The 111,487-nt window shown below is 64.3% G+C and carries 110 protein-coding genes and 1 riboswitch (1 of these 111 cut by a window edge); of the genes, 53 read left to right on the top strand and 57 right to left on the bottom strand.

Annotated features, from left to right (window positions below):
• Positions 1-119, bottom strand: the 5' end (the start) of a protein-coding gene (locus ACP2YP_RS06655) for a MaoC family dehydratase (protein ID WP_426423142.1). The gene continues 334 nt to the left of window position 1, outside the view; only the first 119 of its 453 coding nucleotides appear in the window; the start codon lies at positions 117-119; the stop codon falls past the left edge of the window.
• A 160-nt stretch (positions 120-279) separates the two neighbouring features.
• Between ACP2YP_RS06655 and ACP2YP_RS06650 the strand changes: the two genes are divergently transcribed.
• Positions 280-576, top strand: a complete 297-nt coding sequence (locus tag ACP2YP_RS06650) for a DUF4282 domain-containing protein (protein ID WP_426423140.1) — start codon at positions 280-282, stop codon at positions 574-576.
• A gap of 105 nt (positions 577-681) precedes the next feature.
• On the opposite strand, the gene ychF is transcribed toward ACP2YP_RS06650, so the two are convergent.
• From ychF to ACP2YP_RS06630, 4 genes are all read right to left on the bottom strand, one after another.
• The gene (gene ychF, locus ACP2YP_RS06645; protein ID WP_426423139.1) at positions 682-1,779 is read right to left on the bottom strand and encodes a redox-regulated ATPase YchF; all 1,098 of its coding nucleotides are present in this window, start codon (positions 1,777-1,779) and stop codon (positions 682-684) included.
• A gap of 5 nt (positions 1,780-1,784) precedes the next feature.
• Positions 1,785-2,390 (bottom strand): aminoacyl-tRNA hydrolase, encoded by a 606-nt coding sequence (gene pth / locus ACP2YP_RS06640; protein WP_426423138.1) that lies wholly within the window; start codon positions 2,388-2,390, stop codon positions 1,785-1,787.
• A gap of 58 nt (positions 2,391-2,448) precedes the next feature.
• Positions 2,449-3,186: a 50S ribosomal protein L25/general stress protein Ctc gene (locus ACP2YP_RS06635; RefSeq protein WP_426423136.1), complete on the bottom strand. Its 738-nt coding sequence runs from the start codon at positions 3,184-3,186 to the stop codon at positions 2,449-2,451.
• A gap of 257 nt (positions 3,187-3,443) precedes the next feature.
• Complete coding sequence (locus tag ACP2YP_RS06630; protein WP_027534243.1) at positions 3,444-3,695, bottom strand: accessory factor UbiK family protein; 252 nt, start codon at positions 3,693-3,695, stop codon at positions 3,444-3,446.
• A 184-nt stretch (positions 3,696-3,879) separates the two neighbouring features.
• Here ACP2YP_RS06630 and ACP2YP_RS06625 point away from each other — a divergent pair, with 184 nt between their 5' ends.
• The 6 genes from ACP2YP_RS06625 (at position 3,880) to ACP2YP_RS06600 (ending at position 9,464) form a co-directional block, all read left to right on the top strand.
• On the top strand, positions 3,880-4,611 hold the full coding sequence (locus ACP2YP_RS06625; RefSeq protein ID WP_426423135.1) for a dienelactone hydrolase family protein: 732 nt from the start codon (positions 3,880-3,882) through the stop codon (positions 4,609-4,611).
• A gap of 206 nt (positions 4,612-4,817) precedes the next feature.
• Positions 4,818-5,663, top strand: coding sequence for a prolipoprotein diacylglyceryl transferase (gene lgt / locus ACP2YP_RS06620; protein WP_426423134.1), 846 nt, complete (start codon positions 4,818-4,820; stop codon positions 5,661-5,663).
• 21 nt (positions 5,664-5,684) lie between these two features.
• A complete protein-coding gene (locus ACP2YP_RS06615; RefSeq protein ID WP_426423132.1) occupies positions 5,685-6,803 on the top strand; it encodes a class I SAM-dependent methyltransferase in 1,119 nt (372 codons plus the stop codon).
• Positions 6,803-7,570, top strand: coding sequence for a peptidoglycan editing factor PgeF (gene pgeF / locus ACP2YP_RS06610; RefSeq protein ID WP_426423130.1), 768 nt, complete (start codon positions 6,803-6,805; stop codon positions 7,568-7,570). The genes ACP2YP_RS06615 and pgeF overlap by 1 nt, the downstream gene beginning before the upstream one ends.
• A 119-nt stretch (positions 7,571-7,689) precedes the next feature.
• Positions 7,690-8,316: a hypothetical protein gene (locus ACP2YP_RS06605; protein ID WP_426423128.1), complete on the top strand. Its 627-nt coding sequence runs from the start codon at positions 7,690-7,692 to the stop codon at positions 8,314-8,316.
• A gap of 194 nt (positions 8,317-8,510) precedes the next feature.
• Entirely contained in the window at positions 8,511-9,464 is a 954-nt protein-coding gene (locus tag ACP2YP_RS06600) for a ribose-phosphate pyrophosphokinase (RefSeq protein ID WP_426423127.1), read from the top strand.
• A 109-nt stretch (positions 9,465-9,573) separates the two neighbouring features.
• Here ACP2YP_RS06600 and ACP2YP_RS06595 read toward each other — a convergent pair whose 3' ends face one another.
• From ACP2YP_RS06595 to ACP2YP_RS06555, 9 genes are all read right to left on the bottom strand, one after another.
• The gene (locus ACP2YP_RS06595; RefSeq protein WP_426423125.1) at positions 9,574-10,032 is read right to left on the bottom strand and encodes an SRPBCC family protein; all 459 of its coding nucleotides are present in this window, start codon (positions 10,030-10,032) and stop codon (positions 9,574-9,576) included.
• 6 nt (positions 10,033-10,038) lie between these two features.
• The gene (locus tag ACP2YP_RS06590; protein ID WP_426423123.1) at positions 10,039-10,878 is read right to left on the bottom strand and encodes an XdhC family protein; all 840 of its coding nucleotides are present in this window, start codon (positions 10,876-10,878) and stop codon (positions 10,039-10,041) included.
• An 11-nt stretch (positions 10,879-10,889) separates the two neighbouring features.
• A complete protein-coding gene (locus ACP2YP_RS06585) occupies positions 10,890-12,098 on the bottom strand; it encodes a vWA domain-containing protein (RefSeq protein ID WP_426423122.1) in 1,209 nt (402 codons plus the stop codon).
• Positions 12,095-12,961: an AAA family ATPase gene (locus tag ACP2YP_RS06580; protein WP_426423120.1), complete on the bottom strand. Its 867-nt coding sequence runs from the start codon at positions 12,959-12,961 to the stop codon at positions 12,095-12,097. The genes ACP2YP_RS06585 and ACP2YP_RS06580 overlap by 4 nt, the downstream gene beginning before the upstream one ends.
• A gap of 2 nt (positions 12,962-12,963) precedes the next feature.
• Positions 12,964-15,384 carry an aerobic carbon-monoxide dehydrogenase large subunit gene (locus tag ACP2YP_RS06575; RefSeq protein WP_426423118.1) on the bottom strand — a complete coding sequence of 807 codons (2,421 nt, stop codon included), beginning with the start codon at positions 15,382-15,384 and terminating at the stop codon, positions 12,964-12,966.
• Positions 15,381-15,881, bottom strand: coding sequence for a (2Fe-2S)-binding protein (locus ACP2YP_RS06570; protein WP_426423116.1), 501 nt, complete (start codon positions 15,879-15,881; stop codon positions 15,381-15,383). Before ACP2YP_RS06570 ends, ACP2YP_RS06575 begins: the two co-directional genes overlap by 4 nt.
• 12 nt (positions 15,882-15,893) lie before the next feature.
• Positions 15,894-16,757: an FAD binding domain-containing protein gene (locus ACP2YP_RS06565; RefSeq protein ID WP_426423114.1), complete on the bottom strand. Its 864-nt coding sequence runs from the start codon at positions 16,755-16,757 to the stop codon at positions 15,894-15,896.
• Between the two features lie 321 nt (positions 16,758-17,078).
• The gene (locus ACP2YP_RS06560; RefSeq protein ID WP_426423112.1) at positions 17,079-18,281 is read right to left on the bottom strand and encodes an MHYT domain-containing protein; all 1,203 of its coding nucleotides are present in this window, start codon (positions 18,279-18,281) and stop codon (positions 17,079-17,081) included.
• 241 nt (positions 18,282-18,522) lie between these two features.
• Complete coding sequence (locus ACP2YP_RS06555) at positions 18,523-19,092, bottom strand: 6,7-dimethyl-8-ribityllumazine synthase (protein ID WP_426423111.1); 570 nt, start codon at positions 19,090-19,092, stop codon at positions 18,523-18,525.
• Positions 19,093-19,166: 74 nt separating this feature from the next.
• Positions 19,167-19,341: riboswitch (FMN riboswitch) on the bottom strand.
• Positions 19,342-19,754: 413 nt separating this feature from the next.
• Here ACP2YP_RS06555 and ACP2YP_RS06550 point away from each other — a divergent pair.
• The gene (locus ACP2YP_RS06550) at positions 19,755-20,255 is read left to right on the top strand and encodes a YbjN domain-containing protein (protein WP_426423110.1); all 501 of its coding nucleotides are present in this window, start codon (positions 19,755-19,757) and stop codon (positions 20,253-20,255) included.
• Positions 20,256-20,477: 222 nt separating this feature from the next.
• Positions 20,478-21,305 (top strand): pyrroline-5-carboxylate reductase, encoded by an 828-nt coding sequence (proC, locus tag ACP2YP_RS06545; RefSeq protein ID WP_426423108.1) that lies wholly within the window; start codon positions 20,478-20,480, stop codon positions 21,303-21,305.
• A 3-nt stretch (positions 21,306-21,308) separates the two neighbouring features.
• Here proC and ACP2YP_RS06540 read toward each other — a convergent pair whose 3' ends face one another.
• From ACP2YP_RS06540 to ACP2YP_RS06525, 4 genes are all read right to left on the bottom strand, one after another.
• On the bottom strand, positions 21,309-21,701 hold the full coding sequence (locus ACP2YP_RS06540) for a thioesterase family protein (RefSeq protein ID WP_426423107.1): 393 nt from the start codon (positions 21,699-21,701) through the stop codon (positions 21,309-21,311).
• A 111-nt stretch (positions 21,702-21,812) separates the two neighbouring features.
• Complete coding sequence (locus ACP2YP_RS06535; RefSeq protein ID WP_008144861.1) at positions 21,813-22,016, bottom strand: tautomerase family protein; 204 nt, start codon at positions 22,014-22,016, stop codon at positions 21,813-21,815.
• A gap of 118 nt (positions 22,017-22,134) precedes the next feature.
• Positions 22,135-23,655 (bottom strand): histidine--tRNA ligase, encoded by a 1,521-nt coding sequence (gene hisS / locus ACP2YP_RS06530; RefSeq protein WP_426423106.1) that lies wholly within the window; start codon positions 23,653-23,655, stop codon positions 22,135-22,137.
• A gap of 229 nt (positions 23,656-23,884) precedes the next feature.
• Positions 23,885-24,967: a branched-chain amino acid aminotransferase gene (locus tag ACP2YP_RS06525; RefSeq protein WP_426423104.1), complete on the bottom strand. Its 1,083-nt coding sequence runs from the start codon at positions 24,965-24,967 to the stop codon at positions 23,885-23,887.
• A gap of 340 nt (positions 24,968-25,307) precedes the next feature.
• Here ACP2YP_RS06525 and ACP2YP_RS06520 point away from each other — a divergent pair, with 340 nt between their 5' ends.
• The 3 genes from ACP2YP_RS06520 to ACP2YP_RS06510 are packed head-to-tail and all read left to right on the top strand — an operon-like array spanning position 25,308 to position 27,986.
• Positions 25,308-25,850 carry a MarR family winged helix-turn-helix transcriptional regulator gene (locus tag ACP2YP_RS06520; RefSeq protein WP_426423102.1) on the top strand — a complete coding sequence of 181 codons (543 nt, stop codon included), beginning with the start codon at positions 25,308-25,310 and terminating at the stop codon, positions 25,848-25,850.
• Complete coding sequence (locus ACP2YP_RS06515) at positions 25,847-26,578, top strand: response regulator (RefSeq protein WP_426423100.1); 732 nt, start codon at positions 25,847-25,849, stop codon at positions 26,576-26,578. Before ACP2YP_RS06520 ends, ACP2YP_RS06515 begins: the two co-directional genes overlap by 4 nt.
• A 19-nt stretch (positions 26,579-26,597) precedes the next feature.
• Complete coding sequence (locus tag ACP2YP_RS06510) at positions 26,598-27,986, top strand: ATP-binding protein (RefSeq protein ID WP_426423098.1); 1,389 nt, start codon at positions 26,598-26,600, stop codon at positions 27,984-27,986.
• A 16-nt stretch (positions 27,987-28,002) separates the two neighbouring features.
• Here ACP2YP_RS06510 and ACP2YP_RS06505 read toward each other — a convergent pair whose 3' ends face one another.
• Both ACP2YP_RS06505 and ACP2YP_RS06500 read right to left on the bottom strand, forming a co-directional pair.
• Positions 28,003-28,533 (bottom strand): DUF3617 domain-containing protein, encoded by a 531-nt coding sequence (locus tag ACP2YP_RS06505; RefSeq protein WP_426423096.1) that lies wholly within the window; start codon positions 28,531-28,533, stop codon positions 28,003-28,005.
• Positions 28,534-28,578: 45 nt separating this feature from the next.
• Positions 28,579-28,884: a hypothetical protein gene (locus tag ACP2YP_RS06500; RefSeq protein WP_426423094.1), complete on the bottom strand. Its 306-nt coding sequence runs from the start codon at positions 28,882-28,884 to the stop codon at positions 28,579-28,581.
• 182 nt (positions 28,885-29,066) lie between these two features.
• Here ACP2YP_RS06500 and ACP2YP_RS06495 point away from each other — a divergent pair, with 182 nt between their 5' ends.
• The 4 genes from ACP2YP_RS06495 to ACP2YP_RS06480 all read left to right on the top strand — a co-directional run bounded on the left by ACP2YP_RS06495 (position 29,067) and on the right by ACP2YP_RS06480 (position 31,736).
• Entirely contained in the window at positions 29,067-29,531 is a 465-nt protein-coding gene (locus ACP2YP_RS06495; protein ID WP_426423093.1) for a hypothetical protein, read from the top strand.
• A 121-nt stretch (positions 29,532-29,652) separates the two neighbouring features.
• Positions 29,653-30,354 (top strand): ribonuclease T2 family protein, encoded by a 702-nt coding sequence (locus ACP2YP_RS06490; RefSeq protein WP_426423092.1) that lies wholly within the window; start codon positions 29,653-29,655, stop codon positions 30,352-30,354.
• A gap of 53 nt (positions 30,355-30,407) precedes the next feature.
• Positions 30,408-31,268, top strand: a complete 861-nt coding sequence (locus ACP2YP_RS06485; protein WP_426423090.1) for a 23S rRNA (adenine(2030)-N(6))-methyltransferase RlmJ — start codon at positions 30,408-30,410, stop codon at positions 31,266-31,268.
• Positions 31,269-31,520: 252 nt separating this feature from the next.
• The gene (locus ACP2YP_RS06480; RefSeq protein ID WP_027534220.1) at positions 31,521-31,736 is read left to right on the top strand and encodes a cold-shock protein; all 216 of its coding nucleotides are present in this window, start codon (positions 31,521-31,523) and stop codon (positions 31,734-31,736) included.
• An 86-nt stretch (positions 31,737-31,822) separates the two neighbouring features.
• Here the strand turns inward: ACP2YP_RS06480 and ACP2YP_RS06475 are convergent, their stop codons facing one another.
• Positions 31,823-32,446, bottom strand: coding sequence for an outer membrane protein (locus ACP2YP_RS06475; protein ID WP_426423089.1), 624 nt, complete (start codon positions 32,444-32,446; stop codon positions 31,823-31,825).
• Positions 32,447-32,697: 251 nt separating this feature from the next.
• Between ACP2YP_RS06475 and uvrC the strand changes: the two genes are divergently transcribed.
• From uvrC to ACP2YP_RS06430, 9 genes are all read left to right on the top strand, one after another.
• Positions 32,698-34,785: an excinuclease ABC subunit UvrC gene (gene uvrC, locus ACP2YP_RS06470; protein ID WP_426423087.1), complete on the top strand. Its 2,088-nt coding sequence runs from the start codon at positions 32,698-32,700 to the stop codon at positions 34,783-34,785.
• Between the two features lie 94 nt (positions 34,786-34,879).
• Positions 34,880-35,497, top strand: coding sequence for a CDP-diacylglycerol--glycerol-3-phosphate 3-phosphatidyltransferase (gene pgsA / locus ACP2YP_RS06465; protein ID WP_027534217.1), 618 nt, complete (start codon positions 34,880-34,882; stop codon positions 35,495-35,497).
• On the top strand, positions 35,494-35,745 hold the full coding sequence (moaD, locus tag ACP2YP_RS06460) for a molybdopterin converting factor subunit 1 (protein ID WP_426423086.1): 252 nt from the start codon (positions 35,494-35,496) through the stop codon (positions 35,743-35,745). The genes pgsA and moaD overlap by 4 nt, the downstream gene beginning before the upstream one ends.
• A 3-nt stretch (positions 35,746-35,748) precedes the next feature.
• Positions 35,749-36,231 carry a molybdenum cofactor biosynthesis protein MoaE gene (locus ACP2YP_RS06455; RefSeq protein WP_426423085.1) on the top strand — a complete coding sequence of 161 codons (483 nt, stop codon included), beginning with the start codon at positions 35,749-35,751 and terminating at the stop codon, positions 36,229-36,231.
• Positions 36,231-37,190 (top strand): 50S ribosomal protein L3 N(5)-glutamine methyltransferase, encoded by a 960-nt coding sequence (gene prmB / locus ACP2YP_RS06450; protein WP_426423083.1) that lies wholly within the window; start codon positions 36,231-36,233, stop codon positions 37,188-37,190. The genes ACP2YP_RS06455 and prmB overlap by 1 nt, the downstream gene beginning before the upstream one ends.
• Before the next feature lie 80 nt (positions 37,191-37,270).
• Complete coding sequence (locus ACP2YP_RS06445) at positions 37,271-37,858, top strand: phage holin family protein (protein WP_426423082.1); 588 nt, start codon at positions 37,271-37,273, stop codon at positions 37,856-37,858.
• Position 37,859: 1 nt separating this feature from the next.
• Positions 37,860-38,990, top strand: a complete 1,131-nt coding sequence (locus ACP2YP_RS06440) for a YihY/virulence factor BrkB family protein (protein WP_426423080.1) — start codon at positions 37,860-37,862, stop codon at positions 38,988-38,990.
• Positions 38,991-39,109: 119 nt separating this feature from the next.
• Positions 39,110-40,573 carry an EAL domain-containing protein gene (locus ACP2YP_RS06435; protein ID WP_426423079.1) on the top strand — a complete coding sequence of 488 codons (1,464 nt, stop codon included), beginning with the start codon at positions 39,110-39,112 and terminating at the stop codon, positions 40,571-40,573.
• Positions 40,574-40,588: 15 nt separating this feature from the next.
• Entirely contained in the window at positions 40,589-41,443 is an 855-nt protein-coding gene (locus ACP2YP_RS06430; RefSeq protein WP_426423077.1) for a TIGR01459 family HAD-type hydrolase, read from the top strand.
• A gap of 94 nt (positions 41,444-41,537) precedes the next feature.
• On the opposite strand, the gene ACP2YP_RS06425 is transcribed toward ACP2YP_RS06430, so the two are convergent.
• Positions 41,538-41,933: a response regulator gene (locus tag ACP2YP_RS06425; RefSeq protein ID WP_027551917.1), complete on the bottom strand. Its 396-nt coding sequence runs from the start codon at positions 41,931-41,933 to the stop codon at positions 41,538-41,540.
• Positions 41,934-42,162: 229 nt separating this feature from the next.
• On the opposite strand from ACP2YP_RS06425, the gene ACP2YP_RS06420 reads away from it, so the two are divergent.
• The 7 genes from ACP2YP_RS06420 to arfB all read left to right on the top strand — a co-directional run bounded on the left by ACP2YP_RS06420 (position 42,163) and on the right by arfB (position 51,224).
• Positions 42,163-43,134, top strand: coding sequence for a bifunctional riboflavin kinase/FAD synthetase (locus ACP2YP_RS06420; protein WP_426423075.1), 972 nt, complete (start codon positions 42,163-42,165; stop codon positions 43,132-43,134).
• A gap of 204 nt (positions 43,135-43,338) precedes the next feature.
• Positions 43,339-46,383, top strand: a complete 3,045-nt coding sequence (gene ileS, locus ACP2YP_RS06415; RefSeq protein ID WP_426423074.1) for an isoleucine--tRNA ligase — start codon at positions 43,339-43,341, stop codon at positions 46,381-46,383.
• Between the two features lie 8 nt (positions 46,384-46,391).
• Entirely contained in the window at positions 46,392-46,886 is a 495-nt protein-coding gene (gene lspA / locus ACP2YP_RS06410; protein ID WP_426423072.1) for a signal peptidase II, read from the top strand.
• A gap of 110 nt (positions 46,887-46,996) precedes the next feature.
• On the top strand, positions 46,997-47,731 hold the full coding sequence (locus tag ACP2YP_RS06405; protein WP_426423070.1) for a hypothetical protein: 735 nt from the start codon (positions 46,997-46,999) through the stop codon (positions 47,729-47,731).
• A gap of 193 nt (positions 47,732-47,924) precedes the next feature.
• The gene (locus ACP2YP_RS06400) at positions 47,925-49,316 is read left to right on the top strand and encodes a M16 family metallopeptidase (RefSeq protein ID WP_426423069.1); all 1,392 of its coding nucleotides are present in this window, start codon (positions 47,925-47,927) and stop codon (positions 49,314-49,316) included.
• Entirely contained in the window at positions 49,313-50,677 is a 1,365-nt protein-coding gene (locus tag ACP2YP_RS06395) for a M16 family metallopeptidase (protein WP_426423067.1), read from the top strand. The genes ACP2YP_RS06400 and ACP2YP_RS06395 overlap by 4 nt, the downstream gene beginning before the upstream one ends.
• 130 nt (positions 50,678-50,807) lie before the next feature.
• The gene (gene arfB, locus ACP2YP_RS06390) at positions 50,808-51,224 is read left to right on the top strand and encodes an alternative ribosome rescue aminoacyl-tRNA hydrolase ArfB (RefSeq protein ID WP_426423065.1); all 417 of its coding nucleotides are present in this window, start codon (positions 50,808-50,810) and stop codon (positions 51,222-51,224) included.
• Positions 51,225-51,286: 62 nt separating this feature from the next.
• Here the strand turns inward: arfB and ACP2YP_RS06385 are convergent, their stop codons facing one another.
• Positions 51,287-51,595, bottom strand: a complete 309-nt coding sequence (locus tag ACP2YP_RS06385) for a hypothetical protein (RefSeq protein ID WP_426423064.1) — start codon at positions 51,593-51,595, stop codon at positions 51,287-51,289.
• Positions 51,596-51,888: 293 nt separating this feature from the next.
• Between ACP2YP_RS06385 and mutL the strand changes: the two genes are divergently transcribed.
• Positions 51,889-53,703, top strand: a complete 1,815-nt coding sequence (gene mutL / locus ACP2YP_RS06380; RefSeq protein WP_426423062.1) for a DNA mismatch repair endonuclease MutL — start codon at positions 51,889-51,891, stop codon at positions 53,701-53,703.
• Between the two features lie 142 nt (positions 53,704-53,845).
• On the opposite strand, the gene rsmD is transcribed toward mutL, so the two are convergent.
• Together rsmD and ACP2YP_RS06370 are read right to left on the bottom strand one after the other, a co-directional pair.
• Positions 53,846-54,400, bottom strand: a complete 555-nt coding sequence (gene rsmD, locus ACP2YP_RS06375) for a 16S rRNA (guanine(966)-N(2))-methyltransferase RsmD (protein ID WP_426423061.1) — start codon at positions 54,398-54,400, stop codon at positions 53,846-53,848.
• A gap of 2 nt (positions 54,401-54,402) precedes the next feature.
• Positions 54,403-56,508, bottom strand: a complete 2,106-nt coding sequence (locus tag ACP2YP_RS06370) for a pseudouridine synthase (protein WP_426423060.1) — start codon at positions 56,506-56,508, stop codon at positions 54,403-54,405.
• 119 nt (positions 56,509-56,627) lie between these two features.
• Between ACP2YP_RS06370 and ACP2YP_RS06365 the strand changes: the two genes are divergently transcribed.
• Positions 56,628-57,086, top strand: coding sequence for a nucleoside deaminase (locus ACP2YP_RS06365; protein WP_092230031.1), 459 nt, complete (start codon positions 56,628-56,630; stop codon positions 57,084-57,086).
• Here the strand turns inward: ACP2YP_RS06365 and ACP2YP_RS06360 are convergent.
• The 5 genes from ACP2YP_RS06360 to ACP2YP_RS06340 form a co-directional block, all read right to left on the bottom strand.
• Complete coding sequence (locus tag ACP2YP_RS06360) at positions 57,083-57,988, bottom strand: alpha/beta fold hydrolase (RefSeq protein WP_426423059.1); 906 nt, start codon at positions 57,986-57,988, stop codon at positions 57,083-57,085. The two genes, ACP2YP_RS06365 and ACP2YP_RS06360, sit on opposite strands and share 4 nt — an antisense overlap.
• Positions 57,989-58,137: 149 nt before the next feature.
• Positions 58,138-59,421, bottom strand: a complete 1,284-nt coding sequence (gene purD / locus ACP2YP_RS06355; RefSeq protein ID WP_426423057.1) for a phosphoribosylamine--glycine ligase — start codon at positions 59,419-59,421, stop codon at positions 58,138-58,140.
• A gap of 266 nt (positions 59,422-59,687) precedes the next feature.
• Positions 59,688-65,711, bottom strand: a complete 6,024-nt coding sequence (locus tag ACP2YP_RS06350; RefSeq protein WP_426423055.1) for an AAA family ATPase — start codon at positions 65,709-65,711, stop codon at positions 59,688-59,690.
• A 283-nt stretch (positions 65,712-65,994) separates the two neighbouring features.
• Positions 65,995-66,279, bottom strand: coding sequence for a transcriptional regulator (locus tag ACP2YP_RS06345; RefSeq protein WP_426426060.1), 285 nt, complete (start codon positions 66,277-66,279; stop codon positions 65,995-65,997).
• Positions 66,198-67,427, bottom strand: coding sequence for an NADH:flavin oxidoreductase/NADH oxidase family protein (locus tag ACP2YP_RS06340; RefSeq protein ID WP_426423053.1), 1,230 nt, complete (start codon positions 67,425-67,427; stop codon positions 66,198-66,200). The genes ACP2YP_RS06345 and ACP2YP_RS06340 overlap by 82 nt, the downstream gene beginning before the upstream one ends.
• A 135-nt stretch (positions 67,428-67,562) precedes the next feature.
• Between ACP2YP_RS06340 and ACP2YP_RS06335 the strand changes: the two genes are divergently transcribed.
• Positions 67,563-68,063 (top strand): MerR family transcriptional regulator, encoded by a 501-nt coding sequence (locus ACP2YP_RS06335; RefSeq protein WP_426423051.1) that lies wholly within the window; start codon positions 67,563-67,565, stop codon positions 68,061-68,063.
• Between the two features lie 267 nt (positions 68,064-68,330).
• Here ACP2YP_RS06335 and ACP2YP_RS06330 read toward each other — a convergent pair whose 3' ends face one another.
• From ACP2YP_RS06330 to ACP2YP_RS06320, 3 genes are read right to left on the bottom strand one after another with little or no spacing between them, the layout of a single operon-like run.
• Positions 68,331-68,630: a winged helix-turn-helix domain-containing protein gene (locus tag ACP2YP_RS06330; protein ID WP_426423049.1), complete on the bottom strand. Its 300-nt coding sequence runs from the start codon at positions 68,628-68,630 to the stop codon at positions 68,331-68,333.
• Positions 68,630-69,181 carry a hypothetical protein gene (locus tag ACP2YP_RS06325; protein WP_426423047.1) on the bottom strand — a complete coding sequence of 184 codons (552 nt, stop codon included), beginning with the start codon at positions 69,179-69,181 and terminating at the stop codon, positions 68,630-68,632. Before ACP2YP_RS06325 ends, ACP2YP_RS06330 begins: the two co-directional genes overlap by 1 nt.
• Positions 69,178-70,188 (bottom strand): alpha/beta hydrolase, encoded by a 1,011-nt coding sequence (locus tag ACP2YP_RS06320; RefSeq protein WP_426423046.1) that lies wholly within the window; start codon positions 70,186-70,188, stop codon positions 69,178-69,180. Before ACP2YP_RS06320 ends, ACP2YP_RS06325 begins: the two co-directional genes overlap by 4 nt.
• A gap of 136 nt (positions 70,189-70,324) precedes the next feature.
• Here ACP2YP_RS06320 and xseA point away from each other — a divergent pair, with 136 nt between their 5' ends.
• Positions 70,325-71,947: an exodeoxyribonuclease VII large subunit gene (gene xseA, locus ACP2YP_RS06315; protein ID WP_426426059.1), complete on the top strand. Its 1,623-nt coding sequence runs from the start codon at positions 70,325-70,327 to the stop codon at positions 71,945-71,947.
• A gap of 123 nt (positions 71,948-72,070) precedes the next feature.
• Here xseA and ACP2YP_RS06310 read toward each other — a convergent pair whose 3' ends face one another.
• Together ACP2YP_RS06310 and ACP2YP_RS06305 are read right to left on the bottom strand one after the other, a co-directional pair.
• A complete protein-coding gene (locus ACP2YP_RS06310; RefSeq protein WP_426423044.1) occupies positions 72,071-72,220 on the bottom strand; it encodes a hypothetical protein in 150 nt (49 codons plus the stop codon).
• Positions 72,221-72,318: 98 nt separating this feature from the next.
• Complete coding sequence (locus ACP2YP_RS06305; RefSeq protein WP_426423043.1) at positions 72,319-73,149, bottom strand: dienelactone hydrolase family protein; 831 nt, start codon at positions 73,147-73,149, stop codon at positions 72,319-72,321.
• A 177-nt stretch (positions 73,150-73,326) separates the two neighbouring features.
• Between ACP2YP_RS06305 and ACP2YP_RS06300 the strand changes: the two genes are divergently transcribed.
• Positions 73,327-73,554: a DUF2093 domain-containing protein gene (locus ACP2YP_RS06300; protein ID WP_426423042.1), complete on the top strand. Its 228-nt coding sequence runs from the start codon at positions 73,327-73,329 to the stop codon at positions 73,552-73,554.
• A gap of 16 nt (positions 73,555-73,570) precedes the next feature.
• Here the strand turns inward: ACP2YP_RS06300 and ACP2YP_RS06295 are convergent, their stop codons facing one another.
• The 7 genes from ACP2YP_RS06295 to ACP2YP_RS06265 all read right to left on the bottom strand — a co-directional run bounded on the left by ACP2YP_RS06295 (position 73,571) and on the right by ACP2YP_RS06265 (position 79,607).
• Positions 73,571-73,879 carry a hypothetical protein gene (locus ACP2YP_RS06295; RefSeq protein ID WP_426423041.1) on the bottom strand — a complete coding sequence of 103 codons (309 nt, stop codon included), beginning with the start codon at positions 73,877-73,879 and terminating at the stop codon, positions 73,571-73,573.
• 177 nt (positions 73,880-74,056) lie between these two features.
• The gene (gene lpxK / locus ACP2YP_RS06290; RefSeq protein WP_426423040.1) at positions 74,057-75,073 is read right to left on the bottom strand and encodes a tetraacyldisaccharide 4'-kinase; all 1,017 of its coding nucleotides are present in this window, start codon (positions 75,071-75,073) and stop codon (positions 74,057-74,059) included.
• Positions 75,066-76,424: a 3-deoxy-D-manno-octulosonic acid transferase gene (locus tag ACP2YP_RS06285; protein ID WP_426423039.1), complete on the bottom strand. Its 1,359-nt coding sequence runs from the start codon at positions 76,422-76,424 to the stop codon at positions 75,066-75,068. The genes lpxK and ACP2YP_RS06285 overlap by 8 nt, the downstream gene beginning before the upstream one ends.
• On the bottom strand, positions 76,387-77,100 hold the full coding sequence (locus ACP2YP_RS06280) for a lysophospholipid acyltransferase family protein (protein ID WP_426423037.1): 714 nt from the start codon (positions 77,098-77,100) through the stop codon (positions 76,387-76,389). The genes ACP2YP_RS06285 and ACP2YP_RS06280 overlap by 38 nt, the downstream gene beginning before the upstream one ends.
• Positions 77,097-77,342: a DUF4170 domain-containing protein gene (locus tag ACP2YP_RS06275; RefSeq protein ID WP_234685462.1), complete on the bottom strand. Its 246-nt coding sequence runs from the start codon at positions 77,340-77,342 to the stop codon at positions 77,097-77,099. Before ACP2YP_RS06275 ends, ACP2YP_RS06280 begins: the two co-directional genes overlap by 4 nt.
• 62 nt (positions 77,343-77,404) lie before the next feature.
• Entirely contained in the window at positions 77,405-78,217 is an 813-nt protein-coding gene (locus ACP2YP_RS06270) for an inositol monophosphatase family protein (protein WP_426423035.1), read from the bottom strand.
• Positions 78,204-79,607 (bottom strand): TldD/PmbA family protein, encoded by a 1,404-nt coding sequence (locus ACP2YP_RS06265; protein WP_426423033.1) that lies wholly within the window; start codon positions 79,605-79,607, stop codon positions 78,204-78,206. The genes ACP2YP_RS06270 and ACP2YP_RS06265 overlap by 14 nt, the downstream gene beginning before the upstream one ends.
• Positions 79,608-79,886: 279 nt before the next feature.
• On the opposite strand from ACP2YP_RS06265, the gene ACP2YP_RS06260 reads away from it, so the two are divergent.
• Positions 79,887-80,405, top strand: a complete 519-nt coding sequence (locus ACP2YP_RS06260) for a DUF6101 family protein (RefSeq protein ID WP_426423031.1) — start codon at positions 79,887-79,889, stop codon at positions 80,403-80,405.
• A 67-nt stretch (positions 80,406-80,472) separates the two neighbouring features.
• Positions 80,473-81,018, top strand: a complete 546-nt coding sequence (locus tag ACP2YP_RS06255; protein ID WP_426423029.1) for a hypothetical protein — start codon at positions 80,473-80,475, stop codon at positions 81,016-81,018.
• A gap of 16 nt (positions 81,019-81,034) precedes the next feature.
• Here the strand turns inward: ACP2YP_RS06255 and ubiA are convergent, their stop codons facing one another.
• Both ubiA and ACP2YP_RS06245 read right to left on the bottom strand, forming a co-directional pair.
• On the bottom strand, positions 81,035-81,967 hold the full coding sequence (ubiA, locus tag ACP2YP_RS06250) for a 4-hydroxybenzoate octaprenyltransferase (RefSeq protein ID WP_426423027.1): 933 nt from the start codon (positions 81,965-81,967) through the stop codon (positions 81,035-81,037).
• Positions 81,964-82,623 carry a hypothetical protein gene (locus tag ACP2YP_RS06245; protein WP_426423026.1) on the bottom strand — a complete coding sequence of 220 codons (660 nt, stop codon included), beginning with the start codon at positions 82,621-82,623 and terminating at the stop codon, positions 81,964-81,966. The genes ubiA and ACP2YP_RS06245 overlap by 4 nt, the downstream gene beginning before the upstream one ends.
• Before the next feature lie 209 nt (positions 82,624-82,832).
• Between ACP2YP_RS06245 and ACP2YP_RS06240 the strand changes: the two genes are divergently transcribed.
• The gene (locus ACP2YP_RS06240; RefSeq protein ID WP_426423024.1) at positions 82,833-83,588 is read left to right on the top strand and encodes a 16S rRNA (uracil(1498)-N(3))-methyltransferase; all 756 of its coding nucleotides are present in this window, start codon (positions 82,833-82,835) and stop codon (positions 83,586-83,588) included.
• A gap of 15 nt (positions 83,589-83,603) precedes the next feature.
• On the opposite strand, the gene ACP2YP_RS06235 is transcribed toward ACP2YP_RS06240, so the two are convergent.
• Entirely contained in the window at positions 83,604-84,548 is a 945-nt protein-coding gene (locus tag ACP2YP_RS06235; RefSeq protein ID WP_426423022.1) for a helix-turn-helix domain-containing protein, read from the bottom strand.
• A 79-nt stretch (positions 84,549-84,627) separates the two neighbouring features.
• Positions 84,628-85,299: a hypothetical protein gene (locus ACP2YP_RS06230; RefSeq protein WP_426423020.1), complete on the bottom strand. Its 672-nt coding sequence runs from the start codon at positions 85,297-85,299 to the stop codon at positions 84,628-84,630.
• A 230-nt stretch (positions 85,300-85,529) separates the two neighbouring features.
• Here ACP2YP_RS06230 and ACP2YP_RS06225 point away from each other — a divergent pair, with 230 nt between their 5' ends.
• The 5 genes from ACP2YP_RS06225 (at position 85,530) to ACP2YP_RS06205 (ending at position 90,613) form a co-directional block, all read left to right on the top strand.
• Positions 85,530-86,681, top strand: coding sequence for an ATP phosphoribosyltransferase regulatory subunit (locus ACP2YP_RS06225; RefSeq protein WP_426423018.1), 1,152 nt, complete (start codon positions 85,530-85,532; stop codon positions 86,679-86,681).
• Between the two features lie 3 nt (positions 86,682-86,684).
• Positions 86,685-87,662: an ATP phosphoribosyltransferase gene (gene hisG / locus ACP2YP_RS06220; protein ID WP_426423017.1), complete on the top strand. Its 978-nt coding sequence runs from the start codon at positions 86,685-86,687 to the stop codon at positions 87,660-87,662.
• An 86-nt stretch (positions 87,663-87,748) separates the two neighbouring features.
• The gene (locus ACP2YP_RS06215) at positions 87,749-88,795 is read left to right on the top strand and encodes a glycosyltransferase family 2 protein (protein WP_426423016.1); all 1,047 of its coding nucleotides are present in this window, start codon (positions 87,749-87,751) and stop codon (positions 88,793-88,795) included.
• Complete coding sequence (locus tag ACP2YP_RS06210; RefSeq protein ID WP_426423014.1) at positions 88,792-89,637, top strand: ChbG/HpnK family deacetylase; 846 nt, start codon at positions 88,792-88,794, stop codon at positions 89,635-89,637. Before ACP2YP_RS06215 ends, ACP2YP_RS06210 begins: the two co-directional genes overlap by 4 nt.
• Before the next feature lie 124 nt (positions 89,638-89,761).
• The gene (locus tag ACP2YP_RS06205) at positions 89,762-90,613 is read left to right on the top strand and encodes a DUF2076 domain-containing protein (protein ID WP_426423012.1); all 852 of its coding nucleotides are present in this window, start codon (positions 89,762-89,764) and stop codon (positions 90,611-90,613) included.
• A 99-nt stretch (positions 90,614-90,712) separates the two neighbouring features.
• Here the strand turns inward: ACP2YP_RS06205 and ACP2YP_RS06200 are convergent, their stop codons facing one another.
• Positions 90,713-91,522 carry a L,D-transpeptidase gene (locus tag ACP2YP_RS06200; protein ID WP_426423011.1) on the bottom strand — a complete coding sequence of 270 codons (810 nt, stop codon included), beginning with the start codon at positions 91,520-91,522 and terminating at the stop codon, positions 90,713-90,715.
• On the opposite strand from ACP2YP_RS06200, the gene ACP2YP_RS06195 reads away from it, so the two are divergent.
• A complete protein-coding gene (locus tag ACP2YP_RS06195) occupies positions 91,515-91,775 on the top strand; it encodes a hypothetical protein (protein ID WP_426423009.1) in 261 nt (86 codons plus the stop codon). The genes ACP2YP_RS06200 and ACP2YP_RS06195 overlap by 8 nt on opposite strands.
• 60 nt (positions 91,776-91,835) lie before the next feature.
• Positions 91,836-92,615 carry a protein phosphatase CheZ gene (locus ACP2YP_RS06190; RefSeq protein WP_426423008.1) on the top strand — a complete coding sequence of 260 codons (780 nt, stop codon included), beginning with the start codon at positions 91,836-91,838 and terminating at the stop codon, positions 92,613-92,615.
• 167 nt (positions 92,616-92,782) lie between these two features.
• Here ACP2YP_RS06190 and ACP2YP_RS06185 read toward each other — a convergent pair whose 3' ends face one another.
• Complete coding sequence (locus tag ACP2YP_RS06185) at positions 92,783-93,304, bottom strand: hypothetical protein (RefSeq protein WP_426423007.1); 522 nt, start codon at positions 93,302-93,304, stop codon at positions 92,783-92,785.
• A 318-nt stretch (positions 93,305-93,622) separates the two neighbouring features.
• On the opposite strand from ACP2YP_RS06185, the gene ACP2YP_RS06180 reads away from it, so the two are divergent.
• The 3 genes from ACP2YP_RS06180 to ACP2YP_RS06170 all read left to right on the top strand — a co-directional run bounded on the left by ACP2YP_RS06180 (position 93,623) and on the right by ACP2YP_RS06170 (position 97,009).
• Positions 93,623-93,919, top strand: coding sequence for a co-chaperone GroES (locus tag ACP2YP_RS06180; RefSeq protein WP_157328560.1), 297 nt, complete (start codon positions 93,623-93,625; stop codon positions 93,917-93,919).
• 117 nt (positions 93,920-94,036) lie between these two features.
• Positions 94,037-95,656, top strand: coding sequence for a chaperonin GroEL (gene groL / locus ACP2YP_RS06175; RefSeq protein WP_426423006.1), 1,620 nt, complete (start codon positions 94,037-94,039; stop codon positions 95,654-95,656).
• Between the two features lie 141 nt (positions 95,657-95,797).
• The gene (locus tag ACP2YP_RS06170) at positions 95,798-97,009 is read left to right on the top strand and encodes a hypothetical protein (RefSeq protein WP_426423005.1); all 1,212 of its coding nucleotides are present in this window, start codon (positions 95,798-95,800) and stop codon (positions 97,007-97,009) included.
• Between the two features lie 115 nt (positions 97,010-97,124).
• Here the strand turns inward: ACP2YP_RS06170 and ACP2YP_RS06165 are convergent, their stop codons facing one another.
• Both ACP2YP_RS06165 and ACP2YP_RS06160 read right to left on the bottom strand, forming a co-directional pair.
• Entirely contained in the window at positions 97,125-97,523 is a 399-nt protein-coding gene (locus ACP2YP_RS06165) for an META domain-containing protein (protein ID WP_426423004.1), read from the bottom strand.
• Positions 97,524-97,657: 134 nt separating this feature from the next.
• Complete coding sequence (locus ACP2YP_RS06160; protein WP_426423003.1) at positions 97,658-99,322, bottom strand: L-lactate permease; 1,665 nt, start codon at positions 99,320-99,322, stop codon at positions 97,658-97,660.
• A 303-nt stretch (positions 99,323-99,625) separates the two neighbouring features.
• Here ACP2YP_RS06160 and ACP2YP_RS06155 point away from each other — a divergent pair, with 303 nt between their 5' ends.
• Entirely contained in the window at positions 99,626-101,389 is a 1,764-nt protein-coding gene (locus tag ACP2YP_RS06155; protein ID WP_426423002.1) for an ABC transporter ATP-binding protein/permease, read from the top strand.
• A 315-nt stretch (positions 101,390-101,704) separates the two neighbouring features.
• On the opposite strand, the gene ACP2YP_RS06150 is transcribed toward ACP2YP_RS06155, so the two are convergent.
• The 4 genes from ACP2YP_RS06150 to ACP2YP_RS06135 form a co-directional block, all read right to left on the bottom strand.
• Positions 101,705-102,709 (bottom strand): TorF family putative porin, encoded by a 1,005-nt coding sequence (locus ACP2YP_RS06150; protein WP_426423001.1) that lies wholly within the window; start codon positions 102,707-102,709, stop codon positions 101,705-101,707.
• A gap of 432 nt (positions 102,710-103,141) precedes the next feature.
• Positions 103,142-103,507, bottom strand: coding sequence for a histone (locus ACP2YP_RS06145; protein ID WP_426422999.1), 366 nt, complete (start codon positions 103,505-103,507; stop codon positions 103,142-103,144).
• Between the two features lie 70 nt (positions 103,508-103,577).
• A complete protein-coding gene (glcF, locus tag ACP2YP_RS06140) occupies positions 103,578-104,900 on the bottom strand; it encodes a glycolate oxidase subunit GlcF (RefSeq protein ID WP_426422997.1) in 1,323 nt (440 codons plus the stop codon).
• Entirely contained in the window at positions 104,897-106,135 is a 1,239-nt protein-coding gene (locus tag ACP2YP_RS06135) for an FAD-binding protein (RefSeq protein WP_426422995.1), read from the bottom strand. Before ACP2YP_RS06135 ends, glcF begins: the two co-directional genes overlap by 4 nt.
• 221 nt (positions 106,136-106,356) lie before the next feature.
• Here ACP2YP_RS06135 and ACP2YP_RS06130 point away from each other — a divergent pair, with 221 nt between their 5' ends.
• Positions 106,357-106,842: a putative quinol monooxygenase gene (locus tag ACP2YP_RS06130; protein ID WP_426422994.1), complete on the top strand. Its 486-nt coding sequence runs from the start codon at positions 106,357-106,359 to the stop codon at positions 106,840-106,842.
• A gap of 48 nt (positions 106,843-106,890) precedes the next feature.
• Here ACP2YP_RS06130 and ACP2YP_RS06125 read toward each other — a convergent pair whose 3' ends face one another.
• Positions 106,891-108,054: an acyltransferase family protein gene (locus ACP2YP_RS06125; RefSeq protein ID WP_426422993.1), complete on the bottom strand. Its 1,164-nt coding sequence runs from the start codon at positions 108,052-108,054 to the stop codon at positions 106,891-106,893.
• A gap of 27 nt (positions 108,055-108,081) precedes the next feature.
• Positions 108,082-109,575, bottom strand: a complete 1,494-nt coding sequence (locus ACP2YP_RS06120) for an FAD-linked oxidase C-terminal domain-containing protein (protein WP_426422991.1) — start codon at positions 109,573-109,575, stop codon at positions 108,082-108,084.
• A 257-nt stretch (positions 109,576-109,832) separates the two neighbouring features.
• Between ACP2YP_RS06120 and cycA the strand changes: the two genes are divergently transcribed.
• Positions 109,833-110,228, top strand: coding sequence for a cytochrome c-550 CycA (gene cycA, locus ACP2YP_RS06115; protein WP_426422990.1), 396 nt, complete (start codon positions 109,833-109,835; stop codon positions 110,226-110,228).
• 117 nt (positions 110,229-110,345) lie between these two features.
• Here cycA and ACP2YP_RS06110 read toward each other — a convergent pair whose 3' ends face one another.
• Entirely contained in the window at positions 110,346-111,302 is a 957-nt protein-coding gene (locus tag ACP2YP_RS06110; protein ID WP_426422988.1) for an alpha/beta fold hydrolase, read from the bottom strand.
• Between the last annotated feature and the right edge of the window lie 185 nt (positions 111,303-111,487).

The following is a 111,487-nucleotide window of genomic DNA, read 5'->3' as shown; positions in this document are numbered from 1 at the left end:
AGATGCATCGGTTGCGGATCGAACTCGGCGGCAAAGGCCAAAATTTCGTCGCGGGTGACATGGCGCGGGCCGAACGTTCCATACCGGCCGGTCGGGAAATCTTCGAAGGTCAGGGTCATCTTGGCCATGCTTTGCGGGAAGGTCAGATTGTGGCCGCACTTTGCGGCAATCTCAACCCGCCGGCTCGCATGGCTCGTGCTACATTCGGCGAGTCGGGCCAGACCAGCCTCATTGTCGGATTGACGCGGGCCGCAGGCGCAATTTGCCCGGGGGAGAGAGATGTTTTCATTCAGCGATCTGTTTCAATGGGACCGCTTCATCACGCCGACGATCATCAAGACCTTCTACTGGCTGGTGATCGGCGTGATCTGCCTGTTCGGACTCTCCGGAATCTTCGCCGGTCTCACCGCGATGGCGATCAGCCCGTTCGCCGGCTTCCTGGTCGTGCTGGAATCGATCGCGGGCGTCGTCGTCGGCGTGGTGTTCTCGCGCATCGCCGCAGAATTGATCCTGATCGTGTTCCGCATCAACGAGCATCTCGGCGCGATCAGGGATCAGAGCGGCGGGGTGCGGTGAGGCGTGTGCAGATGCCGTAGGGTGGGCAAAGCGAAGCGTGCCCACCACTTTCGCGGTCGTGGATAGATGGTGGGCACGGCGCGATGCGGGACCGAGCTTCGCCTCTTACGTATTAAACCGGAAATGCATCACGTCGCCGTCGGCGACGACATATTCCTTGCCTTCGAGGCGAAGCTTGCCGGCATCGCGGGCGCCGGCTTCGCCGTTCAGCGCGACGTAATCCTCATACGCAATGGTCTCGGCGCGGATAAAACCCTTCTCGAAGTCGGTGTGGATCACACCGGCCGCGCCCGGCGCCTTGGTGCCGCGATAGATGGTCCAGGCGCGCGCTTCCTTCGGGCCCACCGTGAAATAGGTGATGAGGTCGAGCAGCCGGTAGCCGGCGCGGATCAGGCGATCGAGGCCGGCCTCTTCGAGGCCCAGCGTCTCCAGGAAGTCGGCGCGTTCCTCGCGCGAGATGGTGGCGATCTCGGATTCGATCTTGGCGGAGATGACGACGGCAACCGCGCCTTCCTTGGCGGCCTGATCCTGCACCGCCTTGGAGAACGAATTGCCGGTTGCGGCCGAACCTTCCTCGACGTTGCAGACATAGAGCACGGGCTTCGACGACAGCAGGCCGAGCATGCCGAAGGCGCGCTCCTCTTCCGCCTTGCGCTCGACCAGGCGCGCGGGCTTGCCTTCGCGCAGCAGCACCAGCGTGCGGTTGACGAGGTCGAGCTGCTCCTTGGCGTCCTTGTCGTTGCCCTTGGCCTTCTTGGTGAGGTTGTCGACGCGCTTCTCGAGGCTGTCGAGATCGGCGAGCATCAGCTCGGTCTCGATGGTCTCAATATCGGCGAGCGGGGCGATCTTGCCCTCGACATGGGTGATGTCGGAATCTTCAAAGCAGCGCACGACATGCGCGATGGCGTCGGTCTCGCGGATGTTGGCCAGGAACTGGTTGCCGAGGCCTTCGCCCTTGGAGGCGCCGCGCACGAGGCCGGCGATGTCGACGAAGGTCAGCCTGGTCGGAATAATCTGCGCCGATTTGGCGATCTCCGACAGCTTGTCGAGCCGCGGATCGGGCACCGCGACCTCGCCGACATTCGGCTCGATGGTGCAGAATGGATAGTTCGCGGCCTGCGCCGCGGCCGTCTCGGTCAGCGCATTGAACAAGGTCGACTTGCCGACATTGGGCAACCCGACAATCCCGCATTTGAATCCCACGAGCGTTATTCCTTGCCGTTCTCGTCCTTGGTCAAAAATCCCTTCGCCTGCATCGCGAGATGCACCCTGTTGGCTAAGGTCGCGTCCGTGCCCTTGACGATCAGTGCGGCATGCTCGGCCACCGCGTCGCAGAGCGTCGTCACCCAGTCGTTGTCGGCCTTGGCGAAGTCCGACAGCACATGGCCGTGCACCATCTCCTTGACGCCGGGATGACCGATGCCGAGCCGCACCCGTCGATACTCGTTGCCGATATGCGCGGAGATCGAGCGGAGGCCGTTATGCCCGGCAATGCCGCCGCCGATCTTCACCCGCACCTTGCCCGGCGGCAGTTCGAGCTCGTCGTGAAACACCGTGGTGTCGCCCGGCGCGATCTTGAAGAAGCCTGCGGCTTCCTGAACGCTGCGGCCGGAGTCGTTCATATAGGTCGTGGGCTTGAGCAGGATCACGCGCTCAGTGCCGAGCATGCCTTCCGAGGTCTCGCCCTGAAAACGACGGCGCCATGGTGCGAAACCATGACGCCGCGCAATCTCGTCGACGGCCATGAAGCCGATATTGTGCCGGTTACGTGCGTATTTCGCGCCGGGATTGCCGAGCCCTACAAAGAGTCGCATGACGCGGCGCGCCCCTTGCTCGGCGCGCGATCAGAGACCGCGCGCCAGCTTTGAGAGATTACTTCTTCTTGTCGCCGCCGGCGGGAGCCTTGGCAGCCGCAGCCGGAGCCTTCGCACCAGCGGCCGGAGCCGCAGCACCCGCTGCCGGCGCAGCCGCGCCAGCTGCCGGAGCCGCCGCAGCGCCCGGAGCCGCAGCACCAGCAGCAGCCGCCTTCTGCTCTTCGGCGTAGCCGGACGGCGGCACGATGGTGACGAGGGTCGCGTCCTCGGATGTCAGCGCCTTCACACCGGCCGGCAGCTTGACGTCGGACAGATGCAGCGAGTGCCCGATTTCGAGCGAACTGACGTCGACCTCGATGAACTGCGGGATGCTCTCGGCACCGCATTCGAGCTCGATCGCGTGGGCGACGATGTTGACGGCACCGCCGCGCTTCACGCCGGGCGAACCTTCAGCCTTCACCACATGCAAGGGAACGCTGATGCGGATGGTGGCGCCTTCGCCGAGCCGCATGAAGTCGACGTGGATCGGGAAGTCCTTGACCGGATCGAGGTGGTAGTCGCGCGGAATCACGCGGTGCGTCTTGCCCTCGAGGTCGATGTCGACCAGCGTGGTCAGGAACCGGCCGGCGAGGATGCGCTGGCGCAGTTCGCGATCTGCAATCGAGATCGTGAGCGGGGGCTGGTTGTTACCATAGATCACTCCGGGCACGCGCCCGGCGCGACGCTCAGCCCGGGCGGCCCCCTTGCCGCTCTTCAGACGTGCGGTCGCCTTCAATTCCTTGACGGTCGTCGCCATAGTCTAAGTCCTTGTTTTTGCAAAAGTTAATGGGCCGCAGCGCGGCCCATGGCATCGCTCGCAGCAAGCCTCCAGGGGTGCGGGGGCCACGAACTGGCGGGCTTTTACCCGGAAGATGCAGAAATGACAAGGAGAATGGGGTGCCGGACGGTACCGGATCTGCCGTCATTCCGGGGCGGTCGCGACAGCGGCCGAACCCGGAATCTCGAGATTCCGGGTTCGATGCTGCGCATCGCCCCGGAATGACGCCGCGGAAACTACCCGCCGAGCTTGGCCTCCAGCGCCGCGATGCGCGCCTTCAGGGCCTCGTTCTCCTCGCGCGCCAGGCGGGCCATGTCCTTGACCGCCTCGAACTCCTCGCGCTTGACCAGGTCCATGTCGCGCAGGAACTTCTCGGCCTGCGTCCGCATCACCGTGTCGAACTCGCGCTTGACGCCCTGGGCCGCACCGGCGGCATCGTTCATCATGCGGCCGATCTCGTCGAAAAACCGGTTGGTGGTCTGGGTCATGTCGGTCTCCTGATCGGTCTCTTGGCGGCCCCGATAAACTTTGCGCGAACAGCGGATAAGACAATGGCAATCCGCGAAGGCGGGTTCAAGGGCCGCGCGGGCGGTATCCTTGTCATGCCCCGGTTTCCTTGCAATCGTATTCAACGTCCCTGCATAACAAGAATCACAAGGCGGAACGCAAGACATGATCGAGCAGCAGATCGCAATTCCCACCAAGGACGGCCACACCGCGACCTTCATCGTTCATCCCGAGCGCGGCGGATCGTTCCCGGTCATCCTGTTCTACATGGACGCGCCGGCGATCCGCGAAGAGCTGCGCGACATGGCGCGGCGGCTCGCGACGTCGGGTTATTTCGTGATGCTGCCGAACCTCTACTACCGCTCCGGCGTGATGGAGCTCGGCGCGCTGCCGGCCGATCCAAACGCGCCGGAGCGCAAGCGCATGTTCGCGCTGATGGGCTCGCTCACGATTCCCAAGATCATGGACGACACAAGGGCGCTGCTCACCTATGCCGAGGGCCAGACGGCCGCGAACACAAAAATCATCGGCACGGTCGGCTACTGCATGAGCGGCCGCTACGCCATCAACGCCGCCACGCATTTCCCCGATCGCGTCAAGGCCGCCGCCTCGGTCTACGGCACGCAGCTTGCGACGGATCATGACGACAGCCCGCATCTCGCGGCAGGCAAGACCAAGGCCGAGCTCTATTTCGCCTGCGCCGAGACCGACATTTATGCGCCGACCGAGATCATCGAGAAGGTCAAGCAGGGCATGAGCGGCGCGAAAGCCGAGGTCGAGATCTATCCCGGCACCCATCACGGCTTCGCCTTTCCCAAGCGCCCGGTCTATGACCGCGACGCCGCCGAGCGGCATTGGGAGCGCCTGCTGGCGCTCTATCGCCGCAATCTCGTGTGAGCAGAATGAACCAGTTCATCCGCGAACTCGGTGCGCCTCTCCCGCTTGCGGGAGAGGTCGGCGCAACGCGCCGGGTGAGGGCTCTGTCCTCGCTGGGAGTCTTTCGGCGGAAGCACCCTCTCCCCTACCTTCCCCCGCAAGCGGGGGAGGGAGCGCACCTCCGTTCCGGTTACACACCGACTTTCACTTCTTGAAACCAAGGTGCGATGCAGCTTCTTCTCATCGACTTCCCGTCCTTCAACCCGATCGCGGTCGCGATCGGGCCGTTCGCGATCCGCTGGTACGCGCTGGCCTATATTGGCGGCATCGTCATCGGCTGGCTTTACGCGCGCTCGCTGCTGAAAAACGAGCGCCTGTGGGGCGGCCCCGCGCCGATGTCGCTGGTGCAGATCGACGACTTCATTCTCTGGGTCACGCTCGGCATCATCCTGGGAGGCCGCACCGGCTACGTGCTGTTCTATAATCTGCCCTTCTTCATCAATAACCCTGCCGCGATCTTCAAATTGTGGGAGGGCGGCATGTCCTTCCATGGCGGCTTCCTCGGCTGCGTCGTCGCGGTGATGTGGTTTGCCCATCGCAACGGCATCTCGATCCTGTCGCTCGGCGACATCACCACCGCGGTCGCCCCGATCGGGCTGCTGCTCGGGCGCATCGCCAATTTCATCAACGGCGAATTGTGGGGCCGCGCCACCGATGCGAGCCTGCCCTGGGCCATGATCTTTCCCAACGACCCCTCGCATTTGCCGCGCCATCCGAGCCAGCTCTACGAGGCCGGCATGGAGGGCATTCTGCTGTTCGCGGTGCTCGCGGTGATGATCCGCCTTGGCGCGCTGAAGCGGCCCGGCATGATCCTCGGCGCCTTCATCCTGATCTATGGCCTGACCCGCATCGCCGGCGAGCATTTCCGCGAGCCGGACGTTCAACTCGGCTTCCTCTGGGGTGGATTAACCATGGGCATGCTGCTGTCGATCCCGATGCTTATCGTCGGCGCTATACTTATTGTATGGGCTGTCAGGCGCGGTGCGCCGAAGGCGCTCGATGCCGTTCGTTAATTCATTTCGAGAAGACAGGTCGTGACCGAACAGCCGCTGCTCAACGAGATCAAGGCGCTGATCAAATCCTCAGGCCCCATGCCGGTCTGGCGATACATGGAATCGTGCCTGATGCATCCGCGCTACGGCTATTACGTCTCGCGCGATCCATTGGGACGCGAAGGCGACTTCACCACCGCTCCCGAAGTCAGCCAGATGTTCGGCGAGCTGTTGGGATTGTGGACCGCCTCGGTCTGGAAGCAGATGGGCTCGCCGCAGTTCCTGCGACTGATCGAGATCGGGCCCGGCCGCGGCACCATGATGGCGGACGCGCTGCGCGCACTGCGCGTGCTGCCGCCGCTCTACCAGGGGCTCAGCATTCATCTGGTCGAGGTCAATCCGGTCCTGCGCGAGCGGCAGAGCGCAACATTGTCGGGCGTGCGCAACAACATCGCCTGGCACGACAGCATCGACGACGTGCCTGAGGGACCGAGCATCATCCTTGCCAACGAATATTTCGACGTGCTGCCGATCCACCAGATGGTGAAACGCGAGAACGGCTGGCACGAGCGTGTGGTCGAGGTCGACCCCAACGGCAAGCTCCAGTTCGGCGCGGCCGCCGAGCCGACGCCGCGCTTCGACGTGCTGCTTCCGCCCTTGGTGCGCGCAGCCCCCGTCGGCGCGGTGTTCGAATGGCGGCCCGATACCGAGATCATGAAGCTCGCCACGCGCGTGCGCGACCAGGACGGCGCGGCGCTGATCATCGATTACGGCCATCTGCGCAGCGATGCCGGCGACACCTTTCAGGCCATCGCCCGCCACAGCTTCACTGATCCCCTGAAGGCGCCGGGCCAGGCCGACGTCACCGCCCATGTCGACTTCCAGGCGCTCGCGCGCGCGGCTGAGGACGTCGGCGCTCGCGTGCACGGACCGGTGACGCAAGGCGACTTCCTCAAGCGCGTCGGCATCGAGACCCGCGCGGCCGCGCTGACGCAGAAGGCGACGCCGGAGGTGGCGACCGACATTTCCGTGGCGCTGAAGCGGCTGACCGACACCGGGCGCGGCGGCATGGGCGCGATGTTCAAGGTGCTCGGCATCTCCGAGCCGCGACTGACGGGCCTTGCCGGCCTCAGCGATCTCGAACAGGCCGGAGGCCGTTGATGACTCTGACTTCGCCGCTGCTGTCGGCGGTGCCCGACCTGCGCCATTCCTTCTTCACGCGTGAAGGCGGCGTCTCCAGCGGCATCTATGCCGCGCTGAACGGCGGGCTCGGCTCCAACGACGATCAGGCCCTTGTTGCAGAGAACCGCCGCCGCATGGCCGAGCATGTCGGCGTCGCAGCCGACCGCTTCCTCAGCCTGCATCAGATCCATTCGCCCGACGTCCGCGTCGCCGATGCGCCCTGGCCAAGCGGCCCGCGGCCGAAGGGGGATGCACTGGTGACCAAGACGCCGGGCATCGCGCTCGGCGTCTCCACCGCCGATTGCGGCCCCGTGCTGTTCGTCGATCCCGATGCGCGCGTTATCGGCGGCGCTCATGCCGGCTGGAAGGGCGCGCTGACGGGCGTGCTGGAATCCACGATTTCAGCGATGGAAAAACTCGGCGCCACCCGCAGCGGCATCATCGCCGCGATCGGACCGCTGATCCGGCAGGAGAGCTACGAGGTCGGCAACGAGTTCGTCGCGCGCTTCATCGAGGCGGATGCGGACAACGCAATGTTCTTCATTCCGTCGGTGCGCCAGGGCCACGCGATGTTCGACCTCGCCGGCTTCATCCGCAAGCGGCTGGAAGCCGCCGGCATTTTGATGATCGACGATCTCGGCCTCGATACCTACGCCGACGAGCGCTTCTTCAGCTATCGCCGTTCAGTTCATCGCAAGGAGCCGGATTACGGCCGGCACATTCACGCGATCGCGCTGGAAGGGTGAACACACCGGCAACGTCGTTTCATTCCGGGGCGATGCACAAACTTCGCGCCGGCAATCCACGGGATCTGTGGCGCCTCTGCCCTAGACCTTAATCGATTTTAACGATATCGCTGCCCTCAATGAGGGAAGTGTCATCCATCTTGCGCCGCGCGGGCTCGCGCGTGCTGGCGGTCATGCTGCTGGCAGCAGCAACCGTTCTGGCCGGCTGCGCCGGCGGCAACGCGCCCGCCAATTCCTACGCGATGGCGCCGAGTGCCGGCTCGGGGACGACTGTTACCTTCGAGTCGATCGACGGGCCGCCGCCGCAGGTGTTCGACCGCATGGTCGGCGTGCTCGACAGCGAATCCAAGCTGCGCAGTCTGTCCGTGGTCTCCCGGGAGGGGACCGCGGCCTACCGCGTGCGCAGCTACCTCTCCGCCCAGGTGGTCCGCGGCAAGACCGTGATTGCCTGGGTCTGGGACGTCTACGACGCCAACCAACAGCGGGCGCTGCGCCTCTCCGGCGAGGAACTGACCGCCGCCAAAGGCGGCCGGGACGCGATGCGCGACCCCTGGCAGGCTGCCGACGACCTCGTGCTGCGGAAGATCGCCCAGGCCGGATTCAGCGGACTTTCCAATATGATCAGCGGAACGCCGGACGCGCCCGGCTCGGTTCCGGGCCTGCGCGGACCGGCGGTGGCGAGCGTGGCTCCGGAGGCCCCGGCACTGGAGATCTCGGCCTCGGCACTCGGCTATGCCCGGCAATAACCACCGCTAAACCACGGGCCCAAGTACCGGCCAAGCTGTTGGCCCGATTCAGGATTTTCAGAGGGAAAACGTAGCATCCCGGGTTGCCATTGCGGGCTTCGGCCTGATATTTCCTCGCCCGTCGTAACCGTGCTGCCAGTGGGTATTCTCTGATGTTGAACGTCGTATCCAGCAAAGCGCGGGAGGAAGCGTCCATGTCGGCCAAGAACGGCTCCATCAAGCTTGTTGCCGGCAACTCCAATCCTGCCCTCGCGCAGGCGATCGCGCAGGGCCTCGACCTGCCGCTGACCAAAGCGGTGGTGCGGCGCTTCGCCGACATGGAGATCTTCGTCGAGATCCAGGAGAACGTCCGCGGCTCGGATGCCTTCATCATCCAGTCCACCTCATTCCCCGCGAACGACCATCTGATGGAGCTGCTGATCATCACCGACGCGCTGCGCCGCTCCTCGGCGCGCCGCATCACCGCGGTGCTGCCCTATTTCGGCTATGCCCGGCAGGATCGTAAGTCCGGTTCGCGCACGCCGATCTCGGCCAAGCTCGTCGCCAATCTGATCACGCAGGCCGGCGTCGACCGCGTCATGACGCTCGATCTGCATGCCGGCCAGATCCAGGGCTTCTTCGACATCCCGACCGACAATCTCTACGCGGCGCCGCTGATGGTGCGCGATATCAGGGAGAAGTTCGATCTCTCCAAGACGATGGTGATCTCGCCTGACGTCGGCGGCGTGGCCCGTGCGCGCGGCCTTGCCAAGCGCATCAACACCCCGCTTGCGATCGTCGACAAGCGGCGTGAACGCGCGGGCGAATCCGAGGTCATGAACGTGATCGGCGACGTCGCCGGCTACACCTGTATCCTGATCGACGACATCGTGGACTCCGGCGGCACGCTGGTGAATGCGGCCGACGCGCTGATCGCCAAGGGCGCCAAGGATGTCTACGCTTACATCACCCATGGCGTGCTCTCCGGCGGCGCGGCCGCCCGTATCGCCGGCTCGAAGCTGAAAGAGCTCGTCATCACCGACTCGATCCTGCCGACCGAAGCGGTGACCAAGGCGCCGAACATCCGCACGCTGCCGATCGCGAGCCTGATCTCGGACGCGATCGCGCGCACCGCGGCGGAAGAGTCGGTCTCGAGCCTGTTCGACTGAACACGCCGACCGCGTAGGGTGGGCAAAGGCGCAAAGCGCCGTGCCCACCATCTCTCCCCGGTTGCGATAGAAATGGTGGGCACGCTTCGCTTTGCCCACCCTACGGCAGCTAGCTTGCCTCTGCCTGCGCGCTCACCACCCCTGCGAATGATTTGAAAAACTCTCCCGCAAGCTTCGTCGCGGTCGAGTTGATCAGACGTGCACCGAGCTGGGCGAGCTTGCCGCCGATCTGGGCGTCGACCTCGTAGTGCAGCACCGTGACATCGACGCTCTCGGACTCCAGCCGCACCACCGCGCCGCCCTTGGCGAAGCCGGCGACGCCGCCGGAGCCTTCGCCCGAGATGCGATAGGAGTTCGGCGGATCAAGATCGGATAGCGTCACCTTGCCGCTGAATGTCGCCTTCACCGGACCGACCTTGAAAACCACCGTGGCCGTCATCTCGTTCGGCGCGGTCACATCGAGCGACTGGCAGCCGGGGATGCACTGCTTCAGCACAGCGGGATCGTTCAGCGCCGCCCAAACCTGCTCGCGTGACGCAGGGATACGCTGGCTGTCGTTCATCTGCATGATCGGTCACTCTCTGCTTGCTGTTTGGCTGGCGGCACGTTGGCCGCGGCGCCGCTCCCTGGTGATCTCGGCGAGGATCGACATCGCAATCTCCTCCGGCGTGATGGCGCCGAGATCGAGCCCGGCCGGTGCCTTGAAATCATCGATCGCCGCGGCGCTGGCGCCTTCCGCAAGGAGTTTGGCGCGCAGCGAGGCCATCTTGCGGCGGCTGCCGACAAAGGCGTGATAACAGGCTTTGGTCGCGACCACCGCGCGCAAGGCGGCGTCGTCGCCCTTGCCTTGCGTCGAGACCACGACGAAGCGTTTGGCGTCGTTGAGCTCTCCGAGCTGATAGCCGTCGATGATCGTATCGGCATCCGGTTGAGCCGTGAGCTCAATCGCGGGTGCGGCAAGCGTGACGTGGTAACCAAGCACGCGCGCCTGCGCGGCAAGCGAAAGCGCAACCGGGCTCGCGCCGAGAATGACCAGCGAGGGATGCGGCAGCACGGGCTCGACGAAAACATCCATGGTGCCCTTGCTCGGGCACATGTTGCTGGCGAAGCGGATGCCGTCGCGGCTCTCGCCCGCGCTGACGCCGAGCTCGGCCAGCAGGTTTTCCGGCTGCACCGAGACCATGCGCGGCTCGCCGTCGGCGAGCGCCTCGCGCGCCGCCTTCAGCACCGCGCCTTTGGCGCAGCCGCCGCCGATCCAACCCGCGACGATGGTGCCGTCGGCCGCGATGATCGCCTTGGCGCCAGCCTTCGCCGCGGTCACCGAAACCGTCCGCACCACCGTCGCAAGCACGAAGGCGCGCTCGGCGGCCTTCATCTGCGCCACGAGATCCAGCACTTCGACATGAGCGGTCATCGCAACATCCCTCAGAGCTTCGCCAGATAAGGTTCGAGCGCGCGCAGGCTTTGCAGCGAATTCGCGGGCGCATAGAGATCGACATGCGGCAGCGCCGCTTTGATACCCCGCGCCTCCGGCGCATAGCCCTCCCAGGCCATCATCGGGTTGAGCCAGATGATGCGGCGGCAGCGGCGATGCAGCGCGGCCATTTCGCGTCCGAGCAAAGCGGCATCGCCGGTCTCGTAGCCGTCGGACACGATCATCACGCAGCTGCGCGAATGGATCACGCGCGCAGCATGCCAGCGGTTGAAGGTCTGCAGGCTCTCGCCAATCCTGGTGCCGCCGCCTGCGCCCTGCGCCATGATCGAGAGCCGGTCGAGCGCGCGCCCGGCGTCCTTCTCTTTCATCGCATCGGAGACGTAAGCGAGACGCGTGTGGAACAAAAACGCCTCGGCCTCGCGGAACTGGTCGAGCACGCCGTGGATGAAGCGCAGGAACACGGACGTGTACATGCTCATCGAGCCGGAGGCATCGAGCAGCACGATCAACCGCAGCGGCTTGTCCTTGCGCTGGCGTTTCACCAGGCTGATCGGCACGCCGCCATGGCTGATGTTGCGATGAATGGTGCGGCGCAGATCGAGCCGATAGCCGCGCCGGCGCGCCAGATCACGCCGGGTCAGCTGCGTGCGCATCGCCTTTGCGAGCTGCGCTGCGGCTTCATGGGCCTGCGCGATCTGATCGGGGTCGCTGAGCTTTCTGAAATCGACATCAGCAAGATTATCGGCGCGCGAAGCACCCTCCATGCGGCCCTCGCCGGAGCGGCCTTCCGGCGCATCATCGGACGACGGAAGCTGATCGGTGACGGATTGGCTGCCGCCCTGCTGTGCGGCTGTGTCCTGCAAGCTCTTCAACGATGGATTGCTGGCGCCGAGCGCCGAGCCATTCGTACGAGAGCGCGAGCGCACGCGCTTGCCCAGCCAGAACGCATCGAACAGCCCGTCGAACTTGTCCCAGTCGGATTTGCGCGCCGAGAACAAATGCCTGAACGCCGCGCGCAACAGGCCCGGCCGCGCGGCATAGCCTGATGACATCAGCGTCGCGGCATCCTGTCCCTCGGCGAGCCCGACGCGGAAGCCGGCATCGCGCAGCGTGCGCAGGAAGGCGGCGAGCCGTGCCGACACGAAGCGGGAGACCTCATTGAGATCGTCGTAACCGGGACTGGAGCCACAGCAGCTCATGCGACCTTCCCCAGCAGGCGCTGCGTCACTTCGGGCGTGACACGGGCGCGGTCCTCGTGGGTCTTTAGCAGGCAGACCAGGGTCTCGTGCACGGTCTCGGGCGCGTCGTGGAGATCGCGGATATCGAGACCGACGAGCGCCGCCGCCCAGTCCAGCGTCTCCGCGACACCAGGCACTTTGCGCAACTCCTCCTTGCGGACGCCTTCGACCATGCGCGCGATCTGGAGCGACAGCGACGGGCTCGCACTGGTAACGCGCGCCAGGATGATCCGGGTCTCGCGATCGACATCGGGATAGTCGACGTAATGATAGAGGCAGCGCCGGCGCAGCGCGTCGGAGAGCTCGCGCGTGCCGTTCGAGGTCAGCACGACATGCGGAATGGTGACGGCGGGAATGGTGCCGAGTTCGGGGATCGAGACCTGGAAATCGGACAGCAGTTCCAGCAGGAACGCCTCGAACTCGTCGTCGGCGCGGTCGATCTCGTCGATCAGCAGGACTGGCGCTTTTTGGCGGCGGATCGCGGCGAGCAATGGGCGTTCCAGCAGGTATTTTTCCGAGAACACCTGGTCCTCGATGCTGTCGGTCCCACGATGCGCGTGGATCGCCAGCAATTGCCGCTGGTAGTTCCACTCGTAGAGCGCGGAGGACTGGTCGAGCCCCTCATAGCATTGCAGCCGGATCAGCTCGGTCGCGTGCACCTTTGCAAGCGCTTTCGCCACCTCGGTCTTGCCGACGCCCGCCTCGCCTTCCAGCAGCAGCGGACGCCGTAGCAATTGCATCAGCGAGATCGCAGTCGCGAGGTCCGCATCGGCGATGTAGCCCGATGCAGCCAGCGCTTGCGCGATCTCGTCACGGCCTTTCATCGCTACGCCACCGCGCCCAGATCCTTCGCCGCCTTCCAGTTGCGCCAGAAGTCGTGGGGCATCTGGATGTGCGTGCTTCCTAAGAACGCGAACGCGTCGTTGACGGCGTTGGAGAAGGCCGGCACGCCGCCGACATTCGGGCTCTCGCCGACGCCCTTGGCGCCGATCGGATGATGCGGCGACGGGGTAACGGTGAAGTCGGTCTCCCAATGCGGGGTCTCGACCGCGGTCGGCATGAAGAAATCCATGAACGAGCCGGTGACGACGTTGCCGACCTCGTCGTAGCGGATCTCCTGGCCCATCGCGATCGCGAAAGCCTCGGTCAGGCCGCCATGCACCTGGCCCTCGATGATCATCGGGTTGATGCGGGTGCCGCAATCGTCGAGCGCGTAGAAGCGCCGGACCTTGTACACGCCGGTATCGACATCGATGTCCATCACACAGAGATAGGCGCCGAACGGATAGGTCATGTTGGGCGGGTCGTAATAGCTGACCGCTTCCAGCCCCGGCTCCATGCCCGGCGGCACGGAGTTATAGGCTGCCCAGCAGATATCCTTCATCGACATGAATTTCTCCGGCAGGCCCTTCACCCGGAAGCCGTCGATGTCGAATTCAAGGTCGTCCTCGTGGACTTCGAGCTTGTAGGCCGCGATCATCTGCGCCTTGGCCTTGATCTTTCGCGCAGCCATCGCGATGGCGGCACCGGCAACAGGCGTCGAGCGCGAGCCGTAGGTGCCGAGCCCGTAAGGCGCGGTGTCGGTGTTGCCCTCTTCCACCATGATGTTGTCGGCGGGAATGCCGATCTCGGTCGCGATGATCTGGGCCCAAGTGGTCTCGTGGCCCTGGCCCTGGCTCTTGGTGCCCATGCGCGCGATGCCCGCACCGGTCGGGTGCATGCGTATCTCGCAGGAGTCGAACATCGCGATGCCGAGGATGTCGCAATTCTTCGACGGGCCGGCGCCGACGATCTCGGTGAAGAAGGAGATGCCGAGCCCCATGATCTCGCGGGTCTCACCGCGCGCGAATGCGGCCCGCTTCTCGGCCTGTTCTTTCCGGAGCGCGGCGTAGCCGGTGGTCTCCATCATCTTGCGCATGGCGGTGTGGTAGTCGCCGGAATCGTATTCCCAGCCGAGCGCCGAGTGATACGGAAACTGCTCCGGCTTGATGAAGTTCTTCAAACGCAGCTCAGCCGGATCCATGTTGAGCTTCTGCGCCAGAATATCCATGGCGCGCTCGATGCAATAGGCGGCCTCCGTGACGCGGAACGAGCAGCGGTAGGCGACGCCCCCGGGCGCCTTGTTGGTGTAGACGCCGTCGACAGCCAGATGCGCGGTCGGGAAGTCATAGGAGCCGGTGACGATGTTGAAGAAGCCGGCCGGCCATTTCGACGGGTCGGCGCAGGCATCGAACGCGCCGTGATCGGCGAGCACGTGCACACGAAGCCCCGTGACCTTGCCGTCCTTGGTCGCAGCGATCTCGGTGGTCATGTGGTAGTCGCGCGCGAACGAGGTCGCGGTCAGGTTCTCGATGCGGTCCTCGACCCATTTCACCGGCTTGCCGGTGACGATGGAGGCCACGGCCGCACAGATATAGCCGGGATAGGCGCCAACCTTGTTGCCAAAACCGCCACCGATATCAGGAGCGATCACGTGGATCTTCTGCTCCGGCAGCTTTGCGATCAGCGCCACCACGGTGCGGATCACGTGCGGGGCCTGGAACGTGCCGTAGATCGTCAACTCACCCTTGATCTTGTCGAAGGAGCAGACGCACTGGCAGGTCTCCAGCGGCGACGGATGGGTGCGGTGATAGGAGATCATCTCCTTGATCTTGACCTCGGCCTTGTTGAAGGCCGCGTCGGTCAGCTCCTTGTCGCCGACGGTCCACTCGAAGATATGGTTGTCATGCTTGCGCGGACCATGCGCGCCGGACATCTTGCCGACGAGGTCTTCGCGCAATACCGGCGCGTCCTTGTCCATCGACTTGAAAGGATCGACCAAAGGCGGCAACGGCTCGTACTCGACGATCACCTTGTTGATGCCGTCGTCGGCCGCATAGCGGTCGGTCGCGACGACGAAGGCGACCTCCTGATTCTGGAACAGCACCTTGCCGTCGGCCAAGACCATCTGCACGTCGCCGGCGAGCGTCGGCATCCAGGCGAGGTTGACGGTCTTCAGCGTCTCGGCGGTGATGACCGCGAGCACGCCGGGGACCTTCAGCGCCTCGCTGTCGTCGATCTTCTTGACGCGCGCGTGCGGATGCGGCGAGCGGACGAAATCGCCATGCAGCATGCCCGGCAGCTTGACGTCATCGACGTAATTGCCCTTGCCTTGGGTGAAGCGGATGTCCTCGACCCGCTTGCGCTTGCAGCCCATGCCTTCGAGTGCGGCGGTGCGTTGTTCCCGCGTGGGAGTGAGGTCGTTCATTCTGCGGCCTCCTGGAGTTCAACGCCGTTGATCTTGGCGGCGGCGTATTGAATGGCTTTGACGATGTTCTGGTAGCCGGTGCAGCGGCAGATGTTGCCGGAGATGCCCATCCGGATTTCCGGCTCGCTCGGCGAAGGATTCGCCTTCAGCAGCCGGTGCGCGCGGACAATCATGCCGGGCGTGCAGAAGCCGCATTGCAGGCCGTGCATCATGCGGAAACCTTCCTGCAGCGCCGACAGCGTGCCGTCGGCATTGGCCATGCCTTCGATGGTGATGATGTCGGAGCCGTCGGCCTGCACAGCGAACATGGTGCAGGATTTCACCGACATGCCGTCGATATCGACAGTGCAGGCGCCGCAATGCGTGGTCTCGCAGCCGATGTGGGTGCCGGTCATCTGCAGATTTTCGCGAATGAAGTGCACCAGCAGCGTGCGCGGCTCGACGAGGCCTTCGACCTCGGCGCCGTTCACCTTCATGGTGACGTGTGTTTTGGCCATCGGTCCCCTCCCTTACTTTGCCTTGGCGGCGGCGCGCTGCAGCGCGCGCGTCACCATGATGCCGCCGACATGTTTGCGGTATTCAACGGGCCCTCGGGCATCCGCAGCCGGCGCCATGATCGCTTCGGCTGCCGCGGCAGCTTTTTTCAGCGTGGCCGGATCGAGGCTGGTGCCGATCACGGCGTTGGCGGCGTCAGTAGCGAGCAACGGCGTCTCGTGGACATTGGTGAGACCGATGACGCAGGTCGCGACCTGGCCGCCGGACATGGTCAGCACGACCGCAGCGGCCGCGGTGGCGTAGTCGCCGACCTTGCGCTTGAGTTTTTCGTAGGCGTAGCCGTGGCCGGCAGCCGGTGCGGGGAACGAGACCGAGGTGAGGATCTCGCCGGGTTCGAGCGCAGTGAAATAGGCGCCCTGGTAGAAGTCGGCGGCTGCCACATCGCGGGCGCCGCCCGGGCCTTCGAGGCGATACGTCGCGCCCAACGTCATCATCAGCGCTGGCATGTCGTTGCCGGGATCGCCATTGGCGACATTGCCGCCAATGGTGCCGCGGTAGCGCACCTGCGGATCGGCGATCAGCAGCGCCGTCTCGTGCAGGATCGGCGCGGATCTGGCGATCTCGTCGGAGGCCAGCAGATCGTGCTGGGTCGTCATCGCGCCGATGACGACTTTGCCGCCGTCGCGGCTGACGCCCTTGAGGGCGGCGATGCCGTGCAAATCGATCAGATGGGCGGGGGTCGCAAGCCGAAGCTTCATCATCGGCACCAGGCTGTGCCCGCCGGCCAATGGCCGTGCATCCTCGCCAAGGTCCGACAAGAGTTTGACGGCATCGGCGACACTCGCCGGCCGGTGATAGCCGAATGAGCCCGGGATCATCATCTCCTCCTCATCATCGTCCTTGGGCGCGTGACGGCGCGGACGTTGGAGGGGACGGTCACTCCCGGCGGGGCGGGCCGCAATCGCTGGGGCACAAAGCCGGGCTTTTTGCACGAATTGCGGGTCTGAACGCACGAATTGCGTCAGGGGTGGCGACGTATGAGCCGCAATCTCTGAAACCTCTCCCACTTGCGGGAGAGGTCGACGCGCCAAGCGCGGCGGGTGAGGGCTCTTTCCAGACAGGGACTGTCCCACTGCGGAGATACCCTCACCCCAGCCTTCTCCCGCAAGCGGGAGAGGGAGTGCACCTCCGATGAGGATCTACGCCTGCCGCCTGTTCGCCAGCCCCAACCTCGCCTTCACCTCGGCGATCTTGGCCCGGCTCACCGGCACCCGGTGCGGCGACGGGCCGTCGAGCTCGAGCACGGCGCCGTCGCCCTCTTTCCGGACCAAGGCGACATGGGGGATGGCGACGATATGGCTGCGGTGCACCCGCAGGAACAGCGAGGGATCGAGCTGGGCCTCGGCCTCGGAGATCGACCAGGGGCACATCCGCTCCCGGGTGCCATCATGGACGCGGGTGTAATGCGCGTCCGCCCGGACGCTGCGGACATTGGCCGTCTCGATGAAGTGCGTCCCGTCGGCGCTCTCGACCGGCAGCCGGGGAACCGGCGCCCGCGGCGGCTGGCCGAGGCCGCCGAGCGGCGCCATTGGTCGTGGAGGTGCGGCGGGAGCAGCTACCGGCTCGACCGCAGCTGGTGCGACCGACGGAGCAACGGGGTCGGCAGCCGTGGTGGCCGAAGCTTGCCGTCGTTGATCGGGCACGAGCGACAGGAGGAAGCCGGCCGCGATGACGAAACACAGCACGGCCACAATGATCGACAAGATTTGCTGCGATGCGGCAAGACCGCCGCCGACGTGGTGATGCGCCGCGCCGGTCAGGGGCTCGAAATGCATGCCGAGCATCGCGGTGTAATGCATGCCGGAGACGGCGATGCCAAAAACAATCGAGCTGACGATCAGACGAACGCCTTCCTGCTGCGCCAGGAAGGCGCGCAGGCCGCCATAGGCCGTGACGATCGCCACGACGACCGACAGAAGAACCATGATCGGGTCGTGCACGATGCCGAACGGACCGGCCAGCCCATGGATCCCAACATAATGCATGCTGACGATGCCGACGCCGAGCAGCACCGCCGAGGACGCCACGCGCTTCAAGCTCGGCTCGCCGATCGAGACAAAGAAAAGAGAGATGCCGACCACCAGCGCGCAGATCAGGAACGAGATGATGGTGGGGAGCACCAGATAGACTGTGTCCGGCGGCAGCGGCGCGGCCAGCATGCCGACGAAATGCATGGTCCAGATGCCGACGGCCAGAAACGCGGCCGCACCCGCGAGCAGAACGCGATTACTGACGCCGGGCGTGTTGCGGATGCGAGCAGCAAGTGCAAAGCCGGTATAGCCACCCAGACTCGCGATCGCCACAGAGAGCGCGACGAGATAGGGATCGTGTCCTTCGAACATGATCTTGTCGGCCGCCCCGTCTCCACGGCACGGCCTCCTCCCGCCGCCGACTTTACAGGGACGGCGGCGGGATTGACAATCAGCGGCGTGTGAAGGGAAGGCTCAGGCACGGTGCCAGAGCCTCATGGTGAGGAGGCGCGCAAGCGCCGTCTCGAACCGCGGGGCCCCCGCTGTGTGGCCTTCATCCTTCGAGACGCGCTACGCGCTCCTCAGGATGAGGGGTGAGAGTCGTTGCGTCGCCTCACACAATCCCCGCCGCGACCTGGCCGCGCAGGCGCTCGAGGCCGAGCAATGTCTCGGCACAGGCTGCGGCGACCTCGACGCCCTTGATCGCAAAATGCCTGCGAAAGAAATCGTAGTGCACTTCGGTCTCGTGGAATTGCTGCGGTGTCAGCACCGCGGAGAACACCGGCACCTCGGTGCGGAGCTGCACGTCCATCAGCGCCTTGATCACGGTATCGGCGACGAACTCGTGGCGATAGATGCCACCGTCAACGACGAGGCCGGCCGCGACGATCGCGGTGTAGCGCCGCGTCTTGGCGAGGACCTGCGCATGAAGCGGGATCTCGAACGAGCCCGGCACCTCGAACACGTCAACATGGGTGAGGTGACGCGCCTCCGCCTCCTTGATGAAGGCGATGCGAGCTTCCTCGACCACGTTGCGGTGCCAGCAGGCCTGCACGAAGGCCACCCGCTGCGGCTTTGCGAAACGCGGATGTTCGGTCGCCGGGCCTTGCGGAACCGGCGGCGGTGTTTGGGAGGTTTCGGCTTGGGAAGTTTGGACTTGGGGTTCTTGCAACATCTGATTCATGGCTTTCCTTCAAAGGACCAGAATCAGGGCACACGGAACGACAAGCAGCCGCATCTTGCGATGCGTCTGCCACCGACCGTTCTCTTTCATCCGGACTTTAACCGTCGGCTTCGGAGTCGCACCGAATCTGCTGACCCTTCCCTTCGGCAAGTTTCCTTTTCAGGAAGACCCTGGGGGAAGGCGCTCGCGGGCTTAGGCCTTTCGGCCCTTACCGCCGGTGGGGACTTTCACCCCGCCCTGAGAACATCGGCCGCTCGGGATTGAGCGACCTGAGTGGAAATATGACGCCGGTCGGGGGCCGCAGCAAGCCTGTTCCGCAGCAAAAAACCGCATGGTCCCATGCCGCTATGGCGTTACGGCCCTCGCGGGGCGGAATTAACGATTGAACCTGCGGCCGCGCGATTCGATTCCGGTTTGTTCTCAAATTAATAATTGTGGCCGAGATCAGCTGTGGACGAAGGAGTCCTGGCTTGTGGACGGACTCGCGACCCGGTTGCGCAGATTCCGCAAATCACATCACTTGATCCGCGACAAGCCCGCGCTGATCCCGGGATCGCAACAGCGACTTCGAATGGATCGCCTTAGCGATATCTAAGGGAGCGCGCGCCGGACCAACCGCGTGCGTATCTAAAGACAACAAAAAGGCAAGAGGTCGAGACGGCATGTCCCTGCTCGAAGGCACTATCGATTCCAAAAACCATCCGCTCGCGGTGGTCGAGGATATCGCTGCCAGCAACAACTGGCCGTTCGAACGCTCCGGCGAAGACGAACTGACCATTGTCTCGAAGGGACAATGGACCGACTACCAGATCTCGTTCACCTGGATGGGCGAGATCGAAGCGCTGCATCTCGCCTGCGCTTTCGACATGAAGATTCCGGTCGCACGCAGGGGCGAGGTGCAGCGGCTCGTCGCCGCGGTCAACGAGCAATTGTGGATCGGCCATTTCGACCTGTGGACCAACACCGGCATGATCATGCACCGCCAGGCGCTGGTGCTGCCGGGCGGCCTCACCGCCTCGACCGCGCAATGCGAAGCCATGCTCGCCGGCGCCATCCACGCCTGCGAACGCTACTTTCCGGCGTTCCAGTTCGTGGTGTGGGCAGGCAAGACCACCGCGCAGGCCATGGACGCCGCGATGTTCGATACGGTGGGTGAGGCGTAAGGCCGCGCTCCAACATAGTGAGGGAGCCTCTACTCCCTCCCCGCCGTCGTCCCGGACAAGCGAAGCGCAGATCCGGGACCCATACCGCGTGATTTCACCATATCGCGCGATGCTTGTTGCTCTGCCTTCCATCCACTAGAACCATTTGTGGTTATGGGTCCCGGCCCCCCGTGCGCAATTGCGCACTAGGCCGGGACGACACCTTTATTCGTGGTGACGGCAGTGGCAGACAACAGCACTCTTCAAAACATCACCGGCACCATCCTGCTCGCCGGCGCCGGCAAGATGGGCGGCGCGATGCTGACCGGGTGGCTGGCAGGCGGGCTCGATCCGCGCTGCGTCGCGGTGGTCGATCCGTTCATCTCGCCCGAGATCACTGCGCTGGCCGCCAAGGGCGTCGCGCTCAATCCCGATGTGACGGCGGCAGGCCACGTCGAGACGATGGTCGTCGCGGTGAAGCCGCAGATGTTCCGCGAGGCCGGCGCCAAGCTGAAATCGTTTGTCTCGGAAAAAACCTCGGTGGTCTCGATCATGGCGGGAACCACGATTCTCTCGCTCGAGGAGGTCTGCGGCGGCGCGGTGGTGCGCGCGATGCCGAACACACCGGCCGCGATCGGACGCGGCATCACGGTGGCCGTTGCTGCGAAGAACGTCAGCGCCACACAACGTGCGGTCGCCGATGCATTGCTGCGCGCCACCGGCTCGGTCGAATGGGTCGAGGATGAAAGCCTGATGGACGCGGTGACCGCCGTGTCAGGCTCCGGGCCCGCCTATGTGTTTCTGCTCGCCGAGGAGCTCGCGCGTGCCGGCGTCGAAGCGGGATTGCCCGAGGCTCTGGCGACCAAGCTCGCGCGCGAAACGGTCGCGGGCTCCGGTGAGCTGCTGCACCAGTCGGACCTTTCCTCCAGCACGTTGCGGGAGAACGTCACCTCGCCCGGCGGCACCACCGCCGCCGCGCTCGGCGTGCTGATGGGCGAGCCGGGCCTGCGCGACCTGATGATCCGCGCGATTGCGGCTGCGGCGAAGCGGTCGCAGGAATTGGCGAAGTAACCGCTACGCTCCCAACCGCTTGTTGAACATCTCGACATTCACAAGCCCGCGCGCATGGCGGCCTTCGCCGAGCTTGCGCGTGCCCTCGAAGGCCTCGACCTCGAAGCGGATGACGCGGCGCTCGACCGCGATCACTTTCGCCGTGGTCCGCACCGTCGCGCCGACGAGGGCAGCTGCGAGGTGGCGGATGTCGACCTCGGTGCCAACGGTGACCCAGCCCGGCTGCAGCGCGGAGCGGATCGCATCGCCCGACGCCATCTCCATGTCCAGGATCATCATCGGGGTCGCGTAGACCATCGGCATGCCGGGCACGAAATGCCCGACCGTGCGGTCGGCCGGCACCACCAGCGTGCGCTCGGCGCCCATTCCGATTTTGATGAAGTCGCGTGCGTCCATGGTGCTTGCTCGTCATTCCGGGGCGCGCGAAGCGCGAACCCGGAATCCAGAGGTTATCAATCGAGATTCCGGGTTCAGCCCTGACGGCTGCCCCGGAACGACGCTAACGCGTCACTTCTTTGCCGCCGCCGCGCGTTCCACAAAGGTCTTGCCGCCCTTCATCTTGTGGCGGAGCGGGGCTTCGTTGATCTGGATGACGACGGCATCGGCGTCGACGCCGAGATTCTTCACCAGCGCCTGGGTGATGTCGCGCATCATGCCGGCCTTCTGCTCGTCGGTGCGGCCTTCGGCCATGCTGACGGTGATCTCAGGCATTGTCGTCTCCCTGTGGCTTTCGCGATGACCGGGCACATCCCGATCGTTGATGATGGTGCGCATCAAACAGGACGTGGATGCCCGCGACAAGCCCGGGCATGACGGCCTGCCGGAATGGCTATCCCCAGTTTACGTCATGGCGCGCCAGGACCTCGCGCACCTTGGCGACGAGATCGGCTTCGCTGCACGAGAACTGCGCGGGGCGCGTCTCGCGCCATTCCTGGTTGGAAGCGATCGCAGCCGCTGCTTTCGCGCCTTCGATCAGATCCTTGATCTGCAGCTCGCCGCGCGCCTTTTCATCCGAGCCCTGGATGATCACGCAGGGTGAGTTGCGACGGTCCGCGTATTTGAGCTGGTTGCCCATATTCTTGGGATTGCCGAGATAGAGCTCGGCACGGATGCCGGCGGTGCGCAAGGACGCCACCATCTTCTGATAATCGGCAACGCGGTCGCGGTCGAACACGGTGACGACGACGGGGCCGACTTCCGGCCGGGTGTCGAGCTTGCCGAGCAGCGTCAGCGCGGCCTGGAGCCGCGAGACGCCGATCGAGAAGCCGGTCGCCGGCACCGGCTCGCCGCGGAACCGCGAGACCAGACCGTCATAGCGACCACCACCGCCGACCGAGCCGAAGCGCACAGGGCGGCCCTTCTCGTCCTTGGTGTCGAGCAGCAGTTCGACCTCGTAGACGGGGCCGGTGTAATATTCGAGGCCGCGCACGACGGAGGGGTCGATCTTGATGCGGTCGACGCCGTAACCTGAGGCCGTGACGAGCTTGGCAATCTCTTCCAGTTCGCTCACGCCGGCCTGACCAACCTCGCTCCTGGCGAGATAGGCTTCCGCCGCGGCAATGGCTTCTTTCCAATCGTCGCGCGGCTTGGTGATTGCGAGAACGACGTCAGCCTCCGCCGCGCTGAGGTTGGCGCCTTTCGTGAAGTCGCCCTTGCCTTCTTCGCCGCCATCCCATCGTCCAGGGCCGAGCAGCTTGCGCACTTCGTCGGCGGAAAACTTGTCGAGCTTGTCGATCGCGCGCAGCACAGTCAGCCTGCGTGCCGCGTTTTCCTCACCGGCGAGCCCGATGGCTTCCAGAACGCCGTCGAGCACTTTGCGATTGTTCACCTTCACCACGTATTGGCCGCGCGCAACGCCCAGCGCCTCCATCGTGTCCGCAGCCATCATGCAGATCTCGGCATCCGCCGCCGGCGTCGCCGAGCCGACCGTGTCGGCGTCGAACTGCATGAACTGGCGAAACCGGCCGGGGCCTGGCTTCTCGTTACGGAAGACGTAGCCGACGCGGTAGCTGCGATAGGGCAGGACCAGGCCGTCGGTGCCATAGCGCTCACCGACATAGCGCGCCAGCGGCGCGGTCAGATCGTAGCGCAAGCTGATCCACTGCTCGTCGTCGTCCTGGAACGAGAACACGCCCTCGTTCGGGCGGTCCTGGTCGGGCAGGAATTTGCCGAGCGCATCGGTGTATTCCATCGCCGGCGTCTCCACCGGCTCGAACCCGTAGAGCTCGTAGACGGCGCGAATCTTCTCGACCATCTCACGCGTCGCCCGGATCGCAGCGGGGTCGCGATCCTCGAGCCCGCGCGGCAGCCGCGCCTTCAGTTTCTGGGGTTTTTTGGGTTTTTCGGCCATGTCGTTCGTTGTCAGGCGTGGAAGTCAACGTTGACTTACAACGTTGACCTGCAACCCGCAAACGGCGCTTTTCACCTCTCCCCGCAAGCGGGGAGAGGTCGAAATCTGCGCTGAAAGCGCGGATTTCGGGTGAGGGGGACTCTCCGCGAGTCCAGCTGCCGCCGTCCCCGTAGAGACTCCCCCTCACCCTACCCTCTCCCCGCAGGCGGGGAGAGGGGAAGAGAAAGCCTCAAAACACCTTCCTGATCCAGTTGTGCGGATCGTTGGTGCGGCCGTACTGGATGTCGACGAGCTGCTTGCGCAGGCCCGTGGCGACGGGGCCGGCGGCGCCACCGCTGATCTCGAAATCGCCGCTGACCGAGCGCACCTTGCCGATCGGCGAGATCACGGCCGCGGTGCCGCAGGCAAACGCTTCCTTCAGCTTGCCGCTGGCCGCATCCTTGCGCCATTGGTCGATCGAATACGGCTCCTGGCGCACGGTCTTCCCGGCATCGCGGGCCAGCGCAATGATGGAGTCGCGGGTGATGCCGGGCAGGATGGTGCCGAGCGGCGGCGTCGAGAGCGAGCCGTCGTCGAACACGAAGAACACGTTCATGCCGCCGAGCTCCTCGATATAGCGGCGCTCGATCGCGTCGAGGAACACGACCTGATCGCAGCCGTGCTGGATCGCTTCGGCCTGCGCACGCAGGCTCGCCGCGTAATTGCCGCCGCATTTGACGGCGCCGGTGCCGCCGACCGCTGCGCGCGTATAGTTCTCGGAGACCCAGATCGAGACCGGCGCGGGGCCACCCTTGAAGTAGGAGCCGACCGGCGAAGCGATCACTGCAAAGATGTATTCCGACGACGGCTTGACGCCGAGGAAGGTCTCGCTGGCGATCATGAAGGGGCGCAGATAAAGGCTGCCCTCGCCGCCCGGCATCCAGGCGCGATCGATGCGCACGACCTGCTCGACCGCCTCGATGAAGGCGTCCTCGGGCAGCTGCGCCATCGCCATGCGGTCGGCGGAGTCCTTGAAGCGGCGCGCATTGGCGTCGGGCCGGAACAGGTTCACGCCGCCATCGTCGCGCTTATAGGCCTTGAGGCCTTCAAAAATTTCCTGGGCGTAGTGCAGGACGGCGCCGGCCGGATCGAGCTGGAAGTTGGCGCGCGCTTCGATGCGCGCCTCATACCAGCCGCCCTTGGCCTGGTTATAGCGCACGATCGCCATGTGATCGGTGAAGACGCGTCCGAAGCCGGGGTCCACCAGCTTGGCAACCCGGTCCTTCTCGGATGTGGGATTGGATGCGGGCTGGATGTCGAATTTCATGCTCATGTCCTTGCCTCCCGCTGCCGGTAGCGGCGCTGTTCTGGCGCCCGCCTGCCCGTTTTCGGGCCCGGCTGGCTTGATGTGGTTTCTGGCCGGACTGCCCGCCAGCCTTGTTGCGGCCGGTTTCCGTGACCAGCATGTCTTCGGACGACATGCTTTTGCGGAAGGCGGAAGTCCAGTATGTTTTGCCGAAGTGCCGCTCGACAATCGCACGGTAGATTCGATCCGGCCGTCGCCGCCTGTCGGGCTAACTCCGGCCGCTGTTAGAAATGCTACCCGACGCGAAACGATCTAAAATTTCGTGCGGGTTGATCGTTTTGTAACATTGAACCCAAGATACGTCAATATGCCTGACATAAATTTCGCGACTCCCTCTCAAAACGCTGCCGAGCCACGGCCGGCCGCAGGTGACGGAGGCAATTTGCGCTGGGATATCATCGAGCTGCTGTTCTTCGCCTATCGCGATTTCGTCGGCGATCCCGACCAGGAGCTGGAGGCTTTCGGCTTCGGCCGGGCCCATCACCGGGTCCTGCACTTCGTCTATCGCTATCCAGGGCTGAAGGTCGCCGACCTGCTCGACGTCCTGCGCATCACAAAACAGTCGCTCGGCCGCGTGCTCAAGCAGCTCCTGGACGAGGACTATATCGTCCAGAAGACCGGCGACAATGACCGCCGCCAGCGCCTGCTCTATGCGACGCCGAAGGGCGAAGCACTGGTGCAGAAGCTCGCCGGCCTCCAGACCACGCGGATCACCAAGGCGCTTGCCGAGATGGCGCCGCAGGATGCCGACACGATCAAGCGCTTCCTGCGCGCGATGATCGACCGCAACGATCCGGACAAGGTGCTCGAGACGATCTTCGCCAATGTCAAACAAGACGCAAAGGAGTGACCGTGCCGCTCGCTGCCACGCTCGCCCGCCCGCCGGTGCAACCGGCTGACGACGCCCCGCATCTGCTGCTGGTCGACGACGATCGCCGCATCCGCGATCTCCTGTCGCGCTTTCTCGCGGCCGAGGGTTATCGCGTCACCACCGCTTCCAGCGCCGTTGATGCGCGTTCGAAGCTTCTGGGCCTGCATTTCGACTTGCTCATCCTCGACGTCATGATGCCCGGCGAGACCGGCTTCGATCTCGCCCGCTTCATCCGCGCATCCTCTTCGGTGCCGATCGTGATGCTGACGGCGCGCCATGAAGCCGAGGCCCGCATCGAGGGCCTTCAGATCGGCGCCGACGATTACGTGGCAAAGCCGTTTGAGCCGCGCGAGCTGGCGCTGCGCATCAACAACATCCTCAAGCGCGCGGCGCCGCCGGTCCAGGCCGCGACGGTGGAGAAGATCGCGTTCGGCCCCTACGTCTATCATCTCGATCGCGGCGAGCTACGCCAGGGCGACGAGGTCATCCATCTCACCGACCGCGAGCGCGAGATGCTGCGGATTCTGTCGGAGACGCCGGGCGAGACCGTGCCGCGCAGTGCGCTGACCGGCAATGGCAGCGTCAACGAGCGCGCCGTCGACGTGCAGATCAACCGCCTTAGGCGCAAGATCGAGACCGATCCCGCCAATCCGCTGTTCCTTCAGGCAGTGCGCGGCATCGGCTACCGGCTGGTAGCCTCGCCATAAAAGCAGTGAAGCACGACCGATGAGCACGATCGATACCGGCCTGACGCTGCTCAGGAGCGCCGCCGGGCGCGTCTCCGCCGCCAATGGCTGGATGGGCAACGCGTTCAAGGGCTGGATGCCGACCGGCCTCTATGCGCGCGCGCTCCTCATCATGATCGTGCCGATGGTGATCCTGCAATCGGTCGTCGCCTTCGTGTTCATGGAGCGACACTGGAACACGGTGACACGCCGCCTGTCGGCCGCGGTGGTGCAGGACATCGCCGCGCTGATCGACGTCTACAAGGGCTACCCGCAGGACAAGGATCGCGACCAGATCCGCCGCATCGCCCAGCAGCGTCTCGGTCTCGTCGTCGACTTCCTGCCGGCCGGTGACATGCCGCCGCCGGGACCAAAGCCGTTTTTCTCGCTGCTCGACCAGACGCTGTCGGTGCAGCTCGGCCGCCAGATCGGGCGCTCGTTCTGGATCGATACGGTCGGCCGCTCCAACCTCGTCGAGATCCGCATCCAGCTCGACGATGCCGTGATGCGCGTGTTCGCACAGCGCAGCGCCGCCTACGCCTCGAACTCGGAAATCTTCCTGTTCTGGATGGTCGGGACATCGTCGATCCTGCTGATCGTGTCGGTGCTGTTCCTGCGCAACCAGATCAAGCCGATCCTGCGGCTTGCGGACGCCGCGGAAAGTTTCGGCAAGGGCCGCGAGGCGCCGAACTTCAGACCACGCGGCGCGCGCGAGGTGCGGCGCGCGGCGGGAGCCTTCCTCGAGATGAAGTCGCGCATCGAACGTGCGATGGAGCAGCGCACCGCGATGCTCGCCGGCGTCAGCCACGATCTGCGCACCATCCTTACCCGCTTCAAGCTCGAGCTGGCGCTGATCGGCGACAATCCCGAGCTCGAGGGTATGCGCAAGGACGTCGACGAGATGTCGATGATGCTGGAGGATTACCTTGCATTCGCCCGCGGCGATTCCGGCGAGCAGTCGCAGCCGACCGACATGGCGCAGGCGCTCGAGGAATTGCGCAGCGACGCCGAACGCCACGGCCATACTGCGACCGTGACATTCAGCGGCCTGCCCGTGGTCACGGTGAAGCCGGCCTCGTTCAAGCGCTGCCTCGCCAACCTCGTCACCAATGCCGCGCGCTACGGCAAGGCCATCGCCATCTCCGGCCAGCGCGATCACCGCTATCTCACCGTCATTGTCGACGACGACGGTCCCGGCATTCCCGCGCATTTGCGCGAGGAAGTGTTCAAGCCGTTCCTGCGGCTGGACAACGCCCGCAACCAGGACGAAGGCGGCACGGGCTTAGGTCTCGCCATCGCCCGCGACATCGCCCGCTCGCACGGCGGCGACATCACGCTCGGCGACAGCCCGATGGGCGGATTAAGGGCGAGCGTGAGGATACCGGTGTAGCTGCAGTAGCCTCCGCCTACTTCGGCAACAGCGCTTTCAGCTTGTCGACGTCACGCACGTTCATCTTGAAGCCGCCGGGCATCACGATGTCGCCGGGCTTCTGGTCGGGCTTGCAGGCGCCGAGCCATTTCGCTTCGAGCGTCATGGTCGTGTCGCGCCCCGCGGCACCGACCACGCCGCCTTGCGCATGCGACGAGGTCTTCACCGTGTAGGCCGAATTGAAATCGCCTGATATCTCGGCGTGCGAGGTCGTGGACATGCCGGCGACGCTGCACTCGGAATCGCTGACATAGCCGGTCGCCGTCTTCTTGATGTCCTGCTTGGAGCAGACCTGCTTGGCCATCGGCGAGATGTTGTTGTTCATCTCCTTGTCGACGGCCTCGTCGGTGCAATGCTGCATGGTCATTTCCGGCATCGCCGAGCCGGTCCGGACCATCTTCATTTCCCAGAGGCCGGCCTTGCGCACCGGCAGATCGTCAGCGATTGCGCTCCCAGCCGACAACATGAAGCAAACGACTGATCCGAGCAAAGCAAGCTTGCGCGTCATGCGAGCGACTCCCGGCTGAGAGATCTTGGCTTTCCGAAAGACGCCTCAGTAGAGCGTGCGGATCGGCCGATCGGCCGCGCCATAGGGCACCCAGCGGCACGAGAACGAGATATAGCCACCCTCATACGCCTGCACCGCAAGGAATTTGACCACCTTGCCGTAGTGCGCGCAGTGATCGACCGCGACCTGGCGCGCATCGGTCTGCGTCGCCATGGAATAGGCGATGATGCCGCCGGTGTCGTTGCCCTTGAAGGGCGGCACCGGAAGGATGTCGGCGCGCGCCGACTGGCTCGCCATCATCCCTGAGACAACCAGGCTGGCAAGAAGGCCCGCGGCCGCAATGATTCGCATTCCCGTCACTCCGATTGGTTGGCGGCAGTTTACGGTGCCGCGGCGGCCGTGGAAAGAACGGAAGGCCGGTTGACTGCGACGTCGTGATCAACTCCTGGCCAAGTGTTGCCGCGCTGCACTTGACCTCCCCCGCCCTTCGCGGCACCGTCCGACCTCCGCAGATCATGCTGTCTGGATTGCCCATGCGCGCCTCGACCTCCCTGAAATCGCTTCGCTTTGCCGCCGTTCTCGGCCTGATGTTTGGAGCGCTGTCGCTCGGTGAGGCCAGGGCCGCCAACCCGCTGGAGCTGAATTTCTGGCTGAGCGGACCGCGTTACGATGGCAACGTCGCCGATTGTGAGAAGGCGCTGCCGACGATTGCCACCCAGTTCTGGGAGAAGGAAAGCTCGTTCTGGAATTCGCCGTTGAAGATCGAGGGCTTCTCGGCCGTCCATGAGACCGCCTTCCGGGCCTGGGCCTCTGACAACATTCCGCGCCGCTACTGCACCGGTGAGGCCATGCTCAATGACGGCAAGATGCGCAGGATCCACTTCTCGATCGTCGAGGATGGCGGCTTTGCCGGCTACGGCCAGGGCGTCGAATGGTGCGTGGTCGGGCTCGACCGCAACTGGGCCTACAATCCGTCCTGCCGCGCCGCCAAGCCTTGATTGCAAAAGGTCCTGATTCGGACCGCCCACGCGGCCAATCGTCGGGTCGCCTGAAATTTGTTCTTGAAATGTTCTTATTGCCTGCTAGGCTGATTGCACAGTCTAGTTGAGGGGCGTTGCCATGTTTCACTTTAGATTGCATTCGTTCTCCCGTCTCGTGATCTCTCTGACCATTGCCGCCGGGCTGCTCTCGCTGGCCGGCGGCGCCAAGGCCCAGGACAAGCGGCAGAACGCGCCGGGCGAATTCGACTTCTATGTGCTGTCGCTGTCGTGGTCGCCGTCCTTCTGCGAGGAAGCGGCCGAGCGCGGCCGCGGTGGCGGGCGCTCGAATATCCAGTGCGAGGGACGGCCCTATTCCTTCGTGGTGCATGGGCTGTGGCCACAATATGAGAACGGCTTTCCGGAATACTGCCAGCGGCCGTCGCCGCGGCTGAACCGCAACATCGTCTCTTCGATGCTCGATCTGATGCCGGCGCCGGGGCTGATCTTCAACGAGTGGGACAAGCACGGCACCTGTTCCGGGCTAACGGATCGCAACTATTTCGAGACGATCCGAAAGGCACGTGCGGCAATCAAGATTCCGGCCGAATATCTCGATTTGTCGGAGGCCAAGACTGTCGCTCCGGCCGACGTCGAGGAAGCCTTCATCAAGGCCAATCCGGGCCTGAGTAACACGGCCGTCTCGGTCACCTGCAACCGGACCCGGCTCTCCGAGGTCCGCATCTGCCTCAGCAAGGACCTACAATTCCGCGCCTGCGAGGAGATCGAACGCCGCGCCTGCCGTCGCGACCAGGTGACGATGCCGCCGGTCAGGGGCGGGTAGTTCACGCTCTCGTACCTCTTTGCTCAGGCCGTCACGTGGCGTAGTGCTCTTGCATGAACTATCGCCACGCCTTTCACGCCGGCAACTTCGCCGATGTCATCAAGCACATCGTGCTGGCGCGCATCCTCACTTATCTGCAGGACAAGCCGGCCGCCTTCCGCGTCATCGACACCCATGCGGGTGCCGGCCTCTATGATCTCGGCAGCGACGAGGCGCGCCGCAGCGGCGAGTGGCTGACGGGGATCGCGCGGCTGATGCAGGCGCGCTTCACGAACGAGACAATCGCACTGACCAAGCCCTATCTCGACATCGTTCGCGCCTTCAACCCGAAGGGCGAGCTCAAAGCCTATCCGGGGTCGCCCTTGATCGCGCGCGGCCTGATGCGGCCGCAGGACCGGCTCGTGGCTTGCGAGCTCGAGCCGAAGGCACGCAAGGCGCTGATTGACGTGTTGCGGCGCGACGAACAGGCCCGCGTGGTCGATCTTGACGGCTGGATGGCGCTGCCGGCGTTCGTGCCGCCGAAGGAGCGGCGCGGGGTCGTGCTGATCGACCCGGCTTTCGAGGCGAAAGACGAGTTCGAAAGACTGGGCGAGGCCTTCTCCACCGCGTTCGCGAAATGGCCGACCGGTATCTATGTAATCTGGTACCCCGCCAAGAGCCGGCGCGCCACCGACACGCTGGCGCAACTCGTGGCGCGGACCGCAGCTAAAGCAAAGACTCCGGGAAAATGTCTGCGGCTCGAATTCAGCGTCGCGCCGCAGCTCGACGGCGCGGCCCTCACCTCCACCGGGCTCCTGATCGTCAACCCGCCATACACATTGCAAGGCGAGCTCAAGACGATCCTGCCCGAGCTGGAAATGCCGCTTGGACAAGGCGGCGCTGCCAGATTCCGATTAGAGGTGCCGAAGCCGTAACACTCCGGCATTCTTGGGAAAAATATGCAGTAGCGGTAGTCAATCTGCAGAGAACCGTATTATGCTGTTTGTGTGACTGGCTTTGCGTTCCGCTTCCGCGAATGGTTGCGGCGGAGTGAAGGCCTAAGAAAGATCCAGTCGGACCGAAGGGTCCGCCGAAGGATGGCCAGCTCTCCCGGGCTTCGTGATGCCCGGTCATGTCGCGACGCGCGTCTGCGTTGCGACGGAGGAGCAATGAGGGGGAGTTTCCCGATGGCCAATACGGGAACGGTTAAGTTCTTCAACGGCGAGCGCGGCTACGGCTTTATCAAGCCGGATGACGGCGGTCGCGATGTCTTCGTTCACATCACCGCTGTTGAGCGGGCGGGACTGAAGGACCTTGCCGAAGGACAGCGTATCACATTTGAAGTCGAACCGGACAAGAAGGGGAAGGGGCCGAAGGCGGTCAATCTCGTGATCCTTTCGTAGCGGACCCGACCCAGAAAACCTGGCGCAAAAAAGTCCCGGCCGCAAGCGGCCGGGAGGTTGTTGTCCGGTATTTTCTTATTTGGCTATCAGAAGTGATAGTTCACGCCTGCGCGAACAACGCTGGCACTATAGCCGTTTGACACGCCTGTAATTGCGAACTGGCTCGACGACAGATCGACGTAGAGATATTCGAGCTTCGCGCTCCAGTTCGGCGCGAAGCCGACTTCCGCGCCGACGCCGGCGGTCCAGCCGGCGGTGGTGTGCGACTCCGTCCAACCGAATGTCTGCGCGCGCAGCTCGCCGAAGGCGAGGCCGGCGGTACCGTAGAAGAGGACGTTGCTGAAGGCGTAGCCGGCGCGGCCGCGCAGCGTGCCGAACCAGGGATTGGAGAACTTCCACGGCGCGAAAGTATCGTCGGCGCCCGCGGCCTGGATATCGCCCTCGACACCGAACACCCACGGGCCGTTCTGGAAATTGTAACCGGCCTGCACGCCGCCGACGAAGCCGGAGGGCTTCACGGGCGTGTTGCTTACCGAGCCCCATTCATAGCCGAGATTGGCGCCGAGATACGGGCCGGCCCAGCTATAGGCATTGAGCGGCTGATTGACCGTATAGGGCGCACGCTGCCCGTAACTGAGATCGGCGGCCCTTGCCGAAGCCGTCCAGCCGGCTGCAACCAACGCGGCTGCGCCCACAACGAGCCTCTTCATCACACACTCCAACGCAACTGCCGCAACCGGGTGCGATGCCCGCGCCGCCGCGCAGGGCCAGACCACATGGTTACGGAACCACCACTTTTTCGCGTAAGATTTATCGAGAGTTTTAAGTTAAAGGGCTGTTAAGACCCGTTACCGCGCTGTTAACAGACTTAAGGAAGCGTTACCGGGAACCGCGCGTGCCATCCTGTGCGCGCGACACGCCGGAACTTCAAATCGGCTCCCTCAGCGCCTAAATTCGCACCATGGTTCACGATTCCACTGACAATCCGGACGACGCAGGCGCACGCAAATCGCCGCGAGCCGCGACCGCCGACGCCCCGCCCCAAGAGACGTCGCACGAGACATCGCACGAGACGGCGCCCCCCGACCTCGATCCCGCCACCACGGGCGGCGACGACGAGGACGATGCGCGGCTGCCGGATATTCTGGAAGAGAGCGGCGCGATCGGCGAAGAGCCGCTGGCGACCGGTCACGAGGCGATCGAGCGTGCGGTCCGGCTCGCGCCCACCTCGCCCGGCGTCTATCGCATGCTCAGCGCGAATGCCGACGTGCTCTATGTCGGCAAGGCCAAGAACGTCAAAAAGCGTCTGTCCAACTACGCGCGCCAGAGCGCGCCGCTGCCGGCGCGCATCCTGCGCATGATCGCGGCCACCGTGACCGTGGAGATCGTCTCGACCACGACCGAGACCGAGGCGCTGCTGCTGGAAGCCAACCTCATCAAGCAGCTGCGGCCGCGCTTCAACGTGCAGCTGCGCGACGACAAATCGTTTCCCTACATCCTGATCACCGGCGACCATTGGGCGCCGCAGATCCTGAAGCACCGCGGCGCGCAGACGCGGCCCGGCCGCTATTTCGGCCCGTTCGCCTCCGCCGGCGCCGTCAACCGCACCATCACGGCCTTGCAGCGCGCGTTCCTGATCCGCTCCTGCACGGATTCCTTCTTCGAGAGCCGTTCGCGGCCCTGCCTGCTCTACCAGATCCGCCGCTGCGCCGGCCCCTGCACCCGCGAGATCGACTTCGGCGGCTATACGACGCTGGTGCGCGAAGCGACCGACTTCCTGTCCGGCAGGAGCCAGGCGGTAAAGCAGGAGCTCGCTGGCGAGATGGAGAAGGCCTCCGGCGAGCTCGAATTCGAGAGTGCGGCACTCTATCGTGATCGCCTCGCCGCGCTGTCGGCGATCCAGTCGCAGCAGGGCATCAATCCGCGCACGGTGGAGGAAGCCGACGTGTTCGCCATCCACCAGGACGGCGGTTTCTATTGCGTCGAAGTGTTCTTCTTCCGCACCGGACAGAACTGGGGCAATCGCGCCTATTTCCCGCGCGCGGAAAAGACCTATACGCCGGAGGAAGTGCTGGGCTCCTTCCTCGCCCAGTTCTACGACGACAAGCCGCCGCCAAAGACTATCCTGCTCTCGCACGAGATCGAGGAGAGCGATCTGCTCGCCAGCGCGCTGTCGATCAAGGCCGGCCACAAGGTCGAGGTCATCACGCCCAAGCGCGGCGAGAAGAAGGAGCTCGTCACTCACGCGCTGACCAATGCGCGCGAGGCGCTCGGCCGCAAGCTCGCGGATACCGCGACCCAGAGCCGCCTGCTCGACGCCATGGCCACGACGCTGAGCCTGCCGCAGGCGCCCAAGCGCATCGAGGTCTACGACAACAGCCACATCCAGGGCACCAATGCGGTCGGCGCCATGATCGTCGCCGGCCCGGACGGTTTTGTGAAAAACCAGTACCGCAAGTTCAACATCAAGTCCGAAGGGCTCACGCCGGGCGACGATTACGGCATGATGCGCGAGGTGCTGGAGCGCCGCTTCAAGCGTCTGATCAATCCGCCGGAAGAGAGCGCCGCCAAGGCCAAGGACGACGATTTCCCGCAATGGCCCGATCTCGTGATCATCGACGGCGGCCGCGGCCAGCTCAACGCTGTCAGGGAGATCTTTGCAAATCTCGGCCTGACCCAGGTGTCGCTGATGTCGGTCGCCAAGGGGCCAGACCGGGATGCCGGCCGCGAGACCCTGTTCATGCCGGAGCGCGAGGCGATCAAGCTGGAGCCACGCGACCCCGTGCTCTATTTCATCCAGCGCCTGCGGGACGAGGCCCACCGCTTCGTGATCGGCTCGCACCGCAAGCTGCGCAAGAAGGACGTCCGCGAGGCCGGTTTGCAGGAAATTCCGGGCATCGGCCCGTCGCGCAAACGTGCCTTGCTGCATCATTTCGGAACCCTGAAGGAGATCGAACGGGCCTCGATCGTCGATCTCGGCAAGGTTCCTGGGGTGAGCGCCGAGAGTGCCCGCAGGATTTTCGATTATTTCCATCCCCAGCCGGGGTGAACTAAAAGGGCGATAGTCATATGGTCGTCGCATCCTGCACCCCAATTGGAGACAGACGGTTGACCTTCAGGCTTGAGCGGTATTGGTAGGACGGATGAACATCGCCACGACACGAGGGACGACCAGCCGCGCGATGTCCCTCCCGAACATCCTGACCTATGGCCGGATCGCCGCGATCCCGGTGGTGGTCGGATGCATCTATGCGCAGTCGATCATGGACTATCCGCTGTGGCTGCGCTGGGTCGCGGTCGCGATCTTCATCGGCGCCGCGGTGACGGACTATCTCGACGGCTACTACGCGCGGATCTGGAATCAGCAATCGGCGTTCGGCCGGATGCTCGACCCGATCGCCGACAAGCTGCTGGTCGCCTCCTGCCTGCTGATGCTGGCGGCCGACGGTATCATCCATGGCTGGTCGCTGTGGGCCGCCATCGTGATCCTGTGCCGCGAGATCCTGGTCTCGGGCCTGCGCGAATACCTCGCGGCACTGCGTGTCAGCGTGCCCGTAACCAAGCTCGCCAAATGGAAGACCACCGTGCAGCTCGTCGCCATCGGCTTCCTGCTGGCCGGTCCGGCCGGCGACGAGGTCCTTCCCATGGTCTCGCTGATCGGCCTCGTGCTGTTGTGGGCCTCGGCGATCCTGACCATGTACACCGGCTATGATTATTTCCGCGCCGGCATCCATCATCTCATCAAGGAGGATGAGGGATGAAAGTGAAGTACTTCGCCTGGGTGCGCGAGCGCGTCGGCAAGGCCGAGGAGACGATCGAGCCGCCCGCGACCGTGCGCACCGTCGAGGAACTGATCGCCTGGCTGTCCGGCCAGAACGAGGCCTATGCCTATGCCTTCGAGAAGCCGAAGGTAATCCGCACCGCGATCGACCATGCCCACGTCAAGGCCGACGCTACCATCGCGGGCGCCCGCGAAATCGCGTTCTTCCCGCCGATGACCGGTGGCTAGATGATGACTTCCCCTGTTACCACCTGCCCTGTCTCCATCCGCATCCAGGAAGACGATTTCGATATCGCGCGCGAGATCGCGGTCCTGACCAAGAGCCGCACCGATATCGGCGCGGTCGTCACCTTCTCAGGCATCTGCCGCGCCGACGAGGATAGTTCGAAGATTGCCGCGCTCACGCTCGAACATTATCCGGGCATGGCGGAAGAAGAGATCAAGCGCCATGTCGACGAAGCCCTTTCGCGCTGGCCGCTGAACGGCGTCACGGTCATCCATCGCGTCGGCCGGTTCATGCCCGGCCAGAACATCGTGCTGGTGCTCACCGCCTCGCACCACCGCCGGGCGGCGTTCGAGGCGGCCGAGTTCCTGATGGATTATCTCAAGACCAGCGCACCGTTCTGGAAGAAGGAAGAGAGCGCCACCGGCACCGGCTGGGTCGAGGCCCACGCCCGTGACGACGAGGCCGCCGCACGCTGGACCCGATCCTGATGGCAAGAGCTGTGAAAAAGACCACGCGCGGCCGCGCCGCGCCAAAACTCGCGAAGGTCGGCCGCGGCGAGCTGCTCACGCTGATCGATTTCGTCCGCTATGCGGTCAGCCGCTTCGTCGAGGCGAAACTTGCCTTTGCCCACGGCACGACCGATCCGGTCGCGGAAGCCGTCTTCCTGGTCTGCGAGGCCCTGCACCTGCATCCCGACCAGTTCGAGATGTTTGGCCATGCCTGCGTCACCGCAGCGGAAGGCAAGACCCTGCTCGACCTCATCCATAAGCGCGTGACGACGCGCAAACCGACGGCCTATCTCGTCAACAAGATCTACATGCGCGGCCTGCCGTTCTATGTCGATGAGCGCGTCATCGTTCCGCGCTCCTTCATCGGCGAGCTCCTGGAATCGCATTTCGGCGGCGACGGACAAGCGGGTTCGCTGATCGACGATCCCACGGCCGTCGAGCGCGTGCTCGATCTCTGCACGGGATCGGGATGTCTTGCGATCCTCGCCGCGTATCATTTCCCGAATGCCATGGTTGATGCCGTCGACATCTCCAAGGGCGCGCTCGAAGTCGCCGCCCGCAATGTTGGGGAACATGGACTGGATGAGCAGATCACGCTCCATCGGGGCAATCTGTTCGCCCCGCTCGGCGCCAACAAATACGATCTGATCATCACCAACCCGCCTTACGTCGACGCGGACGGCATGGCGGCACTGCCGCCAGAATGCCGGGCCGAGCCGAAGCTCGCCTTCGACGGCGGCCCCGACGGCCTCGATGTCGTCCGCCGCATCCTGCGCGATGCGCCCGACCATCTCACACCGGACGGCGGCCTCCTCTGCGAGATCGGCCGCGGCCGCGAGCTGGTCGACGAGGCGTTTCCGGAACTGCCGCTGCTCTGGCTCGATACGGAGGAATCCGAGGGCGAGGTGTTCTGGATCGCGGTCGCCGATCTCGGCTGATCGAGCGCACGCGGCGGAACAAGTCAAATTCCGCCACGTTCATCCCCCGACGAATTTTCTCGCTCTCGGAGGATGTCCGCATGCTCGCGCCATCGGGCGAATTGCTGCGCGCCGGCATGGCGCTGAAACTCAACCATCTCAAGCGCGCTACCCGGTCGTATCTGCGTGACCGTACCAGCCAGACCACGGGACGCCTGACGTCTTACGCTGTCGCGGCCGGACTGTTCGCAGTGGCGGGGCTGTTCCTGATCGCGGCCTTCTTTGTCGGCCTGATCGCACTCTACCGTTGGGTTGCCATCACCTGCGGAGAATTCTGGGGCTTTGGCGCCGTCGCGGCCGTGCTTTTGGTGCTGGCCGGGGCCTGCGCCGGGGTGGCGATGGCGCAAATGAATCGCCGGACCAAGCCGATCGTGCCGCTCGCCAGCCGCATGCGCGTTGCGATCGCCACGCCGCGGATTCCGCGCGGTACAGTCAAGCAGGCGGTCAAGGAAGTCGCGACGACGATTCCATTGGTGCCGCTCGCGCCGGGCGAGCGCGGCCACGGCGGCAACGCTTCACCAGCGCGCACCAACCGGCCCGTACAGCTTGGCCTGATGCTTGCCGCGATCGGATTGCTGGGCTTTACGGCCGCGCGCCGGCGACGCCACGATCACGGACTGGACGCCTGACATGCGTGCGCGGCACAGCGAGCAGCTCGACTCCTGGCTGTTGGTCGCCGCCACGGCCATCTTCGTCCTCAGCGCGGAACGCTACTTCCAGCAGTCGGGGCTGATCCGGCCGGGACCTCCCCAAGACCACCGCAATCAGGAAGCGCATTCACCGGAAACGAACCCGGCAAGCGCGGGCGCGCAGCCCGGCCGTGGCCGTCGCTCGAAGAGCCCGTTCAAAATCCCCTGGGCGGGCTGGAAGGATATCTTCTGGCGCACCTATCAGCGCATTGGCGACGACCGCCTGCTCGCGACCGCGGGTGGCGTCGTCTTCTTCGGGCTGCTCGCAATCTTTCCGGCCGTGACCGCGCTCGTCTCGTCGTACGGGCTGTTCGCCGATCCCTCCACGATCAGCGCCAACCTTCAGACGCTTGCGACGATGCTGCCCGAGGGCTCGTTCCAGATTGTCCAGGACCAGGTCGCGCGCGTGGTATCGAAAGGCAATACCGCGCTCGGGGCGACCTTCCTGTTCGGCCTCGTGCTCGCAGTCTGGAGCGCCAACGCCGGGGTCAAAGCCATCTTCGATGCCCTCAACGTCGCCTATGAAGAACCCGAGAAGCGCAGTTTCATCAAGCTGAACCTGATTTCCCTGAGCTTCACGGTCGGCGGCATCGCGGCGCTGCTGTTGATGGTGGGCGCCGTGGTCGCCTTCCCGCTCGTGCTCGATCATCTCGGCCTTGCGCCCGAGAGCAGGCTGATCGTCGCGCTCGCGCGCTGGCCGCTGCTGTTCGTCATCCTGCTGGTGGCGCTCGCCATTCTCTACCGCTTCGCGCCCAGCCGCGACTCGCCGCGCTGGCAGTGGTTGAGCATCGGCGCGGTGACCGCCGCCCTGCTCTGGATCGCCGGCTCGGCGCTGCTGTCCTGGTATCTCTCGAAGTTCGCCAATTACAACGCGACCTACGGCTCGCTTGGGACTGCGATCGGCTTGATGATGTGGATGTGGATGTCGGCCATCGTGGTCATGTTCGGGGCGGAGCTGAACTCGGAGATCGAGCGGCAAACCCTGCGCGACACGACCAGCGGGCGGCCCAAGCCGCTCGGCAGCCGCGAGGCGGTCTCGGCCGACACGATCGGTGCTGCAGCGCCGATCTGATCCGTAACTATCCCCTCGAATCACAGATGATGCTAGGCTCTTGCTGACTGGGAAGCGCGTGCCCATTGGGGCCCGTGTTTTCCTGGCTGGGGCAGTCATTTGAGGGCGCAGCGCGCGACATGATTCGCATTTCGACGATCTTCATCGCCATCTGCATGGTTTTGGTCGCGGCCTCGCTCGGGCTCGTGCTCTACGCGGTCGCCGGCATCAGCGGAACCGAATCCGCGATCGTGGCGCTGACCGCGCTGACCTTCCTGATCCTCTACAACGCGGTCTCGATGCGGCTGCGCGACCGCAGTGACGTCGGCGGCCAGATCGCCGACCTCTCCCGCGGCACCGCGGACCTCGCCCGCCAGGTGGCCGAGTTCGGCCGCCGGCTCGCCGCGATCGAGGGCCGCGTCGCCTCGTCCAATTCGACCAATTCCGATCGTGTCCAGTCGGTGGTCGGCGAGATCAACGAACTCGGCGGGCTGGTCAGGCAGCTTGCCGCCACGGTGTCGACCCATGAGGACCTGCTGGCCGGTCACGCGCCAGCCCCCGCTCCGGTCGCCAGGCTGGAGCCGGAAGCGCCGATCGACCTGATTGCACCCTTCGAGGAGCGACCGGCCGCGCCTCCGTCGCTTCCCGCACCGCGGCCGACGCCGCCGTCCGTCCAGACCCGGACCGCCAATGCCGTTCAGACGGTCAACGGCCGCAACCAGACCCAGATGCTGGCGACGCTGCGCAACGCCATCGACGAGAACCGCATCGACATCTTCCTCCAGCCGATGGTGACGCTGCCGCAGCGCAAGGTCCGCTTCTACGAGGCCGTGACCCGGGTGCGCGACGAGCGCGACCAGCTGATTGCCGCGGAAGAGTTCATCAGCATCGCCGAGGCCTCCGGGCTGATCGGACGCATCGACAACATGGTTTTGCTGCGCTGTGTCCAGGTGTTGCGCCGGCTGATGGTGCGCAACAAGGATGTCGGCGTGTTCTGTAACGTCGCGGCCTCGACGCTCGGCAATTCCACCACCTTCGCGCAATGCCTCGACTTCCTCGAGGCCAACCGCGCCCTGGCGCCGTCGCTGGTGCTGGAGTTCAAGCAGTCGACGTTCCGCGGCCTCGGCCCCGCCGAAACCGAGAATCTCGCGGCGCTCGCGCAGCGTGGCTTCCGCTTCTCGATCGACCATGTCACGGACTTGCGGATCGAGCCGCGCGAGCTCGCTGACCGCGGCGTGCGCTTCATCAAGGTCCCGGCCTCGCTCCTGCTCGACCCGAAGCAGGCGTCGACCTCGGACATTCATCCCTCCGACCTGTCCGACCTGCTCGGCCGCTTCGGCATTGACCTGATCGCGGAGCGGATCGAGGGCGAGCGCGCGGTGGTCGACTTGCTCGACTATGACGTGCGGTTCGGCCAGGGCTTTCTGTTCGCGCCGCCCCGGCCATTGCGGCCCGAGGGGGCATCTGCTACCGGCGGGGCCGCGTCGAACCCGGCGCAGGACATTCAGGGATCCAATGGCTCCGGAACACCCAGCCCAGGCGCGGCGCCTGCCGCCCCGTCATCGCGCATCACCGGCAACGCGGCGCTTGCGCGCCGCATCTGATCGGCCGCACGCATCATGACCACGCTGCATTTCGCCCAAAGCCTGCGCGAGCTCGTGGGTGGGGTCGATGTCGTGCTCAGCGACATCTGGGGCGTCGTCCATAACGGCCTGGAATCCTTCCCCGAGGCCTGCGAGGCGCTGCACACCTATCGCAGCCGTGGCGGTACGGTGATCCTGATCACCAACGCGCCGCGCCCGGCCGACTCCGTGCAGCGGCAATTGCGCAAGCTCGGCGTCGCCGACGAGACCTATGACGCGATCGTCTCCTCGGGCGATCTGACGCGGCACTATGTCGCCGAGCATCGCGATCGCAAGATGTTCTGGCTCGGCCCCGAGCGCGACAGCTCGATCTATCGCGGCCTCGATGCGGCGACCGCGCCGCTGGAAGAGGCCGACTACATCGTCTGCACTGGTCTCTTTGACGACGAGACGGAGACCGCGGAAGACTATCGCGGCATGATGCTCAAGGCGCGCGAGCGCAAGCTGACGCTGGTCTGCGCCAACCCCGATATCGTGGTCGAGCGCGGCGACCGGCTGATCTATTGTGCCGGCGCGATCGCCGAGCTGTATCGCGAGCTTGGCGGCGAGGTGATTTTCTACGGCAAGCCGCACCGGCCGATTTACGAGCGCGCGATGGCGCTCGCCGGCGAACGCCAGGGCCACCCGATCGACCGGAAAAAGGTGCTGGCGATCGGCGATTCCGTCCGCACCGACCTGACCGGCGCACGTGAATTCGGCATCGACTGCCTGTTCGTCACCCGCGGCATCCATGCCGAGGAGTTCGAGGGCCTCGACCAGCTCGATCCCAAATCAGTGACGGAATTGTTCGGCCACCCGCCGAAGGCGCTGATGCGCGAATTGAAGTGGTGAGTTCCGGCGTTCCGAAGGAGCGACGCAGAAATACAGAAAGCCCGGGACAAGCGCCCGGGCTTTCCAAATTCAGCTGATGGCGTAGATCGCGCGCTTACGCGCTCGCCATGTCCGGGAAGACCGCCTCGATCTTGGTCTTCAGCGTCGCCGCGTTGAACGGCTTGACGATGTAGTTGTTCACGCCGGCCTTCTTGGCCGCGATCACGTTCTCGGTCTTCGATTCCGCCGTGATCATGATGAAAGGCGTGGTGGCGAGATTGGGATCTGCCCGCACTTCGCGCAGCAGGTCGTAACCCGTCATCGGCTCCATGTTCCAATCGGAAATCACGAGCCCGTACTTCTTGCCGCGCATCTTGTTCAGCGCCGCCGAACCGTCGCTGGCGTCATCGATATTATCGAAGCCAAGCTGCTTCAGCAGATTTCGGATGATACGGATCATGGTGCTGTAGTCATCCACCACCAGAACCGGCATCGACAAATCAACCGCCATCTCGACTCCCCCAACGCATACCCAGGAATATTCAAAATCGGACTGACAGGCCGGAGCCCCTCAGTTCCACATCCCAAGCACTAGCACCAAGGCGTTAAACAGCGCGTTAACTGGGGCGACCCGCCAAGGGATCGAAATCATGTTCCTTGCGGCTGCCCCGCCCGCTTGACTTCATCGGCCGGGTCACGCCACCGTCGCGGCCGGTCCCGCCGGCTCGAGAATTCCCCTGATGGCCCCGCAATTTACCGTTATCCGCGATACCACGCCGGATTCTGCGATCCTGAAGGGGGCGGTGGTGGCCATGGGCAATTTCGATGGGGTCCATCTCGGCCACCGGGCCGTCATTGCCGCAGCCCTGGAAATGGGCCGGGCGCATGGCCGCCCTGCGCTGGCGCTGACCTTCGAGCCGCATCCGCGCCGGTTTTTCAGTCCCAACACCCCGCAATTTCGCCTGACGGACGAACGCGCCAAGCTGCGGCTTCTGGCCGGGACCGGGCTTGCCGGTGCCGTGGTCATGACCTTCGACAAGGCCCGTGCCGGCACCAGCGCGCAAGACTTCATTCACCATGAGCTGATCGAGCGCCTCGGCGTCAGCGGCATTGCGGTCGGCTACGACTTCCATTTCGGCAAAGGACGCGTCGGCTCGCCGAGCCTGCTGGCGAACGAAGCGCCCCGGCTCGGCATCGAGGTCGATGTGCAGCCGCATGTCGATTTCGACGAGCGGCCGGTCTCCTCCAGTGCGATCCGGATCGCACTCGCCGAGGGGCAGCTCGACGAGGCCACCACCATGCTCGGCGCGCCCTGGTTCATCACCGGCGAGGTCATTCATGGCGAGAAGCGCGGCCGCGACCTCGGCTATCCCACCGCCAACATCCGGCTCGATGCCAATTGCGGCCTGAAGCACGGCATCTATGCCGTGCGGGTCGGCCGCGGGCCTGAGCGTCTGAACGGGGTGGCGAGCTTCGGCCGTCGGCCGACCTTTGATCATGGCGCGCCGCTGCTGGAAATCTTCCTGTTCGACTTCAAGGGCGACCTTTACGGGCAGGCGCTGGATTGCGCCTTTGTCGGCTTCATCCGCGAGGAACTGAAATTCAACGATATCGAAGCCCTGATCCGCCAGATGGACGACGATTCCGCCCGCGCCCGCGCCATGCTGGCCGCCGCCCCGGACGCGTTTCCGCGGCTTGGGACCGTCGATTGAGGCCCCAAAGCCGGCCCGCCGGACCTTTGCGCTTCCCTTGGCCCCCTGCTATGGAGAGCCCATGTTTGCGCGGCGCATCATAGGGATTAGCGGCCCGGCTTCCGCCTGAGCCTTCGGCTCGGCGCAAGACCGGGATTTTGTCGTTTTCACCCCGCGATTCCGCATCGCCATCCATTCCCGCGCCATTCCGAGCCAGTCAGCCTCATGTCCGAAAAGCCGCAAAAGTCCCAAAAGTCTGAAGTCAAAGACTATTCGAAAACCCTGTACCTGCCGCAGACCGAATTCCCGATGCGCGCCGGCCTGCCGCAGCGCGAGCCGGAGATCCTCAAGCGCTGGTACGAGATCGGCCTCTACGAGAAGCTGCGCCAAGCTGCGAAGGGCCGCGACAAGTTCGTGCTGCATGACGGCCCGCCCTATGCCAACGGCAACATCCACATCGGCACGGCGCTGAACAAGATCCTCAAGGATCTCGTCACCAAGAGCCAGCAGATGCTCGGCTTCGATTCCAACTACGTGCCGGGCTGGGACTGTCACGGCCTGCCGATCGAGTGGAAGGTCGAGGAAGAGCACTATCGCAAGAAGGGCAAGCAGAAGCCCGACTTCCGCGACAGCACCGCGATGATCGATTTCCGGAAAGAGTGCCGCGCCTACGCGACGCATTGGCTCAACGTGCAGCGCGAGGAGTTCAAGCGGCTCGGTGTCATCGGCGACTGGGCTCATCCCTACGCCACCATGAACTATCCGGCCGAAGCGCAGATCGCCCGCGAGCTGATGAAGTTCGCCGCCAACGGCACGCTCTATCGCGGCTCAAAGCCGGTGATGTGGAGCGTGGTCGAGAAGACCGCGCTCGCCGAAGCCGAGGTCGAGTACGAGGACTATACGTCCGACATGGTCTGGGTGAAATTCCCGGTCACCTCGCCGGCGCATGGCGCGCTGGCGTCGGCAAGTGTCGTGATCTGGACCACCACGCCCTGGACGCTGCCCGGCAACCGCGCCATCTCGTTCTCGCCGAAGATCGGCTACGGCCTCTACAAGGTGACGGACGCGCCTGCGGACAATTGGGCCAAGACCGGCGACCTGCTGATCCTGGCGGACGCGCTCGCCGAAGAAGTGTTCAAGCAGGCGCGCGTGACCGCTTTCGAGAAGGTCCGCGACATCCCCGGCGACACCATGGACGCGATCGAATGCGCCCATCCGCTCAAGGGGCTCGCCGGGGGCTACGAATTCATCGTACCGCTGTTGTCCGGTGACCACGTCACCGACGACACCGGCACCGGCTTCGTGCACACCGCGCCGAGCCACGGCCGTGAAGACTTCGATGTGTGGACGGCGAATACCCGCGAGCTCGATGCCCGCGGTATCAACAGCGCGATCCCCTACACCGTCGACGAGAACGGCGCCTATACCGACCAGGCACCGGGCTTCACGGGCAAGCGCGTCATCAACGACAAGGGCGAGAAGGGCGACGCCAACGAGGCTGTGATCAAGGTGCTCGTCGAGAAGGGCATGCTGCTCGCGCGTGGCCGGCTCAAGCACCAATATCCGCACTCCTGGCGCTCCAAGAAGCCGGTGATCTTCCGCAACACGCCGCAATGGTTCATCGCGATGGACAAGCCTATCGTGGACGCCCCGGGCAAGCCCGGGGCTATGGACATTGCGACCGACGGCAAGACCAAGTCCGGCGATACGCTGCGCGCCCGCGCGCTGCAGGCGATCTCGGTGACGCAATGGGTGCCGCCCTCCGGCGAGAACCGCATCAACGGCATGATCGAGGCCCGCCCCGACTGGGTGATCTCGCGCCAGCGGGCCTGGGGCGTGCCGATCGCCGTGTTCGTCCGCGAGAAGGGCGACGGCTCCGCCGAAATCCTCCAGGACAAAGCCGTCAACATCCGCATCGGCGACGCCTTCGCAAAGGAAGGTGCAGATGCCTGGTACGCGACAGGGGCGCGCGAGCGCTTCCTGGGACCGCGCGCCAATGAGGATTGGCAGAAGGTCGACGACATTCTCGACGTCTGGTTCGATTCCGGCTCGACGCACGCCTTCGTGCTCGAAGACCCCGTGCAATTCCCTGGCCTCGCCGGCATCAAGCGCAAGGTCGACGGCGGCACCGATACGGTGATGTACCTGGAAGGATCGGACCAGCATCGCGGCTGGTTCCACTCCTCGCTGCTGGAAAGCTGCGGCACGCGCGGCCGCGCGCCCTACGACATCGTGCTGACGCACGGCTTCACCCAGGCCGAGGACGGCCGCAAGATGTCGAAGTCGCTCGGCAACACCATCGAGCCACAGGCCGTCATCAAGGAATCCGGCGCCGACATCCTCAGACTCTGGGTCGCGTCCTGCGACTACACCGACGATCAGCGCATCGGCCCCGAGATCCTGAAGAACACGGTCGAGACCTACCGCAAGCTGCGCAACACCGTGCGCTGGATGCTCGGCACGCTGCATCACTACAAGCCGGTCGACGCGGTTGCCGTTGCAGAGATGCCCGAGCTCGAGCGGCTGATGCTGCATGAGCTCGCGCTCCGCGCCGAATTGGTCCGCAAGGCCTATGAGACCTTCGACTTCAAGAGCGTGGTCGCAACGCTGTCCGCCTTCCTGAACAGCGAGCTCTCGGCGTTCTATTTCGATATCCGCAAGGATACGCTCTATTGCGATCCGCCGTCCTCGCTGACGCGCAAGGCGGCACTGACCACGATCGACCTGCTGTGCAATACGATCCTGAAATGGCTGGCGCCGGTGCTGAGCTTCACCGCGGAAGAAGGCTGGCGCATGTACAGGCCCGATGCCGAACCGTCGGTGCATTTGACGCTGTTCCCGGAAGGCCTCGAACAATTCCGCGACGACAAGCTCGCCGCGAAGTGGGAGACCATCCGCGACGTCCGCCGTGTCGTCACCGGCGCGCTGGAGCTCGAACGTGCCGCCAAGAACATCGGCTCCTCGCTTGAGGCCTCGCCGGTGATCTATGTCGCCGACCGCGACATGCTGGCGACGTTGTTCGACACCGATCTCGCCGAGATCTGCATCACCTCGAACTACGAGGTGCGCGAGGGCGAGGCGCCGGCCTCTGCATTCCGTCTCGATGCCGTGCCCGGCGTCGCGGTCGTGGTGGAGAAGGCCGTCGGCACCAAATGCGCCCGCTCCTGGAAGATCTCGCCGACCGTGGGTGAAGACCCTGAATATCCCGACGTCACCCCGCGCGACGCCAAGGCGCTGCGCGAATGGAAGGCGTTGGGCGTGAGCGTCTGATCCCGGCCATGACCCCGCTCCGCGCCGGCATCCTCGCAGCCGTGGTTACGCTTGTGGCCGATCAGGCCTCAAAGCTCTGGCTGCTGAACGGATTCGACCTTGCTCGCCGCGGCGTGGTGAAGGTGATGCCGTTCTTCGACCTGGTGCTGGCCTGGAACATCGGGATCAGCTTCGGCTGGCTTCAGAATGACGGTCAGGCCGCGCAGGTCGCGCTGATGGCGGTGAAGGTCGTCGCAGTGATTGCACTCGCGATATGGATGGCGCGGTCACAGACCCGGCTCGCCACGGTGGCCCTGGGACTGATCATCGGCGGTGCCATCGGCAATGGCATCGACCGCCTGGCTTACGGTGCGGTGGTCGATTTCGCCCTGTTGCACATCGAAATCGGCGGAAATACCTATAATTGGTACGTCTTCAACCTGGCGGATATGGCCATCGTTGCCGGGGTGGCGGCGCTATTGTATGATTCCTTCCTCGGGGTACCCGCCGCAAAAGCGCCCTGATCCCGGCCGATACGGACCGGAGGCGGAACCTTGCTTGGCGAGGGGTTGGCGCGTGAGACGCGGCAGGACCGGCACAATCAAGACTGCCACAATATGGAACAGGTACAAGCATGCGCAGCTTCGGGACCAGTGGTTCGATCGGTCGAGACTCCCGGCGGGGACTTTGGCTGGCGCTGAAGTTGTCAGCCGTCGCCCTCGGAATCGGTCTCATCATGTCGGCAGGTCCGGTCCGCGCCGGTGACGACGGCGACGATGACGACGACATGACCTTCGAAGAGAAGCTCATCGACAATCTGATGTCCGGCATCGGCGCCAAGGGCATGGAGAAGAAGGGCATCGAGTACCGCGAGCGGTCGCCGCTGGTGGTGCCCCCCAAGCTCGACCTGCCGCCGCCCGCCAGCGCTGACGCCAAGAATGCGCCGAACTGGCCGAAGGATCCCGACGAGAAGCGCCGCAAGGAGGCTATCGCTGAGCGGAAGAAGGCGGGCAACAAGGCAACCGAGTACTTGAAAAATGCCCGGCCGCTGACGCCGGCCGAGCTGGACGCCCACAAGACGGCCGCCCCCGACAGAACCAGCAATGATCCGGTCCAGCCGGGTAGCAACACCAATAACCCAACGCTCAGCCCGGCCCAGCTCGGCTACACCGGCGGTCTGTGGAAGCTGTTCTCGGGCGGCAATACGGGCGAGTCCAAGCCATTCACCAGCGAGCCACCGCGCCAATCGCTGGTCGAGCCGCCGCCAGGATATCAGACGCCTTCGTCGAACTACGCCTACGGCGCCGGAGAGGATAAGTCGCGGCGGACCTATTTCGACGTCCAGTCGGGTAAGGAAAAGGAGCAATAAGCTCCTTGCCCGTCACACGCAGGCGCGGACCCGCCGCAATGGTCCGGTGCAGGCCGGACACGGCAGATGACCTATTTTTAAGTACAACTTGACCGCGTTCTCTGCTTCGTGACCCGAAGCTCAAAGCCGCGCGGTGTAGCATGCCGTGCTTTCACGCCCGGACATCAGGGTCCGGGCTTTCACAAGGATCGTGATGTCCTCACTCCGATCGGTTGCCTGCCTCTTCGCCGCGCTGCTCTCGACATCTGCTTTCTCTGTCGGCAGCGCACTCGCCCAGACGACGGTCACGTCCGCGCCGCCCGCCAGCTTCACGCTTGGCAACGGCCTCCAGGTCGTGGTGATCCCGGACCACCGCACGCCGGTGGTCACGGAAATGGTCTGGTACAAGGTGGGCTCGGCCGACGAGACGCCCGGGAAATCGGGGCTCGCTCATTTCCTCGAGCACCTGATGTTCAAGGGCACGGAGAAGCACCCGGTCGGTGAGTTCTCCCAGACCGTGCTCCGCGTCGGCGGCAATGAGAACGCCTCGACTTCGGTCGACTACACTGACTTTTACCAGCGCGTACCGCGCGAACAGTTGCCGTCCATGATGGCGTTCGAAGCCGACCGGATGACCGGCCTCGTGCTCAAAGACGAGAATGTGCTGCCCGAGCGCGACGTTGTGCTCGAAGAATACAACATGCGCGTCGCCAACAATCCCGATGCGCGGCTCAACGAGCAGATCATGGCCGCGCTCTATCTCAACCATCCCTATGGCCGGCCGGTGATCGGCTGGCATCAGGAGATCGAGAAGCTCGGTCGCGAGGATGCGCTCGCCTTCTATCACCGCTTCTACGCGCCGAACAACGCGATCCTGGTGATCGCCGGAGATGTCGAGGCCACTGATATCCACGCGCTTGCCGAACGCAATTTCGGCCCGATCCCGGCACAGCCCGCGATCCCGGCGCGGCGCATCCGTCCGCAGGAGCCCGAGCCGGCCGCACCGCGCACCGTCACGCTGTCCGACCCGCGCGTCGAGCAGCCGAACCTGCGCCGTTATTACCTGGTGCCCTCGGCAACGACGGCCGCGGCCGGCGAGAGCGCCGCGCTCGACGTGCTCGCACAGTTGATGGGCAGTGGCAGCAACTCCTATCTCTACCGCGCGCTCGTCGTCGACAAGCCGCTCGCGGTCTCCGCCAGCGCCAGCTATTCCAGCATCTCGCTCGACCCGACCCAGTTTGCGATCTCGGCCTCGCCGAAGTCCGGTGTCAGCTTCGCAGACATCGAGCAGGTCATCGACGGCGTCATCGCCGACATCGTTGCGAACCCGATCCGCGCCGAGGATCTCGAGCGGGTCAAGACCCAGCTGATCGCGGAGGCGATCTACGCCCAGGACAATCAGGCGGTGCTGGCGCGCTGGTATGGCAGCGCACTGACCACGGGCCTCTCGATCGAGGACATCCGAAGCTGGCCAGACCGCATCCGCGCCGTCACCGCCGAGCAAGTCCGTCAAGCCGCGCAAAAATGGCTCGAGAAAAAGCGCTCGGTGACCGGCTATCTGATCAAGGACACCGCGACCACCAAGCGTGAGGAGAAGCGTTCGTGACCTATCCCTTCCTTCGACGCATCGCATTCTCCCTTGCCACCGGTGCGGCGCTCGCACTGGTTACGCTCTCGCCGTCGCAAGCGGCTGCGAAGATCCAGCACCTGGTCTCGCCGGGCGGCATCGAGGCCTGGTTCGTCCAGGACGCAACCGTGCCGCTGATCGCCATGGAATATTCCTTTGCCGGCGGCTCGGCGCAGGATCCCAAGGACAAGCCCGGCGTCGCCAATCTCGTCGGCGACCTCCTCGACGAGGGCTCCGGCGATCTCGATTCCAAGACGTTCCATGAGCGGCTCGACCGCCGCGCCATCGAGCTCTCCTTCAGCGCCACCCGCGACACCTTCCGCGGCAGCCTGCGCATGCTGCGCGACAACAAGGACGAGGCCTTCGACCTGTTGCGCTCGGCGCTGACCTCGCCGCATTTCGATACGGCCGATGTCGAGCGCATCCGCTCGCAGGTCATCTCGGGGCTGCGCCGCGACACCACCAACCCAACCTCGCTCGCGAGCCGCAAATTCCTGGAGATTACCTTCGGCGATCATCCCTATGGACGGCAGACCAACGGCACGCTGGAGAGCGTGCCGACCATCACGGTCGCCGACATGAAGGATTATGTCGGCCGCATCCTTGCCAAGGACACACTGAAGATCGCTGTGGTCGGCGACGTCGATCCGGACACCCTCGGCAAGCTGCTCGACCACACGTTCGGGAGCTTGCCTGCCAAGGCCGCCCTGACGCCGGTCCCCGACGTCGAGGCCGCAAAGCCGCCGCAGCGCGCCTTCGTGCCGCTCGACGTACCGCAAACCGTGATCACCTTCGGTGGCCCCGGCGTGAAGCGTAGCGACCCGAACTTCATGGCGGCGTATGTCGTCAACCACATCCTCGGCGGCGGCGGCCTCTCCTCGCGGCTCTATCGCGAGGTCCGCGAGAAGCGCGGGCTGGCTTATTCCGTGTTCGAATCGCTGCTCTGGATGGAGCATTCGGCAATCTTCATCGGCAACACCGGCACCCGCGCCGACCGCGCCGGCGACACCATGGATGCCATCGAGAAGGAGGTGCGCCGCATCGCCGAGGAGGGCCCGACGCGGACCGAGCTCGACGAGGCCAAGTCCTACCTCAAGGGCTCGCAGATGCTGGCGCTCGACACCTCCTCCAAGCTCGCACAGGCGCTGCTGCAATATCAGCAGGACAAGCTGCCGATCGACTATATCGAGAAGCGCAACGGCATCGTCGACGCAGTGACGCTGGACGACGCCAAGGCCGCCGCCAAGCGGCTGTGGGGCCAGGGGCTTTTGACCGTCATCGTCGGCCGCGCCCCGCAGGCCGCCGCGCAACCGGCCGCGGCGACGCCCAAGTCGAACTGATATAGTCGAACTGATATCCGTCAATTTCCTGAAATGGCCGGGCTCGCCCCCGGCCATTTGCGTTTCCAGATGCACCATTGCCGAACATGGACGTTCCGCGATATGTCCGGACATCACGAATGGTGCCATCATGCTGCGGATATCCCGCGATCTCGTCATCGACGAGGACGACATCGAGATTGGCTTTGTCCGCGCCTCGGGCCCGGGCGGGCAGAACGTCAACAAGGTCGCGACCTCGGCGCAACTGCGCTTCGACACGCGCAAGTTGACCATCCCGGAGGATGCGGCGCTGCGCCTCGCTCGCCTCGCCGGCCAGCGCATGACCAAGGACGGCGTCATCGTGATCCAGGCGCAGCGCTTCCGCACCCAGGAACGCAACCGCCAGGACGCCATCGACCGGCTCGTCGAGATCCTGAGCGAAGCGATGATCCGGCCGACGCCACGGCGCGCGACGCGGCCGACCTTCGCTTCCAAGCAACGCCGGCTCGACGGCAAGAAGCGCCGCAGCGATGTCAAGTCGAAGCGCGGCGGCCGCTTCGACGACTGAGCGGCAAAAACCCCCAGCCGCAGAACGACTGGAGGTTTGCCGTCTCGTATCCCGACGCTGGTCTAGTAGCGCTTGCCGCTCGCCGCACTGCCCGCAGCGGAATCATCGACCGTCCCCTTGTGCACGGCGCTGCCCGTGGTGCCGACCGTGCCTTTGGTACCTTTGGTCGACTTCATGCCCACCTTCTCGCCCGCTGCGCCCGGCTGGGCATTCAACTCCTCATCGTCGCCCGCTGCTGCGCCCCCCTGAAGGCCCTTGCTCTGCACGCCCCCTCGCGCCTTGGTGTCGGATGAGACGCCTTGCGCCAAGGCAGGTGCCGCGAGCAAGGCAGAAAGGGCGCATGCGATCACTGAGGTCTTCACTGACTTCATCCATGTCTCCTGGATTTTGTTCGCGATGAACGGTTCGGATGATTCCCCACGCCGTTCGTCTGGACCGGACCGTCTCATCGCGCAAAGAAGTTGAACGGCGCAGTTGCGATGCAATCCGCGCGGTGTGGTCATCGTTTAGGGATTTCGCGGCCGTTTCGCGGAATTGTGCTCCTCATATGCGGCGACCGGAACAAGAGCGTGCAAGTTTCCAGATCTGATATGTGGGCAGCAGGGACTTCCCCAATGCATTTGGACCCCGGCGGAGATAAACTGCGCCGTCATTGAGCGAATCCATGCCCGTCCGCCAACTTCCAGAGCAGGTCGTCAACCGCATCGCCGCCGGCGAGGTGGTCGAGCGTCCGGCCAGCGTGGTCAAGGAGCTCGTCGAGAACGCGATCGATGCCGGCGCGAGCCGCATCGACGTCTTCACCGATGGCGGCGGGCGGCGACGGATCGGCATCACCGATGACGGCAGCGGCATGACGGCGAAGGATCTCGCGCTCGCAGTCGAGCGCCATGCCACGTCCAAGCTCGACGACGAGGATTTGCTCCAGATCCGCACGCTCGGGTTCCGCGGCGAGGCGCTGCCCTCGATCGGCTCGGTCGCGCGTCTCTCCATCACCACGCGGCATGCCAGCGAGCCGCATGCCTGGGCGCTCACCGTCGAGGGCGGCGAGAAATCCGAGATCATGCCGGCCGCGCTCGCGCACGGCACCCGCGTCGAGGTCAACGATCTCTTCTACGCGACTCCGGCCCGGCTGAAATTTTTGAAAACCGACCGCACCGAGGCGGAAGCGATCCGCGAGGTCGTGAGGCGCCTCGCCATGGCACGGCCCGATGTCGCCTTCACGCTCGCGGGCGAGGAGCGCGGGCCTGTCACCTGGGTCGCGGCGCTGCCCGGCGCGGCCGGGCGCCTGACGCGGCTCGGCGACATCCTCGGCGCGGAGTTCCGCAGCCATGCCTTCGAGGTCCATGCCGAGCGGGAGGGCGTCGTCGTCGCCGGCTATGCAGCCGCGCCCGCGCTGACCAAGGCCAACGCACTCGGGCAATATCTCTTCGTCAACGGCCGTCCGGTGCGTGACAAGCTGATCCTCGGCGCAGTGCGCGGGGCCTACGCCGATTACCTGCCGCGCGACCGCCATCCGGTGCTGGCGCTGTTTGTCACGCTGGATCCACGCGAAGTCGATGCCAACGTGCATCCCGCCAAGACGGAGGTCCGCTTCCGCAACGCCGGCCTGGTGCGTGCGCTGATCGTGCACGGATTGAAAGAAGGCCTCGCACGCGAAGGCCGCCGGACCGCCGCCAACAGCGGCGAAAGTGCACTGTCCGCGTTCCGGCCTGCCTTCACGCCGCCGCGTCCGGCAAGCTGGGACTGGCGGGCCTCGCCATCTGCCCCCGTCGCGCCGATGCCGTCATTCGAAGGCGCCGCAGTGCCCGCGTTCGCCGAGCGCACGCAGGCCGCGTTCGACGTTGGCGCACCGAGTGCTGACGTGCGATTCGAGGCGCAGCCCGTCGCCGATCTCGTCGACCGTCCACTTGGTGCTGCGCGCACGCAGCTGCACGAGACCTACATCGTCTCACAGACCCGCGACGGTCTCATCATCGTCGACCAGCACGCCGCGCATGAGCGCATCGTCTATGAGCGGCTGAAGGCCTCGCTCGCCGAGAACGGCGTGCAGCGGCAGATCCTCTTGATCCCCGAGATCGTCGAGATGGACGAAGCCACGGTGGAGCGCCTGCTTGAACGCAGCGACGAGCTCGCTTCTTTTGGTCTCGCCGTCGAGTCCTTCGGTCCCGGCGCGGTCGCGGTGCGCGAAACGCCGTCGCTGCTCGGCAAGACCAATGCCGGCGGGCTGCTGCGCGATCTCTCCGAGCACATGGCCGAATGGGACGAGGCGCTGCCGCTGGAGCGCCGCCTGATGCACGTCGCCGCCACCATGGCCTGCCACGGCTCGGTGCGCGCCGGCCGAAGGCTGCGGCCCGAGGAGATGAACGCCCTGCTCCGCGAGATGGAGGAGACGCCGAACTCCGGCCAGTGCAATCACGGCCGGCCGACTTATGTCGAGCTGAAGCTCGCCGATGTGGAGAAGCTGTTCGGGCGGAGGTGACGTTCGAAACTTCGTAGGGTGGGTTAGCCCCGCGGATTGCGCGAAGCGCAAACCGCTCGGCGTAACCCACCTCTTTAGCTTCAGCGGAGACAGAAGTGGTGGGTTACGCTTCGCTAACCCACCCTACGCAACGAAGACGAAGCTACACCTTCTTCAAAAACACAAACTCGGTGTCGTCGTACGCCCGCCGCTCCAGCTCCTCGTACCCCTCAGGCGTCGTGAACTGCGCGGCCTTCGCTTCTTCCACCACCAGCAGCGCGCCCGGTGTGAGCCAGCCGCCATCGCGCAAGCTCGCGAGCGCCTTCTCCGCAAAGCCCTTGCCGTAGGGCGGATCGAGGAACACCAGCGAGAACGGCTCGACGGGATGGGCTGGCCCGAGATCGGTCGCATCGCGGCGATAGACTTTTGTGACGCCGCCGAGGCCGAGCGACTCGACGTTGTTGCGCAGAAGCGCACGCGCCTCGGCGCCGTTGTCGACGAACAGCGTGAACTTCGCGCCGCGCGAGGACGCCTCGATGCCGAGCGCGCCGGTGCCGGCAAAGAGATCGAGCACGCGCGCGTCCGCAATCGGATCGTCATAGGCGTGCACGAGGATGTTGAACACGGACTCGCGCAGGCGATCCGCCGTGGGACGGATATCGCGCGAAGACGGTGAGGCGAGATTGCGCCCCTTCAAACGACCGCCGACGACGCGCAACCCTAGTCCTCCTTCGGCGTCAGATCGCGCTTGCCGTGATAGCCGCGCTTGGGACGGCGCGGCGGACCGTAGCCACTCGCCTCGTCCTCGTTGCGCTCGCGCGCTTCGTCGCTGCCGGTACGCTGCACCAGCACGCGGCGGCCCTTGCGGTCGGCGATCACAGCGCGCTTGGACGTCTTCTTCTCGCCGGATGCATCGCCTTCGCCCGACGATGATTTCTGCGGCACGTCGAATTGCGCGCCAGATTTCTCGATCACCTTGTCGCCGAGCTGCTCGCGCAACACGCGCGCGCGGATTTCCTCGACCTGGCCTTCGGGGACCTCGCCGAGCTGGAACGGACCATAGGAGACGCGGATCAGCCGGTTCACCTCGAGCCCGAGATGGGCGCAAACGTTGCGCACCTCGCGGTTCTTGCCTTCGCGGATCGCAAACACCAGCCAGACATTGGCGCCCTGGTCGCGCTCCAGCGTCGCCTCGATCGGACCGTATTTCACGCCCTCGACCTCGATGCCTTCCTTGAGCTGATCGAGCTGCGCCTGAGTGACGTCGCCATGGGCGCGAACACGATAGCGGCGCAGCCAGCCGGTGTCCGGCAGCTCGAGCGTGCGTGCGAGGCCACCATCATTGGTGAGCAGCAGCAGGCCTTCGGTGTTGAAGTCGAGCCGGCCGATCGAGATCAGCCGCGGCAGGCCTTCGGGCAGATTGTCGAACACGGTCGGACGGCCCTCGGGGTCGTCATGCGTCGTCATCAGCCCGCGCGGCTTGTGGTAGAGGAACAGCCGCGTGCGCTCGCGCTCCGGCAACGGCTTGCCGTCGACCATGACAACATCGTTCGGAGTGATGTCGAGCGCCGGCGAATTGATGATGCGGCCGTTGACGGTGACGCGGCCCTGCGTGACCATCTCTTCGGCATCGCGGCGCGAAGCGAGTCCTGCGCGCGCTAGCGCCTTGGCGATGCGTTCGCCGGCCTTCTTCGGCTTCGGCGCTTCTTCCCGCCGCGGCCGTCCTTCGAAATCACGCTCGCGCGCGCGATAGGCGCCACGGCCGCCGAAGGCCGGGCGCTTCTCGAAGATCCTGCTCTCATCCTCATTTTCGCGGCGCGGACGATCACCAAAGCCGCCTTCGCTGCGCGGATGCTCGTGCCAGTCGGAGCGGCCTTCGGAGCGCTCGCGCGGACGATCGAATTTCGGGCGGTCACCGCCGCGAGGGCGGTCTCCATCACGATGGGGCCGATCGAACTTGGGACGATCATCGCGCGGCCGGTCGAACTTGGGCCGATCGCGGAACGGACGATCGCCCGATGGACGATCGTCGCGCGAACGCGAGAAGCGCGGACGATCCTCGCCGCCGCCTTCGCGCTTCTGCCAGGGCTTGTCGGTGCCGCGATCGCGGCCGCCAAAATCCTTGCGCGGCCCACGATCCGGCGCCCCCCGCGAAAATTTCCGCTCGCCGTCGAATTTGCGTTCGGGGCGCTCGCCGCGAGGCGCGCGATCACCGCGATCGAAATTCGGGCGGTCTCCACGCGGCTTGAAGCTGCGCTCGCCACGGTCCTCGCGCGGCCCGCGATCCGCCGCGCCCCGCGAAAACTTGCGCTCACCGTCGAACTTGCGTTCCGGACGATCGCCACGCGGCGCATACGGACGCTTGTCGCCGAACTTCTTGTCGCCGAAACGACCGGCGGGACGCGAATCGTCGCGATCACGGCTGCGCGGCGGACGGTCGTCGCGGCCATGGGACGGACGGTCACCGCGCGGCTTGAACGGACGCTTCTCGCCATCGCGCGAGGGACGATCGGAAAACGGACGGTCGCCACGCGGCTTGAAGCTGCGCTCGCCGCGGCCCTCACCGCCGCGATCGTCGCGCTTGAAGCGGGGACGGTCGGAAAAATCGCGGCGCGGCGCATCGCCCTCCTCGCGGCGGCGGAATGGACGGCTGTCGCGGTCACCGCGAGGCGGGCGGCTGTCGCGGTCGCCCCTACCCTCGCTCTTGCCCTCAACGCCGCGCTTGGCGAACTTCTTGTCGGGGCCGCGCGGCTTGCCGCTGCGGCCGCCTTTGGCCGGGCCTCGCCGGCCGCGGGAATCGTTGTCTTTGTCGCTGTCGCGAGGCATGAATAATCTCACTCAGGGGGTGGCCAAAAAGCATTGTGCGCGCTCATTCGGAGCCGCATGCTCAGGCAAAATCAGTAAGCACTTCTGCTGAAGGCGCAGCTACTAGCAGGTTTCTTCGGATGATACGAGGCTTGAAAGCCCCCTCTTTCATGGATTTGGCGCTCAAAACGGCCGAAAATGCCGGAAAGGCGGGCGAAGTTCCGATCGGATGCGTGGTGGTCCGCAATTACGAGGTCATCGCCACCGCCGCCAACCGAACCCTGACCGACTACGACCCGACGGGCCACGCCGAGATCATTGCGCTGCGCGAGGCGGCGAAAAAGATCGGCAGCGAGCGCCTGGTCGACTGCGACCTCTACGTGACGCTGGAGCCCTGCACCATGTGTGCGGGCGCGATCTCCTTTGCAAGGGTCCGCCGGCTCTATTACGGCGCGGCCGACCCCAAGGGCGGCGCGGTCGAATCCGGCGTGCGGTTCTTTGCGTCGCCAACCTGCCACCACGCCCCGGACGTCTATTCCGGGGTCGGCGAGAGCGAGGCGGCGCGGCTGCTCAAGGAGTTCTTTCGCGAGCGGCGTTAACCGCCTGCGAAAAACGCCCGCAGCGCCTTCGCGGTGACGTCGGGGTTCTCCTCGGTGAGGAAGTGGCCGGAGTCCACCGGCTGGCCTTCGACATTGGTCGCCCATTGCTTCCAGATGTCGAGCGGCGTCGCGGCGGCCTGGGCGATGCCGACGCCACCCCACAGCGCCAGCATCGGGACGGTGATCTTCTTGCCGGCCTCGAAATCGGCCTTGTCGAGGTCGTAGTCGATATAGGCGCCGGCGCGATAATCCTCGCACATCGCATGCACGCGGGCGGGATCGCGGAACGGCGCGATGTAGTGCTCGAGCGCGCGCTTGTCGATTGCATCCAGCGTCTTCGACTTGGTCTGGCTCGCCATCTTGAAGCGCAGGAAGAATTCGCCTTGGCCTGCGATCAGCGTCTCCGGCAGCGGCGCGGGCTGCGCGAGGAAGGTCCAGTGATAGATCTTCAGCGCATAGGCGCGGTTCATCCGCTCCCAGTAATTATAGGTCGGCAGGATATCGAGCACGGCGAGTTTCGACAGCCGGCCGGGATGGTCGAGCGCCAGCCGGTACGACACGCGGCCGCCGCGGTCGTGGCCGGCGAGCGCGAAGTGGACGTGGCCGAGTTGCTCCATCGCCTCCACCATGGCCTTGGCCATCGCGCGCTTGCTGTAGGGCATGTGCAGCGCATCGCTCTCGGGCATGTCGGACCAGCCATAGCCCGGCAGATCGGCGATGATCAGCGTGAACTGGTCGGCCAGAAGCGGCGCCACGCGGTGCCACATCACATGCGTCTCGGAGAAGCCGTGGAGCAGCAACAGCGGCGGCCCCTTGCCGCCGACGCGGGCGAAGATGCGGCCGAACGAGGTGTTGATCCATTCGGAGGCGAAGCCGGGATAGAGGTCGGCGAGATCGGACATCGGTTTCTCCCAACTGTCGTTTGGCGGTGCCTGGACAAACAATGTCGAAAACAACCCCATGCACAGTAGCTAAGTTCAAGTCCTGCCTGCACATTTTCAAAATGCCGACGGGCGCGGCCTGTCTTGCGCAGCGATCGGAAAAAACGCCGTCAATTCCTGGCCTTCTCCGCTTCCACCGCCTGCCAGCCGATGTCGCGGCGGCAAAAACCCTCCGGCCAGTTGATGCGGTCGACGGCCTGATACGCGCGGGCCTGCGCTTCGGTCACGGTCGCCCCCAGCGCGCAGACATTGAGCACGCGGCCGCCATTGGCGAGGACGGCGCCATCCTTCGCAACCGTGCCGGCGTGGAAGATCTCGACGGTATCGACCTTGGCGGCCTCATCGAGCCCCTCGATGCGCGTGCCCTTCTGAAAGTCGCCGGGATAGCCCTTCGCGGCCATCACCACGGTCAGTGCGGATTCCGGATACCAGCGCAGATCGAAATTCTTCAGCTGACCATCACATGAAGCCAGGAACGCCGGCACGATGTCCGACATCATGCGCAGCATCAGCACCTGGCACTCGGGATCGCCGAAACGGACGTTGAACTCGAACAGTTTTGGGCCCTGTGTCGTCAGCATGATCCCGGCATAGAGAATGCCGCGGAACGGCGTGCCGCGCTCCTTCATGCCGGCGACCGTCGGCAGAATGATCTTGGCCATGATCGCGTCGTGGACCGCAGGCGTCACCAGCGGCGTCGGCGAATAGGCGCCCATGCCGCCGGTGTTCGGCCCGAGGTCATGGTCGAACACGCGCTTGTGGTCCTGGGCGGAGGCCAGCGGTATAGCGGTCTCGCCGTCGCACAGCGCGAAGAAGCTGATCTCGCGGCCCGCTAGAAACTCCTCGATCACCACCTCGGCGCCGGCCTCGCCGAAGGCGCCCTCGAACATCATGGCGATGGCATCCTCGGCCTCGCGCACGGTCTTGGCGACGACGACGCCCTTGCCGGCGGCAAGACCGTCGGCCTTCACGACGATCGGCGCGCCCTGGCTGTTGACGTAGTCGCGCGCGTCCCTGGCATTGGTGAAGCGCTTGTAGGCGCCGGTCGGAATGCCGAATTCGGTGCAGAGCGCCTTGGTGAAGCCCTTGGAGCTTTCGAGCTGGGCGGGGATCTTGCTCGGCCCGAACGCCTTGATGCCGGCAGCGGTGAGATCATCGACGATGCCGGCCGCCAACGGCGTCTCCGGGCCGACCACCACCAGCTCGACCGCATTCTTTTTGCAGAAGTCGATCACGGCGGCATGGTCGGCGACATCGAGCGCCACGCATTCCGCTTCGCGCGCGATGCCGGCATTGCCGGGCGCGCACCAGAATTTGGTCACCAGGGGAGAGGCTGCGATTTTCCACGCCAGGGCATGTTCGCGGCCGCCGGAACCAAGCAGGAGAATGTGCATCGTAGGCTCGGAATGAGGAGTTTTGCTGGGGCGGAGGTCGCACAAATCGGCGCGGGTCTCAAGGGGGTGTTACCCCGAACTCCCCGCCATTCCGGGACGGCTTGCTCCGCAACTCCCTTCTCCCTTGCGGGAGAAGCCGCCGTAGCGACGACGGCCGCTAAGGCGCTTTCCTATAGTGGCATACTGACGATGAATCATTGCGTCCAACACCTGGAACGCCATTCTTTAGCTGAGCGGCTTCGCGGGAAGCATGAAGCTTCGCGGGCTTATTCTCCAAGGGCGCTAATACGATGGTGCGCGCTGCAAGCCGTTATCGACGTACGCTCCTCCGATACCCTCCAAGCGGAGATGCGCAGCGTTTCTCCGGTTATGCGCTTAATCCGCTCTGCGAATTGTGGGCGCACCAGTAGTGCGGAGCCATGGCCGCGTATGGCGTCATCAACGTCGTCGACGCGAAAGCCACCTTCGCGCCACCAGACAGTTCGCAAAGCAACCTCGCCGGATGAATCCCGATAAACAAAGGGCTCGGTCCTACGAGATTCAAGTCCTATAGATTTTGCTGCGCGCGGGCAGAGAGTCAGTCCCCAACGTGGGACGGACCCGGCTATGCTCTCATCGATCCTGACAACGCCGCCAGGCGCGGCACCCTTGTAGAGAGGATAGAGCGAGCCCAGAACTTCCACCCGAGGAAGCTTCTGCCACGCCTGTTCCAAATCTTCACTTGGCTTGCTCTCATGCGATGGCACGGTGAGCCGGTCCGCTCCCAACCTGTCTGCAAAACGGCGTCGCTCGAAGCGAGAGACCGAGGCTAGGCAGAGCCATCCGCGCATGTGGTCGCGCAACGTATCCTGATCATTCGCTTGTTTTGCCCACTCTCCCGTGGGAGCAGAACTTGTGAAAAAGCCTGGGATCGCCGACCTATGGAAGCCCGGCTCGCGACTTTCCGGAATGACTGTGTCAGTAGAAAAGTTAAACGCCCCGGTCTCATGCAAAAAATACAACGACTTGGCGAGGTCGAGCTGCCCGGCCAAGGCTATTTCCCCCGCAGCCTGACGTACGGCCAAGAGCGCTGCCATTGCCATCGGCCGATGGTACTTCAAGCGCAAATCGAGCCGTGAATAACGCTGCTTAAGCTTCTTCGCGACCTCGGGTCCGAATGCTGCTCTTCCACCCATTTGGGCCATTAGAATGGCCGTACGTCGGCGAAGTACGTTTTGGGCGAAGGGCGAGCAGTCGGAGAGAAGTTCGAGCGGAAATTTGAGGCCCCAAGTCCAGCTATAAGGGTCATCCGTCCAAAGGCCCTCGTCGAACGCAGAAAAGCCAATGGGCTGCTCGTAATCATCCGCGCCTTCATCTGGCGGAAGCTCAATCGAATAAAAGGTTGGCAACTCCCGTTGCACCCGCTCCACCTGGACTTGCCAATAGCCCGCTAGACCTGCCACAGAACGCTGGACTGCCAGGTCGCGACTGGTAGACCATCCCTGAAGTTGCGGTGCGATTGCATCGCGAACGCCCTGCACGTCTCGACACTCCCAAGCTATGCGCGTCGCCTGGAGTTCACCTTCTCCTCCTTTGCACCACAAATCGCACACTACCTTCGCCGTGATCGGAGCCCCGGCTTCTAGCGATGCTAGCTCGCGCAGTCCGACACGTGCCTGACATTCCAAAATCCCGATTTTGAGTTCGAGCGCGCGCTTGAAAAGATCTCCAAGGAGTGTCGCCGTGCCTTCGGCATCTGCAGCGTACTGAATATCGTGCCCCGACTTGTATTCACGAAATTCTCGCAGTAGCTGCGCTAAAAGTTCCCATAACTCCGCGTCTGAGGCTCTTGGAATAGTTAGGTCGAGGACATCGAGTAGGTCAGGCAATAGCGAAGCCAACCATTCCCTTCCCTGGCTCAGATCAAGACAAAGCTCTTCGAAATTTTCCTTACGCGCGGCGTCACCACGGAGCGCAACCTCAACGCCTCGAAGCCTCGCTTTGGCTCCACTTTGCCAACTTCCCCAAGAGCCCTCCGTCGCCATCTTGCCTTTGATAGGCTCTATCAGTTTCGCGGCCGCATCTGGCCTTCCATGCTTCACAGCTGCCGTGGCTGCATGGACCAGAATCCTTTCGTCCTCGCGCAAAATAGGATGCTGCACTAACAACGGTTCGATCTCTTTGAACGACCTTCCCTCCTCTGCACGTTCAAAGGCCGAGCTGATGTCCCAGCTTGAGTAAGCGGTTCCATCCTTTAATTTCTCGTCCAACTCTTCGAGCGATCGCACGTTATGAAGCTTGTCATCATTCGTCGACCCGTGCTTCACGACCTCCGGATCATCTTGCCAGCGAACTGCCATGTTCGTTTCGATCGATCGTCCACGCGCCGTTGCCTTTTTCGCGATGTTCTCCATGATCGTCGAGCGACAACTCAGATGACCATCGATCGCAGCCGCGCTCAAACCTAGCGTGACAACAAAATCGACTTGCTCATCCGGAGCCATCTCGACAAGATCGGCCAGCATTTCCTGGCCGTGTTCAGATGCAAACGGCAGCGCCAACCGCGCAAAAGCTACAGCCGCACACGCGGCGAGCTGTGTGTCCCGCTCAACGGCACCGCGAGCAATGCTTTCGACGATCTTCGACCAAGCCGTCAACCCCGCATTTTCGATTTGATCAACCGTTGCGTTAGCCAGAGACACCCCGCCGACGGCTGCCCACCGGACAATGGAGTTTGCGATGCGTCCCGCCGCGCCGTCTCCCTCTGTCTCGGACATTCCAGCAACTAGTCGTGCCATCACAGCGACCCGGTTGGGAATTCCTGTGTTGTCCTCGCGACACGCCCTTTCAAAAACGTCGCGCCACAATACGTACTGCGGATCCTTCTTGGCCGGCAGCGCATAACCAAGACCTTGCTCGTGAATGCCGGCCAAGAGCCTCTTAGCCCGCTCGGGTTCACCGAGCCGCCCAAAACCTATCGCCTCTTCTGCTACTTCGGCGAAATATTCACCCGGTGTTCTCTCGCCACCGACGGATCCTTTCCAAGTGATCCTAGACAATGCGGCACTGCGGTCTTTCTGAAACTTATAAGTTGCAACCGCGAAGGCGCGGCGGAATGCAGGCAAATGCAAATTGTCTTTTTCGGAACTCAAAACCCCATCTATATAGTCAGCAACCTGAGTCAGTATTTCGTTACCAAGATGTGCAGCTGTCTCGGCAATAGCATAGGCCGCTGCCGCCAATCCGCCATTGATACGCCATCGCGCCTGATCGTATTCGCTGCCAGACGAACTCGCTTTTCCCAAAAACGTTACAAACGTCTTGATTTCCGCAACCGCGTCACCCGCCTTACTCTTATTCCGCACGTAATCCTGCCCGTTGTACCAACCGAGCCGCTCCAGCCGCGATTGGAGACCTTTGACAAGGTCCGCGTCCACCACGTCCGCGATCTTCGTTGTGATCCCGAGAGCAGAAGCCACGGCCGCATGTCGAAAAACCTCTCGGCAGTCGTAGTCGAAATTGTCTCTGCCAGAGTAATCTCTCTTGAGTTCCGGCAGCCCAGTAGGGTCAAAAAACGCCGCTGCAAGGTCGAGCCATTGTCGCTTAAGACAAATCGCGGCTGCGCCGAGACGCGCGTCAGACAACAGCCGCTCTTTTTGGTCCAGCAATTCGGTGAAGCGACGTTTCGCTACGTCTTCGACATCGTCTGCGTCCGCCGAGCGCGCGGCAACAAATCGCAAAAGGGCCTGGTACTCTGCTGCAACTCGGTAAAGGTTACCAATTGGCTCAGCCTCAAGGGACGAATCTCTCTCGAGAACCCAACGGGCGACTATGAACAGAAGCTTAGCTCGCAAACTTGCGATATCAAATTCATCGCGTAGGCTGTTGGGGCCCTGACGTAGCCGGTCGATGGATGTAAGAATTTCCGATGGTGATCGGAATAGCGCAACGCGTTCGGCCCATTCTGAAAGCTCGCGGTTATCGGAGAATCCATCTATCGATTCCGCGCCAAGTAGTTTGGTGAGAGGTTCATGATTCTCAAACATGCGCCGCGCATCGTCGGGACGACCTTGAGCAAGCAATGCCTCAACGACATCGTAGGCCTTGCCAATCGACAGATGAGCACCGTCCGCCTCGATAAGCCCTATTGCGCGATCGAGGTCATCAACAGCGATGTATGCGTCGATCAGTCGGTCAACGCCCAGCGCGTCAGCCCGCATTTCAAGTTCATGTCGAGCTAAGATTAATTCGACGAGCCGCTTTGCGGATTTCGTAAAAGCCACCGCGATGAACGCGAGCCGAATGTCGTCAGAAATCGCGCGCGGGGCACGACCTTCGATGAACTGTTGACGGAAACGAACGGGCTCGCAGAGCGCGACCACCGCCTGATGATCTTCCGCGCGCGCCGCGTAACGCAACTCCATCCAGCGCTGTTCATCGCCCGCTGTTGCCGCCCGCGCCATCGTGGCGAGCTTTTGATATCGTTCCTTTCTTAGCGTGGGAGCAGGCTTATCGTGTCGCTGCGAGGTTGCCTCGCGCAGGAATAATCGAAAGCTGTTGTGGAAGATCCTCCATTCGTCATCGGGAGTGCGGAGCAACAGGTGTTTGGCTGCATCCCACGCTTTGTCAACTGAACGAGTATCGACAAGCCCATCCAATGAGGCGACACGGATTTTGCCCTCGACAAGCGCGAGAAGCGCCAGCACCTCACGAGAAGGCTCGTTTCCTTCAAGATCTCGCCACGCCCTCCGATAAAAATTTTCGACGTCTCCACCGTACTCGGGCCCGCTTTTGAGCCAGTTACTGCGCTCGTCTTCCGTGAGGGCGTTTCGTGCTCCCTCGATCAAGTACCGCGCTGACAGCGGATGACCGAGTGATCGCTCAAAAATGATCTCGGCATCCGAATCCTCGCTCAGCCCGGATACTTTGACGAGGCGGAACACTGCTTCACGGCTTAGCGCTTCAACCGAGATCAACCGTTCTGGTCTAGACGCTTGGCTATTGACCTCAGGCGGCATCCCCTCAAGATCGAGCTTCTGCGTGCCGAGAACAAACAGAACGCCTGCCGGCAGACTGATGGGTAGAGGCAGCTCGTTCAACAAAGACCGTTCTGGTCGCTCTTCCCGGGGGACGTGATCGAGACCATCGACGACGATAACTGTACGCAGTCCTTCCTTCTCGAAACGAGCGTTAGCTTCCAAGAGAAGTTTGGCGAGCTGCAAGCGAAGCTCGTCGAGCGTTGTGCCGGTCACTAGAGTATGGCCAAGCCCGGTTCGCTTTAATTGAGCTACAAGGTCATGCAGGAAATCAGAGGCTTCCGCGCGGCCGAGCTGATGGCCTTCATTTGGCATGAACGCGAGGTAGCGAATGACCACGGCTTGTGGCGTCGGCAGCAGACCGGTTTGTAGCAACGTTGACTTGCCGCAACCCGGCGGTCCGACTAGGGACAAATATCCACAGTCAGTAGCTGCGAGCGCCAACTGGAGCTTGTCCTGAGTCTTGCGGTTAGCCTGCACCAAGGCGTCCGTTGGAAATGTGTGGCCATGGTGCGGACTGAAGGGGTCGCTCCAATTCAGGCGACGTAACAATTCTTCAAGAGACCAACGATCCTTCTCTCCCTCTTCAGCGATCAAACGCGGAAGCAAGGCCGAAATATCTGCTATGCGCCGTCTATCTAATGGTGTCTGCCCCCACGCGTCAGTCCTGCGGCCCTGGCCGGAATCCAGAAATCGAACGCTTGACAGAAACTCAATGAATCTCGCCGGCTCTAATCCACTTGCACCTATTAGTTCAGAGATAAATTGGCCATATGCCGAAGCAAGCCACTCTTCCAGAGACCGTGAAGAACGGTTTGCCTCCAAAGTCCGCAAAAAGGCGGAAGAGGATGGCCCAGCGCTCGACTTGTCGATGCTATCGTCGTCGGCAGGAACATCATCGCAAATATATTGGACTTCAATCGACAAGTTCTCCTTGTCCTTGAGTTTCTTCCAGACCGCTACCAATGACGCGAGGAGGGCGTTGCTTCCCAGCATCAAAGTTCTCACGTTGAATTTTTTCGGCTTTGAACTCGTTTTTACCTGATGTGCAATGACGCGCTCACTGAGCCCCAGCACGAGATCGTCGAAATTCCCCGCCGACCGATCAGCCAACCCAACCCACTGCAGCGTTCCGCTTGCGATTGCTTTGTGGATTGCGTACGCCGCAAAGTCATATTGCGGTACATATCCTCGCTGCGCGCGTCGCTCGCCTTCGCCTGAGGCGACCGCAGTTCTTACCTTGCCCATAGCAATGCCCAGGAGCTCGTGATTCAAAAAAGCGAATCAACTTACCATTGTGGCGCGGTCGCGCTATCGGCACGAAGGTAGTCGATTCTCGCAGAATACCTCCAATATCGCCCCTTGGTCTCTGACTGAAAGTTGTTTTTTCCTCGGTTTAGGACGAACTTTGCGGTCCTCTTGGCTTAGCCATGATACGAATCAAATGCACAACTTCATCTGAAGCTGCGCGCCCTATCGTCCTCGCCAGCTATCTATTTCAACACAGGCCAAGTGAGCGCACGACTGCGCTGTGCGGCGCAGCAATCGGTATCGCAGGCTACACCTGCTTCCCCGCAATGATCTCCTGCAGCGTCGCCACGTGCCGCGCGAAGGCGCCGCGGCCGGCTGCGGTCGCGGTCACCGTGGTCTGCGGCTTCTTGCCGACGAAGGCCTTGTCGACCGAGACGTAGCCGGCCTTGGCCAAGGTCTCGATATGCGCGCCGAGATTGCCGTCGCCGGCGCCGCAGCGCTCGCGCACGATCATCCCTGCCGGGCCATCCAACGTCGGTACTGCCTGGTGCGCAGCGCGTTGCTGAATTGCTGCACGATCAGAGCGCGCAATGGCAGTACATTCGGGTTGGGAGACCGGCCTTTGCTGAGCTTCTTCAACTGAAACTTGACCGCAGCCATGTTGGCAAGAGACGCCAGAGTTTTGCTCTTCCATTCGATCGGTCGCAGTTGCGGCGCATTGTCCTTTCCGAGCCGCCAGTCCCGCGGCAGATGAGGATCGATGGCGAGGGCCGTACCGATGCCGATCATATCGACCCCGCTGCCGAGCACCTGCTCCGCAACCGGTTTGCGGCGGATACCCCCGGTCACCATCACGGGCATCCTTGCCACGGTTTTGATGTCGGTGGCGAACTCGACGAAGTAGGCCTCGCGGGCCAGTGTGCGACCGTCACGCGCCTGCCCCTGCATCGCCGGTGCCTCGTAGCTGCCACCCGAGAGCTCGACCAGGTCGACGCCGAGATGGTTGAGCATCCCCACCACCGACTTGGCATCGTCGGTGCTAAATCCTCCGCGCTGAAAGTCGGCCGAGTTCAGCTTGACCGCAACGGCAAAGCCGGGGGAAACCACTGCGCGAACAGCCTTGACGATCTCGAGCAGAAGACGCGCCCTGTTCTCCAGCGGACCGCCCCATTGATCCCCGCGACGATTGGTGAGCGGCGACAGAAACTGACTGAGCAGGTAGCCGTGTGCGGCGTGGATCTCCACGCCGGTGAACCCGGCCTGCTCCGCGAGCTGCGCAGCACCGGCAAAGCGCCCGATGACGTCCGCGATCGCCTCCGAAGTCATCTCCCGAGGCGTCGAGAAGTGCTTCGACATCCTGCCCAGGTCGAGCGGGATCGCCGACGGCGCCCATGTCTCCTGCCCCAGATTGGCGCGCATCTGCCGGCCGGGGTGGTTGATCTGCATCCAGAACTGCGCCCCCTTCGACCGGCCGATTTTGGCCCAACGCTTGAACCGGTCCAGGTGCCTGTCGTTCTCCAGCACGACCCCGCCGGGTCCCGTCATTGCGCGGCGATCGATCATCACGTTTCCCGTGAGAAGCAGACCGGCGCCGCCATCGGCCCAGGACTGGTAGAGGCGCATGAGCTGGTCGGACGGCGCCTGATCGGCATCCGCCATGTTCTCTTCCATCGACGCCTTGGCGATACGGTTTGGGACGATCGACCCGTTGGGGAGGACCAGTCTATCGAACAAGCTCATGAAGCAATTCTCTCGACCGATGGGACGCGGAGTTCGCGCGAAAATGCGATGATGGAGGGCGCCCGTGCCTTGATCGCGGCCCAACCTTACGCTTAAAGTTAACTTTAAGGTCAACCCCCAATTCGAGGCCAGGTCATGAAGATAGGAGAGCTTGCGGAGCGCACCGGCCTGACGGCGTCGCGGATTCGCTTCTATGAGGCGAGCGGTTTGATCTCCGCCGTCGAGCGCAATCGCAATGGATATCGCGAATACACAAGCGAAGCTGTTCTGACGCTGGAGATCATCACCAGTGCCCAGAATGCCGGATTCTCCCTTCAGGAAATCCGCAGCCTGCTGCCGCCGAACCGGGGCGCCTGGCAAAAAGACAAGTTGCTATTGGTACTGAAGAAGAAGGTCGGCGAAATCGAGCTGCTGCGCGACCGCCTGGCCGAGAGCAAGACGCAATTGCTTGCGATCATCGAGACGATCGAGCAACGGCCGGAGGGCCTGTCGTGCGACGACAACGCAAAGCGCGTGATCAAGCGCTTCCGACAAAAGGCCCCTTCAGCGCTCAAGGACGTGAACTCCAGCCCGGCCATCAAGGCGAGACGCGCTCAGGCCTCACGCCAAGGTGCGCGTCGCTCCGCCGCGTCGTGAGCCTCGTTCTGCAGGCCCGTGAGCGCCCTAGCTCTGCTTCCCCGCAATGATCTCCTGCAGCGTCCCGACATGGCGCGCGAACGCGACGAAGCTGCTCTACCCTTCTCCCCTTGCGGGAGAAGGTGGCGCGAAGCGCCGGATGAGGGGTCTCTATCCACGGAACGACTTTTGATGAGGAGCGAACCCCTCACCCCAGCGAGTCTGCGTCTACCGTCTTCGCGGCCCTCTCCCGCAAGGGGAGAGGGCGCATCAAACGGCATCGCAGAGCTAAACCTGCTTTCCCGCAATGATCTCCTGCAGCGTTGCCACATGCCGCGCGAAGGCGCCGCGGCCGGTGGCTGTGGCGGTCACTGTCGTCTGCGGCTTCTTGCCCACAAAAGCCTTGTCGACCGAGACGTAGCCAGCCTTGGCGAGCGTCTCGATATGCGCGCCGAGATTACCATCGGTGGCACCGGTGAGCTTCTTGAGCCGGGAAAATTCGAGGCCGGCTGCCGGCGGCAGTGCGTTGAGCGCCGCCATGATCTTCAGCCGCAGCGGCTGATGGATGATGTCGTCGAGCTCGGCCATCAGATCCGCCGCATCCAGAGACCACCGACGATCAGTCCACCGCCGTTGACGAAGGCCATCCAGAGCGGGAACGGCTCACCGATGTAGAAGAAACCGATCAGCGTCAGTGCACTGATGACGAGACCGATCGCGACGAACGCATAGCCGAACCAAAGACCGGCGAGCGTGTAGAACAGCATGAAATAGATCGGCCAGAACGCGCCGAGCTGGCGCGGACCGAAATGACCGAGCACGTTGGTGCAGATATAGCCGAACGCAAAGAACAGCACGAATACCAGCAGAAGCCTGACGTCGAAAGCGGCGCCATTGACGTGCGGCGGACTCAGCAATCGGATCGCGACCAGGCCGCCGACACCAAGGATGTCGACGGCAGGCCATGCGTAGACTGCGTAGAACGGCCAGAGCCAGGTCACGACGTTGCCAGCGAAGACCAGAACACCCCACCAGACCGCGGCGAGGCTCGCCAGCTCATAGAGCTGCGATTGCTTCACACGCTGGACGATGTCGTCGATATCGGCCAGCGCTGCTGACGCCTCCTTGCTGTCGATCATGACTGGCCGCTCCCCCGCGTTGCCACATCCTCGGCGATCGCATTGACGGCCTTCGGGCTGGTGACCATGCCCATGTGATTGACGCCCTCGATCAGTTTGACGTCGACGGACGGTTTGATCGCCTGCACGGTCTCGGCATATTTGTCCGAGATCATCATCTCGTCCTCGGCACCGCCGAAGATCGTCATCGGATGCGTCACCGCCGGCAGATCGAGGCGGTAGCCGTGGGTCGCAAAGTTGCGCATCAGGCGGTCGGAATAGGTCGGGGTCAGAATCCGTTCCGAATTCGCAGGCACCGCGAAGGCGAGCACCGGGAGCTGCGCGCAGCAATCGATGCCGAGCTTGCGCAGCGCGGCGAGAGCGAAATAACGCGGCAGGTCGGCATTGGCCCAACCGCCGGAGTGCGGCTTGTTGGTCGGTGCATCATAGCCGAGATAGGGCGCGACCAGCACGGTGCGGACGAACAGATCCTGGATGATCGGCGTCGCTGCGACGCGCAGCGAGAAGCCGGCGCCCGCGGAATGGCCGACCAGGGTCAGCGGCAGATCCGGCGCGCTCTTGCGGACATGGGCGACGAAGTCGACGAGGTCGTCCTCGAGCTGGCCGACATAGCCGATATCGCCGTGCGTGCCCGAGGCCCCGTGGCCGCGTGTGTCGAGCGCCCAGGTCTCGACGCCGCGGGCTGCCATCGCGGCCGTGAGCGTATGGTTGACGGTGCCCGATGAGCCGGAAGAGCCATGGATAAAGATGGCGCCGCGGTCGGTGGCTGTTCCTTTCGGCGCATAGTGCCGGAAGCCGAGCCATGTGCCGTCGCGGGCCTGGAAGCGCTCCAGCGCCGGCAATGTGGACCAGTCGATGCCCTTGGCGGACTCCGCGACAGAGCGCATCTCGGCGGGCCGCTCCAGCGGCGTCGCAATCAGGGCGGTCAGCAGCAGCGCGACCGCGCCGACCGCGCACAGCCCCCATTTCAGCAAGCTCAGAGCACCTCGCAGCAGCTGGAACGCCATGACCTAACTCCATCAGATCAACATATATAGAGAACTCTATAACGTAGAGTACTCCAGCAATCAAGACCCGGATTCGCGCTTGCCGGCGAAAATCCTTAACGTCGAGATCGACCCCAAAATGCCGAATCGTTTGCCGATGCCGCCTGCGGAACCGCTGCCCAATACGCCCGAATTCACCGTCTCCGAGCTCTCGCAGTCCCTGAAACGGACGGTGGAGGACACCTATGGCCATGTCCGGGTCCGCGGCGAGATCTCCGGGTTCCGCGGCGCGCATTCCTCCGGCCATTGCTATTTCGCGCTCAAGGACGAGAGCGCCAAGATCGAGGCGGTGATCTGGAAGGGCGTGCACGGCCGGATGCGCTTCAAGCCCCAGGAAGGGCTCGAGGTCATCGCCACCGGCAAGCTCACGACCTATCCGGGCTCCTCCAAGTACCAGATCGTGATCGAGGCGCTGGAGCCGGCCGGCATCGGCGCGCTGATGGCGCTGATGGAGGAGCGCAAGAAGAAGCTCGCCGCCGAAGGCCTGTTCGACGAAGCGCGCAAGCAGCTGCTGCCCTGGCTGCCGGACGTGATCGGCGTCGTGACCTCGCCGACCGGCGCGGTGATCCGCGACATCCTGCACCGGCTGGAAGATCGCTTCCCCCGCCATGTGCTGGTGTGGCCGGTGAAAGTTCAGGGCGAGGGCTCGGCCGAGCAGGTCGCGGCCGCGATCCGCGGCTTCAACGCGTTGCCTGAGGGCGGCAAGATTCCACGGCCTGACGTTCTCATCGTCGCGCGCGGCGGCGGCTCGCTGGAGGATCTCTGGTCGTTCAACGAGGAGATCGTGGTGCGCGCTGCGGCCGAGAGCATGATCCCGCTGATCTCGGCGGTCGGCCACGAGACCGACATCACGCTGATCGATTTTGTCGCCGACAAGCGCGCGCCGACGCCGACGGCCGCCGCCGAGATGGCGGTGCCGGTGCGCAGCGAATTGTTCGTCGAGGTCGCCGATCTCGCGCGGCGCACGCGCGCCTATTGGCAGCGTGCCCATGAGAGCCGCCGCAGCGAATTGCGCGCCGCCGCGCGCGCGCTGCCGGCTGCAGGCGATCTGCTCGCGATCCCGCGGCAACGGCTGGATTCGGCAGGCGCCTCCCTGCCCCGCGGGCTCAAGGCCAACACGCACGCGCATTTCCGCAGGTTCACGGCGGCGAGCTCGAAGCTGACGCTGCGGGTGCTGCACGGCCAGATCTCGCAGGCCGGGCACCGGCTCACCGTGTGCGGCGAACGGCTCGGCCTGTCCGCGCGCTCGCTGCTGCGGCAACGCCGCGACCGCTTTGCCGGGCTTGAAGTGCGCCTGCGCGCCTCAAAGCTCTCCAACGCGCAAGCACAGCGCAACGCGATTGCCCGCCAGCGCGAGCGCACGCATCGCCTCACTGAGCGCGCCAACCGCGCGCTTGTCACGTTGCTGCAGCGCTTGGATGCCCGCGTCGAGAACAGCGGCAAGCTGCTCTCCGCACTGTCCTATCGCGGGGTGCTCGCCCGCGGCTATGCGCTGGTGCGCGACGAAGCCGGGCATCCGCTGCATTCGGCGGACAGCGTCGGGCCCGGCGCACGAGTCGAGATCGAGTTCGCGGATGGACGTGTCGGCGCGACGGCGGATGCAGATCGGCCAGCACCTGTGGCCAAGCGCGCGCCGTCGCAGCCGAAGCCCGCGGCGCAGGAGGCGAAGCCAGCGCCGAAACGCGTAGGCAAGCCGGTGGATCAGGGCAGTTTGTTTTAGGCGCGACGGCGTCGCCCCAATCCCGTCATTGCGAGCGCAGCGAAGCAATCCAGAGTCCCTCCGCGGAAAGATTCTGGATTGCTTCGCTACGCTCGCAATGACGACTTGGAGGCAGCGTAGCCCCTATCGACAGGACAATCCCGCGTCCATTGTGGTCCAGAAGCCGCAATGTTCCGGCGCGAGCTGAGGTGCGCCGGCTTGGGCTTCGAACAGGAAAACCACAACGGTGAAGATCAGCAGTGCGGACGAAAAGATGGCGAGGCGGTTGCGCATGAAGAATGCGTTTAGCCGACATCATGGTCGAACTAAGGCACCGACATCCGCTGAAACCGGTGTGATGCGCGAACCGTAGGTTCCCCGGCCGGCCCCGCTTACCGCGCCAGCCACTCCGCGACTTCCTTCTGCGACTCCGCGCGCGCTTCGGAATCGGTGCCGAGATGGCCGTGCTCGGGGGCGGCGGCATCGGCGCTGCTGGCGGCCGCGTGCAGCGGCGTGTTGGCACGGTCGAAATCGTGATAGGCGCCGGGATAGACCACGATGCGCGCGAGCGCGCTGCGGCCATGCGCGCCGTCCACCATCTGGCGGCAGGCCGGCGGCGACGAGACGTCGTCATTGGCGCCGATCAGCACCAGCGTCGGCACCCGCGTGCTCCAGCCGAGACCGGCGGAGATCCGGCAATCCGGATAGAACGCGATCGCGGCGCGGAAATCCGGTCCCGCATCGCGCGCCACGCTCTGCGGACGCACCGCCCAGAGCAGCGCGCTGGCGCCGTTGGCCCAGCCGATCAGGCTGACACGATCCCGCGCCACCCATTTCTGCTTCATCAGCCAGGCGCGCGATGCCGCGATGTCGGTGACGCGCTCGCGCCGCGCCTTGACGTGCACCTCCTTGACGCGGCATTGCGGTCCGAGCTCGCGCGAGCCGTAGCTGTCCGGCAGCAGCACGGCATTGCCGGCCCTGAGCAGGCGCTCGGCCCAGTCGCGATAGCGCGGCTGAACGGACTCAGAATGGCTGCCGAGGCCACCGCAGCCATGCAGCGCAATCACGGTCGGAAACGGCCCCTCGCCCTCGGGCTTGAACAGCTGCGCATGCAGGACGCCGGACGATAGTGGAATCTCGACCAGCGCAGGTGCAGGCGCCGGCGCGGCATGCGCGGCTGACATCAAGAGCGTCAGGAATAGGGCGGTCAGTCTAAGGCGCATCGGACTCTGTCGCAGGAGGTGCCGCACGGCCTCAATACCATGCGTAAACGGCGGCAAAACATCACAAACCGGTGGGTTTAACGGGCGGACAACCCACCCCATCTATGCTACATCCGATCCAACACATCGTGCCCTGCAAGGTTTTCCAAACAGGGCCATCCACGGAGACTTTCGACCGTGCTGAACAAGTTCGGCCCCTCGGGCCATGGCGAAGCGCAGGTGCAATATCTCGACGGCGATTTCCGCGTGATCTCGCCGGGGACGTTCGTGCGTTGCGCCATCACCGACACGCGGATTCCGCTCGACGAATTGAAGTACTGGAGCGTGGACCTGCAGGAAGCCTACGCCACGCCCGGCGCCGTGCTGCAGCGGCATTTCCCCGGCGCGCCGAAGCCGCAGCCGTGACGCCTCGCCCGCGCAGCTATGGCTGCTCGGGACCATCCGCACCCACGCAGGTCTTGATCGCACTCTTCCGCGCCTCGCCGACGACCTTCTGATCGATCGCCTGCTTCAGGCAGTCGAGCCGCGCCTGCGCCATGCAGAGCTGCATCTGGTCGCGCTTGTCCTGTCCCTTCAGATTTTGCGTCGTGGCAAGACACGTCACGCGCTTGGTTGCGGGAACCGGCACCGCGGCGCCCGGAGCAGCAGGAGCCGGCGTCGTTTGTGCAAACACCGGCGCAACAATCAGACACACAAGGCTGGCGGCAACAGCCGCGAAGGGCAGTTTCATCGCATTCTCCAGGATCGCCCTAAAGCGATAGGGGTTTTGCGATGAATGTCGGCTGAATGGCGAACCGGTGTAGGGTGGGCAAAGCGCAGCGTGCCCACCATTTCACTCCGGACGCGAACATGGATGGTGGGCACGCTTCGCTTTGCCCACCCTACGAGATCAGCGCCAGCAGCGAGATCACCGCGTGCCGAACCTTCGCTCGCGCGCTTTGTAGAGATGGTCGCTGATCAGCTGCTTGAGCTTGGCCGGGTCGTCGAATTCGAGCTGGACGGCGAAGGGCACGATGCCATCGGGCACGCCCTCGGTGCCGTGCATGCGTGCGAGGTCTTTCTCTGTCGTCACCAGGATGAGCTGTTCGCGCTGAGCGTCGGTTGCGAGGGCGGCGAGCTCATCGCGCGAAAACATGTGGTGGTCGGCGAACGGGCGCGTGCGTGCGACCTCGATGCCGCTGGCGCGCAGGCTGCGGAAGAAGCGCTCGGGATCGCCGATGCCGGCGAAGGCGAAAACTGGCTTGCCGAACAGCTGCGCGACCGCAGCGGCATCCGGCTTCAGGCGCGCGCGCAGCACCCGCTTGCCGCGCGCGGAAATCTCCGATGCGACATCGTCCGCGGCATGGCCGTCGCCGATCAGCACCAGCGCATCGGTGCGCGAAAGCTGCGCCTTCAGCGGCGCGCGGAGCGGACCCGCGGGAAACACCTTGCCGTTGCCGAGGCCGCGCTCGCTGTCGATCACGATCAGCGAGGCGTCCTTCACGATGCGTGGATTCTGGAAGCCGTCATCCATCAGGATCACGGTGGCGCCTTGTGACTTCGCGAGCGCGACGCCGTCGAGGCGGTCGCGCGCGACCGCAACCGGCACGTCGCGCACCATCATCAATGGCTCGTCGCCGATGTCGGTGGCGGTGTGACGCATCCGATCGACCATCACCGGTCCGTGCAAGCGGCCGCCATAGCCGCGGCTGAGCACCATTGGTGTTTCGCCGAGGTCGCGCAGCAACTTCGTCAGCGCTAGCACGGTCGGCGTCTTGCCGGCGCCGCCAACATGGTAATTGCCGACGCAGAGCACGGGGATGCCGGCGTCGAAACCCCTGCGCGCCATGCGGCGTGCGGTGATGGCGCCATAGAGCGCGCCCAATGGGCTGAGGAGATGCGACTTCGAAGAACGCGGCCGGTACCAGAAGGCCGGCTCACGCATTGGCGGCTCCCATCTCGATCCGCAACTGCATCAGATACGGCTCGAGCGCCGTCATGGTGCGATCGAGCGCGCCGCCGAGCTCCTCGACCACGCTAGATCCTGCGCGCTGCATCTTGTCGCGCACGGTCGGCTCGGCCAGCAGCAGGCCGAGCTGCTTGACCAGCGCCTCCTGGGTATCGGCCTGGCGCGCGCCGCCGCTGCCGTCGAGCGCCGCATAGACATCGGCGAAGTTGAAGACGTGCGGACCGTGGACGATGGCCGCACCAAGCTTGATCGGCTCGATCGGATTCTGGCCACCATGGCGGATCAGCGATCCGCCCATGAAGACAATCGGCGAGAGGCGGTAGAACAGGCCGAGCTCGCCCATGGTGTCGGCGACATAGATATCGGTGGTGGCCGACAGCTGCTCATCGCGCGAGCGCAGGGCGGGTTTCAGGCCGGACGCGGTGATCATCCCCGATATCGAGGAGCCGCGATCGGGATGCCGCGGCACGATCACGGTCAGAAGCTGCGGAAAGAACCCGACCAGGTTGCGATGCGCGGCGACCAGCATCTCGTCCTCGCCCGGATGGGTCGAGGCCGCGACGATGATCGGGCGCCCGCGCGTCATCGCCATCAGCCGTTCGAGCTTTGCGGGATCGGCCGGCGGCGCCGGGACGTCGAGCTTGAGATTGCCCGTGGTGACGACGTCGCGGCTGCCGAGCGCGGAGAAACGCTCGGCGTCGGTCTTCGACTGCGCCAGGCAGATGTCGAAGCGCGACAGCAGCGCCGAGATGGTGCCGTGCATCCGGCGCCAGCGCGGGAACGAGCGCGGCGACATCCGCCCGTTGATCAGCACCATCGGCACGCGGCGCGCCGCGCCTGCCAGGATCAGGTTCGGCCACAAATCGGATTCGATGAACAGCGCCAGCGACGGCTTCCAATGGTCGAGGAAGCGCGCGACATAGCGCGGGGAATCATACGGCACGTATTGATGGATGACGTCGGGCGGAAAACGCTTTGCGACGACCGCGGCCGAGGTGACCGTGCCCGAGGTGAGCAGGATGCGCAGGTTGAGATCGCGTAAGCGCTCGATCAGCGCGGCCGCGGCCAAAACCTCGCCGACGCTGGCGCCGTGGATCCAGACCAGCGGGCCGTGCGGGCGCACGTCCTGGCTGAGCCCCCGCCGCTCGCCGACGCGCGCGGGATCTTCCTTGCCCTGCTTCAGCCGCCGCTTGATCAGCGCAGGCGCGAGCGGCACCAGGCCGGTGGCCAGGCGCTGATACATCCGCAGCGTCATGGGCAGCGATTTGGGCAGCGCATGGGGCAGCGAATTAGCCATCGGCAGGTCCCGGGCGGCCGAGCTGCGCATAGGCGCGGCGGGTCGCTTCGTTCAGCGTGTCTTCCAGCTCCTGCCGCAGCGCTTCCATGGTGGCGGCATCGGCGTCCGGCGGCACGTGGATTTCCTTGATGCCGACCAGCGCGCCCCGCCCGAACGGCAGATTGATGGTGGTGCGGTCCCAGTTCTTGAGCCGGATGAAGCGGCTGGTCGCCATTGCGAAAGGCATGATCGGCCGCCCCGATTCCCGTGCCAGCATGATGATGCCGAGGCCGGCCACGCGCGAGCGCTTGGGGACATCGGCGGTCAGCGCGACATTACAACCGTCCTGGAGCGTGTACACCATTTCCCTGAAGGCGCCGACGCCGCCTTTTCGGTGGAACGCGCCGCCGTGATCCCCGGAACCGCGGATGAGGCCGATGCCGAGCCGCTCGACGGCGATCGCATTGAACTCGCCGTCGCGGTGCCGGGAGATCAGGACTCTGGCCTTGTAGGAGTCCTTGTTCTTGATGAACGGGGTGAGAAAATGCTGGCCGTGCCAGAATGCGAAGATCGCCGGGATCTGCGGCTCGACGATGTCATAGACATCAGGCGGATCGAACGTGAATGTGTTCGTCCGCCAGACCAAACGCAGGTATTCGGCCGCCAGGACCCCGACGGCACGCTGAAACCAGCTGCTCCGCAGCGTATTGCGAAGCAGTTTTTTCAACGCGCCTTCGTTTCTTGATTCGGGTCGAGCAGCCGGTGGAGATGGACGATGAAATAGCGCATCTGCGCGTTGTCGACCGTGCTCTGCGCCTTGGCGCGCCAGGCGACGTGAGCGGCTGCATAGTTCGGATAGAGGCCGACGATCTCGACGTCGTCGAGGTTCTTGAAGGTGTTGTGCTCGAGGTCGAGCAGTTCGCCGCCAATCACGAGATGAAGCAGTTGTTGCGGGGCACTATCTGACATGGGTTCGGTTCCTAAGGGGCTGCCCGGCAAAGCAGTGTTCGACAAGCACGACGACAAGCGCTTCAGGCCAGGGGACGGTTTCGAAAATGCGCGACAATGCTCGCATGACGATCGCGTCCAGCTGCCACCAGCACCCCGTGCGTCACTTCCCGACGGTTATAGAGGATGGGATCTCCGGAGAGATCGCTCATCCTACCATCCGCTTCCTGCACGATCAAATCGGCCGCCGCAAGGTCCCAATCATGGCTATTGCCCCCCGCAAAAGCCGCATCCAGCCCGCCATGGGCGACCCGGCACAGCCGCAGCGCCAGTGACCCGATTCGCGGATGCAGCTTGATGTCGCCGCCTGAGGCATTGAGCCGCTCGACCATCGGCTTCGGGCCGGCGACCCGGGCGAAGTCGAGCACGGTCCCTCCCCTCGCCCGAACCCGCTTGCCATTGAGGATCGTGCCCTGGCCGCGGGCGGCGAAGAAGAATTCGTCAGAGGTCGGTGCGAACACCGCCGCGAGCACCGGCATGGCATCCTCGACCAGCGCGACGCTGACGCACCATTCGTCATGGCCGTTGAGATAGTTGCGGGTGCCGTCGATGGGATCGACCACCCAGGTCAACCGCCGCGACAATCGCGTGGCATCGTCGGCGCTCTCCTCCGACAGCCAGCCATAGTCCGGCGTGGCGCCGCGCAGGCGTGCTTCCAAGAGATCGTTGACGGCGATGTCGGCTTCCGAGACCGGCGAGGACGCGCCCTTGGTCCACTTCTTCAGCTCGGTGCGAAACATCGACTGCGCCAGCGCGCCCGCGTCTCGCACCGTGTCCTGCAGCAGCGCCGCATCGCGCGTCAGGATCGTTGCGTCGAGACTGTCAGCGTCCGCCAAGCGTCAATCCCTCGATGCGCACCGTCGGCGCATTGATGCCGTAGCGGAATTCCAGATTGTTCGCGGGCTGCATCGACTTGAAGATCTCGAACAGGTGGCCCGCGATCGTCACCTCGCTCACGGGATAGGTGAGCTCGCCATTCTCGATCCAGAAGCCAGAGGCGCCGCGGCTGTAATCGCCGGTGACGCCGTTGACGCCGGAGCCGATCAGATCGGTGACGTAAAAGCCCTGTTTGATGTCGGCGATCAGCTCGGCCGGCGTCGGCGCGCCGGGCTCGAGATGCAGATTGTATGGTCCGGGCGATGGCGAGGACGACACGCCGCGATGGGCGTGGCCGGTGGTGGTGAGGCCGAGCTCGCGCGCGGTGGCGCAGTCGAGCAGCCAGGTCGTGAGCACGCCCTCGTCGATCAGCGCGGTCTTCTTCACCGCGACGCCCTCGGCGTCGAACGTCTGCGAGCGCAGGCCGCGCTTGCGCAGGGGATCGTCGATGATGCGGATGTTTTTCGCGAACAGCTGCTGGCCGAGCTTGTCCTTCAGGAAGCTGGTCTTGCGCGCGATCGAGGCGCCGTTGATGGCGCCGACGACATGGCCGACCAGCGAGCCCGCGACGCGCGGGTCGAACACCACGGGCACCTTGCAGGTCTCGACCTTGCGCGGATTGTAGCGCGCCACGGTGCGCTCGCCGGCGGAGCGGCCGACGATCTCCGGCGACAACAAATCGGCACCGTGCGGCGCCGAGGTGAAGTCGTAGTCGCGCTCCATGCCGGTGCCTTCGCCGACGATCGCAGTCGCCGAGATGCCCTGACTGGAACGCAGATAAGAGCCGTGGAAGCCGGTGCTGGTGACGAGCACCATGCCGCCGATGCCGGCAGAGGCCGAGGCGCCGCCGGATTTCGACACGCCCTTGACGGCAAGTGCAGCGGCCTCGGCTTCCAGCGCGCGGCGCTCGAGCTCGGCAGTTGCGGGCACGCCGGGATCGAGCAGATCGAGATCGGGGAAATCGCGCGCGAGCAGCGCGGGATCGGCAAGGCCGACATATTTGTCGTCGGGTGCGACGCGCGCCATCGCGACCGCGCGTTCGGCAAGCTTGGTCACGGCATCGCCGCTCACGTCATTGGTGGAGACCACGGCCTGGCGCTGGCCGACCAGAACGCGCAAGCCAACATCGTCGCCCTCGGACCGCTCGGATTCCTCGACGCGGCCGTCGCGCACCTCGACACCTTGCGAGATGCCGCGCACCGCGACTGCATCGGCCGCATCCGCGCCGGCGCGCTTCGCCGCCTCGACCAGACGCTGAGCGAGATCGGACAGCGCGGACTGATCGAACAGGTCGCGATTGGACTTTGAAGAGTCCTGGGGCGAAAGCGTCGAGCTTGGTGAAGGGTTCACAAACGAAATCCTGTTGGGGCGCGGGAGGTTTCGGGGCGATCATAGGCCCTGAACACCAGATGTGCCCAAATGGTGCGGACTTCAAGCATTATCAGCCTGCAAAAGGCTCAGATTCGCAGCTTCCGCGCAACGTCTCGTCAATCATCCGCGCCAAGGTCTTGTCAATCATGGCGGGCGGTGACGCTGGGTTAACCAGCCTTTTTAAGCGGTTTCGGAAACGAGCGCGCTAAGGTCCTCGCATCGACCGGGAACATAATCCTGGCGGGGAGAACTAAAGCCGTGAGGCGTCAAACAGCAACATGCGGGGCCAACCCCGCCGGGTCGAGCCGCAGCTTGCGGCTCGACCCTCTTTCCCTTCCGGTCCGCTTCGATGCGCATGATCCGCGCGCCGACGGCTACACCAGGCAAATCGAGCTTCACCGCGAACGTGTCGTGCTGCGCCGTGCCGTCCGCGGCATGCAGATGGCGATCAACGTCCGCGTCAGCGACTTCACCGGCGTCGCACTGCGCGGCAATGACGAGGCGCAGACCCTCGTCCTGGTGCATCGTGATCCCTCACTCTCCGTTCCGCTCTGCGTCAGCGCTGATCACGAGGAGATCGAAACTGCGTGGACGCTGTGGAGCGAAATCTTCGCGCTGCCGCAACTCGATGAAGGCAAGCGCGACCCGGCACCGCGTCGCCGCCGCAGCAATGCGATCCGCGACAGGCGTCCGAAATTCCTGATGCGCCGTCGCGTGGGCAACATGCGTGACGCCAGCATTCATCGCGGCGAGCGCGAGATCATCGCGCGGAATTGAACGCGCTTCAACTTAGATTCGCAAGACGCTAGTAAGCGCTATAAGCTCGCATTTGACGGGAGAGCGCTTGCGGAAGAGAGTTGGAATATTTCTACTGTTCTTGCCTGCGGCCATGCTCGCGGCCGGCCTATTCGGCATAGTGCACGATCAGATAAGTTATTCCGTATCCAGCGAATACTTTACAAAATTCAAGTTCGTCCAGTTTCACTTACTCGATCCTGGCGTCCCCGAACGCATTCGAGTGGCCAAAGTTGGATTTCTGGCATCATGGTGGATGGGAATACCGCTCGGTATTCTCTGTGGCTCGGCTGGCTTCATCCAGCGATCGCCCGCTCTCATGTCGCGCGCGCTGATTCAGTCGCTCATCGTCATCGCCTCCTTTACTATGCTGGTTGCCCTTGCGGGTCTGGTCTACGGCTGGCAGCAGACGGGAGCAATCGATCTGGGTAGCTATCGTGGCTGGTTCATCCCGCGCGATGTGAAAGAGCTTCGTCGGTTCCTTTGCGCTGGCTATATGCACAACAGTGCGTATCTCGGCGGAGGTCTATCCATTGCTGCTGCGTGGCTTTTCCATCTCATTTTTAGGGTACGCCATCCGAACCCAACTAGCTAAGCGGTGACACTAAGCATTATGCCGCCCGCATCACCGCGTCCGCAAGCAACCCCGCAAACAGCAACAGCCCCGCATGCTTGTTCGAATAGAACAGCCGCTTGCAGAGCTCGGGATCCTCGATCCTCAGCCGCATGATCTGCGACGCCAGATGCGCGGCAAAGGCCGCAAGCCCGATCCAGGCCGGCCAGCGCGCATCACCTGACGCCAGCGCGACACCGATCAGCATCACCGATACGCCGTAGAACAGGATCAGCGCCTGATGCGTGTGCGCACCGAACAGGCGCGCAGTGGACTTGATGCCGATCAGCGCATCGTCCTCGGTGTCCTGGTGCGCATAGATGGTGTCATAGCCGATCACCCAGGAAATCGCGCCGACATAGAGCACGAGCGCAGTCAATTCGATGCGTCCGAACGTGACAGCGAATCCCATCAAAGCGCCCCAGGAAAAGGCGAGGCCCAGGAAGATCTGCGGCCACCAGGTGATGCGCTTCATGAAGGGATAGATCGCGACAACCACCAGCGAGGCGATGCCGGTCAGGACCGCGAAGCGGTTGAATTGCAGCAACACCAACAAGCCGATCAGCGCCTGCGCGACCATGAAGGCCAGCGCTTGCTTCGTGGTCAGCTGCCCCGATGGCAGCGGCCGCGAACGCGTGCGCTCGACCCTGGCGTCGAGGTCGCGGTCGGTGATGTCGTTCCAGGCGCAGCCTGCCCCGCGCATCACGAAGGCGCCGATGAAAAACAAGACGATGGTAAGCGGCAGGCCGCGGATGTCATGCGCCATGCCGGCGGCGAGCGCGGCCGACCACCAGCACGGCATCAACAATAGCCAGGAGCCGATCGGACGATCGAAGCGGGACAAGCGCAGATATGGCCGCGCCCATTGCGGCGCGAGCGTATCGACCCAGTTGCCGGTGGAATCGGCAACGCGGGCGGATGTGTCGCTCATCGGGTGAGGACGTTGCCGTTGAGTGTGTCGAAGGTGCTGCCGCCCTTCTTGCCGGCATTGGCTTCTGGCGCCGAGCCCGAACCCACCACCTCGCTCAGCGACGGACCGGCCGGACCGCGCGGCTGGTTCTGCATCTGCTGCGCAACGTTGCAGACCTTCGTCGCCATGGCCTCGGTGTTCTTGTGGCCGTCCTTCATCTGGGCGCCGACGTTCGGCGGAATTCCGCATTTGGCGGCATGAACCTCGACGTATTTGATCATCTTGGTCTCAGCCTGGCTGAAATTGCGGATCAGCTTGCAGGCCTCGTCCGGCGGCGCGTGACGATCGCTCGCGGCCTTGATCAGCTTGCCGCGCTTCTCGGCCTCCTCGCGGAGCGGCATGAACGCCTTCATGCAATCCTCGCCGGGACCGCCTTGCGTCGGCGGCGCCGCGCTGAATGCGCCGGCACCACCGATGGGGGCCGCGCCGTTGGTTGGGAACGAGGCTTGCGGCGCGCCGCCGACGGAGGCGACCGGCGCCGAACCGTTGACGGGCGGAAACGCGGAATCTGTTGCGGCCTGGTTCGGCAGTGGCGCCGGGAACCCCTGGGCATGAGCGCCCACGGCACCCATGGTGACCATGGCGGCAGTGATCGGAACCATCAAACGACGGATCATCAAGATAGTCTCTCCGGCAGGAGCTTACGGGCTCGGCGTCTTCCCAATTGAAGCGCAACCAGCGTGCTCGCGATTCTACGATTCCCGCCGGCGCTTAACAACCCGTCGAATAGGGCAAGAGCGCGGCGCGCCGACGCACCAATTCGGCAATATTTACCCCGAAACGGCTGCTTTCGGTTAAGAACGGCGGCAAATCGGACTTTTGATCAATGCCCTCCCACGATTTTCGCGCCCCCCGCCTGTTCGTCGAGCCCCCCCTGGCCCAGGATGCCATGGTTCCGCTCGACCGTGACCAGAGCAACTACCTCGGCAATGTGCTGCGGCTTGCCGCCGGGGCCGAGGTTTTGGCTTTTAACGGCCGCGACGGCGAATGGCAGGCGGCGATCGAGGGCCGCAAGCGGCCCGACAACCTCGTCATCCTCCAGCAAGTCCGCCCCCAGGATCGGCTGCCCGACCTCGCTTACGTCTTCGCCCCGCTCAAGCATGCCCGGCTCGATTACACGGTCCAGAAGGCCGTCGAGATGGGCGCCGCCATCCTGCAACCGGTCCAGACCCGGTTCACCCAGGCCTCCCGTGTCAACACCGAGCGCATGCGCGCCAATGTCGTCGAGGCCGCCGAGCAATGCGGGATCCTGAGCCTCGCCACCGTGGCCGAACCCGCGCCGCTCGAGCGCTACCTCAGCCAGCGCCCCGCCGACCGCCTGCTGGTGTTCTGCGACGAGGCGGCCGCGGTCGAGAATCCCATCCGGAGCCTGCAACAGGCGCGCGCGTCCGGGCACGGTATCGACGTCCTGATCGGCCCCGAGGGCGGCTTCGCCGAGGAAGAGCGGGCCCTGCTGCTGCGCCAGCCCAGGATCCTGCGGCTGGCGCTGGGCCCGCGGATCCTGCGGGCCGACACAGCCGCGGTGGCGGCGCTGGCGCTGGTGCAGGCCGTGCTGGGCGATTGGGGCGGCACGCGCGATTAGGTCGCGATATCCCGGCTAGCTGTGCTCCCTCACAGCTCGGTGCAGAGTCTCGGACGGCAGCTCGCCGAACGCCGCCCTGTAGCTCGCCGCGAACTCGCTCAAATGCCAGAAGCCATGGGCAATGGCGCAGGCCTTCACGCTGCGCCGTCCCGGGCCGGTGCGCAGCTGCCGGCGCACCGACCACAGACGCAGGACCCGGCTATAGCGATGCGGGCTCATGCCGCAGATGGCCTGCGTCGCACTCTGGAGGGTGCGAACCGACACGCCCACCCGCTCGGCCATTTCGGTCGTCTTGAGCCAGATCGTCAGATCGTGCCGGATCAATCTTTCCATGTTGGCGACGATCCGCAGATAGCTTTCCGTCGTGGCGTGCCCGGGCCTGCTGTCCACGCTGGTCTGGATGGCGCCGTCGATCGCGCTGAGCAGCGATTGTTCAACAACCGCTCGCGACGTCGGCTCGTTCAGGAAGTCCGGATCATTGGCGGCGGTTTCAAGCGTCGCGGAGATCAGGCACCGCAGGGAGGCGAGCACATCCGATGCCGGGCTCAGCAAATGATAGCCATCCAATCGAGGCCAGGGCTCGCACGCCGGCGGCGTGAAGTAGACGACGCCGATCAGGCGGCCGACCGGCTCATAGACCAGGCAATCGGACGCACCCTTCAGAATGACGATCGAGCTCCCGATTGGCTGCCCATTGATGCGGGTCGAGGTCACATGATCCATCGGCACCACCACGGCGGCGGCATGCACCAGTTGATAACCGCGAATGATCCGCGGGAAGGTCTGCACCAGAGACAGGCTCAGGTTCGGCAGGCTGAGCCGTGCACGCATGATCGCAGTCGACCCGGCAGACAACGGCATGCTGGACGCACCGGCATATCTCTCACTGTCGCCGAAATGGTCGATGTCATACGACTGGAGCTCGAGCGCCGATGATGGCTTGAGACCCTGGAACGACAACAAGCGCTCCGCAGCGCCTTTTTGAACTCCATCGCGAGCAATATTGAGATGGCTTTGGCTTTGATCCATGTCCTGCCGCTTACTTCCCCTTCTTCGTCGCCGCGACGACTTTGGCGGCACTCAGATCATCCGGTCCGTTGATGCCGGCGCGCTTGAGATCGCGAAGCAGCTTCGTCAGCAACAGCATGTTGGTCTTCTGTAGCTCGTGGTTGTTGCCAAACTTGAATGCGTTCTGCTCGGTCACGATCAGCCCGGCCTTGGTCTCGGCGAGAATCTTCCGCCTCTTCAATCCCGCCACGCGACGGCGAACCGTCTCCAGCGGCAGGCTGAGGAAGCGAGAGAGTGCCGCGCGGGAAACGCCCTGCTTGATCCTATCCGGCTCGACCGTGTGAATGCTGGAAAACTCCTCGTCCAGCGACGGATCGTTCATCACATTGATGACGTTCGCATTGAGAATGGCGTGAACGATCAGAAGGTCCATCGGATCGAATTCGTCGTAATTCCGGAACATCTCGCTGATTGAAAACAGCATATAGGCCAGCGTGTGTCGCGAGACCGTCCGGATGATATCAGAAGCATTGCGCATGAATCGGAAACTAATAGTCATCTTGTAAACGAAGGCAGCCGTGAGCGTATCATCCCGCCTACCCAATTTGAGTATGTGACAATCGATTGCGGACGGATGCGGAGACGCCCCGCCCCTAGCCGACTTGAATGAGCACGAAACAGCCTTGCGGCGCCCCCGCGCCATTGGCACCGCGGAACATTTAGAATAAGGTATTAAATTACCTATGCTCCAGTCCGGTGACGACTCCGGGCAAGATCGTCCAGACCGCTCTCAAGTCGTTAAGCGATTGATCCTTTGGAGGTCGAAACCGTTTCTCGGCCATGCTAAGGGCTGCGCGAATTCTGTGCTTCCCCTTGGCCTCCCCTTTGGCCTTCCCTTGCCTGCCCGGTTCCACCGGGACGATGGACCCCGAGATGACCGCGACTGCCACCTCAAATGCTGCCGGCTCCGCCGCCTGGGCGGATACGCTGCTGTTGTCGTTTGCGCAGGCCGGCTACGTCAGGGCCGAGCCCGCCATCCTGCAACCGGCCGAGCCGTTCCTCGACCTGTCCGGCGAGGACATCCGCAAAAGCCTCTATCTGACGACGGACCTGTCCGGCGAAGAGCTCTGCCTGCGCCCCGACCTGACGATCCCCGTGGCGCGCGACTATCTCGCCTCCAGCCGCGCCGGCCAGCCGGCCGGGTTCAGCTATCTCGGTCCCGTGTTCCGCTACCGCAGCGGACAAGCCAGCGAATTCCTCCAGGCCGGCATCGAGTCGTTCGGCCGCCAGGACCGCGCGGCCGCGGATGCCGAGACGCTGGCGCTGGCGCTGGAGGCGACGGCCGCTTTCGGCGTGCGCGACGTCGAGATCCGCACCGGCGACGTGGCGCTGTTCAACGCATTGCTCGACGCGCTCGACCTTTATCCGGTCTGGCGCCGCCGCCTGGTCAAGGACTTCCATCGCAAGATCAGCCTGGAGCAGGACCTGGAAGGGTTGGCCCGCACCACCGCAACCACCCGCAGCGAATATGAGGGCGTGCTGGCCGCGCTCGCGGGCTCCGATCGCAAGGCGGCGCTGGCCTTCGTCACCGATCTGATGTCGATCGCCGGCACCACCAATGTCGGTGGCCGCACCACGGCCGAGATCGCCGACCGCTTCCTCGAGCAGTCGACGCTGAAGGGCGGTGCGCTGCCGCGCGAGGCGATCACCGTGCTGAAGCGTTTCCTGTCGATCTCAGGCAATCCGGACGATGCCATTGCCGAGCTGCGCGCATTGACCGCTGACGCAAAGCTCGACCTTGCCGGCGCGATCGACCAGTTCGAGAGCCGAATCGGCTTCATGGCGGCGCGCGGCATCGACGTGAAGAATACGCGCTTCTCGACCGCGTTCGGGCGCGGCCTCGATTACTACACCGGCTTCGAATTCGAGCTGCATCACAAAGGCAACGGCGCCGAGCCGCTGGTTGCCGGCGGCCGCTATGATGGACTGATGACCCAGCTTGGATCGCCGGCGCCGATCCCGGCCGTCGGCTTCTCGGTCTGGGTGGACGCGCTGACCAGGATCGGCCGCAAGGTGGGAGCTTAAGTCATGAGCGCGCCATTCGTTCTGGCCGTTCCCTCCAAGGGTCGCCTCCAGGAAAACACCGAGGCCTTCTTCGCCCGAGCCGGGCTCAAGCTGTCCAAGGCCGGCGGCGCCCGCGACTATCGCGGCACGCTTGCGGGTCTCGACAATGTCGAGGTCGCCTATCTCTCGGCGAGCGAGATCGCATCGCAACTCGCCCGTGGCTTCGCGCATCTCGGTGTCACCGGCGAAGACCTGGTGCGCGAGAATATCGCCGACGCCGACAAGCACGTATCGCTGATCGACGGGCTCGGCTTCGGCTATGCCGACGTCGTGGTCGCGGTGCCGCAGGCCTGGATCGACGTCCGCATCATGGCGGATCTCGACGACGTCACCACCGGCTTCCGCGAGCAGCATCACATGCGGATGCGGGTCGCGACCAAGTTCGTCAACCTCACCCGCGCCTTCTTCCAGAGCCACGGCATCACCGATTACCGCATCGTCGAGAGCGCAGGCGCGACTGAGGGCGCGCCGGCGGCCGGCAGCGCCGAGCTGATCGTCGACATCACCACGACAGGCGCGACGCTCGCCGCCAACGGCTTGCGGGTGCTCGACGACGGCGTGATCCTGCGCAGCCAGGCCAATCTGGTCGCCTCGAAGGAGGCCGACTGGTCGCCGCAGGCCCGCGAGACCGCGCGCATCATCCTCGACCACATCGCCGCCCGGGCCCGGGCCAACAAATACCGCGAGGTCCGGACCCGCTTCCGGCAGTGCGACGCCACGCTGCTCACCGAGGCTCACAGCCGGTTCGGCGTCGAGGCTCCGTTCGGCGGACCGACCTCGTCGGGCATGCTTACGCTGCACTGCCCGCCTGGGCAGCTTTATGCGCTCGCGAGCTTCCTGCGCGAACATGGCGCCGAGACGGTCTCGGCGGTCTCGCTCGACTACGTGTTCGACCGGGAGAACCCGCTGTTCGCCAAGCTCGAAGCGTTCCTGCGGCAGTGAGCCTCAGGTCCGTTCAGCGTAGCGACAGCAAGCAGCAGCTACCATATGCTGTTGAGATGATTTCGACGCCTCTGGAACCTTGATCGATGACACTGGGCTCTGACGTTTCCGGCCTGACCACCACCGCAGCGAGTGCCGCCGCGAAGGGGCTGTCGATCGTCGTCCCCGTCTATAACGAGGCGGCCGGCCTCGCCGTGCTGCACCAGCGTATCTGCGATATCGCCAAGACCTTGCGGCAACGCTACTGGCTTGCCTGCGAGGTCGTTTATGTCGACGACGGCAGCGCGGATGCGACCCTGTCGGTCGCGCGCGCGCTGCCGGCAGACGCGATCGACGTCCAGGTGGTGTCGCTGTCGCGCAATTTCGGCAAGGAGGCGGCCTTGATGGCCGGCCTCGACCACGCCCGCCTCGGCGCCGTGATGTTCATGGACGGCGACGGCCAGCACCCACCTGCGCTCGTCGAGCAGCTTGTGCGGCACTGGATCGAGGACGGCTATGACGTCATCTATACCGCCAAGGCGCATCGGGATAACGAGCCTTTCCTGCGCCGCGTCGCCGGGCGCGGCTTCTACGCGCTGATCAACTGGGGCGCGCGCCAGAAGATCCCGGAAGACGCCGGCGACTTCCGCTTGCTGTCGCCGCGCGCGGTCGCGGCACTCAGGCAGCTGCCGGAGCGCAACCGCTTTTTCAAGGGGCTCGCAAGCTGGATCGGCTTTCGCCAGATCCGCGTCGACTACGAGCCCGCGCCGCGCATCCATGGCGTGACGACCTTCAGCGCCGCGCGTCTGCTCGGTCTGTCGATCGAAGGCGTGACTTCGTTCTCGGTCGCACCACTGCGCTTTGCCAGCCTGCTCGGCGTGTTGCTCGCCGGCGGCGCTTTCCTGTTCGGCCTCTCGATCCTCTGGGAGGTCTTCACCACCGGCAAGCAGGTGCCCGGCTATCCCTCGCTCGTGATCGGCCTGATGACGATCGGCGGCGTGCAGCTCATCATGATCGGCATCGTCGGCGAATATATCGGCAAGATCCTCTCGGAGCTGAAGGCGCGACCGATCTACTTCGTCGCCGAGCATAGCGAAAAGCATTTTGAGGCCGACAAGACCGCCGACGCATCGAACAGGACCGCGGCCGAATGAGCGCGGCGGCAGCGCCGCGGCGGATCTGGCTCTGCGCCGACGATTACGGCATCAGCCCGGGCGTCAACCGCGCCATCCGCGACCTGATCGAGCGCGGCCGCCTCAACGCCACCTCGGTGATGATGGTTGGCCCTGCGATCGAACGCGACGAGATCGATATGCTCCAAGCCGCAGCGAAGACGAGCCCGCGCTGCGCGATCGGATTGCATGTGACGCTGTCGGCGCCGTTCCGCCCTCTCACCATGCATTTCCGGCCGCTCGACGGCGACATGTTCATGGCCTTTCCAAAACTGCTGCGCGCGGGATTTCTGCGGCGGCTCGACCGCGAATTCTTTCGCAACGAGGTGAGAGCGCAGCTCGCCGCCTTCGCGGAAGCCTTCGGCCGCACGCCCGATTTCGTCGACGGCCATCAGCATGTGCAGCTGTTTCCGCAAGTGCGCGACGGCTTTGTCGATGCCGTCAGCGAGGCAGCGCCTCACGCCTGGGTGCGCCAGGGCGGGCGCGACCTGCCACTGGCACAACGGCTAGCGTCGCCGAAAGCGATGGTGCTCGATGTCCTCAGCGCACAATTCCGCCGCCGCGCGGGGCGCGCCGGACTTGCGTTCAATCCCGCCTTTGCCGGCGCCTATGATTTCACGCGCGCGGTCGATTTCGGCGATCTGATGCGGCAGTTCCTGGAAGGTCTCCCCGAGGGCGGCCTCGTGATGTGCCATCCCGGCTTCGTCGACGAGGTCCTCACCGGCCTCGACCCGATGACGGATGTCAGGGAACGCGAGCATGCCTATCTCGCGAGCGACGCCTTCGCGCAGCTGCTCGCGGCCAGCCACGTGACATTGGGATGAAACCGGCGAAAGCCAGCCCGCGGGCAGTCTGTCGCATACCGAAATTTAATCCGGCCGCCACTGTTGGGGCCACAATGGAACCCTACATCCCGCTTGCGCTTGTTTCGCGCGAGGGAGACAGACCATGACGCCGCAGGAACGCCAGCTCGTCGACGAGCTTTTCGACCGGCTTTCGAAACTGGAAAATGCACCGCGCGATCCCGACGCGATCGCCGCGATTTCGGACGGCTTACGCAAGGCGCCCGGCGCAGTCTATGCGCTGGTGCAGACCACGCTGTTGCAGGACGAGGCGCTGAAGCGCGCCCATAACCGCATCCAGGAGCTGGAAGCGGCCCATGCGCCCGAGCCGGCCCAGTCCGGCGGCTTCCTGGATACCATGCGCGACACGCTGTTCGGCGGAGGCTCCTCGCGCGGCTCGGTTCCTAACGTGCCGCCGCGCGAGCAGCGGCCGGTCTGGAACAGCGGCCAGACGATGCAGCAGCCTCAGCCGGGCTACGGCCAGCCGCCCTATGGGCAGGCTTACGGCCAAGGACCAGGGCAAGGCTACGGGCAAGGACCTGGGCAAGGCTACGGCGCCCCGCCGGTCGGCGGTGGCGGCGGCTCGTTCCTCGGCACGGCGGCAGCTGCGGCGGCCGGCGTCGTCGGCGGCTCGCTGCTGCTCTCCAGCTTCCGCGGCATGATGGGCGGCGGATCGCATCAGGCTTTCGGCGATACCACCATCATCGAGGAGCGCGGTGGCGGCAGCCCGTGGAGCGGCGACCAGTCCGGCGGCTCGCTCGCCCGCGATGCCGGCCTCAACGACATCGGATCGAACCGGGAGTCCCGTCAAGATTCCCACCAAGGCTTGTTCGACCAGGCGTCGAACGATCGCGACGGCAATGATCAGGACGACGACAACAACGACAACGGCAATATGGACATTGCCGACGACAGCGACTTCGGCGGCGGAGACGACGGCGGCAGCGACTCCGTATGAGGCTGCGCGATAGCTGCGAAACAAAAACGGCCGCCGATATGGCGGCCGTTTTCATAGAGTTTCTTCCTTCTCCCCTTGTGGGAGAGGCTGAAAGAAACATCACATCACCACGACCTTGGTGCCGACATTGACGCGGCCATAGAGGTCGATGACGTCCTCGTTGCGCATGCGGATGCAGCCGGAGGAGACGTTGGTGCCGATGGTCCAGGGCTCGTTGGAGCCGTGGATGCGGTAGAGCGTGGAGCCGAGATACATCGCACGCGCGCCGAGCGGGTTTTCCGGGCCGCCTTCCATGTGCCTGGGCAAGTCGGGACGGCGGGCGATCATTTCCGCCGGTGGCGTCCAATCCGGCCATTCGCGCTTGGCCGTGATCGACTTCACGCCGCTCCAGGTGAAGCCTTCGCGTCCGACGCCGATGCCGTAACGCATCGCCCGGCCGTTGCCCTCGACGAGATAGAGAAACTTGTTCGAGGAATCGACCACGATCGTGCCGGCACTTTCCTTGCCGCTATAGTCAACAAGTTGTTTCTCGAATTTCGGATCGAACGGACGCTGCCGCGGATCGATCGCCTCCTGCTGGAGACCCGCGCCTTGCTGATATCCACCCTGCGGCTCGCCCATCGGCGGCAGGCGGCGCGGATCGGCATAAGCCGGCTGCTGCTGATAGATCGGCTGCTGCGGCGCATAGGCCGGACCGCGGCCGGGCCCATCGCCGAACAGGAACTCGATGAAGCCGCCGCCCATATTGGCATTGGAGGCGACGCGCACCGGCGCCGGCGGGACTTGCGGCTGGTAGAGCACCGCGGGCGGATCGTTCGGCACGGTATTGTCGAAGGCGCTAGCGCGATCGGCGCCGACAATGAAGGCGCAAGCGCTGCCGAGCAGCGCGACAGACATTTTCTTGAACATCGACGTACTCTGTACTGTTTCGTCTCATTGCATTCGCCGCCGAACGCGGCTTGCTGTCCGCGTCCTCGACGTGGTCAATAAAGAGCAAACTCGGTTGCTTTTGGTAAACGTATCAGGCGTTTCGATTCACCACGTCGCGAGCGGCGGGGCAATTTGGCGATCAGCGTTTATTTTCGATGAAGGGGCGAGCCTCATGGTTAATCGCCCGTTTTGCATGCCGTCGCGCGCGGCCGCAGAACAGTTCCTGCTGTGAACCTCGTGTTAAATTGCTTCCGCCTACAAAGACGCGTGAGTGAGGTGGGGGGAGTTCCTGATGGCTGTTCACCGCAAGCGTTTTCGTGTCGAGGACATCGCCGGTGGCGAGATGCCAATTCTTGACGTAGCAGAAGAGGCAGGCCCGATGCATAGCGAGATAATGGCGGAGCTGCGTGCGATCCGCGCGCAGATGGCGAAGGGCAGCGTCCCCTTGTCCGGCAGCGCAGCCATGGCAGCGATCGACGCCTCCACGGCCCATGAGCTTTCCGAAGCACGCACGATGCTCGATACCTATCGGGCCCAGATCGAGCAGTGCGAGAAGCTGAAGGTCGAGCTCGACCTCATCCACGACGCCATCGACCGCACCAAGCGCGAGATCGCGACCCTGCACGGCAAGAGCTTCGACGGCGGCGAGATGGCCAAGGTCAATGGCGAGCTCGGCGCGGTCGTCGGCGGCACCGAACAGGCGACCCAGCAGATCCTCGAAGCCGCGGAGTCGATCGACCAGGCGGCGAGCGCGATGTCCAAGGTGGACTCGATCGATCAGCAGAAGCGGCTCGCCGACGACATCCAGGAACGCGTCATCTCGATCTTCGAGGCCTGCAACTTCCAGGACCTGACCGGCCAGCGCATCAGCAAGGTCATGACCACGATGAAATTCATCGAGCAGCACATCAATGCGATGATGGAGATCTGGGGTGGGGTCGACGCGATCAAGTCCCACGTGCCGGCGCCGGTCGACACCCGCAGCGAGGACGACAAGCTGCTCAACGGCCCGAAGCTCGCCGGCGACGTCGGCCACGCCTCGCAGGACGACATCGACGCGCTGTTCGACTAGGCGAACGCGACAGAGAGACAAACAAAACGCTGGCGCGAGCCGGCGTTTTTTGTTGCCTTCGTCATTGCGAGCGAAGCGAAGCAATCCAGACCGTCTCCGCAGAGACAGACTGGATTGCTTCGTCGCTGCGCTCCTCGCAATGACGAGAGGTTAGGCCGGAGGCCGCCTTACGCCCTTGGCGCGCAGCGGACGTAGACCATGTTGCCGTAGCGGGTGGCGGCGTCCTTGTCGACGAAGCGGGTGATCATGACGCGGCCGTCGAAGGAGACGATCTCGCGATCCTGCTCGCCCGGTGTCGGGCCGGAGGGGCCGATATAGTTCTTGCCGCCCGGCGAGCCCTTCAGCCGCAGTTCCTGCGGCGTGGCCTGGTCGGCGAGATGCATGATCACGCCGCCGGAGGAACCGGCGCCGATCACATAGGGATTTTTGCACTGGGCCCGCGCGGCCGCCTCGGTGCGGGCGCGGTCGGCCGGGTTCTGGAACGAGGCAAGGCCCCAGCGGCCGACGATCTCGTCGGCGCGGATCGACGCCGGCATCTCCGGCGCGACACCGGGCTCGGTCTCGGGCGCCGGCTGGGACGAGGAGAAGGACGGCAGGCTCATGCCGCCGCCGCAAGCGCCGAGCAGCAGCGCCAGGCAAGAGGCGACCGCCAGATTGGCAACCGTGCGCGCGTGAGCTGAACTGATCATGGCATTCCCCCGAACAAGACCATGGCCGCATCCCTCCAGCAGCCAAGCGCAAAACCGCAGCCGTAGCAATGACGTCCTGATATACGCCATCGCTCCGAACGAGTTTCCAGTGCCACCATCCTATATCCGCCTCACCAATCGCTTAACCACCTTTGCTTGACAGGATCGCAGCCAAGCCATATCCCCTGCGCACTATTAGCACTCGAAAAGACCGATTGCTAAGGGCGCCGTTCGATCCTCGGAAAGAGGGTGGACAGAGCGCCGCCCCCACCCCACTTCCGCTGCTTTCGGAAAAGCGAGCCTCCAAAGGGAAACGTCATGGCTAAGTCCAAATTTCGTCCGCTGCATGACCGTGTCGTGGTCAAACGTATCGACGCCGAGGAAAAGTCCAAGGGTGGCATCATCATCCCCGACACCGCCAAGGAAAAGCCGTCCCAGGGCGAAGTCGTCGCCGTCGGCCCCGGCGGCCGTGACGAGGCTGGCAAGCTCATCCCGATCGACCTCAAGGTCGGCGACCGCGTGCTGTTCGGCAAGTGGTCGGGCACCGAGGTCAAGATCGACAACGAAGAGCTCCTAATCATGAAGGAGTCGGACATCATGGGCGTGATGGCCTAAGGCCAGACGCCTGAACGGCCGCTGAATGCCATGCCCGGATCATCAGGTCCGGGCATCCATCATTCCACCGCACAGCGCAAAACAAGACACATCACGACATAACAGGGATTGCAGACCATGGCTGCCAAGGACGTCAAATTCTCCGGAGACGCGCGCGATCGCATGCTGCGCGGCGTCGACATTCTCGCCAACGCCGTCAAGGTGACGCTCGGCCCGAAGGGCCGCAACGTCCTCATCGAGAAGTCGTTCGGCGCGCCCCGCATCACCAAGGACGGCGTCACCGTCGCCAAGGAGATCGAGCTCGAGGACAAGTTCGAGAACATGGGCGCCCAGATGGTGCGTGAGGTCGCCTCCAAGACCAACGACCTCGCCGGCGACGGCACCACCACCGCGACCGTGCTGGCCCAGGCCATCGTGCGCGAAGGCGCCAAGGCGGTTGCCGCCGGCATGAACCCGATGGACCTCAAGCGCGGCATCGACATCGCGGTCGCCGCCGTCGTCAAGGACATCGAGAAGCGCGCCAAGCCGGTCGCCGCCTCGTCCGAGGTCGCCCAGGTCGGCACCATCTCGGCCAACGGCGACGCCGCCATCGGCAAGATGATCGCCCAGGCGATGCAGAAGGTCGGCAACGAGGGCGTCATCACCGTCGAGGAAAACAAGTCGCTCGACACCGAAGTCGACATCGTCGAGGGCATGAAGTTCGACCGCGGCTATCTCAGCCCCTACTTCGTCACCAACCCCGAGAAGATGACCGCCGAGCTCGAGGACGCCTACATCCTCCTGCACGAGAAGAAGCTCTCCGGCCTGCAGGCCATGCTGCCGGTGCTGGAAGCCGTGGTGCAGTCGGGCAAGCCGCTCGTCATCATCGCCGAGGACGTCGAGGGCGAGGCGCTGGCGACCCTGGTCGTCAACCGCCTGCGTGGCGGCCTCAAGGTCGCCGCCGTCAAGGCGCCGGGCTTCGGCGATCGCCGCAAGGCCATGCTGGAAGACCTCGCGATCCTGACCGGCGGTCAGCTGATCTCCGAAGATCTCGGCATGAAGCTCGAGAACGTCACGGTGAAGATGCTGGGTCGTGCCGGCAAGGTCGTGATCGACAAGGAGAACACCACGATCGTCAAGGGCGCCGGCAAGAAGCCGGAGATCGAGGCCCGCGTCGGCCAGATCAAGGCCCAGATCGAGGAGACCACCTCGGACTACGACCGTGAGAAGCTCCAGGAGCGTCTCGCCAAGCTCGCCGGCGGCGTCGCGGTGATTCGCGTCGGCGGCGCCACCGAGATCGAGGTCAAGGAAAAGAAGGACCGCGTCGAGGACGCGCTCAACGCCACCCGCGCCGCGGTGCAGGAAGGCATCGTCCCCGGCGGCGGCGTGACGCTGCTGCGCGCCAAGAAGGCGGTCGGTCGTCTCACCAACGCCAATGCCGACGTGCAGGCCGGCATCAACATCGTGCTGAAGGCGCTGGAAGCTCCGATCCGCCAGATCTCGGAGAATGCCGGCGTGGAAGGCTCGATCGTGGTCGGCAAGATCCTCGAGAACAAGTCCGAGACCTTCGGCTTCGACGCCCAGACCGAAGAGTATGTCGACATGATCGAGAAGGGCATCATCGATCCCGCCAAGGTGGTGCGCGCCGCGCTCCAGGACGCCTCGTCCGTGGCCGGCCTCCTGGTCACCACCGAAGCCATGGTCGCCGAAGCACCGAAGAAGGAAGCGTCGGCCGGCGGCGGCATGGGCGGCTTCTAAGCTCATCCTCACCTGACAGTGTTGCGAAGGCCGCCTCCGGGCGGCCTTCTTTTTTGCCGATCATGCCTCACGCTTTCCGATTCAACCGGCGGCCAAAACCCACTACGGTGGCGCCGATTCTTTCGATCGAGGATTTCGTCAATGCGCGCGCTTCTGATCTGCTCCACCGCCGTTTTGGCGATCCTGCTTGCAGTTCCGCCCGAGGTCGCCTCGGCCCAGATGAAGCTGTCGCCGAAGGCCACAGCTCCCGGCGGCATGGAGACGCGCTATTTCACCTCGATCGACGGGCTGATGGACGGCAATGCCGACGTGATCCTGAAGGAGACGCGGCAGGGCAAGACGGTCACCGCGGCGGTGCTCGACGTCTGCTACCCCGTCGCCAAGAACTCCGACCGCAAGGACCGCTTCGTCGTCAATCTCCAGATCTCAGGCCAGACGCTGACCGGCACGACCTCGAGCCTCGGCGCAAAGGCGCCTGTTACGGTCAAGCTCACGCGCAAGCCGACCGGCGACACCTTCGAGTTCCGCGGCCAGATCGGCATCGGCCAGACCGTGACCGAGGTGACCTCGCCCGACAATGCCGATCTCAGCGAGAAGGAATTTCTGGACAACCAGACCACCGACGACGGCATCACACCCCAGCCAAAGGACTTCACCGAAGTCTCGCCGGAGGCGATTGCGGTCAAGGTCAAGCTGGAGAACGCGACCGACTTCCTGAAGAGCCTCAAGGGCCAGGACGTCGAGGTGACGCTGGCAAGTCTCACCGTCGGCTGCGACGCGCTGCGCGCCGGCGAGCAGACCATCAACATGTCGGTCGATCCGGAGCGCGCGGCCGCGCTGCTCGCGAAATTCAAGGGAATGCCGGGTGTCACGGCCGCTGGCTGGACCGCAGGGCTCGCCGAGATGGACCGCACCATCCGCATCGGAGCCGCCGACTGGCGCGACGGCGACAAGATCAACCGCGACAAGCTCGCCGCTGCGATTGCCGGCGTGCTGAGCAAGACGCTCGCGGCCAAGCCAGCCGCGCAGAGCTTCAACGCCGCCACCGGCAAGCTCAAGCTCGTCTTCAAGCGGCCGAACCAGGATTTCCCGGAGCTCGAGCTCACCGATACGATCGAGGTCTCGGGCCTCGTCTCCGCCGACAAGCCGGGGACGACCGACAGACTGATCGTCTGGATCGGCAGCCCCTCGACCACCACCGCCGACGAGAGCAGCGGCGCGAAGCTCAACCTATCGGATGAGGCTGCGGCCGACGAGGAAGGCGACCAGCCCGACGACAACGGCTCGATCGAGGCGCTCGCCAAGGAGCTGAAGGGCCAGCGCTGGGACGCCGACAAGTCGGTGTGGAAGTGACGTAGTCATTCCGGGGCGCGCGAAGCGCGAACCCGGAATCCATTGATCGACGAAATCGGTGGCGCGATGGATTCCGGGTTCGACGCTGACGCGTCGCCCTGGAATGACGTAACCGCTAATTCCCGTTGGTGCGAAACCGCAGTGGCTTCGGGCCGACCAGCGTGAGCACGTCGCCCTGACGCTTCCAGGTCTCGACGCTGGCGAGCGCTGCGACGAGATCGTCGTCAGCCTGGGCTTTGGCCGGCGGGCAGGAACGATCCTGAATTGCGCCGGCGACGAAAATCACGGTGTTGCCGGCCACCGAGAACTGGCCCTTGCCGCCCTTGCACCAGAGCTCGAGCACGACCTCGCCATTGTCGCCGATCTCGAGGTTCGGGATTCGCTTCGAGCCTGGCTGCGGCACGGCCTCCAGCGTCATCTCGGTGCCGAAAGGAAAGCCCTCTTCCGCACGCGCAACGGCGGACATCACGAGCAACGCAGCCGCCGCGCACACCATCTGCTTCAACGATACCATGAGACCTCTCGACCGACCGATTTGCCGGGTCTTCTATAAGACAACGAAGCCTTTGAGAAGGTTCGTCGATTCAACACACAAAAACCCCGCGGGACGATCCCGCGGGGTTTTGCGTCGGAGCCGGACGTCGCCTGCTACTTCAGGACGAGGGCCGTGAATGGATAGACATAGGCTTGCAACGTCACAAACACACCGACGAGGCAGGCCAGCACGATCGAGTGCCAGAACACGAAGCGCAGGATCGTGCCCTCGTGGCCGTACCAATTGGTCGCGGTGGAGGCGACGACGATCGATTGCGCGTCGATCATCTTGCCCATCACGCCGCCGGACGAGTTCGCCGCCGCCATCAGGATCGGCGACAGGCCGAGCTGCTGGGAGGTGATCTTCTGGAGATTGCCGAACAGGATGTTCGACGACGTATCCGATCCGGTCAGCGCCACGCCCAACCAGCCGAGCAGCGTGCCGAAGAAGGGATAGAGCACGCCGGTTGCGGCAAAGGCGAGACCCAGCGTCGCGTCGACGCCGGAGAGGCGCGTCAGCGTGCCGATCGCGAGCATCGCCGAGATCGTGATCAGCGAGATCGCACACAGCCGGATGGTGCGGCCATATTCAACCAGCAGCCTGCCGGGACCAACGCCCATCAGGAAGCCGGAGATGATCGCCGCAATCAACATTCCCGTGCCGGTGAAGGACAGATAGGTGAAGCCGAACACCGCCGCTTCCTTGGTCGGCACCGGCGCGACCGGCGGCATCTTGTTGATCATCTGATGCAGCTCGGGAACGGCGTAGTTCCAGGTGAAGATCCCGTTCGCCCAGGTTTTGAAGGCACCGTTGCCCCAGATCAGCATCACGACGCAAACGATGATCCACGGCAACAACGCGCTGAAGAGCTCGCTCTGCGTCAGTGGCGTCCTGTCGAGCGGCTTTGCGGTCGCCATCGTTGCCGCCGATTCGTCATGTCCACGCAGCGCCGGCGACAGCCAGAGCTGCTTCGGCTGCCAGACCTTCAGAAACAGAATCAGCGCGCCCATCGAGATCAGCGACGCACCGATGTCGACGATCCAGGGATTGACGAAGTTCGAGATCACGAATTGCGGGACCGCGAACGACACGCCGGTGACGAGGATCGCCGGCCAAACGTCCTTCATGCCCTTCCAGCCCGCGAACGCGCACACCACCCAGAACGGCACGATCAGAGAGAACAGCGGCAATTGCCGTCCAACCATCGCGCCGAGGATGTAAGGATCGAGCCCGGTGACGGAGGCGAGGCCCTGGATCGGCGTGCCCAGCGCGCCGAAGGCGACAGGTGCGGTGTTGGCGATCAGCGACAGGCCGGAGGCCGCAAGCGGCGAGAAGCCGAGGCCGATCAGCACGGCGCCGGTGATCGCCACCGGCGTGCCGAAGCCCGAGGCGCCCTCGAAGAAGGCGCCGAAGGAGAAGGCGATCAGCAGCAATTGCAGCCGCCGGTCCTCGGTGACGCCGCCGACCGCGCGCTTCAAGAGTTCGAACCGCCCGGTCGTCACCGTCACCTGGTAGAGGAAGATGACGTTGAGCACGATCCAGCCGATCGGAAAGAAGCCGGTCACGATGCCGAGAATCGAGGCGCGGATCGACATGTTCACCGGCATGGTGAAAACGAAAATCGTGATCAGGTTGGTCACGATCACGGCGACGATAGCTGCGATGTGAGCCTGAACGCGCCCGCTCGCGATCAGGACCAGCAGCGTGACGACGGGTATCGCCGCCGCGATCGTCGACAGCACGGGGCTGTGCAGCGGATCATAGATTTGATTCCACATGGTCTTCCTCCCCCACGCATGTGTGCGGCAGGCGGCCCGCGTGGACAGCCGAACCTGCTTGACGCTGGAGGCGATAACCCCTGCTCAGGACGCGAATTCCGCGGTTCCCGTCCCGCTCACAAGCCCGCGAAGTCCTGGAGGCCCCCACCCCACGCCGTTGTGCCCATGCTAGGGTTGCAAGCCGCGACAAGCCAACGCAAATTGCAGAACTTGCGACTTTAGTCTAAGCGCACCCGATTTCCGCCGTGACCTCAGCCATTGGCTTCAGGCCGTTGTGCACATCCCCTCAGGAGACCCCGCTCTGTGAAGAACATCAGCGCCACGCTCGCGACCGTCTGGCGAATCGCCGGCCCGTATTTCCGATCGGAGGACAAATGGGCCGGCCGCGGCCTGCTCGGCGTCGTCGTCGCAATGGAGCTGACGCTCGTCGCGATCAATGTGCTGCTCAATCAGTGGCAGAACCGGTTCTACAGCGCACTCCAGGCCTACGATCTGAATGAGTTTGTCATGCAGGTCTGGATCTTCCTCGGCCTTGCCTTCACCTACGTCGCGCTGGCCGTTTACAAGCTTTACCTGAACCAGTGGCTGCAGATCCGCTGGCGGCGATGGTTGACGCAACACTATCTCGGCGAATGGCTCGACGGCGCCACGCATTACCGCATGCAGCTGAAGGGCGACGCCGCCGATAACCCGGACCAGCGTCTCACCGAGGACGTCACGAACTTCGTCGATCAAACGCTCGTCCTCGGTCTCGGCCTGCTGTCGTCCATCGTGACGCTGGCGTCGTTCATCGTCATCCTCTGGGGTCTGTCCAACAGAGCGCCCCTGCACCTTTACGGGACCGATATCGTCATCCCGGGTTTCCTGGTCTGGTGCGCGCTGGCCTACGCGTTCCTGGGTACGGCACTGACGCACTGGATCGGCGCGCCGCTCATCAATCTTTATTTCGAGAAGCAGCGCTACGAGGCCGACTTCCGCTTCAACCTGATCCGCGTGCGCGAAAATTCCGAACAGATTGCACTCCTGAAAGGAGAGAGCGCGGAGCGAGGTCATCTCCTCCATCGCTTCGGCTACGTCATCGGCAACTGGTATGCGATCATGAGCCGGACCAAGCGCCTGACCGCCTTCACGGCGAGCTACGCTCAGGCTGCGACGATCTTTCCCTATGTGGTGGTCGCGCCGGCCTACTTCGCCAAGAGCATCCAGCTCGGCGACATGATGCAGACCGGCTCGGCCTTTGGCCAGGTGCAGGATGCACTGTCCTTCTTCGTCACGGCCTATCGATCGATCGCGGAATGGCGCGCGATCGTTGCGCGCCTCGACGGCTTCGAGATGTCGGTCGAGACGGCAGCAAACCTGCCGGCGCATGAGGCGACGATCGAGCTCAAGGCGGCGGGCGGCAGCCGCAAGATCGACCTCGAAAAGCTCTGCGTGTATCTCCCCAACGGCACGCCGCTGGTCGCAGCCGACGGCTTCGCCATCCAGGCGCCGGAGCGCGTGCTCGTGACCGGGCCGTCGGGCTCCGGCAAGTCGACCCTGTTCCGCGCCATCGCAGGCATCTGGCCGTTCGGCACCGGCACCATCGCCATCCCCGCGCAGGCGAAGCTGATGATGCTGCCGCAACGACCCTATTTCCCGGTCGGCGCACTGGGTGATGCCGTGATCTATCCCGCAGCACCCGGCGCATTCCAGGCAACCCAGATCCGCGACGCGGTGATCGCCGTCGGCCTGCCGGACCTCGCCGAACGGCTCAACGAGGACGGCCACTGGAACCGGATGCTGTCGCTCGGCGAGCAGCAGCGCCTGGGGCTCGCCCGCGCGCTGCTGCATGGGCCGGACTATCTCTTCCTCGACGAGGCCACCGCCTCGCTCGACGAGCCGTCCGAGGCGCGGCTGTACCGGCTGCTGGCGGAGAAGCTGCCGCAGGCCACCATCGTCTCGATCGGCCACCGCTCGACGCTCGACGCCTTCCACACCCGCAAGGTGGCGATGGTGAAGGACGGCGCGATCCACGTGCTGGGCAACGACAGTGCGCCGGCCGAGCCGGAGCCGAGCGCGGCGCACTGACCCTCGATTTGAGGAAAGGACGGAGCCAGGGACGCAGCTCACCTCTCCCGTAGGGAGAGGTCGGAGCGCATCGAAGATGCGATCCGGTGAGGGCTTATGGTCTCATTTGGCGCTGCGGCCCCTCACCCGGATTGCACTGGTCGACGCTTCGCGTCGCCAAGTGCAATCCGACCTCTCCCCGTTGGGGAGAGGTGGGCGATGGGACGACCAGCCGAACCCAAGCCATCAAGGGCCAACTCCCCGCAGCTATTCGCCTCCAAAACAAAAGGGCGGCAGATTGCTCTGCCGCCCTCTTCAGTCGTCTCGGGACAAAACTTACTTCAGGTTGCTCATCGCCGTCAGGTCGAAGGACAGCTTGGCAATGCCGGCCGCGCCGCACCAGTTGGAGCCAGCGCCGCCCGGGTTGATCGCGGTGACGTTGGTGGTGCCAGTGGCGTTGAACGCGCTGGTGAAGGCGTTGCAATCACCCTTGTTCAGGTCGGTGTCGGAGTAACGCAGATCCAGCGTGAACACCTTGTAGGTGAAGCCGATGCCGATGTTCCAGGTGTTGTAGTCCTTGTAGGGGATACCGTTGGCGAACACGGTGCCGACACCGGTGCCGTAGAAGGCGTCCGAGGTGCCGAACCACTGCCGGCCGAACTCACCCGACACGTACATGCCGACGCCCGAGGTACCGAAGGCCGTGCTGGGCGCCGTGTACTTGGCAGTCAACGAAGCGTAGTTGCCCCAGGCACCCGAATTGAGGAAGTTCGGCGAATAGTACTCGGTCGCGCCGACCGTCCAGCTGTCGTTGATGGTGTAGTTCACCTTGCCGTAGACTTCGAAGAAGCTGACGTCCTTCTTCATGACGTTGCCGTCGGCAAGGAAGATGGTCGTGGTGCTGACGGGGCACACGCCGCCGCCGGGAACGCCGCCCGTGAGCGTGTTGTCGGCGCAGCTTCCACCCGGATACAGGTAGCCCCAGACGCCGATGTCGAATGCGAAAGCGCCGAAGGTCGGGCGGATACCGCCGTAGACGTCGACCTCGGCGGCAGCGCGGTTGGCGAAGGAGATGCTCTCGGCGGACACGCCGACATAGAGCTGGAGGTCTTTGTTGATGTTGTAGCGCGGCTCGAAATAGGCGGCGACCGACGGTTTGTGGTTCGACTGGGTCACGCCGCGGAAGATGTAGTCGCTCATGATCGCGCCGCCGAAGGCGATGTCCCAGGGATCAAACGCAGGCGCCGGAGGAGCCTTCAGAGCCTTCAAGGGCATGTCCGCCGCGAAAGCCGAACCCGTCACCATTGCCAGCGCCGTTGCCAACAAAGTCACTTTTTTCATTTCGATCCCCATCACCAGTTCTACTCAGTCGGATTCCCGGAAGCCCCCCGGAGCGTACGACCTGTCTGCAAAATTGCGTTACAGCGGCAATCTGACGGGAGGGACGTAAAGCGAGAAGCAAAAAACAAGAGCATCTGCCGACTTTTTGGGCGTTCCGACGATTCCACGAAAGGTTGTCAGCCGGTGTTGCTTCTCGATCACATTATTTTCACCCCAAAGTGCACAGAGCCGTCCGGGATACGACGTGGCCGCCGGCTCCGTGGCGCGCGCGCCACGAATCAGCTGACTCAAGAATGGGCAGCCTCCGGCAGCGGTGGCGGCGATGCAAAAAGGCCGCAGCGTCACCACTGCGGCCTTCCTGCAATCGATCGTGGTCGGGGGATGGACTCTAGCCTGGAGCATGGCTCCAACTTTGGGCCCAATCCTTTGGACCTAACCCTGCCCTTCGGCCGGCGTCGGTTCCGCAGAAGACGAAGGCATCGCCCAGCTCGTCTCAGCGGCAGGCTCGGGTGCCGGCGCTGCCACTGGAGCCGCCGGCTTCGGTGCGGGAGCTGCCTTCGCCTTCTTCGGAGCTGCTTTCTTTGCAGCCTTCTTCGGTGCTGCCTTCACAGCCTTCTTGGCCGCAGCCTTCTTTGCCGTCTTCTTGGCAGCCTTCTTCGGCGCAGATTTCTTGGCCGATGTCTTCGCAGCCTTCTTCGCAGCCTTCTTGGCCGCCTTCTTCTTCGTCGCCCTCTTCGCCGCTACAACCTTCTTGGCCTTTTTGGCCTTCTTGCTTTTCTTCTTACTCGCTTTCGCCATCGTGGTCCTCCTGTTGCCGCCGAACAATGGTCGATCGGGCGCCCTTCGGCCGTCACCTCCGGACGAAAGCTCAGCGCGACGCATTCAGTGCCGGCCGCGCTCCGCCCGTAGCCCAATCGAGAAGCTCAATCGTGTGTACGACCGGAACTGACGTGCCACTGGCAATCTGCACCATGCAGCCGATATTGCCCGCGGCAATCATGTCCGGCTTGACGCTCGCGATGTTGGCGACCTTGCGATCGCGCAACCGGCCCGCAAGCTCGGGCTGGAGAATGTTGTAGGTCCCCGCCGAACCGCAACACAAATGGCTCTCCGGCACATCTTTCACCACGAATCCATTCTTGGAAAGCAATTCTTTCGGAAGGCCCGTGATTTTCTGCCCATGCTGCAACGAACACGCAGAGTGATAGGCGACGACGATGTTGTCCTGTCGCGCGGTAGGTTCGAGTCCGAGACCCGCGACGTATTCGGTGATGTCCTTCGCAAGCGCGGACACCTTCGCCGCATCGGCGGCGAACGCACCGTCCTCGCGCAGCAGATAGCCGTAGTCCTTGATCACCGTGCCGCAGCCGGACGCCGTCACCAGGATGGCGTCGAGCCCCTCGCCAGCGGCCTCCTTCTGCCACGCCGTGACGTTGGCGCGGGCCCGGCCCAGCGCGTCGTCGTCGTGACCGAGGTGATGGGTCAGCGCGCCGCAGCATTGCTCGTCCCTGACCAGGACGACCTCGATGCCATGACGGGTCAGCAGGCTGATGGCGGCCTGGTTGATACGCGGCGCCAGCACCTGCTGGGCGCAGCCCTGGAGCAGCGCGACCCGGCCGCGCTTCTTGCCAAGGGCTGCGAACACGCTGCCCGGAAGCGCGCCCGGCGCCGGCAGCCGGCCCGGGGCCAGCGCCAGCATTGCCTTGAGGCGCTGGATCAGGCCGGGCGTGGCCGAGGGCCGCGGGGTCGGCAGGAAGACAGCAAGGGGCCTGACCAGCTGCGCCAGCCGCATGCTGATACGAAACCGCTGTGGGTCGGGCAGGACGAAGGCCAGCACCTGACGTAGCAGCCGCTCGGCGAGCGGTCGCTGATAGCGCTGCTCGATCCTGACACGGGCCTGATCGACGAGGTGCATGTAGTTCACCCCGGAGGGGCAGGTCGTCATGCAGGCCAGGCACGACAGGCAGCGGTCGACATGCTTGACCACCTCGGCGGTCGGCGCCTGGTCCTTTTCCAGCATCTCCTTGATCAGATAGATGCGGCCGCGCGGGCTATCGAGCTCGTCGCCGAGCAGCACGTAGGTCGGGCAGGTCGCGGTGCAGAAGCCGCAGTGGACGCAGGCGCGCAGGATCTTGTCGGCTTCCGCGATGTCGGGGTCGGCGAGCTGCGCGAGTGAGAATTCGGTCTTCATGCCGCAGCGCCCCGCGTCAGCCGTCCCCGGTTCAAAATCGACTTCGGATCGAAGCTGGCTCGGACCCGTTCGCTCAGGGCGGCGATACCCGGCGCTTGCGGATGGAATACGTCGACGATGCACCTGACGTCCTCGGCGGCCCGGATCAGGGTCGCATGCCCGCCGAACGCATTGGTCCGCTGGCGCACGGCCGGGGCATGCGCGTCGGCCTTCGGCGGCAGCGCCGCCCAGATCAGCCCGCCGCCCCAGTCGTAGATGACGTCGCCTCCGGTCTCGCGCGCCAATTGCGTGCCGAGCGCTGCGCCCGAAGCCGGCGGACAGACGATCCGCCACACCGGCCAGGCACCAAGCGCGCCGCTGGCTGCGAACGGCAGCACATCGCGGATGGTGGCCCACAGCGTGGATGACGCTGCGTCCTCGACCAGGGTTGCGGTTCCGAACGGCGCCAGCAATTCGCGCAATGAACCGGCACGGTGGCTGGCGGAGGCCGTGATGCCCTCGAGCCGCAGCACCGTCAGCGCCTCGGCCTGGCCCGCAAGATCGCCAAGCCCGTCGGTCTTGGCGCGGAAGGCCGATTTCGGCAGATGCGCGGCGGCGGAGACGTCGAAGGGCGAGCCGAGGGCCGCGGTCATCGCCTTGTTGGCGACGGCATCGTCGAGCCCGCGCAACAGCAGCGTCCGCTCGGCTTCGGGCTTCGGCATCACCTTCAGCGTCACTTCAGTCATCACCGACAGCGTGCCCCAGGAGCCCGACAGCAGCTTGCAGAGGTCGTAACCTGTGACGTTCTTCACCACCTTGCCGCCGGTCTTGAAGCTGTCGCCGAAGCCGGAGACGGCATGCGCCCCCAGGAGATGGTCGCGCGCCCCGCCCGCCTTGATCCGGCGCGGGCCGGCGAGACCGGCCGCGATCATGCCGCCGACGGTGCCTGCTACGGGCGTGCCGAGCAGCGGCGCGGTGTTCATCGGCTCGAAGGCGAATTGCTGGTTCTTGGCATCAATCAGCGACAGCACGTTGGCCAGCGGCGCACCGGCCTGAAGCGTCACGATCAACTCGTTGGGCTCGTAGGAGGTGACGGCATTCAGCGCGGAGACGTCGAGCACGGCGTTGGTCGCCATCGCGTGCCCGATGCTGCGCTTGGAGCCATGACCGATGATCTCGAGCGGCTGCTCATTGGCAATCGCCGCCCGCACCACCTCTTCGACGTCTTTGGCGTCTCTGACCCTGAGCGTATCCACGGGAAAAGGCGGTAGCGAAATTCGCGTCGAAAATCAAATGTGACGTGACGCCAGCATCCCTCGCCGGTGCGTTCGGGACTCGCCGCGGAGCCACAATGACGCTTCGATCATGGTCGAATCGTTCACGACATCGATACTTCGATCACCGGCGAACCAAAGCCGGCGGGACGTCGCTACAAGTCGGCGCCGATCGCGATCGAAACCAAGCCATGGAGACAGACATGGGATCGACACTGAAGTGGCCGGTACCGCACGGCCAGGAAGCGTTCAGCCGCAGGTCGGTCATCCGAGCCTTCGGCGCCGTGCTGGCGATCTATCTCTCGCCATGGACGGCGGCGTCATCTCAGGCCCAGCAGCAAGGAGTAAGAACCATGAACCACTATGCAACGCAGAAATCTCTCAGCGCCGCCGTCGACGGCGGCGGCCTGCTCGTGGTCGCGCAATGGGAGGCGAAGCCGGGCGAGGCCGACAAGATCGCGGCCATCCTCGACCGCTTCCTGCCGGAAGCGCAGCGCGAGGACGGCGTCAAGCTGTTCCTGATCTCGCGCGGCAAGGACAATCCGGCGCAGTTCCTGTTCTACGAATTGTTCCGCGACGAAGCCGCGTTCAAGGCGCACCAGGAGAGCGATCACTTCAAGACCTACATTGCCGGCGAAGCGCTGCCGCTGCTGGCGAAGCGCGAACGGGCGCAGTACACGCTCATGTAGAAGCCGGCTCGGACGCCGCGGTTCGATCAGGACCGCGGCGTCGCGCGACTAGATGATCGCGCGCAGCGGCGATTGGCGCAGGATCAACGCCGAGACGGCCAAACTGCCGATCGCGGCCAGCACGGTCAGCAGGAGCGCCTTCGTAAGTGCGAAGAGCGGCAGCGCGTGCAGGAGCAGCGCGAAGCCGATCAGGATCGGCGGGTGGATCAGGTAGACGCCGAAGGCATTGTCGGACAGCCATTTGGCGACCGGGCCCTGCACATCGAAATAGCGGCGGTAGACGGCCAGCATCACGAGGCCCATGCCGACGCAGACCAGCGCCTCCCACAGGCACTTCGCGGCGCTGACGAGATTGAAGCCACCTGCATAGAGCGCCGTGTCGCCGTGCAGGCCGCCCCCGAACAGAACGAGCGCCGCGAACAGTGGCGCAGAGAGCGACAGCACGAGCAATCCCCACCGGATGCAGGATCGTTCGGCAACCCCAAGCATCCAATTGCCGCGATAGCCGAAGCTGCCGGCTGCGAACATGAGAAGATATTGCGGGATGTCGCCGGGGTGAACGTTGAGCACGGAGGCATCGGCGTGGATCGCGATGCGAACGGCGAAGGTGGTCGCCGCCATGACCGCAACGAACAGGACGACCCCAAAGCCGCGCAGCGCGAGCCGGTGCTCCCGCCATCCGGTCCAGCGGATCAGGCCATAGAGAAGCGAGACCAGCAGCAGCACCGCGCAGAACCACATCGGCCCCGTCTCGGAAAGCCACTCGCCGTCTTTCAGATGGATCAGCCATTGATGGCCGAAACCGCCCTTGCCCCAGGTCCGGGACAGAAAATACTGCGTCAGCGGGCCGATCACCAACATGTAGAGCAAGGTCGGCAAGCCGAGCCTGAGCAGCCGATCCCGCGCAAATCTCGAAAGTCCCTTCCGATCGAAGGCGCCTGCGGCGAAATAACCGGCGATGAAAAACAGCGCCGCCATGAAGAAGGCCTGGAGGAAGCTCTGATAGATCCCGAGGAACAAGGCCGTGCCAAAGCCGGTCGCCTGCCGGTCGACGTAGTACCAATTGCCGAACGGAGAGTAGGTGTCGGCCGCGTGCATGCTCAGCACGAGAACGATCATCGACCAGCGGATGTTGTCGATGAACAGCAGGCGCGACTTCGCCTCCGGCCTGGCCGGCACTGCTTCCGCGGCGCTGATCAGAACGTCCGCCATGTCGCCACCATGCCGGATATCCGGCGGTCAAAATCGCGGAATGTCCGGAAACGCCACTTTACCCGCGTGCACATGCATACGGCCGAGCTCGGCGCAGCGGTGCAGGGTCGGAAACACTTTTCCGGGGTTGAGCAGGCCCTGTGAGTCGAAGGCACATTTCAGCCGCTGCTGCTGATTGAGGTCGATCTCGGTGAACATTTCCCCCATGAGATCGCGCTTCTCGATGCCGACGCCGTGCTCGCCGGTGAGCACGCCGCCGAACTCGACGCAGGCGCGCAGGATGTCGGCGCCGAAGGCCTCGGCGCGCTCGATCTCGCCGGGCTTGTTGGCATCGTAGAGGATCAGCGGATGCAGATTGCCGTCGCCGGCGTGGAACACGTTGGCGCAGCCGAGCTGGTACTTTTCCGAGAGCTCGCGGATGCGGGCGAGCGCCTTCGGCAGCGCGCCACGCGGGATGGTGCCGTCCATGCAGAGATAGTCGGGCGAGATGCGCCCCACCGCGGGGAACGCGGCCTTGCGCCCGGCCCAGAACAGATTGCGCTCGGCCTCCGAGGTCGAGATCTGGCAGGTGGTCGAGCCGCAGCCGTTCGCGATGGTCTCGACGCGCGTGATCAGCTCGTCGACCTCGATCTTGGGACCGTCGAGCTCGATGATGAGCAGCGCCTCGACATCGAGCGGATAGCCGGCATGGACGAAGGCTTCCGCGGCGTGGATCGCGGGCTTGTCCATCATCTCCATGCCACCGGGAATGATGCCGGCGCCGATGATCCGCGCCACGCATTCGCCGGCCGCCTCGACTTGCGCAAAACCGACCATCAGTGCCCGCGCCGTCTCCGGCTTCTGCAGGATGCGCACGGTGATCTCCGTGATGACGCCGAGCAGCCCTTCCGAGCCGGTGATCACGCCCATTAGGTCGTAACCGGCGTTCTCCGCCGACTTGCCGCCGATGCGCAGGATCTCGCCGCTCATCAGGACGATCTCGCAACCGAGCACGTTGTTGGTGGTCATGCCGTATTTGAGGCAATGCACGCCGCCGGAATTTTCGGCGACATTGCCGCCGATCGAGCAGGCGATCTGCGAGGACGGATCGGGCGCGTAATAGAAGCCGGCATGCGCGACCGCCTGGCTGATCGCGAGATTGGTGACGCCGGGCTCGGTGACGACGGCGCGGTTGTCGAAATCGATCTCGCGGATGCGCTTGAACTTGCCGAGGCCCAGCAGCACGCCGTCCTCGAGCGGCAGCGCGCCACCGGACAATGACGTGCCGGAGCCGCGCGGCACCACCTTGATGCCGTGGGCGGCACAATATTTCAGGATGAGCGAGACCTGCTCGGTGGTGTCGGGCAGCACCACGACCATCGGCGGCTGACGATAGGCGGTCAGCCCATCGGATTCATAGGCCCGCATCTCGCTGGCGCTGTCGATGACGCCTTCGCCCGGGACGATTGCACGCAATGCAGCAACGATCTCCGCGCGGCGCGCGAGCACCGCCTGATCGCTCGCAGGCATCATGATGGCCATATCAAATCCTTCATGGCATATCCTTCCGCACGGTCGATTTATCCCGGCAAATCAACCACGTCCGGCGTGGTTTGGATAGGCCGTCCGCAAGTCGGAGCCACCATCTTCAGCGAGTTCGCTCTGGGACAAGTAGGCAGTCATGAAACCTGTCATGGTTTGGTGGCTTGTCCAAGCCGAGCGGGCCGTGCCAAAACCGGCAGGGTTCGACAATCGCCGACCGCATAAGACCCCACCGGGAAAGAGACGAAGAGCACCTCATGACAAAACTGACTTTTGGCGCGCTGATGATCCTCACCGTCACTGCCACGGCCACCAGCGCGATGGCGCAGGATGCCGCGGCCGGCAAATCATCGTTCAACAAATGCCTGGCCTGCCATGCAATCGGCGAAGGCGCCAAGAACAAGGTCGGCCCCGAGCTCAACGGTCTCGACGGTCGCAAGTCCGGCACCGCGCCCGACTACAGTTACTCGGATGCGAACAAGAATTCCGGCATCACCTGGAATGAGGCGCAGTTCAAGGAATACATCAAGGATCCGAAGGCCAAGATCCCCGGGACCAAGATGGCATTCGCCGGCATCAAGAACGAAACCGAGATCAACAATCTCTGGACCTATGTGTCGCAATTCGACAAGGACGGCAAGATCAAGCAGTAAGCGGACGAACGGCGGCCGCCAGAGCTTCGGTTCTGATGAATCAGAACCGAAGCTCTAACTTTTTGTTTTGACGCGTTTTCTTCACGCGAACCGGTATCCACTTCGCTCGAAAACGCTTTAATCGGCGGCCGCCCGCGCCGGGGCGATCTGACCGATCATCGTCTCGATCTCCGTCCTCACGAGATCCGGCACCGCGTTCTGCACCATGTGGCCGAGATCGGGCAGCACGATCAGCTTTGCGTTCGGCACCATCGCCGCGAACGGGCGCGCGTGGATGTCAGACTTCACCGTCTTGTCGGGCGCGCCGGCGATGATCGTGACAGGCACCCTGATCTCGCCGTAGCGCGGAGCCTGCTCGGCCACCGACGCCTTCAGCGTCACCAGATCATAGGCATTGGCGATGAATTCGCGTGGACGCAGCAATAGCGGCGTCGCGGAGTCCTGCACGAAACCATCCGGCATCGTTTGCGGCAGGAAGACGTTGCGCGCACCGGACTCGGTAACGAAATAGCCCAGCGGCAGCGTGATCGTATAGGCCAGCAGCGGCCCGATCACGGGCATTGCGATGAGCTCGTTGTAGCGGCCGACGCCGCCACGCCAGGGATGGGTCACGGGCGCCAGCATCACGAGGCCGGCGACGCGGCTCACATGATCAAGCGCCAGTCGCGCGCCGAGTGCGCCGCTCCAGGAATGCACCACGAAGACCGCGCTATCGATCCCGAGCTCGCCGAGCGCCTCAGCGATCATCAGCGCCTGGATCTGCGGCGTTGAATCCTGCCGTCGCGCGCGCGTGCTCCAGCCGTGGCCGGGGCGGTCGATCAGGATGACGCGATGATCCCTGGCGAGGAGATCGCCGAGCGGTCGCCGCATCGCTTCGAGATTGGAGCTCGCGCCGTGCAGCATCACGATCGGCAGACTGGCTTCGCGCGGACCGATGTCGACGACGTGAAGCGTCGCGCCATCGACGTCGATCATCCGGCCCTGCGGCGGAAATGCGCGTTGCACGGCAAAAATACCGGCCTGCGTGATCAGCGCCAGCAGCACCAGCGCCGTCACGGCTGACATCACGATCATGGAGAAAGTCCGGGCAATCCAGGGCACATCGCAGTTACGAATGACGCAGGCGGCAGTTTCGCGCAAGGCAGCTCAGCGCTTCCCGCGGAAATGACGCCCTGTGGATATGTGCATAATTGCTGAACCAAAAAACACAACAAAATCAACGATCCCGCCCGATGACACATAAGCCTCGGACCAGCTTC

The organism is Bradyrhizobium genosp. A (genome assembly GCF_049949275.1).
Lineage (GTDB): Bacteria > Pseudomonadota > Alphaproteobacteria > Rhizobiales > Xanthobacteraceae > Bradyrhizobium.
The sequence above is the reverse complement of the archived record's forward strand: the minus strand, read 5'-3'. Positions and strand labels throughout refer to the sequence as shown.

Excerpts from the sequence above, each read along its gene's own strand:
- moaD (WP_426423086.1), top strand. The coding sequence starts at position 35,494 with ATGAAAGTGAAGTACTTCGCCTGGGTGCGCGAGCGCGTCGGCAAGGCC.
- ACP2YP_RS06125 (WP_426422993.1), bottom strand. The coding sequence starts at position 108,054 with ATGGCGGACGTTCTGATCAGCGCCGCGGAAGCAGTGCCGGCCAGGCCG.
- cycA (WP_426422990.1), top strand. The coding sequence starts at position 109,833 with ATGACAAAACTGACTTTTGGCGCGCTGATGATCCTCACCGTCACTGCC.
- ACP2YP_RS06485 (WP_426423090.1), top strand. The coding sequence starts at position 30,408 with ATGAACTATCGCCACGCCTTTCACGCCGGCAACTTCGCCGATGTCATC.
- ACP2YP_RS06430 (WP_426423077.1), top strand. The coding sequence starts at position 40,589 with ATGACCACGCTGCATTTCGCCCAAAGCCTGCGCGAGCTCGTGGGTGGG.
- ileS (WP_426423074.1), top strand. The coding sequence starts at position 43,339 with ATGTCCGAAAAGCCGCAAAAGTCCCAAAAGTCTGAAGTCAAAGACTAT.
- pgeF (WP_426423130.1), top strand. The coding sequence starts at position 6,803 with ATGACTCTGACTTCGCCGCTGCTGTCGGCGGTGCCCGACCTGCGCCAT.
- lgt (WP_426423134.1), top strand. The coding sequence starts at position 4,818 with ATGCAGCTTCTTCTCATCGACTTCCCGTCCTTCAACCCGATCGCGGTC.
- ACP2YP_RS06455 (WP_426423085.1), top strand. The coding sequence starts at position 35,749 with ATGACTTCCCCTGTTACCACCTGCCCTGTCTCCATCCGCATCCAGGAA.
- ACP2YP_RS06245 (WP_426423026.1), bottom strand. The coding sequence starts at position 82,623 with ATGATCCGTCGTTTGATGGTTCCGATCACTGCCGCCATGGTCACCATG.
- ACP2YP_RS06225 (WP_426423018.1), top strand. The coding sequence starts at position 85,530 with ATGACCGCGACTGCCACCTCAAATGCTGCCGGCTCCGCCGCCTGGGCG.
- ACP2YP_RS06295 (WP_426423041.1), bottom strand. The coding sequence starts at position 73,879 with ATGAAACTGCCCTTCGCGGCTGTTGCCGCCAGCCTTGTGTGTCTGATT.
- prmB (WP_426423083.1), top strand. The coding sequence starts at position 36,231 with ATGGCAAGAGCTGTGAAAAAGACCACGCGCGGCCGCGCCGCGCCAAAA.
- ubiA (WP_426423027.1), bottom strand. The coding sequence starts at position 81,967 with ATGAGCGACACATCCGCCCGCGTTGCCGATTCCACCGGCAACTGGGTC.
- ACP2YP_RS06590 (WP_426423123.1), bottom strand. The coding sequence starts at position 10,878 with ATGACCGCTCATGTCGAAGTGCTGGATCTCGTGGCGCAGATGAAGGCC.
- ACP2YP_RS06570 (WP_426423116.1), bottom strand. The coding sequence starts at position 15,881 with ATGGCCAAAACACACGTCACCATGAAGGTGAACGGCGCCGAGGTCGAA.
- ACP2YP_RS06540 (WP_426423107.1), bottom strand. The coding sequence starts at position 21,701 with ATGGACGCACGCGACTTCATCAAAATCGGAATGGGCGCCGAGCGCACG.
- ACP2YP_RS06275 (WP_234685462.1), bottom strand. The coding sequence starts at position 77,342 with ATGTCAGATAGTGCCCCGCAACAACTGCTTCATCTCGTGATTGGCGGC.
- ACP2YP_RS06185 (WP_426423007.1), bottom strand. The coding sequence starts at position 93,304 with ATGATCAGTTCAGCTCACGCGCGCACGGTTGCCAATCTGGCGGTCGCC.
- ACP2YP_RS06445 (WP_426423082.1), top strand. The coding sequence starts at position 37,271 with ATGCTCGCGCCATCGGGCGAATTGCTGCGCGCCGGCATGGCGCTGAAA.
- ACP2YP_RS06145 (WP_426422999.1), bottom strand. The coding sequence starts at position 103,507 with ATGGCGAAAGCGAGTAAGAAGAAAAGCAAGAAGGCCAAAAAGGCCAAG.
- ACP2YP_RS06560 (WP_426423112.1), bottom strand. The coding sequence starts at position 18,281 with ATGTTCGAAGGACACGATCCCTATCTCGTCGCGCTCTCTGTGGCGATC.
- ACP2YP_RS06550 (WP_426423110.1), top strand. The coding sequence starts at position 19,755 with ATGTCCCTGCTCGAAGGCACTATCGATTCCAAAAACCATCCGCTCGCG.
- ACP2YP_RS06600 (WP_426423127.1), top strand. The coding sequence starts at position 8,511 with ATGTCGGCCAAGAACGGCTCCATCAAGCTTGTTGCCGGCAACTCCAAT.
- hisG (WP_426423017.1), top strand. The coding sequence starts at position 86,685 with ATGAGCGCGCCATTCGTTCTGGCCGTTCCCTCCAAGGGTCGCCTCCAG.
- ACP2YP_RS06605 (WP_426423128.1), top strand. The coding sequence starts at position 7,690 with ATGAGGGAAGTGTCATCCATCTTGCGCCGCGCGGGCTCGCGCGTGCTG.
- ACP2YP_RS06630 (WP_027534243.1), bottom strand. The coding sequence starts at position 3,695 with ATGACCCAGACCACCAACCGGTTTTTCGACGAGATCGGCCGCATGATG.
- arfB (WP_426423065.1), top strand. The coding sequence starts at position 50,808 with ATGCTGCGGATATCCCGCGATCTCGTCATCGACGAGGACGACATCGAG.
- ACP2YP_RS06310 (WP_426423044.1), bottom strand. The coding sequence starts at position 72,220 with ATGCGCAACCGCCTCGCCATCTTTTCGTCCGCACTGCTGATCTTCACC.
- ACP2YP_RS06405 (WP_426423070.1), top strand. The coding sequence starts at position 46,997 with ATGCGCAGCTTCGGGACCAGTGGTTCGATCGGTCGAGACTCCCGGCGG.
- ACP2YP_RS06565 (WP_426423114.1), bottom strand. The coding sequence starts at position 16,757 with ATGATCCCGGGCTCATTCGGCTATCACCGGCCGGCGAGTGTCGCCGAT.
- ACP2YP_RS06210 (WP_426423014.1), top strand. The coding sequence starts at position 88,792 with ATGAGCGCGGCGGCAGCGCCGCGGCGGATCTGGCTCTGCGCCGACGAT.
- uvrC (WP_426423087.1), top strand. The coding sequence starts at position 32,698 with ATGGTTCACGATTCCACTGACAATCCGGACGACGCAGGCGCACGCAAA.
- glcF (WP_426422997.1), bottom strand. The coding sequence starts at position 104,900 with ATGAAGACCGAATTCTCACTCGCGCAGCTCGCCGACCCCGACATCGCG.
- pgsA (WP_027534217.1), top strand. The coding sequence starts at position 34,880 with ATGAACATCGCCACGACACGAGGGACGACCAGCCGCGCGATGTCCCTC.
- ACP2YP_RS06585 (WP_426423122.1), bottom strand. The coding sequence starts at position 12,098 with ATGAGCTGCTGTGGCTCCAGTCCCGGTTACGACGATCTCAATGAGGTC.
- ACP2YP_RS06510 (WP_426423098.1), top strand. The coding sequence starts at position 26,598 with ATGAGCACGATCGATACCGGCCTGACGCTGCTCAGGAGCGCCGCCGGG.
- purD (WP_426423057.1), bottom strand. The coding sequence starts at position 59,421 with ATGCACATTCTCCTGCTTGGTTCCGGCGGCCGCGAACATGCCCTGGCG.
- ACP2YP_RS06170 (WP_426423005.1), top strand. The coding sequence starts at position 95,798 with ATGCGCGCGCTTCTGATCTGCTCCACCGCCGTTTTGGCGATCCTGCTT.
- ACP2YP_RS06330 (WP_426423049.1), bottom strand. The coding sequence starts at position 68,630 with ATGGCCGAGCTCGACGACATCATCCATCAGCCGCTGCGGCTGAAGATC.
- ACP2YP_RS06555 (WP_426423111.1), bottom strand. The coding sequence starts at position 19,092 with ATGAATCAGATGTTGCAAGAACCCCAAGTCCAAACTTCCCAAGCCGAA.
- ACP2YP_RS06365 (WP_092230031.1), top strand. The coding sequence starts at position 56,628 with ATGATACGAGGCTTGAAAGCCCCCTCTTTCATGGATTTGGCGCTCAAA.
- ACP2YP_RS06110 (WP_426422988.1), bottom strand. The coding sequence starts at position 111,302 with ATGATCGTGATGTCAGCCGTGACGGCGCTGGTGCTGCTGGCGCTGATC.
- ACP2YP_RS06495 (WP_426423093.1), top strand. The coding sequence starts at position 29,067 with ATGCGCGCCTCGACCTCCCTGAAATCGCTTCGCTTTGCCGCCGTTCTC.
- lpxK (WP_426423040.1), bottom strand. The coding sequence starts at position 75,073 with ATGCGTGAGCCGGCCTTCTGGTACCGGCCGCGTTCTTCGAAGTCGCAT.
- ACP2YP_RS06120 (WP_426422991.1), bottom strand. The coding sequence starts at position 109,575 with ATGGCCATCATGATGCCTGCGAGCGATCAGGCGGTGCTCGCGCGCCGC.
- ACP2YP_RS06325 (WP_426423047.1), bottom strand. The coding sequence starts at position 69,181 with ATGATCGACAGCAAGGAGGCGTCAGCAGCGCTGGCCGATATCGACGAC.
- ACP2YP_RS06165 (WP_426423004.1), bottom strand. The coding sequence starts at position 97,523 with ATGGTATCGTTGAAGCAGATGGTGTGCGCGGCGGCTGCGTTGCTCGTG.
- ACP2YP_RS06580 (WP_426423120.1), bottom strand. The coding sequence starts at position 12,961 with ATGAAAGGCCGTGACGAGATCGCGCAAGCGCTGGCTGCATCGGGCTAC.
- ACP2YP_RS06190 (WP_426423008.1), top strand. The coding sequence starts at position 91,836 with ATGGCTGTTCACCGCAAGCGTTTTCGTGTCGAGGACATCGCCGGTGGC.
- ACP2YP_RS06500 (WP_426423094.1), bottom strand. The coding sequence starts at position 28,884 with ATGCGAATCATTGCGGCCGCGGGCCTTCTTGCCAGCCTGGTTGTCTCA.
- ACP2YP_RS06635 (WP_426423136.1), bottom strand. The coding sequence starts at position 3,186 with ATGGCGACGACCGTCAAGGAATTGAAGGCGACCGCACGTCTGAAGAGC.
- ACP2YP_RS06385 (WP_426423064.1), bottom strand. The coding sequence starts at position 51,595 with ATGAAGTCAGTGAAGACCTCAGTGATCGCATGCGCCCTTTCTGCCTTG.
- ACP2YP_RS06575 (WP_426423118.1), bottom strand. The coding sequence starts at position 15,384 with ATGAACGACCTCACTCCCACGCGGGAACAACGCACCGCCGCACTCGAA.
- ACP2YP_RS06440 (WP_426423080.1), top strand. The coding sequence starts at position 37,860 with ATGCGTGCGCGGCACAGCGAGCAGCTCGACTCCTGGCTGTTGGTCGCC.
- ACP2YP_RS06320 (WP_426423046.1), bottom strand. The coding sequence starts at position 70,188 with ATGGCGTTCCAGCTGCTGCGAGGTGCTCTGAGCTTGCTGAAATGGGGG.
- ACP2YP_RS06205 (WP_426423012.1), top strand. The coding sequence starts at position 89,762 with ATGACGCCGCAGGAACGCCAGCTCGTCGACGAGCTTTTCGACCGGCTT.
- ACP2YP_RS06520 (WP_426423102.1), top strand. The coding sequence starts at position 25,308 with ATGCCTGACATAAATTTCGCGACTCCCTCTCAAAACGCTGCCGAGCCA.
- ACP2YP_RS06650 (WP_426423140.1), top strand. The coding sequence starts at position 280 with ATGTTTTCATTCAGCGATCTGTTTCAATGGGACCGCTTCATCACGCCG.
- ACP2YP_RS06425 (WP_027551917.1), bottom strand. The coding sequence starts at position 41,933 with ATGGCGGTTGATTTGTCGATGCCGGTTCTGGTGGTGGATGACTACAGC.
- ACP2YP_RS06505 (WP_426423096.1), bottom strand. The coding sequence starts at position 28,533 with ATGACGCGCAAGCTTGCTTTGCTCGGATCAGTCGTTTGCTTCATGTTG.
- ACP2YP_RS06360 (WP_426423059.1), bottom strand. The coding sequence starts at position 57,988 with ATGTCCGATCTCGCCGACCTCTATCCCGGCTTCGCCTCCGAATGGATC.
- xseA (WP_426426059.1), top strand. The coding sequence starts at position 70,325 with ATGCCGCCTGCGGAACCGCTGCCCAATACGCCCGAATTCACCGTCTCC.
- ACP2YP_RS06160 (WP_426423003.1), bottom strand. The coding sequence starts at position 99,322 with ATGTGGAATCAAATCTATGATCCGCTGCACAGCCCCGTGCTGTCGACG.
- ACP2YP_RS06230 (WP_426423020.1), bottom strand. The coding sequence starts at position 85,299 with ATGGCGCGGGGGCGCCGCAAGGCTGTTTCGTGCTCATTCAAGTCGGCT.
- ACP2YP_RS06180 (WP_157328560.1), top strand. The coding sequence starts at position 93,623 with ATGGCTAAGTCCAAATTTCGTCCGCTGCATGACCGTGTCGTGGTCAAA.
- ACP2YP_RS06215 (WP_426423016.1), top strand. The coding sequence starts at position 87,749 with ATGACACTGGGCTCTGACGTTTCCGGCCTGACCACCACCGCAGCGAGT.
- ACP2YP_RS06130 (WP_426422994.1), top strand. The coding sequence starts at position 106,357 with ATGGGATCGACACTGAAGTGGCCGGTACCGCACGGCCAGGAAGCGTTC.
- ACP2YP_RS06200 (WP_426423011.1), bottom strand. The coding sequence starts at position 91,522 with ATGTTCAAGAAAATGTCTGTCGCGCTGCTCGGCAGCGCTTGCGCCTTC.
- ACP2YP_RS06150 (WP_426423001.1), bottom strand. The coding sequence starts at position 102,709 with ATGAAAAAAGTGACTTTGTTGGCAACGGCGCTGGCAATGGTGACGGGT.
- ACP2YP_RS06340 (WP_426423053.1), bottom strand. The coding sequence starts at position 67,427 with ATGAGCTTGTTCGATAGACTGGTCCTCCCCAACGGGTCGATCGTCCCA.
- ACP2YP_RS06240 (WP_426423024.1), top strand. The coding sequence starts at position 82,833 with ATGCCCTCCCACGATTTTCGCGCCCCCCGCCTGTTCGTCGAGCCCCCC.
- ACP2YP_RS06400 (WP_426423069.1), top strand. The coding sequence starts at position 47,925 with ATGTCCTCACTCCGATCGGTTGCCTGCCTCTTCGCCGCGCTGCTCTCG.
- ACP2YP_RS06370 (WP_426423060.1), bottom strand. The coding sequence starts at position 56,508 with ATGCCTCGCGACAGCGACAAAGACAACGATTCCCGCGGCCGGCGAGGC.
- ACP2YP_RS06285 (WP_426423039.1), bottom strand. The coding sequence starts at position 76,424 with ATGCGCAGCTCGGCCGCCCGGGACCTGCCGATGGCTAATTCGCTGCCC.
- ACP2YP_RS06490 (WP_426423092.1), top strand. The coding sequence starts at position 29,653 with ATGTTTCACTTTAGATTGCATTCGTTCTCCCGTCTCGTGATCTCTCTG.
- ACP2YP_RS06435 (WP_426423079.1), top strand. The coding sequence starts at position 39,110 with ATGATTCGCATTTCGACGATCTTCATCGCCATCTGCATGGTTTTGGTC.
- mutL (WP_426423062.1), top strand. The coding sequence starts at position 51,889 with ATGCCCGTCCGCCAACTTCCAGAGCAGGTCGTCAACCGCATCGCCGCC.
- ACP2YP_RS06475 (WP_426423089.1), bottom strand. The coding sequence starts at position 32,446 with ATGAAGAGGCTCGTTGTGGGCGCAGCCGCGTTGGTTGCAGCCGGCTGG.
- ACP2YP_RS06595 (WP_426423125.1), bottom strand. The coding sequence starts at position 10,032 with ATGCAGATGAACGACAGCCAGCGTATCCCTGCGTCACGCGAGCAGGTT.
- hisS (WP_426423106.1), bottom strand. The coding sequence starts at position 23,655 with ATGGCCGAAAAACCCAAAAAACCCCAGAAACTGAAGGCGCGGCTGCCG.
- ACP2YP_RS06420 (WP_426423075.1), top strand. The coding sequence starts at position 42,163 with ATGGCCCCGCAATTTACCGTTATCCGCGATACCACGCCGGATTCTGCG.
- ACP2YP_RS06535 (WP_008144861.1), bottom strand. The coding sequence starts at position 22,016 with ATGCCTGAGATCACCGTCAGCATGGCCGAAGGCCGCACCGACGAGCAG.
- groL (WP_426423006.1), top strand. The coding sequence starts at position 94,037 with ATGGCTGCCAAGGACGTCAAATTCTCCGGAGACGCGCGCGATCGCATG.
- ACP2YP_RS06335 (WP_426423051.1), top strand. The coding sequence starts at position 67,563 with ATGAAGATAGGAGAGCTTGCGGAGCGCACCGGCCTGACGGCGTCGCGG.
- ACP2YP_RS06525 (WP_426423104.1), bottom strand. The coding sequence starts at position 24,967 with ATGAGCATGAAATTCGACATCCAGCCCGCATCCAATCCCACATCCGAG.
- ACP2YP_RS06625 (WP_426423135.1), top strand. The coding sequence starts at position 3,880 with ATGATCGAGCAGCAGATCGCAATTCCCACCAAGGACGGCCACACCGCG.
- ACP2YP_RS06480 (WP_027534220.1), top strand. The coding sequence starts at position 31,521 with ATGGCCAATACGGGAACGGTTAAGTTCTTCAACGGCGAGCGCGGCTAC.
- pth (WP_426423138.1), bottom strand. The coding sequence starts at position 2,390 with ATGCGACTCTTTGTAGGGCTCGGCAATCCCGGCGCGAAATACGCACGT.
- ACP2YP_RS06305 (WP_426423043.1), bottom strand. The coding sequence starts at position 73,149 with ATGCGCCTTAGACTGACCGCCCTATTCCTGACGCTCTTGATGTCAGCC.
- lspA (WP_426423072.1), top strand. The coding sequence starts at position 46,392 with ATGACCCCGCTCCGCGCCGGCATCCTCGCAGCCGTGGTTACGCTTGTG.